The organism is Roseateles sp. AC306, assembly GCF_979253795.1.
In genome coordinates this window covers 1-102,305 of sequence record NZ_CEEDEB010000017.1, presented here as the reverse complement: position 1 = coordinate 102,305, position 102,305 = coordinate 1, and the positions used below count along the sequence as shown (strand labels likewise).

General features: G+C 66.4%; 91 protein-coding genes, 1 tRNA gene and 1 pseudogene. 27 read left to right on the top strand and 66 right to left on the bottom strand.

What is annotated here, in order from left to right; all coding sequences use genetic code 11:
- Positions 1-614 precede the first annotated feature (614 nt).
- Genes AC0IZJ_RS24875 through AC0IZJ_RS24830 form a run of 10 tightly spaced genes read left to right on the top strand, consistent with a single transcriptional unit; the run spans position 615 to position 9,793 of the window.
- The gene (locus AC0IZJ_RS24875; RefSeq protein WP_471854372.1) at positions 615-893 is read left to right on the top strand and encodes a HEAT repeat domain-containing protein; all 279 of its coding nucleotides are present in this window, start codon (positions 615-617) and stop codon (positions 891-893) included.
- Entirely contained in the window at positions 890-1,183 is a 294-nt protein-coding gene (locus AC0IZJ_RS24870; protein WP_471854370.1) for a DUF971 domain-containing protein, read from the top strand. Before AC0IZJ_RS24875 ends, AC0IZJ_RS24870 begins: the two co-directional genes overlap by 4 nt.
- Entirely contained in the window at positions 1,180-2,478 is a 1,299-nt protein-coding gene (locus tag AC0IZJ_RS24865; protein ID WP_471854368.1) for a M20 family metallopeptidase, read from the top strand. The genes AC0IZJ_RS24870 and AC0IZJ_RS24865 overlap by 4 nt, the downstream gene beginning before the upstream one ends.
- The gene (locus AC0IZJ_RS24860; protein WP_471854367.1) at positions 2,475-3,260 is read left to right on the top strand and encodes an ABC transporter permease; all 786 of its coding nucleotides are present in this window, start codon (positions 2,475-2,477) and stop codon (positions 3,258-3,260) included. The genes AC0IZJ_RS24865 and AC0IZJ_RS24860 overlap by 4 nt, the downstream gene beginning before the upstream one ends.
- Positions 3,261-3,272: 12 nt before the next feature.
- Complete coding sequence (locus tag AC0IZJ_RS24855) at positions 3,273-4,283, top strand: taurine ABC transporter substrate-binding protein (protein ID WP_471854365.1); 1,011 nt, start codon at positions 3,273-3,275, stop codon at positions 4,281-4,283.
- 10 nt (positions 4,284-4,293) lie between these two features.
- Positions 4,294-5,184 carry an ABC transporter ATP-binding protein gene (locus AC0IZJ_RS24850; RefSeq protein ID WP_471854363.1) on the top strand — a complete coding sequence of 297 codons (891 nt, stop codon included), beginning with the start codon at positions 4,294-4,296 and terminating at the stop codon, positions 5,182-5,184.
- Positions 5,185-5,189: 5 nt separating this feature from the next.
- The gene (locus AC0IZJ_RS24845; protein WP_471854361.1) at positions 5,190-6,143 is read left to right on the top strand and encodes an ABC transporter substrate-binding protein; all 954 of its coding nucleotides are present in this window, start codon (positions 5,190-5,192) and stop codon (positions 6,141-6,143) included.
- 7 nt (positions 6,144-6,150) lie between these two features.
- Positions 6,151-6,900, top strand: a complete 750-nt coding sequence (locus tag AC0IZJ_RS24840) for an ABC transporter permease (protein ID WP_471854359.1) — start codon at positions 6,151-6,153, stop codon at positions 6,898-6,900.
- Complete coding sequence (locus AC0IZJ_RS24835) at positions 6,897-8,303, top strand: allophanate hydrolase (RefSeq protein ID WP_471854357.1); 1,407 nt, start codon at positions 6,897-6,899, stop codon at positions 8,301-8,303. The genes AC0IZJ_RS24840 and AC0IZJ_RS24835 overlap by 4 nt, the downstream gene beginning before the upstream one ends.
- On the top strand, positions 8,300-9,793 hold the full coding sequence (locus AC0IZJ_RS24830) for an amidase (protein WP_471854356.1): 1,494 nt from the start codon (positions 8,300-8,302) through the stop codon (positions 9,791-9,793). The genes AC0IZJ_RS24835 and AC0IZJ_RS24830 overlap by 4 nt, the downstream gene beginning before the upstream one ends.
- A 98-nt stretch (positions 9,794-9,891) precedes the next feature.
- Here the strand turns inward: AC0IZJ_RS24830 and AC0IZJ_RS24825 are convergent, their stop codons facing one another.
- A complete protein-coding gene (locus AC0IZJ_RS24825) occupies positions 9,892-10,059 on the bottom strand; it encodes a hypothetical protein (RefSeq protein ID WP_471854378.1) in 168 nt (55 codons plus the stop codon).
- A gap of 161 nt (positions 10,060-10,220) precedes the next feature.
- Between AC0IZJ_RS24825 and AC0IZJ_RS24820 the strand changes: the two genes are divergently transcribed.
- Positions 10,221-11,231: a GGDEF domain-containing response regulator gene (locus AC0IZJ_RS24820; protein ID WP_471854377.1), complete on the top strand. Its 1,011-nt coding sequence runs from the start codon at positions 10,221-10,223 to the stop codon at positions 11,229-11,231.
- A 189-nt stretch (positions 11,232-11,420) separates the two neighbouring features.
- On the opposite strand, the gene AC0IZJ_RS24815 is transcribed toward AC0IZJ_RS24820, so the two are convergent.
- The 6 genes from AC0IZJ_RS24815 to AC0IZJ_RS24790 form a co-directional block, all read right to left on the bottom strand.
- Positions 11,421-11,708 (bottom strand): ferredoxin, encoded by a 288-nt coding sequence (locus tag AC0IZJ_RS24815; RefSeq protein WP_471854354.1) that lies wholly within the window; start codon positions 11,706-11,708, stop codon positions 11,421-11,423.
- Positions 11,709-11,961: 253 nt separating this feature from the next.
- Positions 11,962-13,767 carry a putative bifunctional diguanylate cyclase/phosphodiesterase gene (locus tag AC0IZJ_RS24810; RefSeq protein WP_471854353.1) on the bottom strand — a complete coding sequence of 602 codons (1,806 nt, stop codon included), beginning with the start codon at positions 13,765-13,767 and terminating at the stop codon, positions 11,962-11,964.
- Positions 13,764-14,330 carry a YfiR family protein gene (locus tag AC0IZJ_RS24805; protein ID WP_471854351.1) on the bottom strand — a complete coding sequence of 189 codons (567 nt, stop codon included), beginning with the start codon at positions 14,328-14,330 and terminating at the stop codon, positions 13,764-13,766. Before AC0IZJ_RS24805 ends, AC0IZJ_RS24810 begins: the two co-directional genes overlap by 4 nt.
- Before the next feature lie 8 nt (positions 14,331-14,338).
- The gene (locus tag AC0IZJ_RS24800; protein WP_471854349.1) at positions 14,339-16,306 is read right to left on the bottom strand and encodes a TonB-dependent receptor plug domain-containing protein; all 1,968 of its coding nucleotides are present in this window, start codon (positions 16,304-16,306) and stop codon (positions 14,339-14,341) included.
- Positions 16,307-16,692: 386 nt separating this feature from the next.
- On the bottom strand, positions 16,693-18,015 hold the full coding sequence (locus AC0IZJ_RS24795) for a GGDEF domain-containing protein (protein WP_471854347.1): 1,323 nt from the start codon (positions 18,013-18,015) through the stop codon (positions 16,693-16,695).
- A 269-nt stretch (positions 18,016-18,284) separates the two neighbouring features.
- Positions 18,285-18,554, bottom strand: a complete 270-nt coding sequence (locus tag AC0IZJ_RS24790; RefSeq protein WP_471854345.1) for a hypothetical protein — start codon at positions 18,552-18,554, stop codon at positions 18,285-18,287.
- A gap of 33 nt (positions 18,555-18,587) precedes the next feature.
- Here AC0IZJ_RS24790 and AC0IZJ_RS24785 point away from each other — a divergent pair, with 33 nt between their 5' ends.
- Entirely contained in the window at positions 18,588-18,830 is a 243-nt protein-coding gene (locus tag AC0IZJ_RS24785) for a hypothetical protein (RefSeq protein WP_471854343.1), read from the top strand.
- A gap of 313 nt (positions 18,831-19,143) precedes the next feature.
- Positions 19,144-20,112, top strand: a complete 969-nt coding sequence (locus AC0IZJ_RS24780; RefSeq protein ID WP_471854342.1) for a hypothetical protein — start codon at positions 19,144-19,146, stop codon at positions 20,110-20,112.
- Between the two features lie 358 nt (positions 20,113-20,470).
- Here AC0IZJ_RS24780 and AC0IZJ_RS24775 read toward each other — a convergent pair whose 3' ends face one another.
- The 5 genes from AC0IZJ_RS24775 to AC0IZJ_RS24755 form a co-directional block, all read right to left on the bottom strand.
- On the bottom strand, positions 20,471-21,895 hold the full coding sequence (locus tag AC0IZJ_RS24775) for a YeiH family protein (protein ID WP_471854340.1): 1,425 nt from the start codon (positions 21,893-21,895) through the stop codon (positions 20,471-20,473).
- The gene (locus tag AC0IZJ_RS24770) at positions 21,892-24,033 is read right to left on the bottom strand and encodes a hypothetical protein (RefSeq protein WP_471854338.1); all 2,142 of its coding nucleotides are present in this window, start codon (positions 24,031-24,033) and stop codon (positions 21,892-21,894) included. Before AC0IZJ_RS24770 ends, AC0IZJ_RS24775 begins: the two co-directional genes overlap by 4 nt.
- 321 nt (positions 24,034-24,354) lie before the next feature.
- Positions 24,355-27,207, bottom strand: a complete 2,853-nt coding sequence (locus AC0IZJ_RS24765; RefSeq protein WP_471854337.1) for a serine/threonine-protein kinase — start codon at positions 27,205-27,207, stop codon at positions 24,355-24,357.
- A gap of 27 nt (positions 27,208-27,234) precedes the next feature.
- The gene (locus AC0IZJ_RS24760; RefSeq protein ID WP_471854335.1) at positions 27,235-27,789 is read right to left on the bottom strand and encodes an ECF-type sigma factor; all 555 of its coding nucleotides are present in this window, start codon (positions 27,787-27,789) and stop codon (positions 27,235-27,237) included.
- A 99-nt stretch (positions 27,790-27,888) separates the two neighbouring features.
- Positions 27,889-28,695, bottom strand: coding sequence for a hypothetical protein (locus tag AC0IZJ_RS24755; protein WP_471854333.1), 807 nt, complete (start codon positions 28,693-28,695; stop codon positions 27,889-27,891).
- 273 nt (positions 28,696-28,968) lie between these two features.
- On the opposite strand from AC0IZJ_RS24755, the gene AC0IZJ_RS24750 reads away from it, so the two are divergent.
- Positions 28,969-29,472 (top strand): hypothetical protein, encoded by a 504-nt coding sequence (locus AC0IZJ_RS24750; protein ID WP_471854331.1) that lies wholly within the window; start codon positions 28,969-28,971, stop codon positions 29,470-29,472.
- A 30-nt stretch (positions 29,473-29,502) separates the two neighbouring features.
- Positions 29,503-29,652 (top strand): annotated as a pseudogene (locus AC0IZJ_RS24745) (tyrosine-type recombinase/integrase); the annotation flags it as partial.
- 289 nt (positions 29,653-29,941) lie between these two features.
- Here AC0IZJ_RS24745 and AC0IZJ_RS24740 read toward each other — a convergent pair.
- From AC0IZJ_RS24740 to AC0IZJ_RS24715, 6 genes are all read right to left on the bottom strand, one after another.
- Positions 29,942-30,433 (bottom strand): hypothetical protein, encoded by a 492-nt coding sequence (locus AC0IZJ_RS24740; RefSeq protein ID WP_471854329.1) that lies wholly within the window; start codon positions 30,431-30,433, stop codon positions 29,942-29,944.
- A gap of 24 nt (positions 30,434-30,457) precedes the next feature.
- Positions 30,458-30,727, bottom strand: coding sequence for a GlsB/YeaQ/YmgE family stress response membrane protein (locus AC0IZJ_RS24735; protein WP_471854326.1), 270 nt, complete (start codon positions 30,725-30,727; stop codon positions 30,458-30,460).
- 468 nt (positions 30,728-31,195) lie between these two features.
- Positions 31,196-31,579 carry a hypothetical protein gene (locus AC0IZJ_RS24730; protein WP_471854324.1) on the bottom strand — a complete coding sequence of 128 codons (384 nt, stop codon included), beginning with the start codon at positions 31,577-31,579 and terminating at the stop codon, positions 31,196-31,198.
- Positions 31,576-32,070 (bottom strand): GAF domain-containing protein, encoded by a 495-nt coding sequence (locus AC0IZJ_RS24725; RefSeq protein ID WP_471854322.1) that lies wholly within the window; start codon positions 32,068-32,070, stop codon positions 31,576-31,578. The genes AC0IZJ_RS24730 and AC0IZJ_RS24725 overlap by 4 nt, the downstream gene beginning before the upstream one ends.
- Positions 32,071-32,125: 55 nt before the next feature.
- Positions 32,126-33,538 carry a chemotaxis protein CheW gene (locus AC0IZJ_RS24720; RefSeq protein WP_471854320.1) on the bottom strand — a complete coding sequence of 471 codons (1,413 nt, stop codon included), beginning with the start codon at positions 33,536-33,538 and terminating at the stop codon, positions 32,126-32,128.
- Entirely contained in the window at positions 33,535-35,262 is a 1,728-nt protein-coding gene (locus AC0IZJ_RS24715) for a methyl-accepting chemotaxis protein (protein ID WP_471854319.1), read from the bottom strand. The genes AC0IZJ_RS24720 and AC0IZJ_RS24715 overlap by 4 nt, the downstream gene beginning before the upstream one ends.
- A 1,175-nt stretch (positions 35,263-36,437) precedes the next feature.
- Here AC0IZJ_RS24715 and AC0IZJ_RS24710 point away from each other — a divergent pair.
- From AC0IZJ_RS24710 to AC0IZJ_RS24695, 4 genes are all read left to right on the top strand, one after another.
- On the top strand, positions 36,438-36,971 hold the full coding sequence (locus AC0IZJ_RS24710) for a chemotaxis protein CheW (RefSeq protein WP_471854317.1): 534 nt from the start codon (positions 36,438-36,440) through the stop codon (positions 36,969-36,971).
- 20 nt (positions 36,972-36,991) lie between these two features.
- A complete protein-coding gene (locus AC0IZJ_RS24705) occupies positions 36,992-38,698 on the top strand; it encodes a methyl-accepting chemotaxis protein (protein WP_471854315.1) in 1,707 nt (568 codons plus the stop codon).
- Between the two features lie 261 nt (positions 38,699-38,959).
- A complete protein-coding gene (locus tag AC0IZJ_RS24700) occupies positions 38,960-41,389 on the top strand; it encodes a diguanylate cyclase domain-containing protein (RefSeq protein WP_471854313.1) in 2,430 nt (809 codons plus the stop codon).
- Between the two features lie 381 nt (positions 41,390-41,770).
- Positions 41,771-42,988 (top strand): hypothetical protein, encoded by a 1,218-nt coding sequence (locus AC0IZJ_RS24695; protein ID WP_471854311.1) that lies wholly within the window; start codon positions 41,771-41,773, stop codon positions 42,986-42,988.
- 483 nt (positions 42,989-43,471) lie between these two features.
- On the opposite strand, the gene dnaB is transcribed toward AC0IZJ_RS24695, so the two are convergent.
- The 7 genes from dnaB to ppsA all read right to left on the bottom strand — a co-directional run bounded on the left by dnaB (position 43,472) and on the right by ppsA (position 51,235).
- On the bottom strand, positions 43,472-44,893 hold the full coding sequence (gene dnaB / locus AC0IZJ_RS24690; protein WP_471854309.1) for a replicative DNA helicase: 1,422 nt from the start codon (positions 44,891-44,893) through the stop codon (positions 43,472-43,474).
- A gap of 146 nt (positions 44,894-45,039) precedes the next feature.
- A complete protein-coding gene (gene rplI, locus AC0IZJ_RS24685) occupies positions 45,040-45,492 on the bottom strand; it encodes a 50S ribosomal protein L9 (RefSeq protein ID WP_471854307.1) in 453 nt (150 codons plus the stop codon).
- 12 nt (positions 45,493-45,504) lie between these two features.
- Entirely contained in the window at positions 45,505-45,795 is a 291-nt protein-coding gene (gene rpsR / locus AC0IZJ_RS24680) for a 30S ribosomal protein S18 (protein ID WP_348011635.1), read from the bottom strand.
- Between the two features lie 28 nt (positions 45,796-45,823).
- Positions 45,824-46,135 (bottom strand): primosomal replication protein N, encoded by a 312-nt coding sequence (gene priB, locus AC0IZJ_RS24675; protein WP_471854305.1) that lies wholly within the window; start codon positions 46,133-46,135, stop codon positions 45,824-45,826.
- Between the two features lie 51 nt (positions 46,136-46,186).
- Positions 46,187-46,555 carry a 30S ribosomal protein S6 gene (gene rpsF, locus AC0IZJ_RS24670; protein WP_471854303.1) on the bottom strand — a complete coding sequence of 123 codons (369 nt, stop codon included), beginning with the start codon at positions 46,553-46,555 and terminating at the stop codon, positions 46,187-46,189.
- Positions 46,556-46,699: 144 nt separating this feature from the next.
- A complete protein-coding gene (locus AC0IZJ_RS24665; RefSeq protein ID WP_471854302.1) occupies positions 46,700-48,766 on the bottom strand; it encodes a sodium:solute symporter family protein in 2,067 nt (688 codons plus the stop codon).
- 72 nt (positions 48,767-48,838) lie between these two features.
- Entirely contained in the window at positions 48,839-51,235 is a 2,397-nt protein-coding gene (ppsA, locus tag AC0IZJ_RS24660; RefSeq protein ID WP_471854301.1) for a phosphoenolpyruvate synthase, read from the bottom strand.
- A gap of 209 nt (positions 51,236-51,444) precedes the next feature.
- Here ppsA and AC0IZJ_RS24655 point away from each other — a divergent pair, with 209 nt between their 5' ends.
- Genes AC0IZJ_RS24655 through AC0IZJ_RS24640 form a run of 4 tightly spaced genes read left to right on the top strand, consistent with a single transcriptional unit; the run spans position 51,445 to position 55,186 of the window.
- Positions 51,445-52,740 carry an HD-GYP domain-containing protein gene (locus tag AC0IZJ_RS24655; RefSeq protein ID WP_471854300.1) on the top strand — a complete coding sequence of 432 codons (1,296 nt, stop codon included), beginning with the start codon at positions 51,445-51,447 and terminating at the stop codon, positions 52,738-52,740.
- Positions 52,741-52,791: 51 nt separating this feature from the next.
- Positions 52,792-53,613: a posphoenolpyruvate synthetase regulatory kinase/phosphorylase PpsR gene (gene ppsR, locus AC0IZJ_RS24650; RefSeq protein ID WP_471854299.1), complete on the top strand. Its 822-nt coding sequence runs from the start codon at positions 52,792-52,794 to the stop codon at positions 53,611-53,613.
- On the top strand, positions 53,613-54,497 hold the full coding sequence (locus AC0IZJ_RS24645; RefSeq protein ID WP_471854297.1) for an EamA family transporter: 885 nt from the start codon (positions 53,613-53,615) through the stop codon (positions 54,495-54,497). The genes ppsR and AC0IZJ_RS24645 overlap by 1 nt, the downstream gene beginning before the upstream one ends.
- A gap of 2 nt (positions 54,498-54,499) precedes the next feature.
- A complete protein-coding gene (locus AC0IZJ_RS24640; RefSeq protein WP_471854295.1) occupies positions 54,500-55,186 on the top strand; it encodes a hypothetical protein in 687 nt (228 codons plus the stop codon).
- 6 nt (positions 55,187-55,192) lie between these two features.
- Here AC0IZJ_RS24640 and glgA read toward each other — a convergent pair whose 3' ends face one another.
- The 4 genes from glgA to AC0IZJ_RS24620 all read right to left on the bottom strand — a co-directional run bounded on the left by glgA (position 55,193) and on the right by AC0IZJ_RS24620 (position 59,314).
- Positions 55,193-56,653 carry a glycogen synthase GlgA gene (glgA, locus tag AC0IZJ_RS24635; RefSeq protein ID WP_471854294.1) on the bottom strand — a complete coding sequence of 487 codons (1,461 nt, stop codon included), beginning with the start codon at positions 56,651-56,653 and terminating at the stop codon, positions 55,193-55,195.
- Positions 56,650-57,912, bottom strand: a complete 1,263-nt coding sequence (gene glgC / locus AC0IZJ_RS24630; protein ID WP_471854291.1) for a glucose-1-phosphate adenylyltransferase — start codon at positions 57,910-57,912, stop codon at positions 56,650-56,652. Before glgC ends, glgA begins: the two co-directional genes overlap by 4 nt.
- Before the next feature lie 77 nt (positions 57,913-57,989).
- A complete protein-coding gene (locus AC0IZJ_RS24625; RefSeq protein WP_471854289.1) occupies positions 57,990-59,141 on the bottom strand; it encodes a PepSY-associated TM helix domain-containing protein in 1,152 nt (383 codons plus the stop codon).
- Positions 59,138-59,314, bottom strand: coding sequence for a hypothetical protein (locus tag AC0IZJ_RS24620; RefSeq protein ID WP_471854288.1), 177 nt, complete (start codon positions 59,312-59,314; stop codon positions 59,138-59,140). Before AC0IZJ_RS24620 ends, AC0IZJ_RS24625 begins: the two co-directional genes overlap by 4 nt.
- A 128-nt stretch (positions 59,315-59,442) precedes the next feature.
- On the opposite strand from AC0IZJ_RS24620, the gene AC0IZJ_RS24615 reads away from it, so the two are divergent.
- A complete protein-coding gene (locus AC0IZJ_RS24615) occupies positions 59,443-61,569 on the top strand; it encodes a TonB-dependent siderophore receptor (RefSeq protein ID WP_471854286.1) in 2,127 nt (708 codons plus the stop codon).
- 182 nt (positions 61,570-61,751) lie between these two features.
- Here AC0IZJ_RS24615 and AC0IZJ_RS24610 read toward each other — a convergent pair whose 3' ends face one another.
- The 18 genes from AC0IZJ_RS24610 to rpsB form a co-directional block, all read right to left on the bottom strand.
- Entirely contained in the window at positions 61,752-62,927 is a 1,176-nt protein-coding gene (locus tag AC0IZJ_RS24610; RefSeq protein WP_471854284.1) for a DUF2325 domain-containing protein, read from the bottom strand.
- A 73-nt stretch (positions 62,928-63,000) separates the two neighbouring features.
- Entirely contained in the window at positions 63,001-63,213 is a 213-nt protein-coding gene (hemP, locus tag AC0IZJ_RS24605; protein WP_471854282.1) for a hemin uptake protein HemP, read from the bottom strand.
- 64 nt (positions 63,214-63,277) lie between these two features.
- Entirely contained in the window at positions 63,278-64,048 is a 771-nt protein-coding gene (locus tag AC0IZJ_RS24600) for a TrmH family RNA methyltransferase (protein ID WP_471854280.1), read from the bottom strand.
- Positions 64,045-64,689, bottom strand: coding sequence for a ribonuclease HII (rnhB, locus tag AC0IZJ_RS24595; protein WP_471854278.1), 645 nt, complete (start codon positions 64,687-64,689; stop codon positions 64,045-64,047). Before rnhB ends, AC0IZJ_RS24600 begins: the two co-directional genes overlap by 4 nt.
- A complete protein-coding gene (gene lpxB / locus AC0IZJ_RS24590) occupies positions 64,661-65,785 on the bottom strand; it encodes a lipid-A-disaccharide synthase (RefSeq protein ID WP_471854277.1) in 1,125 nt (374 codons plus the stop codon). Before lpxB ends, rnhB begins: the two co-directional genes overlap by 29 nt.
- A gap of 3 nt (positions 65,786-65,788) precedes the next feature.
- A complete protein-coding gene (gene lpxA, locus AC0IZJ_RS24585; RefSeq protein WP_471854276.1) occupies positions 65,789-66,577 on the bottom strand; it encodes an acyl-ACP--UDP-N-acetylglucosamine O-acyltransferase in 789 nt (262 codons plus the stop codon).
- Complete coding sequence (gene fabZ / locus AC0IZJ_RS24580) at positions 66,577-67,035, bottom strand: 3-hydroxyacyl-ACP dehydratase FabZ (protein ID WP_471854275.1); 459 nt, start codon at positions 67,033-67,035, stop codon at positions 66,577-66,579. Before fabZ ends, lpxA begins: the two co-directional genes overlap by 1 nt.
- On the bottom strand, positions 67,032-68,075 hold the full coding sequence (gene lpxD / locus AC0IZJ_RS24575) for a UDP-3-O-(3-hydroxymyristoyl)glucosamine N-acyltransferase (RefSeq protein WP_471854273.1): 1,044 nt from the start codon (positions 68,073-68,075) through the stop codon (positions 67,032-67,034). Before lpxD ends, fabZ begins: the two co-directional genes overlap by 4 nt.
- Before the next feature lie 11 nt (positions 68,076-68,086).
- Positions 68,087-68,596, bottom strand: coding sequence for an OmpH/Skp family outer membrane protein (locus AC0IZJ_RS24570; RefSeq protein ID WP_471854271.1), 510 nt, complete (start codon positions 68,594-68,596; stop codon positions 68,087-68,089).
- Positions 68,596-70,917, bottom strand: a complete 2,322-nt coding sequence (gene bamA / locus AC0IZJ_RS24565) for an outer membrane protein assembly factor BamA (RefSeq protein WP_471854270.1) — start codon at positions 70,915-70,917, stop codon at positions 68,596-68,598. Before bamA ends, AC0IZJ_RS24570 begins: the two co-directional genes overlap by 1 nt.
- A gap of 15 nt (positions 70,918-70,932) precedes the next feature.
- Complete coding sequence (rseP, locus tag AC0IZJ_RS24560) at positions 70,933-72,303, bottom strand: RIP metalloprotease RseP (protein WP_471854269.1); 1,371 nt, start codon at positions 72,301-72,303, stop codon at positions 70,933-70,935.
- Entirely contained in the window at positions 72,294-73,478 is a 1,185-nt protein-coding gene (gene ispC / locus AC0IZJ_RS24555; protein WP_471854267.1) for a 1-deoxy-D-xylulose-5-phosphate reductoisomerase, read from the bottom strand. Before ispC ends, rseP begins: the two co-directional genes overlap by 10 nt.
- Before the next feature lie 8 nt (positions 73,479-73,486).
- On the bottom strand, positions 73,487-74,323 hold the full coding sequence (locus AC0IZJ_RS24550) for a phosphatidate cytidylyltransferase (protein ID WP_471854265.1): 837 nt from the start codon (positions 74,321-74,323) through the stop codon (positions 73,487-73,489).
- Positions 74,324-74,332: 9 nt separating this feature from the next.
- A complete protein-coding gene (gene uppS / locus AC0IZJ_RS24545) occupies positions 74,333-75,055 on the bottom strand; it encodes a polyprenyl diphosphate synthase (RefSeq protein WP_471854375.1) in 723 nt (240 codons plus the stop codon).
- An 11-nt stretch (positions 75,056-75,066) separates the two neighbouring features.
- A complete protein-coding gene (frr, locus tag AC0IZJ_RS24540; protein WP_471854263.1) occupies positions 75,067-75,627 on the bottom strand; it encodes a ribosome recycling factor in 561 nt (186 codons plus the stop codon).
- A gap of 72 nt (positions 75,628-75,699) precedes the next feature.
- Positions 75,700-76,410: a UMP kinase gene (gene pyrH / locus AC0IZJ_RS24535; protein ID WP_471854261.1), complete on the bottom strand. Its 711-nt coding sequence runs from the start codon at positions 76,408-76,410 to the stop codon at positions 75,700-75,702.
- An 89-nt stretch (positions 76,411-76,499) separates the two neighbouring features.
- A complete protein-coding gene (gene tsf / locus AC0IZJ_RS24530; RefSeq protein WP_471854259.1) occupies positions 76,500-77,393 on the bottom strand; it encodes a translation elongation factor Ts in 894 nt (297 codons plus the stop codon).
- 84 nt (positions 77,394-77,477) lie between these two features.
- On the bottom strand, positions 77,478-78,224 hold the full coding sequence (gene rpsB, locus AC0IZJ_RS24525) for a 30S ribosomal protein S2 (RefSeq protein WP_471854256.1): 747 nt from the start codon (positions 78,222-78,224) through the stop codon (positions 77,478-77,480).
- 320 nt (positions 78,225-78,544) lie between these two features.
- On the opposite strand from rpsB, the gene AC0IZJ_RS24520 reads away from it, so the two are divergent.
- Both AC0IZJ_RS24520 and AC0IZJ_RS24515 read left to right on the top strand, forming a co-directional pair.
- Positions 78,545-79,804, top strand: a complete 1,260-nt coding sequence (locus AC0IZJ_RS24520; RefSeq protein WP_471854254.1) for an NAD(P)/FAD-dependent oxidoreductase — start codon at positions 78,545-78,547, stop codon at positions 79,802-79,804.
- A gap of 10 nt (positions 79,805-79,814) precedes the next feature.
- A complete protein-coding gene (locus AC0IZJ_RS24515; protein ID WP_471854252.1) occupies positions 79,815-81,167 on the top strand; it encodes an NAD(P)H-hydrate dehydratase in 1,353 nt (450 codons plus the stop codon).
- 13 nt (positions 81,168-81,180) lie between these two features.
- Here the strand turns inward: AC0IZJ_RS24515 and rnr are convergent, their stop codons facing one another.
- Positions 81,181-83,517 carry a ribonuclease R gene (rnr, locus tag AC0IZJ_RS24510; protein ID WP_471854250.1) on the bottom strand — a complete coding sequence of 779 codons (2,337 nt, stop codon included), beginning with the start codon at positions 83,515-83,517 and terminating at the stop codon, positions 81,181-81,183.
- A 69-nt stretch (positions 83,518-83,586) separates the two neighbouring features.
- Between rnr and AC0IZJ_RS24505 the strand changes: the two genes are divergently transcribed.
- A tRNA-Leu gene (locus AC0IZJ_RS24505) sits at positions 83,587-83,671 on the top strand.
- A 217-nt stretch (positions 83,672-83,888) separates the two neighbouring features.
- Here AC0IZJ_RS24505 and AC0IZJ_RS24500 read toward each other — a convergent pair.
- The 18 genes from AC0IZJ_RS24500 to AC0IZJ_RS24415 all read right to left on the bottom strand — a co-directional run bounded on the left by AC0IZJ_RS24500 (position 83,889) and on the right by AC0IZJ_RS24415 (position 102,271).
- Complete coding sequence (locus tag AC0IZJ_RS24500; protein ID WP_471854248.1) at positions 83,889-84,410, bottom strand: phosphoribosyltransferase; 522 nt, start codon at positions 84,408-84,410, stop codon at positions 83,889-83,891.
- Positions 84,411-84,440: 30 nt separating this feature from the next.
- Complete coding sequence (locus AC0IZJ_RS24495) at positions 84,441-85,775, bottom strand: adenylosuccinate synthase (RefSeq protein WP_471854246.1); 1,335 nt, start codon at positions 85,773-85,775, stop codon at positions 84,441-84,443.
- Positions 85,776-85,821: 46 nt separating this feature from the next.
- Positions 85,822-86,985 (bottom strand): ATP phosphoribosyltransferase regulatory subunit, encoded by a 1,164-nt coding sequence (locus tag AC0IZJ_RS24490; protein WP_471854244.1) that lies wholly within the window; start codon positions 86,983-86,985, stop codon positions 85,822-85,824.
- Positions 86,986-87,046: 61 nt separating this feature from the next.
- The gene (locus tag AC0IZJ_RS24485; protein ID WP_471854242.1) at positions 87,047-87,229 is read right to left on the bottom strand and encodes a DUF2065 domain-containing protein; all 183 of its coding nucleotides are present in this window, start codon (positions 87,227-87,229) and stop codon (positions 87,047-87,049) included.
- Complete coding sequence (gene hflC / locus AC0IZJ_RS24480) at positions 87,226-88,122, bottom strand: protease modulator HflC (RefSeq protein ID WP_471854240.1); 897 nt, start codon at positions 88,120-88,122, stop codon at positions 87,226-87,228. The genes AC0IZJ_RS24485 and hflC overlap by 4 nt, the downstream gene beginning before the upstream one ends.
- Positions 88,123-88,137: 15 nt before the next feature.
- Positions 88,138-89,385 carry an FtsH protease activity modulator HflK gene (hflK, locus tag AC0IZJ_RS24475; protein WP_471854238.1) on the bottom strand — a complete coding sequence of 416 codons (1,248 nt, stop codon included), beginning with the start codon at positions 89,383-89,385 and terminating at the stop codon, positions 88,138-88,140.
- A complete protein-coding gene (gene hflX, locus AC0IZJ_RS24470; RefSeq protein WP_471854374.1) occupies positions 89,382-90,614 on the bottom strand; it encodes a GTPase HflX in 1,233 nt (410 codons plus the stop codon). The genes hflK and hflX overlap by 4 nt, the downstream gene beginning before the upstream one ends.
- Before the next feature lie 22 nt (positions 90,615-90,636).
- Positions 90,637-90,879, bottom strand: coding sequence for an RNA chaperone Hfq (gene hfq / locus AC0IZJ_RS24465; protein WP_056198163.1), 243 nt, complete (start codon positions 90,877-90,879; stop codon positions 90,637-90,639).
- Between the two features lie 91 nt (positions 90,880-90,970).
- Entirely contained in the window at positions 90,971-92,308 is a 1,338-nt protein-coding gene (gene der / locus AC0IZJ_RS24460; RefSeq protein WP_471854236.1) for a ribosome biogenesis GTPase Der, read from the bottom strand.
- Positions 92,305-93,450, bottom strand: coding sequence for an outer membrane protein assembly factor BamB (gene bamB, locus AC0IZJ_RS24455; RefSeq protein WP_471854235.1), 1,146 nt, complete (start codon positions 93,448-93,450; stop codon positions 92,305-92,307). The genes der and bamB overlap by 4 nt, the downstream gene beginning before the upstream one ends.
- Complete coding sequence (locus tag AC0IZJ_RS24450; protein ID WP_471854234.1) at positions 93,447-94,115, bottom strand: YfgM family protein; 669 nt, start codon at positions 94,113-94,115, stop codon at positions 93,447-93,449. The genes bamB and AC0IZJ_RS24450 overlap by 4 nt, the downstream gene beginning before the upstream one ends.
- 36 nt (positions 94,116-94,151) lie before the next feature.
- Positions 94,152-95,489 carry a histidine--tRNA ligase gene (gene hisS, locus AC0IZJ_RS24445; RefSeq protein WP_471854233.1) on the bottom strand — a complete coding sequence of 446 codons (1,338 nt, stop codon included), beginning with the start codon at positions 95,487-95,489 and terminating at the stop codon, positions 94,152-94,154.
- Positions 95,486-96,748, bottom strand: a complete 1,263-nt coding sequence (gene ispG, locus AC0IZJ_RS24440) for a flavodoxin-dependent (E)-4-hydroxy-3-methylbut-2-enyl-diphosphate synthase (protein ID WP_471854232.1) — start codon at positions 96,746-96,748, stop codon at positions 95,486-95,488. The genes hisS and ispG overlap by 4 nt, the downstream gene beginning before the upstream one ends.
- The gene (locus AC0IZJ_RS24435; RefSeq protein ID WP_471854231.1) at positions 96,748-97,638 is read right to left on the bottom strand and encodes a helix-turn-helix domain-containing protein; all 891 of its coding nucleotides are present in this window, start codon (positions 97,636-97,638) and stop codon (positions 96,748-96,750) included. Before AC0IZJ_RS24435 ends, ispG begins: the two co-directional genes overlap by 1 nt.
- A 13-nt stretch (positions 97,639-97,651) precedes the next feature.
- Positions 97,652-98,437: a type IV pilus biogenesis/stability protein PilW gene (gene pilW, locus AC0IZJ_RS24430; RefSeq protein ID WP_471854229.1), complete on the bottom strand. Its 786-nt coding sequence runs from the start codon at positions 98,435-98,437 to the stop codon at positions 97,652-97,654.
- Positions 98,438-98,466: 29 nt separating this feature from the next.
- Entirely contained in the window at positions 98,467-99,660 is a 1,194-nt protein-coding gene (rlmN, locus tag AC0IZJ_RS24425; RefSeq protein WP_471854227.1) for a dual-specificity RNA methyltransferase RlmN, read from the bottom strand.
- A 40-nt stretch (positions 99,661-99,700) separates the two neighbouring features.
- Positions 99,701-100,129: a nucleoside-diphosphate kinase gene (gene ndk, locus AC0IZJ_RS24420; protein WP_394483748.1), complete on the bottom strand. Its 429-nt coding sequence runs from the start codon at positions 100,127-100,129 to the stop codon at positions 99,701-99,703.
- Positions 100,130-100,213: 84 nt separating this feature from the next.
- On the bottom strand, positions 100,214-102,271 hold the full coding sequence (locus tag AC0IZJ_RS24415; protein ID WP_471854225.1) for a pseudouridine synthase: 2,058 nt from the start codon (positions 102,269-102,271) through the stop codon (positions 100,214-100,216).
- Positions 102,272-102,305: the final 34 nt, after the last annotated feature.

Sequence of the window (102,305 nt, the reverse complement as noted above, 5' to 3'; positions counted from 1 at the left end):
GCTGTACCCGGCAAGCACGGACATTGGTAGCGTCCTGATGCTGCCTTTCCGGCCCAAAGCGAACAGGCAAATCGCGCCGCCGCCCGCCGCGCGACCGCTACCTGATTGATTCGGACGCGCCGAGTCCCCGTGAACCTCGGCACCGCAGCATCATGTAGCCGCCGGTTTAAGCGATGGGTTGCGGCCAGATCCCCCTGATGGCTGCTTCACCGCTCCACAGTGGTCATCCCTACGGCGCCGCGACCGGTGGGCCAATGACGGCTTTAGGTGGGACCGTAAATCTGACCAACTGCCCCGGATGTCAGCAGCCGCTGCGGTCCCGTCTTCAGTCGTCGATCTCGACCTGCCGCTTTGGGCACATAACCGCCGCTCGTCGATTGCCTTGCGAAAGGCCGCAATCAGCCTTGGAGCACGCTGCTGATTTATCAACAGTTTGCTGTTCGCTTTTCAGCAGTCTGTTGATTTGTGCACACCACCTCTGACCCTCCCGGGGCAGCCCGGTCGACAGTCGTTTTCATAGGAGAAGCGACCTCCCACCAAGGCTCGCCGAACACCCGGCACAACGCTTGCAGTGAGTGCACCTGACATGACAGGTCAGGCCCCGCTCACTTCCGATGAACTCCCTCGCCCTCGCTGACGCAACGCTGCACCACGGCTCCGCCGCCGTGCTCGGCCGCATCGCCGACATGCAGGCCGTGCCGTTGCTGAACGAGGCCTTGCTCCATCCCGCCGGCAACCTGCGCAAGCAAGCGGCCATCGCCCTAGGTGACATGGGTGACGCGAGCGCCGTGCCCGTGTTGCAGGTCGCTGCGGCCGACGCTGATCCCGAAGTCCGCAATGCCCCGCTCCTTGCCCAGCAACGCCTCGTTGCACGAGCTGGAGTGGACCAATGAGTAACGCGGCGCCTCTCGCCGTCGATCTTTCTCCCCAACGGCTGCAATTGCGGTGGCCCGACGCCACCGCCAATCTTTTCGCGGACACGCTGCGCGCCTCCTGCCGCTGCGGCGGCTGCAGCGCCCGCGCGCAGCGGGGCGAGCCAATCACTGACGCACCCGTCGAGCTGACAGGCGCCGAGCCCGTCGGCCAACACGCCCTGCACCTGATCTTCAGCGACGGCCACGACCGCGGCATCTACCCATGGGCGCTGCTGCAAGAGCTGTCCACCACGCCCGCCACGCCATGACCGACCTCCAAGATTCCCTGGCCGCACTCTCGCAAGCCATTGACGCCCACATCGACGAAGCCCGCTGGCTGGCGCTGGCGCGCGAGCTGATCCCCGCCGGCCAGCCCGCCGCCGAGAACCCGCTTGACCCGGATCAACCCCACGGCCACGAGGAAGGCATCGCCCTCGTCGTCGCCGACAAGCTGCGCACACTCGGCTTCGACGTGCAACTCATCGCCAAGCGCCCCGGCCGGCCCAACGTAGTGGGCACGCTCAAAAGCACGGCCGGCGGGCCGTCGCTGATCGTCAACGACCACCTCGACACCTACCCGGCGGGTGACCACGCGCTGTGGACGCGCACGGGCGGCGACCCTTACAACCCGACGCGCGACGGCGACTTCCTGTTCGCCCGTGGCACGTCGGATACGCGCGCCAACCTCGCCTGCACGCTGCTCGCCGTCGAGGCGTTGCTCGCCACTGGCTGGCGCCCGCGCGGCACGCTTCAATGCATCTACACGGTGGACGAAGAGAAGAACGGGCCGGACGGCTCCATCTTCCTGCTCGACGAGATCGGCATCCGCGCCGACTACGAGATCACGTGCGAGCCCACCGGTTGGACGCGTGAAGGCAACCGCTGGGGTATGGGCATCGCGCTGGCCAACAGCGGCCACTTCCTGGCCGAACTGACGCTGACCGGCGTGCAGAGCCACCTGTGGCGGCCCGACACCGCGCTGAACCCGGTGGACCATTTGCCGGCCGTTCTGAAGGCTCTGAACGAGATCGCCTTCCGCCACAAGGCGCCGCTAATGTACGGCGGCACGTCGCCGCGCGTGACGGTGCTGCGCGTTCGCGCCGGCGAGCCGCGTGAGATGCAGTTCACCCCAGGCGAATGCAAGCTGGTGCTCGGGCTCGTCGGCCTCGTGCCCGGCATGACCCAGGACGGCGTGCTGGAAGACGTGGAGCGCGCCATCGCTCCGCTGCGCGAACAGGTGCCCGGCCTCGGCGTCGCGCTGAGGCCCTATCCAGGCGCGCTCTTCGTCAACGCGACCGTTGAACAGGACCAAGAAGCCGAGCCGGTCAAGTCGCTGCGCGCCGCCTACCGCGCCGTGCTGGGCGACGAGCCCGAGCTGTACCGGAAGAACGCCTTCAACGACACCATCCGCTTCTCCGAGCGCGGCATCCCCGCGGTGACGTTCGGCCCGGGTGAGGACGGCTGGCCGCCGATCAACGAGTACATCCGCATCGAGAAGTCGGTCGCGGCCACGCGCATCCTCGCGTTGACAGTCGCAAGCATCGTGGGCGTGGATCAACCATGACGGCCGTCCTGCGCGGCATCGGCACCGAGCGCGCGATCGGCGCGACGACGGTGCTTGTGCTGTTCGCGGCCTGGGCGGCGCTGGCCGCGGCGAAGTGGGTCAACCCCATCTTCCTGCCCGCGCCTGGCGACGTCTGGCAGGCGTTCCGCGACGTGCTCATCGACGGCTATCAGGGCGCCCGCCTGCATGAGCACATCCTCGCCAGCCTGCAGCGCGTGTTGGCCGGCTACGCCATTGCCTGCGCGATCGGCATTCCTCTCGGCTTGCTGATGGGCCAGTCGCGCCACGTGCGCGCGGTGTTCGACCCGATCATCGAGTTCTACCGTCCCCTGCCGCCGCTGGGTCTCTACACGCTGCTGGTGATGTGGCTCGGCATCGGCGACACGTCCAAGATCGCGCTGCTCGCATTGGCCGGCCTGCCGGCGCTGACGCTGTCGTCCATGCAGGCCGTACACGCGGTGGACCCACAGATCGTCAAAGCCGCCCGGTCACTAGGTGCGGGCCGCGCGCGGCTGTTCTTCACCGTCGTGCTGCCCGCCTGCCTGCCGGCCATCTGTACCGGCATGCGCATTGCGCTGGGCTTCACCTACACCGTGCTCGTCGCGGCCGAGATCGTCGCGGCCACCGCGGGCATCGGCTGGATGATCTGGGACGCGAGCAAGTTTCTCCTCACGCCCGTCGTGATCATGGGCCTCGTCGTGCTCGGCCTCACCGGCTGGCTGCTCGACGGGGTGTTGCGCTTTGCCGAGCGCCGCGTCACGCCGTGGCGATTTCTCTCCTAACTGAACCACTCCATGAAGCTCGCTCGCCTCGCTCTCGCCCTTTCCACGTTTGTCTTCGCCGCTTCGGTCAGCGCGCAGGACGCGCCACCCGCCATCACCATCGGCTACCTCAACCTCGTCAACGCACAGCTCGTCGCCAAGGGCCTGGGCCTGCACGAGAAGGAGTTCGGCGTACCGGTGAAGTGGATCAAGTTCGGCTCCGGCGGCGATGTGAACCGCTCCGTGGCGGCTGACCAGCTCGACTTCGGCGGCGTGGGCAACCCGCCGGCCAGCATCGGCGTGACGCGCGAGCTGGGCTACGAAGGCATCTTCGTGCTCAACATGCTGGGCGCGGTGGAAGGACTCGTCGGTCGCAAGAGCGCGGGCGTGGCCACCGTGAAGGACCTGGCCGGCAAGACAGTGGCAGTGCCCTTCGGCTCGACGACGCACTACCTTGTCATCGCCGCGTTGCGCGATGCCGGCGTCAAGCCCACCGACGTGAAGCTGCTCGACATGAGCCCGTCCGACGCGCTCGCCGCCTGGCTGCGCAAGGACATCGACGCCGCCTACATCTGGGAGCCGGCGCTTGGCCGCGCCACCGACAGCGACGGCCAGCACGTGCTCGACAGCGGCCAGATGGCCCAGCGTGGCTACCCGACTTGGGACGTCGCCGTGGTGATGAAGCGCTTTGCGCAGAAGTACCCGGCCTACGTCACCAGGTTCATCAAGAGCGAATGCGCGGCCATCGACCACTGGAACAAGAAGCCCGAGGAGACGGCGCAGATCATCGCCAAGGAACTTGGCCTGTCCGTCGACGACGCGCGCCGCATGATGAAAGGCACGACCATGGTGCCGTGCAGCGCCCAGGTGACGGCCGAGTATCTCGGCACCAGCGCGAAAAAGGGCCGCTTCGCCGACACGCTGCTGGCCACGGCCACCTTCCTGAAGGAACAGAACCGCCTGCCCTCGGTAAAGGACCGCGCGGGATACGAGGCCTTCTTGAACCCAGCCTACCTGGAGCGCCATCTTTCGGCGCAGAAGTGAGGAAGGCGCCATGCTCAACTTGCTCGAACGTGACGGCGCCGCTGCGCTGACCCCGCCCTCCGTGGCCGACACGACGGCGTTGACCGCGGTGCGCCGCGGTGGCGGCATACGCTTCACCAACCTGGGCGTCACGCTCGGCACCGGCAAGCAGCGCGTGGAGGCCGTGCAGGGCGTCGACCTGCACGTCGGCGAAGGCGAATTCGTCTCCATCGTCGGCCCGTCCGGTTGCGGCAAGAGCACGCTGCTCAACATCGCCGCCGGCTTCGTGCGCGCCGACCGCGGCCGGGCGGAGCTGGATGGCGTTCCTATCACCGCGCCCGGCCCAGAGCGCGGCGTCGTCTTCCAGCAGTACTCGCTCTTCCCCTGGCTCACGGTGCGCGGCAATGTCGAATACGGCCTGCGGGTGCGCGGCGTTCCGAAGGCCGAGCGCGCCGAGATCGTCGACGAGCTGCTCACCCGCTGCGGCCTGATGGGTTTTGCCGCTCACTACCCCGAGCAGCTCTCCGGAGGCATGCGCCAGCGCGTGGGCATCGTGCGGGCGCTGGCGAACAAGCCGCGCGTGCTGCTGCTGGACGAGCCCTTCGGCGCGCTCGATGCGCAGACGCGTGCCGTCATGCAGGAGATCCTGCTAGACATCTGGACGCGCTACCGCACCTCGGTGCTCTTCATCACGCACGACATCGAGGAGGCGGTGTTCCTCTCGGACCGCGTCTACGCGATGACCGCCCGCCCCGGCCGCATCAAGACCGAGCTGCGCATCGGCCTGCCGCGCCCGCGCCACCACGACCTGCTGGAGTCGCCCGAGGCGCTCACCCACGTGCGCACGCTGCGCGCCGCCATCCGCGAGGAAAGCCTCCAGGCGATGGCCCAAGAACTTCCCTCCCAACCTACTGCACCATGAAAAACATGCTCCGATCGCTCGCCCTTGTTGCGGGCCTCGCCCTGTCGCTGCACGTTGCAGCGGCCGACAAGGTCCGCCTGGCCATCAACCTGTCGCCCATCTCCGCGCTGCCGCTGATCGCGCAGAGCAAGGGCCTGTTCCAGCAGCACGGGCTGGAGGTGACGATCGCTAACTTCACTACCGGCCGCCAAGCGCTGGAGACCGTGCTTGGCGGTGGCGCCGACATCGCCACGGCGGCCGAGTCGCCCGTGACGGCCGCAACCTTCGCCAAGCAGAGGGTGGCGCTCGTCGCGCGCATGGAGTATTCGGAGCTGAAGACCCTCATCGCTACCCCAGGCTACAAGACGTCGGCCGACCTGAAGGGCAAACGCATTGGCTACGCCGCCGGTACCGGCAGCGAGGTCTACACGCACGAGCTGCTCAAGCGCATCGGCCTCACCAAGGCCGACGTGACCCTCGTCAACCTGCGCCCGCAGGACATGATCGCTGCGGCGGCGTCGGGCAGCATCGACGCCTACAACATCTGGGAGCCGCATGTGGCCAACGGCCGCAAGGCGCTGGGCGACAAGGCCAAGCTGCTGTCGCTCGACAACGTCTATGCCGAGACCTTCAACGTCGTCGTCACCGACGACTACGCGAAGAAGAATCCCAAGCTGCTCGCCAACTTCCTGCGCGCGCTGCTCGACGCAGAGCGCTGGCTCAAGGCCAACCGTGAAGACGCCATCACGCTGGTGGCCGGCCTCACCAGCATGAAGCGCGAGGACCTTGCGGAGGTCTGGGGCGACTACATCTACGAGCTGACGCTGGACGACCTCACCGTCAAGGCGCTGACCAAGCACGCGCAGTGGCGCATCGACAGCGGCAATGCCGCCGGTGGTGCGACGACGCTGCCTGACTTCTCGGCGGTGATCCAGACCGGGCCACTGAAGGAAGTGGCCGCTTCACGCGTGAAGTTGTGAGCATTTCGTGAACGCATCGCAAGTCGCCCGCCTCGCCTCGGTGCCGCTGCTGCTGGCGCTGTGGCAGGGCGTCTGCGCGCTGCAGCTCGTCAACTCGGTGCTGTTCCCGTCGCCGTGGGAGGTGGCCCGCTCTTTGCGCGACTACCTCGGCGCGGGTGATGGCTGGGTCGACCTGCTGGCCAGCCTGAACCGCGTGACCATCGGCTACGTAGCAGGTGCGGTTGCTGGCGTGCTGGTGGGCATCCATACCGGCACGCGGCCCTTCATCGCAGCGCTGCTGTCGCCCGCGCTCCAGTTGCTGCGGCCCATCCCGCCGATCGCCTTCGTGCCCGTCGTCATCGTGTGGTTCGGCCTCACCGAATGGGGCAAGTGGTTCCTCGTCTGTTGGGGCGTGTTCTTCGCAGTGTGGCTGTCGGCGCACATGGGCGTGCAGCGCGTCAACGAGAACCTCGTGCGTGCGGCGCTGAGCCTGGGTACGGGTCGGCAGCGCCTGCTGTGGACCGTGCAGCTGCCCGCCGCCGCGCCGGTCATCCTCGTCGGCCTGCGCACCGCCGTGAGCATCGCGTTCTACACATTGGTGGCGGCTGAATTGGCGGGGGCTTTCGCGGGCATCGCGTACCGCATGGAGATCAGCCAGCAGAACATGCAGATCGGCCACACGATGGCCGGGCTGGTGATGCTGGGCCTGGTGTCGGCCTGCGCCGACAAGTTGTTCGAGCTGGGCGCATCGCGCCTGGTGCATTGGAAGGCCACGTGAGCTACAGCCTCGATTTCAAGACCCTCGCCCGCGCCTACGCCACGCGCGACCTCACGCCACTGCAGCTCGTCGACGAACTGCTGCACCGTCTGGCCGCGCGCGGCGACGACAAGGTGTGGCTGCATCGCGCGACCGACGACGAACTGCGCCAACAGGCTCGGGACGTCCAAGCCCGCCGTGAGCGCGGCGACGCGCTGCCGCTCTACGGCTTGCCTTTCGGCGTGAAGGACAACATCGACGTGGCCGGCTGGCCCACCACCGCCGGCTGCGCGGCCGTTGCCTACGTGCCCGAACGAAGCGCCGCCGTCGTCGAGAAGCTGCAAGCCGCCGGCGCCTTGCTCGTCGGCAAGCAGAACATGGACCAGTTCGCCACCGGCCTCGTCGGCGTGCGCACCACCACCGGCCACTGCGCCAACGCCATCGACGCCCGCTACGTGCCCGGCGGCTCCAGCTCGGGCTCCGCCGTTGCGGTGGCTGCGGGCGTGGTGTCGTTTTCCATCGGTTCGGACACCGGCGGCTCCGGACGCGTGCCGGGCGCGCTGAACAACGTCGTCGGCCTGAAGCCCACACCGGGTTCGGCCAGCACGCGCGGCTTCCTCTACTGCAACCGCACCTTCGACGTGCCGCCCGTCTTCGCGCTGACGGTGGACGATGCTTACGCCGTGCTGCAGGCCATCGTCGGCCCCGACGACGAAGACCCGTACCTCAGCGAGGCCCTCCCCAACGAGCCGTCGGCCTGGCAACCCGGCACGCTGCCCGCGCGCTGGCGTTTCGCGGTGCCAGCGGGCGAACACCTGGACTTTTTCGGCGACGACGCGCAGCGGCTGGCCTGGACGCGCACGCTTGGCATTCTCACCGCGCTGGGCGGTGAAATCGAAGAGATCGACTTCGAACCCTTCCTCGAAGCGGGCCGACTCGTCTTCAACGGCCCGTTGATCGCAGAGCGTTGGCTGACCTACGGCGCCACCGTCGAACAACATCCCGACGCCGTGCACACCGCCGTTAAGCAGGCCCTGCTCGCCAGTCAGCACTACAGCGCCGCGGACACCTTCCGCGCGCTCTACAGCCTGCGCACGCTGCAGCGGCAAGTGCAGCGCCAGCTGCACGACACGCTGCTCATCACGCCCACCGTCGGCCGCATTCCAACCGTGGCCGAGCTGGACGCCGAGCCCATGCTCGCCAACAGCCGAATGGGCCACTACACCTACTTCGCTAACCCGCTGCGCCTGGCCGCGCTGAGCGTGCCCGCCGGCTGGCGCGAAGACGGCCTGCCGTTCGGCCTGCAGATCGCGGGCCCGAGCTTCAGCGAGCGCCACATCGGCGCCCTCGCGCGCGCCGTGCAGCAACGCACCGCAGGCCGCCTGGGCGCCACAGGCCATCAGTTCAAGGACGTCCTCGTATGACACATCCCTATTCCTGGGAGCGCTGGGGCGCGCTCGGCGCCGTCGAGATCGCGCAGCACGTGCGCCAAGGCGATGTCTCGCCCGCCGAAGTCGCCGCCCAGGCCCACGCCGCCGCGCTGCGCGTCGAGCCGCAGATCAGCGCGCTGGTCGAGTTGCTCGACGAACCGCACATTGCGCCCGACGTGGCGCTGCCCGGCGCCCGCGAAGGTCTTCTGGCCGGCGTGCCGTTCTTCCTGAAAGACCTGGGCTCCTCCGCCGCCGGTCTGAGGCGCGAGAACGGCTCGGCGTTGCACCGCGACGAGCGAGTCACCCGCACCGACCCGCTGCCCGCCGCCTGGCTGAAGCAGGGCGTGCAGCTGCTTGGCCGCGCAACGACTGCCGAGCTCGGCATGGGCTACGACACCAGCACCGTGTACCGCGGCCTGCAGGTCACGCGCAACCCTTGGGACACCAGCCGCACCGCCGGCGGCTCCTCAGGCGGCAGCGCCGCGCTGGTAGCTGCGGGCGTGGTGCCCATCACCCATGCCACCGATGGCGCTGGCTCCATCCGCCAGCCGGCGGCGCTGAACGGCTTGGTCGGCCTGAAGGTCAGCAGGGGCCTGCTGCCGCTGCCCTGGCATGTGAACGAACTGCTGAACACGTCGATGGTGGAAGGTGTGTTCGCGCGGTCGCTGGAAGACGCTGCCCTGGCACTTGACGCCACGACCGCAGAGCCCGCTCCGCTCGGCAAGCTCTACAGCGCCGGTCAGCGCAGCGGACCGACGCAGGCCCTTGCGGTACTGCTTCAAGACCTGCCGCGCCCGCTGAGGGTCGGTTTCACCACCGATGCCTTCGGGCGCAACGGCGAATGCGAACCGCAGCGTGCGCAGCGCGTGCGTACCGTCGCCGAGGCGCTGGCCAAGGACGGCCACCATGTCGACGAGATCAGATCAGCCGCCCTGCCCGACTGGGCGGTACTGTGGCGCTCCTTCGAGACCTTCTGGGCCGGCATGCGCGCCGCCTCCTGGCGCCTCGCCCACGGCGAGCTATCGACCGAGCAGGTCGCCAGCCTTTCGCCCGGCGTGCAGGACTACTGGCGCGCCTCGTCCGGTTACGGCCAGCTTGACCTGATGCGCTATTTGGGTGACAACGTGAAGACCTCGCTCGCGTTCGGTGCCCTGCTGGAGCGCTTCGACGTGCTGCTGATGCCTGTGGTGCCATACGCCACGCCGCTGGCAAACACGACGCTGTCGCCGGCCGTGGCCCACGAGTTCGGCGACTTCCTGCAAGGCTTCCTCGACGCCGGCCGCTACACCATGCCCGCCAACGAGGCCGGCCTGCCGGCGCTGTCCCTGCCCGCCGGGCTAGACGCCGGCGGCCTGCCGCTGGCAGTGCAACTCTACGGCCGCTGGGGCGACGAAACCGCCTTGCTGCGAGCGGGCGCCGCGGTGCAGCGGGTCATCGAGCCGGTCCGAGGCCGGCCGGCGGTCCATGTGACGCATTGCGGCTGAAGAACCTGTGGACAAGGGAGCGTCGACCGCTGAGGGAACTTCGCTGCTCTCTGGCGCCGACTGCTTCCGACAGCACCCAGCCGGAAGCCGACGAGGGCTCAGAAGACGCCCGCCGGGGCGTTTTTGTCGCCGCATTGCCCGCCGGAGTGGCTGGACACAGGGAAGCTGGAATCTCCAAGGCGGACGACGACCTGTTCGATTCGCACCCCCATCATCTCCGCCGCAGTTGGCGCGATCACGGTGTAGCCAGTGCGGACGTCCGTCATGTCGGTTGCCTGCCAAAGGGATAGTGCCTGCACTTCAGGGGATTCAAGCGCTGACCCGCTCGCTCGGCAGCGTCACGCTGGTGATCGACGATTGCCGGGAGCACAACGCCGGAGGTAACGTGTTGAAACATTGGCGCCAGCGTTAACGATGCTGCGGTGCAATAACTCGCTTTCAACATCGTTCATCTGGAGCGCAGCTGTCTACCTCCGAAACCGCCTTAGTCCTCCATGTCGATGATCAGCCGGATCAACTTTTGACGACGAAGTTGATTCTGGAAAGACCTGGCATAGAGGTGGTGTCCGTCGACTGCGCGGCGGCGGCGTTGGAACGGCTTCAAGAGCGAGACTTCGCGCTGGCGCTTGTCGACGTCAATATGCCGAGCATCGACGGCTTTGAGCTGGCAGGAATGATGCGCGCCAAGGAACACTCACGCGAGGTGCCCATCATCTTCATCACGGGTGCCAGCATGAACACGGAGCTGGCGTTCCGAGGGTACGGGACCGGTGCGTTCGACTTCCTGGTGAAGCCCGTCCATCCGTTGGTTCTGGAAAGCAAAGTTGGCGCATTCGTCTCGCTCTATCTTCAGCGCAAGTCTCTGCGCGATGAGAAGGACTACTTCGAGCGCCTCTTGCGTGCCAATCAACGGATGGCCGCCGAGTTGCAGCAGGAACACGAGCAGGCGGTCCAGGCGGCCTTCACCGACGAATTGACCGGCGTTCCCAATCGCCGACACATCCTGCAACTAGCGGCGAGCGCATTGACGGACCCGCGAAGGCACTCCCAGCCGGTCTGCTTTGCCGTACTCGACTTGGATCACTTCAAGACGGTCAACGACACGTATGGCCATGCCGGCGGCGACGCCGTGTTGCGTCACTTCTGCGAACACGCTCAGAGCTGTATGCGTGCGGGGCAGGCGATAGGCCGCCTGGGTGGCGAGGAGTTCCTGCTGCTACTCCCCGGCACAGAACTGGATGAGGCACAGACGGCACTAGAGCGAATCCGTCACACCCTCGAGCCGCATGCCGGTATGCGCTACACGTTCTCCGCCGGCGTCGCTCAGGCACGCTCGGGTGATACGGTGGATACGGTGCTGGAACGAGCCGACCGGGCGCTGTACCTTTCGAAGGATCGGGGTCGGGATTGCACTTCCAGTGAGTTGATGGGGCTGTAGGGAGCTCATACCCGAACCGATGAGCCCTTCGCACTCACATCGATGCCAGGCAGCAGCACGACGCTTCGACGCCTTCCTTCTGAACTGACTCATGGCGCTAGGGCGCCAGCGGCAACTGCACCGTTGCTGTCCTTCGACTTTGCGTTTCCAATGCTGCAGAGCCGTCATTCAGACGGTATCGCAAGGAAATCAACTGCCTAGCAGCGCGTCAAGTTGGGGGCTGTCGCCGTTCAGCTTTTGGCCGTCATCCAATTCGATCTGGATCGCGGACACCGGACAAACCTTGGCCGCCCACATGACACAGCGGAAGTTACTTTGCAGCTTTTTCTCGTCAATTTCGTCGTGCAGTCGTACTGTCCACTCGCCGTCGACCGCATGGAAGATCTCAGGCGCCTCGCCTTCGCAAAGGTAATGGGCACAGCAGAGGTCTTCTTCTATGCTCACCCGCTTGATGCGTGGAGGTCGCGAGTTGCTCATGGCGTATTAAGGTAGGCTGGGAAGTGACGTCAACGGTACTGGCAAACCTGAAGAGACCAATAAAGTCCCACCGCTCAATGCTTGCGTACGAAGTCGCCGCTGAGTTCAGAGGTTGGCTCAGTCAAGACGGGATCGCCGCACGCTTACGAAGAAGGCGCTGGTGCGCACGACCAGTGCGCTGGACAGGGCAGCGAGTACATGTTGCTCGACTTCACCTTGCGCCGGCCGTAGAAGCGGCTATCGCTTCTTGCCATCAGGAAATCAACGCGGGAACCTGGTCGGGGGATACCGGTTTGCAAAAACCGAAGCCCTGCATGAAGTCGCAACCCATTGAGATCAGGATGGCCTCATCCTCCGGCAGTTCAACGCCCTCGGCGACCACCTCCATGCGCATCCCGTGGGCGACATTGATGATTGAAGCCACAAGGGTGCGCGAGTCGGCATTGGCCGACATGCCGTGAACGAAGAACCGATCGATCTTGAGCTTGCGGCAACGGATGCGCCGAAGGTAGGCGAGCGAGCTATACCCAGTGCCGAAATCGTCAATTGCCAAGCTGTACCCCAACCCCTGCAAGGTGAAGATAAATGAATCCGGGTTGTCGACGTCCTCAAATCCAGCGCTTTCCGTCAGCTCGAACTCGATTTCCGCCGGCGTGAGGTGAAGCGCCTTCAGCTGCTGCAGAAACCGGTCACGATATTGGGGCTTGCGGCATTGTTCCCAAGATAGATTGACGGCGACTAGCGGACAGTTGACGCCTTGCGCCTTCCACCGGTCCAGATCCGAACGGAGGATGGTCAACATCCCCAGTCCGAGGTCAACGATGAGGCCGGACCGTTCGGCCACCGGGATGAACTCCGCCGGAGAGATCCAACCGCGCTCCGGATGTTTCCAGCGCGCGAGGGCTTCGAACCCTCGAATGCGCCGTTGCGCGTCGTATTGCGGTTGGTAGGCCAGCGAAAGTTGCCCGTCAGTCGACAGCGCCAACTTCAGGTCATGCTCCAACGCCTGGCGCTTGCGCAGGCTTTCTCCGATCTCGGCGGTGAATACTTGGAAGCTGTCCTTGCCGAGCTGCTTGGCGTGCCGCATCGCAGCGTCGGCGCATCGCATGGCCTCGCTGGGGTCCTTGGCAAAGTCCGGCAGTGCCACTGCCCCCACGCAGATATGCAGAGAGAGCCAGTGGCCGTCGTGGCTGACGGGTTGCGTCAATGCGAGCTGCAACTCTGCGACGTGCTCACGCAAAGCCTGCTCATCCAAGCCGGGGATGAGCAACATGGCGAATTCGTCAGCGGACAAGCGAGCGACCTGGTCGCCAGGACGACACATCATCCGCAGCCGCTGCCCGACGGTCTGAAGGACGGCGTCACCCGCCGCATGGCGGTGTTGATCGTTGATCTGCTTGAAGTCGTCGAGGTTCAGGAGCAGCAAGGTCGTACCGCCTTGCGCCAAGGCGGGCTCCAACAGACTTCGCATCTGGTCTCGATTCGGTAGATCGGTCAGTGCATCGAAGCGCGCGAGGTAGCGGGTGCGCCGCTCGACTTCGCGAATCTGAACGCGCAGGCGCTTGGACATCAACCACGCCAGACCGCCGGTCGCCACCAGCGTTGCCATGGTTGCGCCTAGGAACTGAGCGAGATCTGTGTACATCGGAAGGCGGCTTGCTTCGAGAACAAGTTGGCCCACGCGCTCTCCATTTGCGTCGACGGGCACTTCCACCCTCGCCTCCCCGGCCCATGCTTCCAACGACGAGGGCTCATCCACTTGGCGGAAGTATTCCGTGAACACCCTGCCCTCCCGGTTTAGCACCCGCGCATGCACGATGGCGGGGCTCCGTTGGAGGGCGGCCAGGCTCTCGCCCGCGTCGCTGCGGCTCTCGAAAACGAGGGCAGCGGATACCGTTTGCGCGACGACATCCGCCTGGGTTTGCAGATCTTTGATCAGCCGGTCCTGCAAGCGCACGTACTGAAACACGCTCAAGGCAACCGCGAAAACGAACAAGGCTGCCAGGGCGACGAGCAGTTCTCGCTGCCGATCAACAGCCTGGATGAGACTGGCTTTCATGACGCAGGCGCCTGCACGCGGCGGACGAAGCGCGCCAGGCGCAAGAGCTTGGTGCTGATTGTGAGCGCCGCGCGTCGAGCGGTATCGAGTTCAACGTCAAAGACAATGCGGCCGTCCTCAACCTGAAGGTTGATCATGGCTCCTTGGTCAAGCATGTTGGCCGAATCAGAGACGATCAGGACGGGCATTTCAGCGAGCGGCGCAATGAGCGCTGGCTGAGGTGAAGGCAGGTAGAGCACCTGACACCCTGCGGGCGGGTCTGACCGGCTCAAGCGCCGCACGACGATAGCGATCTGGCGGATGTTGCGGCCAACAAGAGACTGCAGTGCGCTTTCCACAGGCCCGTCTCCCACGATGCATATCCGCATTTCCTTTTCGGAGACACCGCGATCCGCTGGCCACGTGATGAACATCAGCGAGCGGTAGATCACCTCGGCTTTGAGCGCTGCAGGGCTCGATCCCTGCGCAGCGGCCGTGCCCGTCATTCCGCCGAACGCGATCAGGCAGGCAACGACGCAGTGCCAAATCCCTGATCTAAGCAACTCTCTCGGCCGGGCGATCATTCAGGCACTCAGAGAGTAAAGCGCCAATCCAGGCGCAGACTGCGGCGGGGCTGTGGAATCGTCGCCAGAACGACGTCTGGCGTCGACGGATCAGCGTAGCGGCGGTCCAGCGCGTTGTTGACATGCAAAGCCAAGCTCTGGCGCGCATCCAGTTGGTAGCGAAGGTGCGCGTTCAATACCGCCGTCGTGGGCACATCGATGCGCCCCTTGCGTGGACCCATGACGGTCCACTCGGCGCCAAGCTGCCAGCTGTACCACTGAGGGGCGATGGCGTGCCCCTTGAGCAACCAGGTCGGAGAGTTGCTGAGCCTGGCGCCTGTGTGATCGCGCCCGTCCATCCACGAGGCGCTCATGCGCCACGTCCAACCTTCGGTCGATCGCTGCTCCACACCAAGGTCAAGACCGCGCAGGCTGGTTCGACCCACGTTGCGGTACTGGACGGGAGCGTCTGAATCATCGTTGAGCGGTACCTGTTCGATGAGGCTGCTCATCCGGGTGAAGTAGGCGTTTGCGCTGAAGGCATGGCCGCTGGGCAGCAAGTACTCCCAGGCCGCCTCGCCGGAACCCACGCGCTCTGGCTTCAGCGCGCTGTTGCTCAGTTGCGAGATGCCGCCATCCTCGTAGAAGCGCTCGTAGACATTGGGCGTCCGGAACGATCGAGCCCACATCAACTTCAGCGACTCTCGCTCGTTGGGTCGGTAGGCCATGACCACACGGGGCGAAAGCGCAGGCGAAAACTCCTTGACATGGTCAACGCGCAACCCTGTTGTCAGGTGCAGTGACGACGACAGTCGCCACTGGTCTTGGGCAAACGCCGCGATCGAATGCTGCCTGACGTCAGAGTCGAGGCTAACCCGTTGGGGCTGGACATCGAAGTTGCGCTGGACGCCGTAGGGCGACGTTCGAACCTCAGCGCCCACCATCACTTGATGGTTGAGCAGGCCGCGCCACATCATTCGTCCCTCAAGGGTGGTCCACTGCGAACGGGCGATGTCCTTGTTTATGAGCGCAGGCGCTTCACCGAACACGTAACGGCCGCGGAAATCATAGGCGGCGACATTCAGCCTCAGGGTACGTCGGACATCGTCCTGCCAGCCGCCGTCATAAGCCACCTCCCCCAGCGCGAGCGTGTCGCTGTAGGTCGTACCGTGCACGCCAGCCAGCGTGCCATACGGCGCGGTCGCTGGGTCCTTCTCCCGGCGTACCGCGTTGAACGATAAGCGCCATGGGCCGGTGCGGTACTTGGCGAGCAACGCGGCCTGGCGCTCGCCGTCTAGGCCATGCACCCAGCCCTCTGAGGTGCCAAGTTCCGGGAGATAAAGACTTTCGCCGGCGCTGCGATACAGGTTCAAGCCGACAAACAGGTCCTGCCCGGAGGAAGCCGCAGCGCCGTAGTGCAGTTCCGCCCGGCGCATGCCCCGGTCACCTAGGCTTGCCTGAGTCGTCAAACCCGGCGTGTCGGCACCGTCCAGGGTGACCACATTCACGACACCCAATAGTGCGTTGCTTCCGTAGACGGACGAACCCGGGCCCTGAACCAGTTCCGTTCGTTTTACCCACTCCGCCACGACGGGAAGCTCGAACTGGGGCAGCCCTTGGTCGTAGATCGCGTCGTTGGTACGTTGACCGTCGATCGACATCAAGATGCGCGAGCTGTAGTCACCGGGCCGGTTAAAGCCACGCAATCCCATGGCGCTGTATGACCTCGAGTTGGTCATGTACACCCCTGGGAGACGCGCCAGCATGTCGCCGACCGTCTGATGTCCTAGCGCGCCGGATTCACGCCGTTCGATAACGGTTATCGATGCGGGCGCGTCCATCAGACTCTGCGCATAACGGGAGGCTCCCTGGACCTCTCTCGTCAGCAGCGCCTCCAGTGCTTTGTCGTCCTGCGTGTCTAGGGTGGTGTTGGCAACGGCCGGCTGTAGCAACAAAAAAAATACCGCCGAAGCGATGGCATGGATTCGGCAGGTCACAGGTCGTCTGCCGTCATGAGGACGGTCTGGCAGGAGATGAAACAAAAGTTTACGGGGCCGGCCTGGGCCTGTTGTTGTCGGAAGTCACGTCCAGCGGCCGTTCAACCGGCCGTTACAAAGCGGCGGCTTGGCGCTAGGTCGGCCAAAAGGCGGGCGACTGGCAGCCAGCGCTCGCCACGCAGGTGGTTTGCCGCCCCCAGCCGCGCACATCGGCAGTGAGGGCGCTGGCCGGGTTCGTAGTCGCCTAAGCACTGAGCCTCATTGACCTCATCCCCGATTCATCCCCGACCTAGCGCTTCGGACCGATGGCACAGAATGGGCGCAAATGACCTTGTGGTGCACGAGGCCGGGCAGCCAGCAGCAGATTGCTGCGGATTCGCATAACCCTAGACAGTGGTAGGCGCGATTTCAGACGTCTTGTCAATCTCAACCCGGTTACGCCCCGCCTCCTTGGCGCGGTATAGGGCTTCGTCAGCGCGTTTAAGCGCTTCGGCCGTCGGCTCCGCGGGCGGTGATACGGCGACGCCAAAGCTCGCCGTCACGCTGATTCGCTGGCCCGCGACTGTGATATTGCCCGCCTCTATGCGGTCGCATAGTTTTTCGGCAAGGCGTCCTGCTTCGCGGATGCGCGTACCTTCGGAAGCGATCAAGAATTCCTCGCCGCCCCAGCGGCCGAAGACGTCGCTGGCACGGAGGTTGGAGGCAACGATGGCGGCGACTCGACGCAGCACCTCGTCACCGCAATCATGGCCATGACGGTCATTGATGTGCTTGAAGTGGTCGATATCCAGCAGCACCAGTGTCATGCCCCGCGCTGCGTCTTCAAAATCGGTCAGTGACTGTTCCAGTCCACGCCGGTTCAGCACGCCGGTGAGTTCGTCGATCGTCGCCAAGCGGCGCAGTTTTTCCTGCTCGACGCGCAAGTGACGTGTCCGCGAAGTCAGCGCGTCGATTTCGCGCTGCTGACGGATGTGGCTGCGTCGTAGCTGGGCCCAACCATTGAGCACCATCAACATGGCGCCAATCATCCACGCACCTAGCACACCCAGGTAGGCCTGCTCGCGGCTGACCCAGTGGCCCCTGAGCGTGAGGCGCTTCAGTTGCAACTCGTGCTCCTCACCTGCCTGGATGGAAGGCAGGTCAACCGACACCGCGGTCGCGTTCTCCAACCCCGGCCGGTTGAGCTCGTGCGGCAAGTTGTATTGCCCGATCCACCACTCCGGCACGGTCAGCTCGCTCATCTCTAGAACGATGGGACCCTCGACGTCACGTGGACGAAGGTTGATTGAATGGAAGCGCGAGCTGTTGTTGTCCTCGATCTTGGAGAAGCGGGAATCGAAGTTACGCAGGGCTACCCTCACTGAAGGCGATGGGCCTTTGTACGTCACGTCCAGTTCCATCGTGTCGAAGCGGCTGAGGTCTCGGCCGCGCGACGCGTCAGCGCCGGTCAGTACGAAGGTAACGCCACAGCCCAGGTAGTTGCCGATGGCCGTGGTGTAGTGGCAGCTCAGGCGCGAAGTTTTTGGGTCTACCCATCGGACGGAGGCGTCTTTCTGGTTGCCGTCAGAAGTGTTTAAGTAAGGGCCGCTGGCAGTGCCAGGCGCGGTCAGCTCCAGGGTCCGGGCAGGCAAGAACTCGACGCTTACCACGGCGGCCAACGTCAGCGCGACGCCGATGATGAGGAGGTTCGGGTTGGTCAGTTCTCGCACTGGTCAGGGTCTTAAGTCGTTTAACCAGGCACTTTATGCAGGCGCAGCTCAGGCGTCTGCTGCATCCTTCACGGCAGGCCCCATTTCGCTTGGTTATAAGGTTGAAGAAGGGGTAAAGCGCGCAAGACGGGGGGCGACGGCGGCCGAAGTGCCCAACCCGCGATAGACCAGCTGATGGAACCAGCCTCCCGCTGCCACCGGATCAATTTTGGCATTGGGCACTTTGTTGACTCTCGGACGGCAAGTGCCAGCGACGAGCCAACGCAAGTTCAGGCTTGATCGTCAGACCTAGCAGCCGCCGCCGGAAAGTCTCCGACGGCATGGAGATAGATGACCGCACCGGCCGAAAGCGCCGCAGCCGCTGCGACCGTCCCTATTGAAGCAAACTTGAAGGCAGCGATCCAGGAGGCCACAAGGCAGGCGCCCGCGCTGAACACAACGCACGCCCATCCGACGTTTTGGGCGCCGGTGTACGTGGACCCGTTGGGGTACGCCTTCGGCGTGCGCCACCATCTTCCCATTTCAGTCAACATGCTCATAGCTACCAGTCCACGAGGTTCGCCGCGTAGATTTTGACCTGGGCCATTGATGCATTGACGGTCTATTTCGTGTCGGTGTTCGAAGCGCAGGATCAGCCAAAAGGCGGCGAGGTGCAACGGATGGCGGGAGGCAGCGAGGTAGAACTGGCAGGCTTGGCAGTCACCTTCCATTTCCTCGGCAACACCGACCACGATGCCTTCCAGGCCAGTGGGCAGTTAGGCATTAACAATCTCCTGGAGGTGCAGGGCTCGACGGGTGGCCTAGCCAGCAGCTAGTTTGCCGCTGAGCTTCAGCGCCAGCGCCGACGCCTACGCTTGCGAAATAGCGGCCATTCAGGCCATCACCCTGCAGCCAACTCCAATGACTGCTTGATGCCACACAGCGTGAGTAAGCCTGCCGGCCACCACCGGCATTGACCACTGCCGTGCTGTCTTCCTTCGTCGGCACGCTTCGGCTTTGGGCAAGAAGTTGTCGTCGTGCCTTTGCGCCTTAAAGCGCGAACCTTGCCGCAGCGCGGCAACGGCGCGGCAACGGCGGCCTGCAAAGCTGCCCCATGGCGTGCTCATCGATGCGCCGGGGAGTATTTTTATGTTGGCAAAGCACCTTGCACCCGCGCTCGCCTGCGTCGCGGCCCTGTCCACCTTGCCCGCCGCTGCCGGGCCCAGCCAGGGCGGCGTCAACCCGCCTGGTGGCTTCGTGTCGGCCTGCGCGACCGATCTCAGCTCTGGGCAGAGCTACCTTCCTGGCGGGGACCTGCTGTACGCCTTCAGTGCCTACCCCGCGCGCACCAGTTGCCAGGGCCAGTACTACAGCGGTACGGCCGGGTCCACGGCTGCTGCCAGCTACGCCACTAGCACGGTGCAGGCTCAGTCGTCAGCGGCCGTGACGATGGGAGGCATGCGATTTGGCGCGGCGACCTCAGCCCCCAACATTTCGCCGCACGCAGTGGCCGCTGGCGGCGCTGGCTGGTCTGACAGCCTGGTGGTGGACCTCGCGGACCACAGCGGGGAAGCGGCGATTTGGCGCTACACCATGCGTGTGGGCGGCTCGATGGCCAGCGGCGGTTTTTCCTTCTCCGCTGTGATGCTGAGCGCCTTCAAGAACGAGGAAGAGCTGTTCGGCAATGTCACCGGCTTCCACACGGGCGCCTCCGATGCCATCGGCACCGACCGCCAGCGGGTGGGTTGGGCCGCGACCTACGGCACCAGCCGCGTGGTGGACGATGTCGTCACGTTCGCCGTGCCCGTCACGCTGGGGCAGTCCTTCGTCTGGGGCGTCTATGCCAGCGCTTACGCCACCGTGGGCAAGACCACGGCGGGCGGGAACGGCGCCACGCAGCTCGATTTCAGCGACGGTCTGCAGTACGGCGGCTCGGACGGCCTTTATCTGGGCGGTCTGGCGATGGACGGCTACACGCTGCAGTCGGACAGCGGCATCGATTGGATGCAGGCCCCAGCGGTGCCCGAGCCCGGCACCTGCGCGCTGTGGTCGGCCGGGTTGCTGGGCGTGCTGATGATGCGGCTGCGTCGGCGCAGCGAGCGGCAGGATCCAACCTAAGGCAACGCTGAATATGTCCCTCGCGCGCAGCGCATCCCTGCTTTTGGGCGGTCTGAAACAACGGCAACCAGCCTGTTGCTGTAGCTGGCTCAATTTCGGCTCTGAAGGCACTGACCTGCCCCCTGAGACGCGGACTGGCGGCCCGCTGGCAGCTTGGTGCCCGAAGCGGGTACTGGCCTGGGTCGATCAGTTCACGCAATCGGCCACGAGCGGTCGTAGGACATCTCAACTTTGCGAGCTCCCATGACGCCATTCAGCTGGCCAAGGGTAGGTCGAAATGAATCCGGCGCCCCGGCCGGACGCGCTCGAGCGCGGAGCCGTTGGCATCGAGCGGCGCTGAAAAATTGCCGGCCTGCTCTCACAGCACAGCAACAAACGCGTAGACAGCCTTCTGCTCCTCTTCGTCGAGTTCGAAGAATCGCTTCCGTACGATTTCCCCTTCTCCGCCGTGTTCCAGCACCGCGTCACGCAGACTGGCGGCGCGGCCATCGTGCAAATACCGGTCCCGCAGTCGTGTGCCGATCAGCGGTGTCGTCCGCCATTCAGCGCCGCCCGCCTGACCCTGTGCGATCTTGTCGTCGAGCGCCGAGCCCATGTCGTGGAGCAGCAGGTCCGAGTAAAGCGGCACATCGCCGTTGTTTCCACGCAGACTGGGGACGTGGCATTTGGCGCAGCCGACCGCGTTGAACAACCGGGCGCCCTTGCCGGATGGCGCGCTCTCCACAGAAGCGGGCGTCCCGACAGCGCTGGCGCCCTGGTTCAAACGCGTCAGCGTGTAGGCGATGCCGGCCGATGCCACCAGCGCAAACAAGCCGGCACCGATCAGCCGCAGGCCGCCGCCGCCGAGCATGGGCTTTAGCGGGGTGGTAAGGCCCAGCGCGATCATCACCATCAGGAACAGGAACTGGTCGCCCTGCAGGATGGCGGCACGCACCTGGGGATGGACGGTCACCGCCGAGTTGAACATCAAGACGGCGAGGAAGACCAAGACGAACCAGGGCACCGGCAGCTGACGCCGCGCGGCGCCCACGGCTTGCCGCCGCTGCAGGAGGCCGAGCACCAGCAGCAGCGGGATGAGCATCACCACCTTGCTGAGCTTCACCAACGTCGCGGTGTTCAGTGCCCCCTCCGAGATTGCGAACGAGGCACCGTAGACCTGCGCCTGTTCGAAGATGCTCGCGCCGACGGTGATGCCGAAGCCGCGCTCGTCGAGGCCGGGCATGTGACCGGCGAGATATGCGATGGGGTACAGCAGCAAGGCGACGGTGCCCGCCAGCGTGACGAGGGCGATCGCCACGCCGGCATGCCGTTCCCGGGCCTTGTCCATCGACGCTACCGACAAGATGGCGGCCGCGCCGCACACCGACGAGCCGACCGCCACCAGCAGCGCCAGTTGCGGATCCAGGCGGAAGACATGCACCGCCACCCATCGGACGAGCACGAGCACCACCACCAGTTCGGCCGCGGCAATCAGAATCGGCGCCAGGCCCAGATCGCTCAACAGGTCAACGGTGATGCGGAATCCCAGTAGCACGATGCCGGTGCGAAGTAGGAAGCGCTTGGTGAAGTCGAGCCCGGGCCGCAGTGAGGCGGGGCAGGCAAACACGTTGCCGAGCATGAGGCCCAGCAGCATGGAGACGAGCACCGGGTTGCGTGCGATCGGGTCGCCCAGGCCGCCGGCGATCCAGCCCGCCGCGAGAGCGAGTGCGGCGGCCACGGCGAGGCCGGGGGATCGCTCGCGCAGCTTCAGGCCGACGCCGGGCCAACGAAGTGCCCCCGTCATCGCAGCGCTTCGACGGGACGCTTCCCGGTCGACGTTTGAGGCGACGGGCCCGGCGGCGCCGCGGCGAGCTCGCGCAGGTAGGCCGAGAGCGCCCTCACCATGGCACCGTCGTCCGTTGCCGTGGGCGCCGGGTGCACGGCCAGGACGCTGTTGACGCCCATCTCGTTGGCAAGCGCCTCCGCCACGACCTCATGCAGGTGAGCGGTATCGGCCTTCCAGCCGTAGCGGCCGACCCTCTGCGTGCCGTCTGCGCCAGTCACGTAATGCACGCGACCCTTGATGCCGTCGCCCTTGCTGACGGCTTGCGCCTCGATGACCGCATCTGGAATTTCGTCGAGCCGGCCTGCCGTTGCCAGCGCCAAGGGCATGCGAAGGGAGACGACATTGGCGGCGCGTGGGAGCGGTTCGGACAGCACTGCGGACGCGGTCATCGAGTGCCGCGGCGCCATCGCAGGGGCACGGTCGTCGCTGGCAAGCACCCTGCCACTCACCGGGTCCATGCGAGCAATGCGGCGTGCAAAGTGTTCCTCGCGTGAGCTCGCGCCGCCCGCACCCGGGTGGCAGGCCACGCAGGACGCGGCATTGAACCGCTGGCCTAGCCCCGTCTCGGGCGTGAGCACCGCAGAAAAAATGCGCGCGCCTTCCGCCGCTGTTTCCGATGGCTTTGGCCGTGCCGCAATGGCCTCTGCGTGCGAGGTGAACGCGCCAGCGGCGTCGAATCCGCTCGCCTCGATCAGCACGCTTTCTGATGCGCCGCCCGCAGCCTCGCGTTCGGCGATCAGCCAGAAGCGCTGCGCATCGGCGGACACCGCGATGGCACCAAGCCTGCCGGCACCTACCTCGCGGCCGTCCGGCCAGGCAATCACGGCGCGTGCCACGACCCTGCCGTCCTGCCCCATGCGCAGCACCGAGCCGTCACCGCGATTGACGACATACAGATCGGACCCTCCGGCGAGCGTGGTGTGGCTTGCGAAGCGCGGGTTCGCGACCTCGGGCACGCAGGCCGCCAGGTCGACTGGCTGCTTGAGCCATGGCGACTGCAGGTAGCGGGTGCGTTGCAGCTTGAACTGGCGCGTGTCGTCGGCCAATTGCAGCACGGCGATGCGGTCACGCTGAGCGTCGGTGACGAACAGCGCCCGCTCGGGAATCCACTGGAAGGCGATGCCGATGACGCCAGGGTCCTCGTTGCCCACGCCTACCGTGCCCGGCGGCGCCAGGCCATCCACGCCGTCCTGCACGTGCACCTGTACTACCGCGCCGTTGCCAGTGACCACCGCGAACACGGCGAAGCCGCTGCCGTCCGGCGACGAGCCGAGGAAGGCGGTCCCCAAAGCGCCCTTATCGATCGCGCCAGGCGTGAGTTGGCCGCTGTCCTGCCGGTTCAGCAGCGAAGCGAGCCAGCCCGATCGGACGGCCTTGGGCCGGCTGGTGCGAGGGTTTTGCGCGCCCACGAACACGCCACCCGCGCTGTCGCTCGGCGCGTTCGCCAATGGCGCCCCGTCGGGATCGAGAACGCTTTCGCTGCCGTCGCCGAGCAGCCCGAAAGGGGCGTTTGCCACCCATGGCCGTCCGAAGCCGTTGTTGATGGACAGGTACCGCGGCCCCGAGACGCCGGCAAAGCCGGCGGTGCGCGCGCCGGCGTTGCGCAGCCGGTTGAGCTGGGCCGGCGATTGCACGCTGTACAACTGAACGGCACCCCCCTCGGCCGGCTTGTGCGCCGTCAGCACGGCAGGTACGACGAGCGCGTGCCCAGCGGTCGCGGCCGTCGTGTCGATGGACAGGATCGCACCCGGCGCATGGGCCGCGTTGCCCGGTGCCGCACCGAAGTTCTGCTCCACAGCGACCAGCACGCGTTGCGGATCGAGGGCGCGACCCGCCTGGGTTTGCAGCAGGAACTCCGGGTTCGACACGAAGGGACCGCCCTTGTGGAAGCGACCGACCTGACGCACGCCGAACGCGCGGCGCATGCCGGTCGCGATCACGCGCGAGCGCACCGGCCAGCTCGGCAGCGCGCGGCCGGCGCTTGTCGCGGCCGGTGAGGTGGCTGCGGCCGCGGCTTGCGCGGGTGGTGTCGTGGCGGCCAGCACCGTGAGCGCGAGGGCCAGGCAACCCAGCGCCGTCCGTGATTCACTTCGCATGAAGATCCCGTTTCAGTGACTTCTATGAGGTGAACGAATTTGGGACGCCAGGTTGGACATGGCGCGTGAACGATGCGGTGTGCTTGCGGGCGGTCGCCCTCGATGTGAAGCCTTAGCGCAAAGCCTAAGACGCAAGTCCGCCAGCCGGAAGCCGCAAGGCTGCAGAGGCGGGGCCGCGAAATCGCAGAACCGGGGAACGTCGGCAAGTCCTTCTCACCCCGTGTGGACGCCGCGGCAGCGATCGCTGACACACGGAGAGAGGTGTCACGCGGTCACGTGTCTCGGCGTCACTGCCGTGCGCCGATGCCGGCCCCGCGCCCTTCAGTGGGCCGCGCGGCGTTGCGCCTCGGCCAGTGCGAGACGCAACTTGGCGGTCGCCCGGCTTCGCGCCGGGTCATATTGAGCCTCGTGCAGGGCGAGCGCCTGTTCGAGAGCCGGCAGCGCCTCGGCAATCCGGCCTTCACGCAGCAGCGCTTCGCCGCGTACGGCGGTCAGCCGCGCCTGGGCATCACGCTCAAAGCGACGCTCTGGCAGCCGCTCGAGTTCGGCCAACGCTTCCGAGGCGACCGTGCGCGCGTCGGCATGACGGCCGCATGCGAGGAGCAGTTGCCCTTCCTCGGCCTGACGGCGCAGGTGCATCTGTGCGCTGTTGCTTTCACCGACCTTCAGAGGATGGTCCCGAAAATCCTGCAGTGCCTCCTCGGGCCGGCCGGAGGCTGCCAAGAAGCGACGGCGCACGACGCGGACCTCCTCGACAAGGCGGTCGCTCGCAATGGCCGTGGCCGCGACGGCGCGTTCGACGTCGGCGCTCGCTTCGTCCAGCCGACCCAGCGTTGTGAGGGCATCCACACGAGCCGCCAGCAGCGGCCCCATGCGGTCGGGCGTGGCCTGCCGCAGCAAGGCCCGCGCTTCCTCGATCGCGGCCAGCCCTTGCTCGGCATCCCCATACGCGGTCAGCGCCCAGCCATAGTTGACCATCACCACTGACGGCAGATCACCAAAGTCCTGGCTGCGCCCCGCCTCGCGAGCCCATGCGGCTTCAGAGCGGGCGGAAGCAAGCGCCTCGCGCAGCAGCCGGTTCGAGAATTGAAAGTGCGCAATCTTGAAGCGAGCCAGGTGCAGGCTTTTCGGATCGCCGCTGCGTTCTGCCAGCGTGAGCGCGCGGACGAGCGTGGCGCCAGCGGCTTCGATCTGGCCCAGTTGTGCCTGGACTTGGCCAAGCAGGGACAGCACACCCGGCAACCAACCCACCGCGCCTTGCCGATCGATCCAAATCTCGGCTTCGGCCAGGGCACGTTGCGCCTCCGCCAGGTGCCCGGACATGCGGGCGCTTTCGCCGAGGTTGTAGAGCGCATTGACGCCATCCGTTCCTGGCGCCGAAGCGCCCTGCGCACGGGCGATGGCCGCCGCGTGGCGCGCGCGCGCCAACGCCTGGCGCGGATCGGCGCCGAGGTAGACGAAGGCCAACGCCGTATCGATCTTCATGCGGATGGTGTCGTCATCGTTGCGGCGACGACGGGCCGCCTCATCTGCCTGCCGCAAGACCTCGACCGATTCGTCTCGCCGGCCCATGTCTTCGAGTGACAAGCCGATTTCGACGGCCACGCTCAGGGCCTGGTCGCTTTGCGCGCCGTGCAGCTGCGTGGCCAGCGCCAGGCTGCGGCGTTCCAGCGCCAGGCTGCGCTCGTTCAACGCCATGCCAAGGTACATGTCCGCCAGCAGGTTGTAGAGCCTTAGCCGAGCCTCGGGTGCGGAAGCCAGCTCCCGGTCGATGCGCTCGGCGCCGCGGTCCAGCAACTCGCGTGCCGTGGTGGCACGCGCCGCGACCGGATCGGCTTGATTGGTGGTGTTGGCGTTGAAGACCGACTCGATGAATCCCTGAACCGCTTTGGCCGTCGCGGCCTCTGCCTGCGCCCGTTGCTCCGACAGCCGGGCCTCGCGCGCCTGCCACAGCGCGACCGAGGCGCCGGCAACGAGCGCGACGGTGACGACCGTGCCCGCTGCGACCTGCAAGCGATATCGGTGCACAAACTTGGAGGCACGGTAGCGCCAGCTGTCGGGCCGCGCCTCGACCGGCTCGTTCTGCACATGGCGCTGCAGGTCCTTGGCGAAGGCGTCCATCGTCAGATAGCGGTCACCCGGGGCCTTCTTGAGCGCCTTGTTGAGGATCGAATCGAGATCGCCACGCAGCTGGCGTGCCACGTTTGGGTCCGAGGCGCTGCTGCTCGCCAGCGGCGGCTCGACGCTGGCAATCGCCTCCTCCAGCCCCGCCGCACTGTCCCGCTTCAGTCGGTAGGGCCGCGCGCCCGACAGCAGCTCATAGGCGACAACGCCCATGCTGTAGATATCGCTGGCTGTGCCCAGCGGCTCGCCACGGAATTGCTCCGGGCTTGCGTAGTCCAGCGTCAGCGCACGGCCGCCGAATTCGGTCAGCGCAGTTTCTCGGGTGCGGTCGCCCTCCAGCAGCTTGGCGATGCCGAAGTCCAGCAGCTTCACTTGCCCATCCTGGGTGACGAGGATGTTGCCTGGCTTCAAGTCGCGGTGCACGACCAGCCGAGCGTGAGCGTGCGAGACCGCGGCCATCACCTGACTCAGGAGTGCGATGCGATCGGGCACGCCGGCCAGATGGTCGCGGCAATAAACGTCGATGGTCTGGCCTTGCACGTACTCCATTGCCAGGAAGGGACGCCCTTGGCCATCCGCGCCCGCGTCGTAGAGCTGGGCAATGTGCTGATGTTCCAGCGTCGCGAGGATGTCGCGTTCGCGGCTGAGGCGCTCGGCGAAGGCATCGCCCCAGACGACACGCGGCAGCTTCAGCGCCACGCGTCGCTTCATCAAGCCGTCCGAGCGCTCGGCCAGCCACACGGTGCCCATGCCGCCGCGCCCTGCCTCCGAGATCAGCCGGTAGGCGCCCACCTGGCTGCCCGGGCCCAGGCTGTCTCCCGGCTCCGCTGCCGGACCGATATCCAGCCTGGGCAACTGGCCGAGAAAGTCGTCGGTCTCGATGTCGTGCCGCTGCTTGAGCAGCGAGCGCAGCAGATCGCGGTGCGCGGCTTGTTCGCCCGAGAGGTCGTCCAGCCAGGTTGTCTGCTCGGACGCCGGCAGGCTGAGCGCTTCGTCGAGCAGCGCGTTGATGGCCGGCCAATCGGCAGCAAACGCGGCGAGGGGCGTCATCGCGTCACTCACGTGTTGCGCCAAATCTCAGTTGCGCAATGCATGGGCCAGCAGCAGCCGGGCCTTGTCCCAGTCGCGGCGCACGGTGCGTGACGACAAGCCCAGCGTCTCGGCGATCTCGTCGTCGTCCAGGCCGCCGAAATAGCGCATCTCGACGACTCTCCCCAGCCGTTCGTCGATGCGGCTGAGTTCTTCCAACGCGGCGTGGACATCCAGGATCTCGTCGGATGCGGCGGGCAGGGAACCGATGAGTTCGGAATCGAGTGTGACCTGCTCGGCGTCGCCACCGCGGCGGTCCGTCTTCGCCACGCGTGCGGCGTCCACGATGATCGAGCGCATCACCGTGGCCGCGTAGGCCAGGAAGTGCGAGCGATCTGCCGGTGTCAGGCTCTGCCCCTTGAGGAACTTCAGGTAGCACTCGTTGACCAGCGCGGTCGTTTCCATCAGGCCGTCGCGGGAGCCGCGCGCCAGGCGCCGACGGGCGACCCGACGGAGCTCCGGATAGAGCAGCTCGAAGATTCGGTTGAAGGCCTCGCGGTCGCCTGCACGAGCCGCACCAATCAGCTGCGTTACTTCCCCCATGCCGTCGACCCGCCCGATAGATGCTTTCGAGCCGCGATCGTAACGAGACCACAGAGCGGGCTGGGCTGCCAGGTCCCCCTAAGTCGGTCGAGGGTCGCTTCATCTGATCAACCGCGCCGTCGCTTCGCGCGAGTCATCGACCAGGGCGCGGCGCGCAGGCGGTTCGCGAAGACGCAACGTCGACAGCAGGCAGGCAACGCCGCACGCGAGTGATAGCGCAGCGACCACGCCGAGGCGGGGGGCGAGCAACGCGAAGACGGCGCCGAACGCCGCCTTGCCGAACAGTCCACCGACGTAGCCGCGCAAGAACTGTGCAGCAGCACGGTGCCCGTGAACAGCGTGCTCGGCCATGGCGACCGGCCCGGTGACCAGCGGCAGTGACGACAAAAGCCCGGTTGCAAAACCCCCAATCGAAGGGCCGACGCACGCCGCGAGAGCCGTGACTCCGCCGGATACCACCGCGACGAGGATCATGAGGCGAAGTGGAGCTCTTTTTGACACGACGTCGGCATGCGACCTTGGCATCGCAGCGACGGCGACTGCACAGCTTGCAAGCGCCAATGCAAGTGCGCAGGTCAGGTCCGCACTGACAGCCTCAGCCTGCGGCGCCATGGCTAGCGCGCCGCACAGCCCGCACAGCAGTGCGATGACGCCGCCGCAGTAGCGTGCGGCGCGGGCGTAGGCCAGTGCAAATATAGCCAGCATGCCGCAGGCGGCGACGCTGCCGACCGCGGCACTGATGGCAAATGCCATCCCCTCGTCGTCCGCCAGCCAGGCCAGCGTCGGCGCAGTGATGGTCGGCAGTGCGGCAACCACGCCCGCGAACCTGCGCCCACCGTAGTGGGCAGTCAGTATCACCAGCAATACCGTGCCTGCGGTCAGCAGCGCCTTGAAAAGCGTATCCATCGTGCCCTCTCAGTGACGTCGCGAGATATCGCGCGGTCTTGTCGAGGTGTACGAGATGGGCTGTCTCGGATGGACACGCGATCAAAGCGAGTCAGCCCAACATCTGCAAGGCCGGGAACCGAGCCGAAGCTGAATAGCCGACTCGACCAGCAAATCCGGCAGCCTGCGACGAAATTTGGGCCCGATGTCCATCGGCGGCCTGGGGCTTCGTTCAGTGAATTAGCAGGTGTTGCCAGGAGCAGCACTCCTTGCCTTTTTCACAGTGGAGATTTCATGTTCGTTCGTGCACGTTTCGCGGCACGCCTCGGTCGCGGCGGTCTCGGCGTTGCGGTGCTTCTCTGCCTCGCAACGAGGGTCGCCTCCGCTCAGCACGCGCAGTCAACCGAATTGCTGTGCAGTATGCGCACAGGCGCGGCCACCGCGACGTTGCGCGTGGCGGCCGGCACCGATCCCTTGGCCGCGTCAGGCGCGGAGTTGGGCGAAGGTTTCGAAGTCAGGGCTGTGGCTCTGGCCGACGCTACGGCGCCAGGCAAGGTGGCGCGCGTCATCGTGACGGTGCTCGACCTGGAAGACGGCGGGCGCAAAGTCGTGCTATCGCAGAGCCGGTGGACGGCAGGTGAGCAAGAGGTGCTTGCTGATGACGTCGTGTGGCGGCCGTCGCTGTCCGGCTGGCAGCGGGTCTACTCGCCAGCGCTCGACCGCGAGCTGGCCTGGGGCCGCGCATTGGTGCACACGGGAGTGGCTCCGCAGGGGTGGACATGGGTCGCGAAACAGTGACGCAGCGTGTGAGGCGTAGCCGGTTTGTCGCTCCAAGCGGGCAGCGATATTCGGACGGTGCAGGACTTGCTCGGCCACGGCGACGTAGCGACGACCATGATTTATACCCATCATCTCAAGGTTGGCGGCGGGGCAGTGCGAAGTCCGCTGGACACACTGCCAGTTACCGGGGCGCTCTGAAGCGGACATTGATGAGCTTCCGCTTCGGGCACTTTGCCGCCACCGTCAGATGTGCCCATAGCACACCTCGGTCGAACTGCGGCTCCAGGCTGGCTGCCGCCGCTCGCACTCGGCATGCCTCAGGCAGATATTTGCCCAGAGGGGAAACTTGCCTAAATCTCAGCAACCGCTGGTAGCTGCCGTTCGCGCAATGGCTCTGGCCCTCCCGGACCCGCACGAGGTCCAAGAGGCCGAGTCTTTAGCGTCTGCAGCGGGTTCGGCCACGCTGTCTTCGGGCGCGGCCGAAAAATCAGTTCTTCATTCGGTTGGCGATCTGACCCAAAGTCACCACCAACGCGGCACCACCGAGCACCTTAACTACCTCTGGATGCTGGGCGTAGTAGCTGCCGATTCGGTCCAGGATTGAAGGGTCCTGCTTCTCCGCTGCCGCCGCGACTTCCTGCACCTGTTTCGGGTTCAGGTACGGCGGTTCGCCCTGCTGGTTACCTTGTGCGCTGGATTGCTGCCAGCGGGCGAGCAGGCCACCTGCAACTGACGCCAACACGCCAGGACCAAGCGATCCCGCAAGCTGCTGGAGCAAGCCACTGCGCTGCTGGGAATTCGAGCCCGTGAAAAGACTGGACACCATCTGACCGAAGTCAGGCGTTTGATTGGACCGGAAGGCGTCGGCCAGACCGCCGGCTAAGGCGTCCCTTGGCACCTGCCGTGCCACGTCGTCGAAGTCCTGATGCGTGTCCGTCGGCCGGGCTAGATAGGACTGAAGGATATCCATCACACTCATGGCGGGTCTCCTTTGATTGGTCAGTTAGCGGATGCTGCCGCGACGGAAGAAGTTCACCAATCCGAGCAGGACCACCGCGCCGAGCAGCGAAACCGCAAGACCCGCGATGCTGAAGTCATTGCTGTTGATCGTGCCGGTGCCGAGCATGGGCGCGATGAGCCAGCCGCCGATGAACGCCCCGATGATGCCAACCACGATGTTCAAGAACATACCCTGCTGGTCATTGGTGCGCATGATGATGCTTGCCACCCAGCCGATGAGGCCGCCGATGACAAGCCAGAGGATGAAGGTCATGAAAGCTCCTAGAGGTTGAAGCATGCGACTCTAGGAGCCGCACCACCCTCGGGCTGTAGGAGGACAACACTTTGACCTCGCATCACCTAGATCAAGACGGAACCGGCAGCGCCGCTGCCGCGCACGGTCGGTTTTCATACGCGTCCCGTGGTCCGCTTCGGGCACAGTCCGACCGCCGTCAGCGAGTCGGCGGCGGCTAGGTGCCCATAGCGGAAGCTCGTGATCGACGACGAAAGCCTGCGCCGCAGCGGGTGTCGTTATTGGCGGCCGGGCACCCGGTCAGGGTGAGTGCCATGAAGCCGTCATCGGCTCACCTGACAACTCAGCGGCTCCAGTGACGGTATCGGGGGGCGCTGCGGTCATCCAGCTTGACAGGCGGCCGATTGCCCCGTCATACCATCGCCCTTGCAGCGTCATCGCGTCGACCTGAATTTGATCGTGCCAGAGGCGACGCTGCCGGAGCGGCCGTCAAGACGTCGCGGCCGCCTCGAACACTGCGCCGATCTTGTACGGTTTCTGAAGGACGACGTCTGCACCGATGTCTATGAGTTCGGCCCTTGACACGCCGCATGCGGGCGTCGAAAGCGCGACGATCCGAATCTTCGTCGGGCAAGGCGACTGGCCACTGCGAATCAGGCGGACCCAAGGCGCGAATGCCGGGTCCTCCACGCATCCCAGAATGAGGGCGTCGAATGTTGCCAACTTGAGTTTCGACTGGGCCGACTCTATGCTGAAAGCCTCCGTCACCTGGGCCAGGCCTAGGTCGGCAGCCACGGCGCAGAGCGTGCGCCGCAGCACGAATTGCGGCTCGACCAGTAGCACGCTGAGCGGTGGGCGCTGGTCCTTCCTCATGTGTCCGCCTCGCCCGCGAGTGCCTCATTGACCAGTTGGCTCAGCGCCCTCATGACCGCAAGCTCGACCTGGCCAAGCTCACGTGGCTTCGTGTCGATCACACACAACGTTCCGACGCGTTCTCCCGACGGCGCACACACGGGCGCGCCGGCGTAGAAGCGGATGTACGGGGGGCCAGTGACCAAAGGGTTGTCGGCGAACCGTTCGTCTTGAGCCGCATCGCCGACGATGAACAGTTCGGGTTGCGCGATGGCGTGACCGCAAAACGAGATGTCACGGCCAGTCTCTTCTGCGCTGAGTCCGAAGCGGGACTTGAACCACTGACGATGCTTGTCGATGAGGCTCACCAACGCGATGGGCGTGTCCAGCTCTTCTGCAGCGAAACGCACGATGCGGTCGAATCGCTCTTCCGGCGGCGTATCGAGCACGACAAGATCCTGGAGGGCCAGTAGGCGCGAAGCCTCGCCGGGCGGGATGGGAGCTGGCAGCATGGTGTGTGAGTTCGTTGAGGCGCTGGTGGATGAGGCAGCCTGAAAGCGTGTTGGGTCAGCTGAGAAGATGACCCATGTCTTGAAGATCGATGACCACCACGCTGGAGTGCTGGCCGGTCGTGGGCAAGGTGATCATGTTGAACTCGCCCGCCGAGCCCATTCGCATGCTGTCAGTTTTCACCGACCGAGGCGGCAGCCACGACTCGAGCCGGCTGATCGCGATGCCAGTGAAGTCGTCGTCCCCGATTTGCACGATGACCGCGAGCTTGGACGTGACGCGCGCCTGCGAATCCATGGAAGGCATCGCCGAGACCCGCACCGGTCGGTTGCGCCAGCTGATCATTGCGCTTAATCCTGAACCCAAAGTCTTTGCGGCGGCACTGTCTAGGGGCACGATGCCAACGATGCCGCTGATCGGCGACGCATACCGCCGATCCGTTTCGTAAACGATGTGGGCAACGCTTACGCTGCCATCCAGGGCGACAGACGGCCGAGCGTCGGCGGCTGCGCGGATTGCCCGGCCGCCAATCGCCGATTCAGGTGCTGCTTCGAAGAACCGGTTCATGTCCAGCACTCGCACGTCGCCAAGACCTTCAACGCAGGCGAGACCTTGCAGCATTGGGTGCTCAGGGGCTGGCTTGATGTCTGCTGTCGACAGGTCAACAAGGCACTTCGCGGCAGTGACGAAAACGCCGAGCATTTGCCCGTCATGCGCGAGTACCGCCATCCAGTTGGCGCTCAGGCTAGGGCCCCCCAGCAGGGCGCCCATGTCCACCATCGCCATCTTGCGACCCTGGTAGGTCGTCACCCCGCAATGTCGAGTGCCCATCTTCAGCACCGACTCCGGCGTCGGGCAGGCCATCACCTCGGCGACCATCCTGACAGGAAACGCGAGCAGCGTCTCCTGTTCTGAGGCGCCCACGGCGAATACGGCATACCGGTCTAGTCCTGCAGGGCCGCGTTTGACAGTCGCCTGCCGCACTGCCTGCGGCAGGCCATCGCGCTCGCACCAAAGTTTGGCCAGACGCATCAGACGGCCCACCTCCAACAGCGGCAAGGGCGGCGAGCCCGTCTCACCTGAGGGAAGCGCGCAATCAAAAAGCTCCTCCGGATCTTCCTCGCCGTGGATGCGCTGAACGCGCTGCCGCGCCACCGAAGCGACGCCTAGCAACGCGTCGACCGCCACGCCAACGCGGCCGTCTGCGCCACGCAGGATCAGGATGCGTGCGTCTTCGGGGCTGGCCTGGGCTGAGGGGCCCAGTTCAACCCATTGGTCAAGTGCAACGACGGGCATGACGACGCCGTCAAGCTCGATGACCCCAGCCAACGCGCCCGCGCGCCGCGGCACGTGGCTGAGGCCACCCGTCGGCACGGAGATGGCCCGCTCTATGTCTGCCGTGGCGATGGCAAGCGATGAAGCTCCCACCCTCGCCCGCGCGTAAGACAGGGGGCCTGATTCAACTGTCATGCAGCGACTGCGCGGCTGCCGGCGCGTTCAAGTTCATTGAGCAGAGTGGCAACGCCAAGGGTGGATGACTCCTGGTCTGTCATCGCTGCCTGGATTTCGTCGATGGAGCGGTTGGTCTTGTCCACCGATTGCTGGATGCGCACGAAGGCCTGCTCCACATCCTCCGAAAGGCGGCTGCCATCGATCACGCTGCTCACCGTCTTGTTGATCAGTTTGGCAATCTCGCGCGTGGCGACGGAGGATTTCTCCGCGAGCTTTCGCACTTCGTCGGCCACGACTGAGAAGCCGACACCATGTTCGCCGGCTCGTGCCGCCTCGATGGCCGCATTGAAGGCCAGCAGATGCGTCTGGCCCGAAATTTCGCCAATGGTGTCGACGATTTCATGGATGTTGGACGACGCCCTTTCGATCTCCACGATGGCTTCTCGGGAGCGAGCAAGGAGCCTGTTGCCTTCATCTGCCTCGCGCTGGGTCTGTCCAGCCAAATTGCTGGTGCGCTCAGTACCGCGTGCGACCTGCTTGATCGAACCCGTCATCTGTTCCAGAACCTGCGTGATCTCCTGAACCTTTTTTGTGACCCCTTGTTCACGGGCCACTTGTGCGCCGATGTCCATGGCGAACTTGACGACCTTGTAGGGCTTGCCGTCGATGTCGAGGATGGGGTTGTAGGTCGCTTGAATCCAGCAGTCCGCCCCATGTTTGCCGACGCGCTTGAACCGGCCGGATTGAAACTTTGCTTCGCCAAGGTTGGCCCAGAAATCCCGGTAGGACTGCGACTTCACCATCTCCTCGTCACAGAACATGCTGTGGTGACGACCCTGAATTTCGGTCAGACCGTAGCCCATCGTGCGCAGGAAGTTGGCGTTGGCCGTCAGGATGTTGCCCTGCATATCGAACTCGATGACTGCCTGCGAAACAGCGATGGCGTCGAGCTTTCCCTTGGTCTCAGCAACAGCGAGCATCTCGTGCGTGATGTCGGTGGCGAACTTGATGACCTTGTAGGGCTTGCCCGAGGCGTCGAGCACGGGGTTGTAGGAGGCCTGAATCCAGATGTCCTTGCCGGTGCTGGCCACGCGACGAAAGCGGCCGGTCTCGAATTCACCCCGGCCGAGCCGGTCCCATAGCGCCATGTACTCCGGTGAGCGCGCGAAGGCGGTGTCGCAGAACATGCGGTGGTGCTGGCCAACGATTTGCTCCAGCCGGTAGCCGAACGTGTCCAGAAAATTCTGATTGGCGGTGAGCACCTGGCCGCGCGTATCAAACTCGATGACCGCCTGAACGCGATGAATCGCCGCCAGGATTCCTGCGACATCGGCCTGCTGAGTGCATGCCGACGTGATATCCGTGGCCAGCTTGACCACGCCCACCGGCTCACCGCTTTGATCGAGCACCGGGTTGTAGGTGGCTTGCAGCCAGATCGCCTCGCCGTTCTTCCTGATGCGCTTGTAAACGCCCTCGTTGATGCCGCCGGCACGCAGCGCTTTCCAAAGTTGTGCGTAGGCATCGCTCTGTGCGAATTCGGGCTCACAGAACATCGAGTGGTGCCGTCCGACCACTTCGCTCAGCTTGTAGCCCATGCTAGTCAGAAAGAGCGCGTTCGCGCGCACGAGATTGCCTTGAAGGTCGAACTCGACGATGCACTGAGCGCGATCGAGTGCCGATAGCAGGCCTACAGTTCGGGCCTGATCAGCCAACACCGGAGGCTGGGGGTTGTACGTGGACATGGAGACAAAACCGGGTTGCTTACGACAGCTGGATTCTCGACACGCATCGGTCCGGGCATGCGGGGGCAGCAGCAACGCGCCGTGACAGGTTCACGCATCTGCCTGCGCACGGTTTTGGCGGGCCTTTGCCGGGCATTAGCAGGCGGCCGGCAACGCGCCAGGCGGGTCCGTTAGCTGTGGGTATGGTGCTCTGAGTCGCATGCGCGGACGCGGACGCACAGCACGATCTCATTTGATCACGCGGGGTGGTGCGATCCTGAGTCCGGTCGCCGATGGCACTTTCAGTCGCTTCTTATCACTGCTCATACGGCGCGGGGCTGACCGAAGTCAATCACGAACATCCGAAGTGCTGCGGCGCGACCGACGTCTTTGGCTCACTGTGCGAAGCTCTGCATGGCGACCCATGCACAGGGGTCGAGAGCGCCGCTCGAACACATCGAACAGCAGACTTCCGGCGCGCGACGATGACCACAGCCGGTACCAGCCAAGCTGGAAAACCGCTTCACCCTCGACACCAGTCGTTCAAGCCGTCATACGGCCAGGTCGGCCGGCGACCGCTTCAGGCCGAGCAACGTCGACTCGACGATGACCGCCGATGACGGCAGCCGCTGCGGATTTGATTTCCACCGTGGTCGCCACTTCGGCTTTGGGCACCAAGCTGCCTACGGCCTGCGGGACCGCGCCTCGGGGGCAGGTCAGTGCCCGGAGCCGAAATTCGCTGTACTACGGCGATAGGCTGCTTCCCGACGTTCGCAGCAGACCGTCCCGGCGGCCGCTTACCGACCGAACCGGAAGTAGCACGACACCGCACGGGTTCCATAGGTTGCGATGAACGTGATGATGAGCACTATCGAGCGCGGCATGTATCGCCGCGCGCCAGTCAGACCGGGGCTATGCAGCGCGCAGTGGCTCAATTTTTGATACTGAGTGTGAATATCGTGGATTCCGCACTCCTGGGGTTTCCATGCATGCAGCCTCCTGTTCAACCGATGGGCCATGAAGTTCATCACGGGCTGGATCGCCTCGAAGGGTGTTTACCGTGTATTTCGAAAGTGCATAAGGTTTTGGAGTGCCGCACCCCCGCCAATGGAGCGATTGAACCAAAGGTGAGACGGGCCGATAAACCTGCATTCCACGATCCATGAGCGCGGTTGTGGACCATCCCAGGAGCCTGCATGTCCCTCGCAACCGAGACCGCCGTGGCGGTCCGCCCATCCGCATCGCTGGTCGCGACCACTGGGACGGCGGCGCGGCCGGCCAGTGCGCGTGAATACCTCACGTTCCGCGTCGGCGCCGAGGAATACGCCATCGACATCCTGCGCGTGCAGGAGATCAGAGGGCATGGCCAGGTGACGCGCATCGCCCACGCGCCGGACGTCGTCAAGGGTGTCATCAACCTGCGCGGCGTCATCGTGCCGGTGGTGGACCTGCGGCTGTGTCTGCAGGCCGCGTCGTCGTTCAAAGACGAGGACACCGTCACCATCGTGCTGGACCTCGGCGCCCGCGTCATCGGCACCGTGGTCGACGCCGTCTCCGACGTGCTGTCGCTGTCTGACGCTGACATCCGCCCCGCCCCCGAGTTCGGCCACAGCGCCACGTCGGCCGCCCTGCTGGGCATCGCCTGCGTGAATGAAGGCAGCGACGCCCGCCGCATGCTCGTCGTGCTGGACATCGAGCGCCTGCTCACCGACGCCGACATCGGCCTCTGAACCGAACATCAGGAAGTCATATGAACAACCTCAAACTTTCCTCCCGCCTGGCGCTCGGCTTTGGCCTCGTGCTGACACTGCTGGCCATCGTCGCGGCAGTCGGCATTTCCCGCATGTCGCAGCTGAACAGCCAGCTCGACGACATCGTCAACATCAACAACAAGGAGTCTCGCCTCGCAATTGCCATGCGCGTGGCGATCAACCAGGTCGCCACCTCGACGCGGAACGTCGTGCTGCTGACGGAGGAAGCAGACATGAAGGCCGAGATGGAGCGCCTGCAGAAGTCTCGTGCCGACTACGACGCTGCTGAGCAGCAGCTCGGCAAAATGTTCGACACCATTGCTGAGACCTCGACGGACGAGAAGGCATTGTTCGCCCGCATCAAGGAGTTCAAGGCAACGGCGCGACCGGCCATCAACAAGGTCGTCGAATTGGGCCTCGCCAACCAGATGGCCGACGCCACTTCCATTCTGATGAAAGAGGCGCAGCCTGCGCAGAACGCGTGGCTACAGGCTTTGGGCCAATTGGCCAAGATGGAAGACGAGCTCAGTGAGAAGGCCGCGGCCGAGGCCCAGGCGGACTACTTGATCGGCCGGAACACCATGCTCGGCTCCAGCTTGGTCGCGCTGCTGGTTGGCATTGCTGCGGCTATCGTGCTGACGCGCAGCATCGTCAAGCAGTTGGGCGGCGAGCCGACCTATGCAACCGACGTCGTCAGCCGCATCGCCGGCGGCGACTTGTCGGTGCCGGTGGACGTGAAGACTGGCGACACCACCAGCTTGCTGGCCGCCATGCAGCGCATGCAGGTGGCACTGGTCGACATGGTGGAGAACATCCGCAGCGGCTCTGACAGCATCGCCATCGGCTCCGGCCAGATCGCCACCGGCAACGCCGACTTGTCGCAGCGCACCGAAGAGCAGGCAAGCAATCTCCAGCAGACGGCTGCGTCGATGGAGGAGCTGACCAGCACCGTGCGCAACAACGCCGACGTGGCTCGGCAGGCCACCTCGCTGGCCAGCTCGGCCAGCAGCGTGGCGGCCAAGGGCGGCGAAGTGGTAGGCAAGGTGGTCCACACCATGGAAGAGATCAGCGCCTCCAGCAAGCGCATCTCGGACATCATTGGCGTCATCGACGGCATCGCCTTCCAGACCAACATCCTGGCGCTGAACGCCGCTGTCGAGGCGGCGCGGGCCGGTGAACAAGGCCGCGGCTTCGCGGTCGTGGCCGGCGAGGTGCGCCTGCTTGCCCAGCGCAGCGCTGAAGCCGCCAAGGAGATCAAGTCCCTGATCGGCACAAGTGTCGAGAAGGTGGAGAACGGCACCGGCCTGGTCGCCGAGGCCGGCCGCACGATGGACGACATCGTGGCCCAGGTGCGCCGCGTCAACGACCTGATCGCCGAGATCAGTGCCGCCACCGTCGAGCAGACCAGCGGCATCGGCCAGATCAACGATGCTGTGACGCAACTCGACCAGGTGACGCAGCAGAACGCCGCGCTGGTGGAGGAAAGCGCCGCCGCGGCCGACAGCCTGCGCACGCAGGCCGACATGCTGGTCAAGGCCGTGTCGACCTTCAGGACGGACGGCGGCGGTGCCCGCCCGCAGGCGGCGGCTGCACCGCGGCCTGCGCTGGCCCGCAAGGCGCCCGTGGCAGCGCGGCCGTCGGTCGCCCGGGCGGCCAAGGCGCCGGCCCTGGCCTCGGCTGGCAACGACGGCTGGGAAGAACTCTGACAACTGCGTGACCGCCCCGAGCTTGCCTCCGGCTGCCTGCGTGCGAAAGGCCGTCACTGCCCACTCCCGCAGCGGTGCGGGGAGCACGCCATCTCGCTTCTCCCACACGTCGCCACCAGCCCCGCGCGGGCATGACATGGCTTGGCAAACGCACCGCGCGCTGCACGATCCGCCGAATGTGGCGGGGCTGACGTTCCTGCTTTGAAGCCGTCTGCGTGGCTTGGCCAGCTGCGAAAGACGGCCGCACTTTTTTCCGCAGTCATGCCTTCTTCCGATTCGTCCGATTCGCCCGACGTGCCTCGCGCGCCACCCTCGCTGGCGCGCCAAGTTCAGCTTGTCGCGCTGGCAGTGGCCTGCTTCGCTGCCTACGTGCTCTGGACGTGGTGGTCAGGCTCCCATAGCAGCAAGGCCCACGACCCGAACAACCCCTGGGTGGGCAGCGGCGCGGCGGTGGGCCTGATGCTTGCGGCAGCGAGCATCGCCTGGGAGGCAGCCGGCCGCTTCAAGCAATCCGCAGTCTTGGCTGCATGCGTGCTCACGCTCGCCGGCGCCAGCCTGCTCGAGATGCGATGGACGCAGATGCGGCCGTCAGTAGCACTGAGCTTTGCGCTGCTGTCACTCGGCCTGCTGTCGCTGCGCTTCCGAAAAGTTCGGGCGAGCCAACTCCCAACCGCATTTGGCATGGCGTCGCTGCTGATTGCCGTCAGCGTTGCTGCCTATTTCGTGATCTGGCGGCTCGGGAGCAAAGAGGCGCTGTACTTGCTGCTGGCATCGCCGTTGACCGCCGCGCTTCAGAGCGTGTTGTCCGCCGCATTCCTGGCGCTGACGTTGCGCAAGCGGGGGATACGGGCGCTCGGACGCTACCCGGCCTTGATTCGAGCTGCCTCGACGGTTGGCCTCATCCTTATTGCGGGTTGGACGTTCGTGGTCGTCAGCACCAGCGACCATGCGCGGCGCGAGGCCGAGTCCAAGGTGATCAATGGGGTGCAGGTGCTGACCGAACACGCACACCGCACGATGGACCCAGTCAACCTGCTGCTGCAGTCGGTGGTGGAGCGTGTCCGAAAGGGTGGCCTGGAACCGTTTGCGTCTTCACACGATGAGTGGCTTCACACAAAGGCGGCCGCAAAGACGTTGAAGCAGCTCAGTGCCATCCTCGTGATCGACGCCCAGGGGGCGGTGGTGATGTACACACAGCAGTTTCCAGCTGCGGTCAAAGGCAGTTTTCATCAGCGCGACTACTTCCTGGCGCATCGGCGCGGCGATGAGAGCTTTCTGGGCCAGCTGATCAAGTCCGGCTCGGGCAAGCGGGTGTTCACGCTGAGTCGCCGCTTGACCGACGAGAAGGGCAAGTTCGTCGGAGTGGCGCTGGCTTCCATGGAGCTCGAGTACTTCGAACACTTCTACCGGTCCATCGACCAGGGCGAGGGCGCGTCAATCGCGCTGATCCGAAACGACGGCAAGCCGCTCGTCCGCGTCCCGCAGGTGGCCGACCTGGAAAAGATGGACCTGTCGGCAGAGGCTCTCTTCACGCGCCACCTGCAGGAGCGCCGTCACGGCACGTTCGTGAACATCTCGCCGTTCGACGGGCGACAGCGCCTCGGGGCCTTTCGGGCATCGACGGAGATGCCGTTGGTTGTTGTTGCAACGGTCAGCAGTGATCCGATCGCAGCCGGTGTCGAGCGAGAGTTCGTGGCGTCTGCGTTGATGTTGGCCATGGCGCTGATCCTCCTCTCAGCGGCCTTGGGTAACCAAGTGCGGTCCAGCGAGCGCGAGCGCCGTGTGAAGGGGGTCATGGCGAAGAGCCAGGCATTCACCCGCGCTGTGTTGGACAGCATGTCGGCATCTGTGGCCATCGTGGACGCGAATGGCAAGATCATCGATGTGAACGCCCAGTGGACGCGCTTCGCTCAGAACAATGGCTCTCCGCGGACCAACTACCTCGGCACGAACTATCTCAACGTCTGTGAGGCATCGGTCGCCGCTTGCGACGCCGCCGACGACGCGAACCGTGGAATCCGCGCCGTCATCTGCGGAGAGTCGCCGGCGTTCCAAATGACCTATCCCTGCCACTCGCCGCATGAGCAGCGCTGGTTCCGGATGCTCGTGACTTCGCTCAGCGGTGGCGAGAGTGCCGTGATCAGTCACGAGGACGTCACGGAGTTGAAGCTGGCCGAGCTGAAGCTGGAGCAACTCGCGAGAGTCGACGTGCTCACAGGGCTGCCCAACCGACGTGATTTCGAAGAACGGATCGAAGAGTCGATGGCGCGCAGCCGCCGCAGCAAACGTCCGATGGGGCTGGTCTTTCTTGACATCGACCACTTCAAGACCGTCAACGACACCCTGGGACACCAGGTTGGAGACGAAGTACTCAAAGAGTTTGCTCGCCGCCTGTGTGGCGCCATCCGCATAACGGACAAGGCATTCCGTCTGGCCGGCGACGAGTTCGTGGTCATTCTCGATGGCTTGAACACGCAGGACGATGGCGTTGTGGTGGCCGACAAGATCGTCCGCGCGATGCACCTGCCGATGATCGTTGACGGCCAGGCCGTCGCCGTCACAACCAGTCTGGGGCTGGTGAACTACTCGGGGCGCGACGCCAGTCCTGCTGAGCTGCTGGAGCGGGCTGACCGCGCGCTATATCGGGCGAAGGCGGCCGGCCGGGACACATTCGCTGAGACCACGATGTAGCGTCCTTGATCCGACCCAAACTCCATGGTGCAGTCACATGGAATTTGTTGGTGGCCGGAACCAAAAATGCACAAGCGTCTGCCTTAGGTTGCTTGGCACCACGTTGTCGGCCTCGCGGTGGAACGTCGCCACGTCCTGTCGTGCCAGTGCCGATGACGCTGCGAGCGTCTTCAGCACGGTTGAGCGTACGGCCAGTTCCCGTTCTACGACCAGCGAAAGAGGCTTTGCCGCTTCAAGGGCAACGTCGGAGACGGCAGCTTGCCGTGTCGCGGTAAACCTTGAATGCGGCCTCGAGCGTCAAGCAGTCGATCGGGATGAGGGGTCAAGACCAGAAGGCCCAACCGACTGCGGATAGTCATCAGCGACGTCGGGATGCAGGGGATGGACGGCTACGAGCTGATGAGGACGGTTCGCGCCAAGGAGGCACCGGGCACGTGGGTAGGCTACGCGCTCTTGGCGTGCGTCGTCGCAACGACTTATTGCCAGCAAATTTTCGACGCGGTTCCGTTGGTACTCGTGACCGGCCCCAAGGGCTCGGGGAAATCAGAGCTATCGATTGCGATGGCACGCATCTGCTGCAACAGCCCCGGCGCCATCGGACAGATCTCCGCCGCTTCCATGACACGAATGGTCGACGAAAGCCATGGATTTTGCGTTTTCGACGACTTCGAGAGGCTCAAAACTGAGTCTCAGTTTTCAGAGATCGTTCAGGCACTCAAGCTCAGTTACAAGAAGGAGTCAGCGCGGAAGATCCTGACCGACGTGAACAAAAACAACCAATTGCAGCGAATCAACTTTTATGGCATTAAGTTGATCAACAACACGCTGGGCGTGGACGACATCCTAGGAAGTCGAATGCTCACCATTCACACGCGTGAGATGCCAGCCGGCGAAAGCCTGCCGCGCGGTGGTCGGCTTAATAGTGAGCAGCGAGCGACCCTGCGAGACCACCTGCACGTATGGGCGTTCTCAAACGTCGAGGCGCTCGCCCGGACCTATACAGAAATCTTTCCTGAGGTGTCGACACGGGATGAGGAGATCTTTGCTCCCATTCGTGTCCTTGCTCAACTTAGCGGATCGCAGGCGCTGCAGCGAACAATTGAAGAAGCGCTTGGCGCAACGAGAGATTCGCCTTCCGCATCTTCTGGCGACGCGATGGAAGAAGCGCTTCTGACCATCGCCACCAAGTCGACAGCAGACGACCACCGCGTGCGCGTCGTCGTCACTTTGCTTGAGGTGCAGATGCGCATGCAGCTTCAGCAAGGGCGCCAGTTCGGAAAGGCGCGTACAACTGACGTTGCCGAGATCGAGAGCTCGGAATGGGTGGGTCGCCAGTTCAAGTACAGGTTCACCAATCCGGGGGAGGCAGCCGTCCGGATCGAGATGTACGAGAGAAGCACCCGAGCCTACAAGCTGAGCAACGAGTTCCTGGCTAAGGCCATCTCGAATCTTGGCGTCCCATCCGAAGGCTTGCAGCATGTCAGCGATGCGCGGGCGTTCTGCGCTTCCTGCTCGACCTGTGACTACCAAGATGTATGCGAGATGCGAGAACGCAAACTGCGTTCTGAAGCGAGGCCTGGTCGGCGCCCGGCCGAATAGCAGCATCAGAAAACTGACTGGGCCCTCTCTTGCCGGTCAGTCCGACGACCGGAGGCGGCGTCGCAGGCTGAACTGTCCATACGCAGTGCTGTCATGGGAAAGGCTGTCGACGAGAAGGCTCCAAAGGGCCTGCCGAAAGCCCCGCCTGTTCTCCCGCCGGTTGACTGCCGGATTGGCACCCGGCGGGAGGAAACCGGTGGGGCAAATCTGCATCCGGCAGATGAACCGGTGGCACCTTCACATCAATAAAATCAACGATCCGCGGAGAGTGCTCACTAACAATCGCCTCTTTCTGGCTGATCTCGCGGCATCGTGTTCCCGTTTTCCTCACGGTTTTCTGCAATTCCCAACAGTCTCAGCCGCAATGTTGGGAACGGCGAACAGAAATCCTCCCCGCACCCATCGATAGAAACGTTAGAAGTAGCAGGGCCACTGATGCGCCGCGCGCATCAGTGGCGCCTCTGAATCGGCGCCGGTTGAAGGCTAGTACTCGTCCCGCTCCACCCCCACGTACCCAGGAGCCAGGTTCTCAAACTTGGTGTGCATCCGCTGGAACATGAGCTTGACTGTGCCGACGGGACCGTTACGCTGTTTCGCAATAATGATCTCCGCCACCCCAGGCTCCTTGCACTCATCTTTGGTGTAGTACTCATCACGATAGATGAACATGATGATGTCGGCATCCTGTTCGATCGCGCCAGACTCGCGCAGGTCCGACATCATGGGCCGCTTGTCGGGCCGCTGCTCCACCGAACGGTTCAGCTGCGACAGCGCAATGACCGGGCACTTCAGCTCCTTGGCCAGCGCCTTCAGGCCGCGCGAGATCTCGCCGATCACCGTCGCGCGGTTCTCCTCGCTGGCGCCGCCGTTGCCACTCATCAGCTGCAGGTAGTCGACAACGATCAGCCCGAGCTGGCCGCATATACGCGCCTGGCGCCGCGCGCGGGCGCGCACTTCTGACGGACTGAGACCCGGGCTCTCGTCGATGAAGATGCTGGCCTTGCCGAGCTTGTCGACGGCTTCGGACAGGCGGCCCCATTCGTCGTCCGCCAGTTTGCCGGTGCGCAGGTGGCTCTGGTCGATGCGGCCGATGGAGCCCACCATCCGCAGTGCCAGTTGCGCCGCGCCCATTTCCATCGAGTAGATGACGACCGGCAGGCCCTCGTTGATGGCCACGTTCTCGGCGATATTGACGGCGAACGCCGTCTTGCCCATGGACGGACGGGCCGCCAGCACGATCAGGTCGCCGGGCTGCAGGCCGGCGGTCTGCTTGTCCAGATCGTAGAAGCCGGTGCGCACACCGGTCACGTCCTGGGCGCCGCTCTCGGCCAGTTCGTTGACGCGATCGATCAGCGCCACCACCAGGTTGTCCATGCTCTGGAAGCCCTGGCGGTTGCGCGAGCCTTCCTCGCCGATGCGGAAGATCTTGCCCTCGGCCTCGTCGAGGATCTGCGTGACCGCACGACCCTGAGGGTTCATCGCAGCGGTGGCGATCTCGTCGCTGGTGGCCACCAGCTTGCGCAAGATGGCGCGCTCGCGAACGATCTCGGCATAACGGCGCAGATTGGCGGCGCTGGGCACGCTCTGCGCGATCGAGTTCAGGTAGGACAGGCCGCCGCACTCCTCGGCGCGGCCGACCGAGGTCAGCTCGTCGAAGACGGTGACGACGTCCGCCGGCTTACCCGCGTTGATGAGCTTGCCGATGGCCGCAAAGATGTGTTTGTGCTCAAAGCGATAGAAGTCGCTGTCGGTCAGCAGGTCGCCCGCGCGGTCCCAGGCGGAGTTGTCGATCAGCAGGCCGCCGAGCACGCTGTACTCGGCCTCCACCGAGTGCGGCGGCACGCGCAGCCGCGCGACTTCGTCGTCATGGGGTGCGGAGGAAGAGGTGGGGAAGATCGCGGACATCGCTTGTGGATAAAGCTGTGGACGAACTGGGAACAGACGGTGGACCGGGCGGGAAAACTCGGTCCTGAAAGACAGAAGGCCGAAACCCTGAGGTTTCGGCCTTCGTTGGGTTGTAGCCCTGTTGGGCTACTTCACCATTAGGGCGATTACTCGACCGCAGCCACCACCTGGACGTTGATCTCAACGACCACGTCGGTGTGAGCAGCCACGCCGACCGCGAACTCGCCGACGTTCTTCAGCGGGCCGTTCGGCAGGCGCACCTGCGACTTGGCGATGGCCGTGCCGGCCTTCGTCAGCGCGTCGGCGATGTCGGCGTTGGTCACCGAGCCGAACAGGCGGCCGTCGACGCCAGCCTTTTGGGCGATGCGCACGGTGCTGCCAGCCAGCTTCTCGCCGAGCTTCTGGGCTTCCGCCAGCTTTGCGGCGGCGACCTTTTCCAGTTCGGCGCGCTTGACTGCGAATTCCTTGATAGCGGCTTCGGTCGCACGGCGTGCGGCCTTGGTCGGGATCAGGAAGTTGCGGGCATAACCGTCCTTGACCTTGACGACGTCGCCGAGGTTGCCGAGGTTGGACACTTTTTCGAGCAGGATCACTTGCATGTCGTCAGCTCCTTAGACCTTGTGCTGGTCGCTGTACGGCAGGAAGGCCAGGAAGCGCGCGCGCTTGATGGACACCGTCAGCTGACGCTGGAAGAAGGCGCGCGTGCCGGTCAGGCGAGCGGGCGTGATCTTGCCGTTCTCGGAAACGAAATCGCGCAGCGTGTCGATGTCCTTGTAGTCGATCTTTTCGACACCGGCGACGGTGAAGCGGCAGAAACGCTTACGACGGAACAGCAACGATTGTTGGTTGCGCTTGGGCTTCTTGTCTTTGGAGAAGCGACCTTTACCACGTGGCGGGGGCATAGAGGACCTCTGTTAAATCTATCCGGATTCAATGATTTCCGGGTTCTTGTGGAGCAGCGGGTTCGATCACGGTGACGTGGGCGATGAAGCCCCGGCCGTTGCGCTGGTGGGTCAGGAAACCGCGGAACACCGCGACACCACCGACTCCCAACGCCTGCAACTGCTTGGCCAACTCGCCCACCCCAACCGCCTTGATCTCCAGGGAGACCTTGCGCGGCTTGCCGGCTTCGATGACTTCGGACTCGGCCTTGAGGCTTGCGTCCAGGGCCATCAGCCCGGCGGGTGTGTAGCGAACTTGTCCGAGTTGCTGGATCTGCGCCTGCAGGTGAAGCTGGTTCACGCTAGAGGCAAGCTGCTCGAAAAACCTGGTTCTTTAGCGATGAGCGTCAGCTCAGGCCGCTTCTTGCTGTTGCGGCGGCGCCTTGCGGGCTTCCTCGCGCTCGACGGCCTTCATCATGACCGAGGGGGTCGTGACGGCCTTGTCCTGGACCACGGTGAGGTGGCGCAGCACGGCGTCGTTGAAGCGGAAGCCGGTCTCAAGCTCAGCCAGGATTTCCTTGCTGACTTCGATGTTCAGGCACAGGTAATGGGCCTTGGCGAGCTTCTGGATCTGGTAGGCCAGCTGACGGCGGCCCCAGTCTTCGACCCGGTGCACGACACCACCACCGGTGGTGATCAGGCCCTTGTAGCGCTCCAGCATGGCCGGAACTTGTTCGCTTTGATCCGGATGGATCAGCAGAACGATTTCATAGTGACGCATGTGTACTCCTTGTGGGTTCCAGCCAAGCGTGGTCGGGATGACCTCTCGGCTGAGGAAGCCGCGCCACGGCGTCGACGCGTGGTTACGGCAAGGGGGAACCCAGGATTCTAGCCCGGAAGGGGCGATCGGCCAAATCAGGCCGAGTCAAGGACCTGGTCTGCTGCGCAGCGCGTCAACGAATTCGCGGTCGCGTTGCGTGGGCGCGGCGGTCAGAAAGCTGACCAGCGCCAGGGCCAGCGCGCCGGCCGGCACGCCGAACAGGCCGGCCGAGGCAGGGTGAATGCCCCAGACCAGCGTCGCCGGCCCGGGCAGGCCGATGAGCGCCCGCAGAGACGGGTGGGCGACGAACAGATAGGTCAGGCAGACAAGGAGGCCGGTCAGCATGCCGGCCAGCGCGCCGGCGCGGTTGGCGCGACGCCAAAAGACGCCGGCGACCAATGCCGGGAAGAAGGTCGAGCCGGCGATCGAGAAGGCCGCAGTGACGACGGCCAGGATGTCTGCCGGCCGGCTGGACGCCACCGCCGCCGCAGCCAGAGCCGCCGCCAGCAGCAGCGCCTTGGACAGCGTGACCCGCCGCGTGCGCGAGGCCTCGGGGTTGATGGCCTTGTAGTAAAGGTCGTGGGACAACGCGCTGGAGATGGCCAGCAGCAGGCCGTCCGCCGTGGACAACGCGGCCGCCAGCCCACCGGCGGCCACCATGCCCGAGATGACATAGGGCAGCCCGCCCAGCTCGGGCATCACGAGCATGACAAGGTCGGGGTGCAGGCGCAGCTCGCCCAGTTGCAGCCGGCCGTCGCCATTCAGGTCCACCGCCGACAGCAGCGCCGGGTCGACGCGCTGCCACTGGCGTATCCACGCCGGCAGCTGGTCGAAACTCGTGCCCACCAGACTGTTGAACACCTCCGTCTTCACCATGACGGCCAGCGCTGGGGCGGTGAGGTAAAGCAGGCAGATGAAGACCAGCGACCAGGCCACGGACTGGCGCGCCGTCGCGACCGAGCTTGTCGTGTAGTAGCGCGTCAGCAGATGCGGCAGGCCGGCCGTGCCCACCATCAGGCAGAGCACCAGGGCGATGAAGTTGCGGCGGCCTGCGCTGGCCTGATCACGTTCACTGGGGCTGCCGTCCGGATTGCCGGCAAAGGGCTGCATATGCGGCGCCAGTCCGGAAAGCGGCTGGGCGTACTGGGTCTCGCTGACCAGCTCGCGTCGCCAGCGCTCCTCTGCCTCGGCTGGCGTGACCGGCAGCGCGGCGCGCTGCTTCTCGGCGGCTTGGATCTGCGCAAGGGGCGCGTCCTTCGCCTTCAGTGCCGACACGCTCGCGGCCGCCCTCGCCTGCTCGTCGGCAAGCGCCTTGGGCACATCGGCAAGGCGCGCCGCGGTGGCGTCGGCGCGCTGCTGGTGGATGGCCCGAACCTGCAGTTCGGCCGGGTCGCGGATCAGCTCGCGCTCCCGTTCGGCAAGCTGGTGCAGTTGCTGGCCATAGACGAGCTGGGGCAGTGGCCAGCCGGTCTGCTTCACGCTGAGCCAGATGACCGGCACCAGGTAGGCCAGGATCATGATCAGGTACTGGGCCACCTGAGTCCAGGTGACGGCACGCATGCCGCCCAGGAAGGAGCAGACCAGCACCCCGCCCAGGCCGACGAAGACGCCGACCTCGAAGCCCAGGCCCGTGAGCCGCGTCGTGATCAGGCCCACGCCGTAGATCTGCGCGACCAGATAGACGAAGGACACGAGGATGGCCGCCGCAGCTCCGACCAGACGCAGCGTGCGACTCTGAAATCGCTCGGCGAGGAAGTCCCCGAGCGTGTACTGCCCGAAGCGGCGCAGATAGGGTGCGATGCACAGCGCCACGAGGACGAAGCCGCCGCTCCAACCGAGCACGTAGGCCAGGCCCGCATACCCGCTGGCGTAGAGCGTGCCGGTCAGGCCGATGAACGTGGCCGCGCTCATCCAGTCCGCACCGGCTGCCATGCCGTTGTAGAGCGGCGGCACGCGGCGGCCGGCGACGAAGTATTCGGCCGGGTCGGTGGTGCGGCAGAGGATGCCGATGACGGCGTAGACCGCCACCGTCGCCCCCAGGAACGTGTAGCCGATCCAGGCCTTGGGCAGGCCGCGCTGCTCGGCCAGGCCGAGCGCGATCACCAGCACGATGAAGCTCAGCGCGAAGACGACGTAGCGGCGGTGCAGGTGGTGATGAGGGCGGGCAGACACGGCCGCGATCATGGCAATAAAAAGCCCGGGCTCCCTTGCGGAGAACCCGGGCCGGTCAGCAAAGGCTGCCGCTTATTTGGCGGCGAGGCGCTGCCAGGTCTCGATGACCGTGTCAGGGTTCAGCGAGATCGACACGATGCCTTCTTCGGCCAGCCAGTCGGCGAAGTCCGGGTGGTCGCTGGGGCCCTGGCCGCAGATGCCGATGTACTTGCCGGTGGCGCGGCAGGCGCGAATGGCGCGCGAGATCATGGCCTTGACGGCCGGGTCACGCTCGTCGAAGTCGCCGGCCAGCTGTTCCAGTCCCGAATCGCGGTCCAGGCCCAGCGTGAGCTGCGTCAGGTCGTTGGAGCCTATGGACATGCCGTCGAAATGCTCGAGGAACTGCTCGGCCAGGATGGCGTTGCTGGGCACCTCGCACATCATGATGATGCGCAAGCCGTCGACGCCGCGCTTGAGGCCGCGCTCGGCCAGCATGTCCACCACGCGCGAGGCCTGCTTCACGGTGCGCACGAAGGGCACCATGATCTCGATGTTGTCCAGGCCCATGTCCTTGCGCACGCGCTTGAGTGCCTCGCATTCCATCGCGAAGGCGTCCTGGAACTCGCCGCTGATGTAGCGCGACGCACCGCGGAAGCCCAGCATGGGGTTCTCTTCATCCGGCTCGTAGCGGCTGCCGCCGATGAGCTTGCGGTACTCGTTGCTCTTGAAGTCGCTCAAGCGAACGATGACCGGGCGCGGGAAGAAGGCGGCGGCAATCGTGGCGATGCCTTCGGCCAGCTTGTCCACGTAGAAGGCGCGCGGCGAGGCGTGACCGCGCGCCACCGACTCGACGGCCTTCTTCAGGTCGTTGTCGATGTTCGGATAGTCCAGGATGGCCTTGGGGTGGACGCCGATGTTGTTGTTGATGATGAACTCGAGCCGCGCCAGGCCCACGCCGCCCGAGGGCATCTGCGCGAAGTTGAACGCCAGTTGCGGGTTGCCGACGTTCATCATGATCTTGATGGGGCAGTACGGCAGCTCGCCGCGGTGCACCTCGCTGACCTCGGTCTCCAGCAGGCCGTCGTAGATGTAGCCGGTGTCGCCCTCGGAGCAGGCCACCGTGACGAGTTGGCCGTCCTTCAGCAATTCCGTCGCGTCGCCGCAGCCGACCACGGCCGGGATGCCGAGTTCCCGGGCAATGATGGCCGCGTGGCAGGTGCGGCCACCGCGGTTGGTGACGATGGCACTGGCGCGCTTCATGACCGGCTCCCAGTTCGGGTCGGTCATGTCGGTGACGAGCACGTCGCCCGGCTGCACGCGGTCCATCTCGGCCACACTCTCCACCAGCCGCACCGGGCCGGTGCCGATCTTCTGGCCGATGGCACGGCCCTCGGCCAGCACGGCGCTGTGGGCCTTGAGCTTGTAGGCCAGCTCGACCTGGCCGGCCGCCTGGCTCTTCACCGTCTCGGGGCGGGCCTGCAAGATGTAGATCTTGCCGTCCACGCCGTCACGGCCCCACTCGATGTCCATCGCGCGGCCGTAATGTTTTTCGATGATCAGCGCGTACTGGGCCAGTTCGGTCACTTCGGCGTCGTTCAGCGAGTAGCGGTTGCGGGCTTCGACGGCCGTGTCCACCGTCTTGACCAGCTTGCCGGACGCGGCCTTCTCCTCGGGCGACGCGAACTCCATGCGCAGCAGCTTGGAGCCCAGGTTGCGGCGGATGATGGCCAGCTTGCCCGCCTTCAGCGCCGGTTTGTGAACATAGAACTCGTCCGGGTTCACGGCGCCCTGCACCACCGTCTCGCCCAGGCCGTAGCTGGACGTGATGAAGACGACCTCCTGGAAGCCGCTTTCGGTGTCGATGGTGAACATGACGCCGGCCGAGCCGAGGTCGCTGCGCACCATGCGCTGCACGCCGGCGGACAGCGCCACGTCGTTGTGGGCAAAGCCCTTGTGCACGCGGTAGCTGATGGCGCGGTCGTTGTAGAGCGAGGCGAACACCTCACGCATCTTGTGCAGCACCTCGTCGATGCCGACGACGTTCAGGAAGGTCTCCTGCTGGCCGGCGAAGGACGCGTCGGGCAGGTCTTCGGCCGTAGCGGACGAACGCACGGCGAAGGACACACCGGGGTTGTCGGCGGTCAGTTGCGCGAAAGAGGTGCGGACGCCGGCTTCCAGGTCGGCCGGGAAGGGCTGGTTCTCGATCCAGCCGCGAATCTCGGCGCCGGCCAGGGCCAGCGCGCGGACGTCGTCGGTGTTGAGCGTGCTCAGGCGCGCCGCGATGCGCGCGTCCAGGCCCTCGTGCCGGAGGAACTGCCGGAAGGCGTGCGCCGTGGTGGCGAACCCTCCGGGGACGCGCACGCCGCTGGCGGCGAGCTGCGAGATCATTTCGCCGAGGCTGGCGTTCTTGCCGCCAACGGCCTCGACATCGCTCATCCTCAGGTTCTCAAACGGTACGACCAGGGCGGTCGCCTCGAACAGGGTGGACATGGGGAAACTCCGGGAGGTTGAAAAACCGGTGCCGTCGCGTCGTCCAAGCCCGGTGCCGAGCAGAGATGCTCAAGGCAGGCGCCGCTCCACCCATTTCTGGATTCTTCTAGGAGGGTGTCGGCACGCATGGGCTGATCGCGAGGAATTGGGGCGGATTCTAGGCGGTTCGTACCGGCGTGTAACCGCTGTGCGCTATGCACAATTGCGGCGTGACCACCGACGCCGCAACTGAAGTCAACCCGCATTACCTCGAGCATGTGATCCATACGGCCGAGACCAAGGCCGTCGAAGCCAGCGAGGACATCCTCAGCCACAACGGCATCAAGCTGCTCGCCAAGGGCGCCCAGATCAACGCCCGGGTGCGCGACCGCCTGCTGATGCACAAGCTGAGCAAGCCGCTGGAGGACTGCATCCAGGTCGTCGACGGCGTGATGCCCGAAAGCTTCGGGCCGATCGGCGAGGCGCTGCTGGCACAGCATCCGCTGCTCAAGGCCATCTGCGCCCACGACCTCTACCCCAGCGCGCCGACGACGCTGGCGACGCTCAAGCTCAGCGGGCCGTTGCAGTCGCTGCTGACCGTCTATGCCGAGCACCAGGGCGACCGGCTCAAGCACACCGTCGGCGTGGCCATGCTGGCGCTTGCGCTGGCGCGGCGCATGCTGCCGGGCGAGACCGAACAGCACCGCCTGCTGGCACTGGCCGGCCTCGTGCACGACATCGGCGAGCTCTACATCGACCCGAACCTGATCCGCGCCGGTACGCCCTTCGGCCCGACGGAGTGGCGCCATGTCGCCTCGCACCCGCTGGTGGCAGAGCGCGTGCTGCGCGGCATGGCCGGCGCCGGCAAGGCCGTCGCCCAGGCCGTGCTGCATCACCATGAGCGGCTGGACGGCTTCGGCTACCCGCGCGGCGTGCAGGGCAAGGCGCTGCCGCTGACGGGCCAGATCCTTGCCGCGGCCGAGTGGCTGATGGGACTCATCGAGACGGGGCTGACGCCGATGACGCGCGCCAGCGTCGCGACCAAGCTCATCCCCGGCGAGTTCAGCCGCGAACTGACCGGGGCCATCGCCGCAGCAGCAGCCGAACTGCCGCAACTGGCGCCACGCGCGGAGCCGGACGCCGTCCACGAGGCCATCCCGCGCGTCGTGCACATCGCCGCTGTGCTGCGGCGCTTCACCGAGGCCCGACCCTGGCTGGACGAGCGCATCAAGGCCTCCCGCCCGGCGCTGCGTGCCGTGCTGGAGGCCGCACTGAAACGGCTGCTGCGCATCCAGACCGCCTTCTCCAGCACGGGCCTGGACGCACACGCGCCCGATGAGCTCGTGGCGGTGCTGTCCGAGCAGCGCGACGCCGAGTTGCAGACGGAGCTGATGACCGTCGTGGCCGAGTTGGAGTGGCGCCTGCGCGAACTGGAGCGTGAGTCGATGCTGCGTGCCGGCCTGTTGCCGCCCGCGGAGGTTGCCGTCATGCGGGAGCTGATGGACCGCATCAAGGGCCAGACCTGAGAAGGTCTGTGACTATCATGGCCTCGCTGTTGAACTACGCGAGCCGCTGCCATGATCGCCAGAACCGTCTACTTCGTCTCTGACGGCACCGGCATCACCGCCGAAACCTTCGGCAACTCCATCCTGGCGCAGTTCACGATCAAGGCCCGCCATGTGCGCCGGCCCTTCGTCGACACGGTGGAAAAGGCGCATGCCGTCGTCGCCGAGATCAACGAGACGGCCGTGCGCGAGGGTCAAACCCCCATCGTCTTCGCCACCCTCGTGGATCGCGACGTGCTGAAGATCGTCCGCGAGCACTGCCAGGGCCGCGTGATGGACATGTTCGGCACCTTCATCGAACCGCTCGAGGAGGAGTTCGGCATCAAGAGCAACCACCGTGTGGGCCGCTTTTCCGACATCGCACAGAGCCAGGAGTACCACGACCGCATCGAGGCCATCAACTTCTCGCTGGCGCATGACGACGGGCAGAGCAGCAAGAACCTCGATGTCGCCGACGTCATCCTCGTGGGCGTGTCCCGTTCGGGCAAGACGCCGACGTCGCTCTACCTGGCCATGCAGCATGGCATCAAGGCCGCCAACTACCCGCTCATCCCCGAGGACTTCGAGCGCCGCAAGCTGCCGCCCTCGCTGGTGCCGCACCGGCGCAAATGCTTCGGCCTGACCATCGACCCCGAGCGGCTCTCGTCCATCCGCAACGAGCGACGCCCCGGCAGCAAGTACGCCGACCTGTTGAACTGCCGCTACGAGGTCAACGAGGCCGAGGCCATGATGAAGCGCGACGGCATCTCCTGGCTGTCGTCCACGCACAAGTCCATCGAAGAAATCGCGACGACCATCCTGCGCGACATCCGCCCGGACCGGCTGATGTACTGATGCCGGCCCACGTCCTCGCCCTCGTCCTCACCGCCGCCCTCCTCCACGCGCTCTGGAACGTGGCCGCCAAGAAGTGGGGCGGCGGCCCGCATTTCGTGTTCGCCTGCGCCATCGGTGTGGTGCTGTTCTGGCTGCCGGCGGTGCTGTGGATAGGCCTGGATGAACTGCCGGGCTGGTCCGCGCTGGCATGGGCCTTCGTCGTTGCCAGCGCCGTTGTCCACCTGCTGTACTTCAATTGCCTGATCGCCGGCTACCGGGCCAGCGACCTCACCGTCGTCTATCCCGTCGCCCGCGGCACGGGGCCGCTGCTGTCGGCGACTGCGGCCGTGCTGCTGCTGGACGAGCATCTGGGTGCCCTGGGCGTATTGGGGCTGGCCGGTGTGGTGGGCGGCATCCTGCTCATCACGATGGGCCCGCGCCTGCTGGGCCGGGGCGTGGACCCCGAGGTCACCGCCGCGCTGCGTCGCCGCAGCGGCGTGTACTGGGGCGTGGCCACGGGTGCGCTGATCGCTGGCTACACGGTGCTGGACGGCTACGCGGTCAAGGTGCTGGCCGTGTCGCCGTTGCTGCTGGACTACTGCGGCAACGTGCTGCGCGTGCCGATGCAACTGCCCGTCGTGCTGCGCAACCGGCACAGCTTCAAGGCGGAGATGCGGCGCACCTGGAAGGGTGTGGCGACGGTCGCCGTCATCAGCCCGCTGGCCTATGTGCTGGTGCTGCTGGCCGTGCGCGATGCGCCGCTGTCCCGCGTGGCGCCGGCCAGGGAGGTGTCGATGCTGTTCGCGGCGCTGCTGGGCGGGCAGTTGCTGGGGGAAAAGGAGAAAGGCTGGCGCATTGCCGGTGCCGCGTTGATCGGTGTCGGAGTCATCGCGCTGGCTCTGTAGGCATGGCGACGTCACTCAAAAGACTTGCGGCAGCGATCAGCAACGACCTCAGGTCCAGGTTGAGGGCGGACTCTGATCTGGCTTGGGTTGAGGGCGACGGCGGCCTGCTGGCTGATGTGTCCACCGAAACGCGAGCGAACCTCGTCCTGGACTTCATCGCCGGGCCGCACGCCAGACCCGTTGGCACTTCCTGGGACTATGCGGTCCAGTTCGATACGAAGGAGTTTGGGTACCGTTTTCAAGCGCACGTTCAACTGGAATCAACGGCTGTCGGCGCCACGTCGGCACGGCTCTTTGGCGGCGACGGCGGCTACGAGGCGTTCGCGGTCAAAAACAGCCAGCGCATCTACGGAAGGTTCCTGAAGGCCAGCCCTCTGCAGCAAGTGCTGGCCGTGGATGCGCCCGTCTGCTACGAACTGGTTTGGCCTCTCGTGTCAGAGGCATCGGCCACGCTGACATGCGGCGACTCGATCTGGACCGCCGCGGAAAGCCTGCTGTCCACGGGTGAATGGCAGATCAACCCGTTTGGGCGAATCAGCCTAGCCGTGCTGGCTCGTGGCCCTCACGAGGGCCGCAACTTGGTGGTTGCAGAGATCGAGAAGCTGAGGAACATCGGGCAGCGCTCCGGGATTCGGAGGAACGATGACCTCCTCAGGAACGCGTTGAAGGCCCTCGACGAGGGAAGCTAGGCGCGGTCAGCGCGCGGCCAATTCGCGATAGACGTCGACATAGCATGCCGCAGCCACATCCCAGCCAAAACGTTGCCGCATCGCCGCCGTCCGCACGCGGCCCCAGTATTCCTGCTCGCTCCACAGCGCAAACGCGCGACGAAGCGCGCGGCGATAGGCGTCTGCCGTGAAAGCGTTGAAGACGAAGCCGGTAGCGGTGCCGGCGGCGAGGTCCTCAAGCGTCGTGTCGACGACCGTGTCGCCCAGGCCGCCGACACGGTGCACCAAAGGCAGTGCGCCGTAGCTGAGCCCGTACAGCTGCGTCAGGCCGCAGGGCTCGAAGCGGCTGGGCACCAGCACCACGTCGCTGCCCGCATAGATGCGGTGAGCCAGTCCTTCGTCCATGCCGGTGCGGCGGGCGATCTGGCTGGGGTGTGCGGCGGCGGCGTCACCAAAGGCGGCGTCCAACCGGGCATCGCCGCTGCCGAGGATGACGAGTTGACCGCCGGCGTCGATGAGGTCGTTCAAGGCCTCCAGCACCAAAGGCAGGCCCTTCTGCTCGGTCAGGCGGCTGACGATGCCGAAGAGTGGAACGTCGGGTTGGACGGCGAGGCCGCATTCGCTTTGCAGTGCAGCTTTGCATGCCGCCTTGCCGGCTGCATCGTCGGCGCTGTAGCGGGCGGCGATGGCGTCGTCGTTCTCGGGCGACCAGACGCCGTAGTCGACGCCATTCAGGATGCCGTGCAGCGCAACTGAACGATGGCGCAGCAACCCGTCCAGGCCGCAGCCTTGCTCCAGCGTCTGGATCTCGCCGGCGTAGCTGGGGCTGACCGTGGTGATTGCGTCGGCGAAGTACAGGCCCGCCTTCATGAAGCTGACCTGGCCATAGAACTCCAGGCCGTCAACGGCGTAATGCGTGGGTGGCAAGCCCAGCTCGTTGAACTTGTCGGCTGGGAACAGGCCCTGGTAGGCAAGGTTGTGCACGGTGAAGACCGTTCGCGCCTCGGTGCGGCGGCGCGAGCGGCTGGCGCTCACATGGGCGCAGGCGAGGCCGGCGTGCCAGTCATGTGCATGCACGATCTCCGGCCGCCAGGTCGGGTCCACGCCCTCGGCGAGGCGGGCGGCGGCCAAGCCCAGCAGTGCAAAGCGGCGATGGTTGTCCGCATAGGCCATGCCCGCCGCGTCGGCATAGGGGTTCCCGGGGCGGTCGAACAGGCCGGGCGCGTCGAGCACGTAGACGGCTACCCCAAAGCCCGGCAGCCGGCCGCGCAGCAGCGCCGCCCTGCCCTCGCTCCACGGCAGGGCTACGGGTGCGACGGCGCATTCCTGGTTGAGTGCCTCGCGGATGGCGGGGAAGCCGGGTACGAGCAGACGAGGCTCGGCGCCGGCCGCAGCGAGCGCTGTGGGCAAGGCGCCAGCCACGTCGGCCAGACCGCCGGTCTTCAGCAGCGGAAACAGCTCCGCGCTGACCTGCAGGACCCGCGTCACAACCTGGCCAGCATCTGCTTGGTGATCAGCACGACGCCGTTCTCCGTGCGTTCGAAGCGGGCGGCGTCCAGCGCCGCGTCTTCGCCGACGACGAGGCCATCGGGGATCTCGCAGGCGCGATCGACGATGACCTTGGTGAGGCGGCAGTGGCGGCCGAGGCTGACGCCCGGCAGCAGTACGCTCTGGTGCACATTGCAGAAGGAGCGGATGCGTACGTTGTTGAACAGCACGGACGACACGACGTGCGAGCCGGAAACGATGCAACCGGCGCTGACGATGGCGTTGACGGTCATGCCGTGCATGCCATTGTGGTCGGGGATGAACTTGGCGGGCGGCAGCTGGCGCTGGTAGGTCCAGATGGGCCAGTCGGTGTCGTAGATGTCGAGCTCGGGGCTGATGGAGGCCAGGTCGAGGTTGGCGGACCAGAACGCGTCGAGCGTGCCGACGTCGCGCCAGTAGGGCGTCGCGCCGTTCGGATTCATGATGCAGCTCATGCTGAACGGGTGGGCCACGGCGCGGTCTTCGCTCACGATCTTCGGGATCACGTCCTTGCCGAAGTCGTGGCTGGAGGTCGGGTCGGCGATGTCTTCGGCGAGCAGGCGGTAAAGGTAGTCGGCGTTGAAGATGTAGATGCCCATGCTGGCCAGGCAGACGTCGCTGCTGCCGGGCATGGTGGGGGGGTCAGCGGGCTTCTCCAGGAACGACGTGATGCGGCGGTCGCCGTCCACGGCCATCACGCCGAAGGCGCTGGCCTCCGCCTTGGGCACCTCGATGCAGCCGACGGTGCAGCCGGCGCCGGTGGCGGCGTGGTCGGCCAGCATGCTGGAGTAATCCATCTTGTAGATGTGATCGCCCGCCAGCACGACGATGTACTCGGCTTCGGTGCTCTGGATGATGTCCAGGTTCTGGTAAACGGCGTCGGCGGTGCCGCGGTACCAGCTCTCTTCGTCGACACGCTGCTGGGCGGGCATCAGGTCGACCGTCTCGTTCAGCTCGGCGCGCAGAAAGCTCCAGCCGCGCTGGATGTGGCGCAGCAGCGAGTGGCTCTTGTACTGGGTGACGACCCCGATGCGGCGGATGCCGCTGTTGACGCAGTTGCTCAATGCGAAGTCGATGATGCGGAACTTGCCGCCGAAATAGACGGCCGGCTTGGCGCGCGAGTCGGTGAGCTGCTTGAGGCGGGAGCCGCGGCCGCCGGCCAGCACAAGGGCGATGGCGCGGCGGGACAGCTGGTGCGGCGAGAGTGCGATGGGAGGCATGGGACGACTGCAAGTGGCGGGCTGCCCCCAGTCTGCTTGGGCGACCGCCCCCCCGCCAAGGGGAGTTCCCCGGAAAACTACACCGCGTCGGCCTGAATCAGCGTGGAGGCAGGGCTTGGCACCTGCCGACGCTTCTTGATCCACAAATAGAGCCCGCTGCCGAGCACGAGGACGGTCGCCACGTCGAGCAGGGCCCAGATGATCTTCATCGGCAGGCCGCCGTAGTCGCCAAAGTGAAGCGGCTGCGAGACGAGCAGCGCCGTCAGGTACCAGGGCAGCCGCGGCGCCACGGTCACTTCGGCGCTGCGCGCGTCCACCAGCACCGGCAGCAGCAGCTTGGAGGTCAGCGGCGTATCGCCCTTCATGAAGAAGGTGATGTGATGCGGGCTGGAGAACGCCGTGCCGGGGAAGGCGATGAAGCTCAGCTTGCGGTCCGGCGCGTGGGCCTGCGCGGCGGCCAACGCGAGCTGCAGTGGCGCGCGCTCGGCCTCGGGCACGAGGGCCTTGCTCTTGTAGGGCGCGAGCAGGACGCTGAGCTGGTCGTACTGCCAGTATTTGATGAGCAGGTCGGCCCAGGTGTTGATGACGCCCGTGGCGCCGACGACCAGCGCCCATACCAGCGTGACGATGCCCAGCAGGTTGTGCAGGTCCAGCCAGCGCGTGCGCGGGCCGCTCGCCTGCCGGACCGTGCCGAAGTCGAGCTTGCGCATGAAGGGTGCGTAGAGCACCACGCCGGAGACGATGGCGATGACGAGCAGCAGGCCCATCAGGCCGAGGAAGAGCTTGCCCGGCAGGCCGGCGAAGAGGTCGATGTGCAGCCGCGTCATCCAGTACATGAAGCCCTCGTCGAAGCGGGGCTCGGCGAGCACCTGGGCGCTGCGGCCATCGACGGCCACGGAGCGGTAGTCGTCGGTCGGGTCGGCGGTGGGTGTGAGCGTGACGTACCAGAGGCGGGCGTCTTCGTCGTCGGGCGAGGCGTACTGCACGACGCGGTCCGGGTGGCGTGCGCGGCCGGCGGCGACGATGGCGTCCAGCGGCTGCATGCCAGCGCGGGTCTGCGTCTGCGCCTCCGCCTGGGGCAGCTCCACGGCCTTGCCGGTCAGGTGGGCAATCTCGTGCGCAAAGATCAGCGGCAGGCCGGTGAGGCACAGCAACAGCATGAAGACGGTGCAGACCAGGCTGCTCCACTTGTGCAGCCAGGCCCAAGTGCGCAGCGAACGCGCCGTCATCGCGCCGGGCTCCGCAGGCTGTGGTGCGCCATGACGACCAGCGGCAGGCCCAGCGAGACCCAGGCCCAGGCGTCGCCCCAGTCGTCAGAAACGAGGGCGCTGACAAGCCCGGAGGCGCTGAGGGCGCCCAGGGCGACGGGCCAGGCCCAGACGCGGCGGAAGTGAGCTGACACGAAAAAGATCTCCTGCTGTGGCGTCGTGACAAAGAGGGGCCAACGGCCGAAAGTCTACTTCAATCTACATGCGAGTCATTCTCATTTGCATTTATGATCGCATTTAAATCTTTCCCGCCTCGTTCCTCATGCACAACAAATTCCTGCTCAGCGCCTGCGCGCTCGCCACCCTCGCCATGCTGGCGGATGCGCAGGCCCAGGCCGAAGCGCAGACCGAACGCCGGGCCGAAACCCAGCGGATCGAATCGGTCGTCGTCACCGGCAAGCGCGCCAACCGCATCTCCAAGGGCGCCACCGGCCTGGCGATGGAGCTGAAGGACACGCCGCAGACCATCAGCACCCTCGACAAGGAAGACATCACCAACTTCGGCCTGAGCGGCAGCAACGAGGCGCTGGGCCTGGCCACCGGCATCAACGTCGAGCAGTACGAGACCAACCGCGCGACTTTCAACGCGCGCGGCTTCGAGATCCAGTCGACGCAGCTCGACGGCCTGGGCATGACGAACTCCTGGGGCACCGTGGTCGGCCGGGAGGACACCTTCCTGTTCGACAAGATCGAGCTCATCCGCGGCGCCAACGGGCTGCTGACCGGCGTGGGCAACGCGTCGGGCACGATCAACTACGTGCGCAAGCGGCCCACCAACCAGGACGGCGGCGAGGTCGAGGTGACGATCGGCTCCTGGAACAAGAAGCGCGCCGGGCTGGACTACAACAAGGTGCTGACCGAAGACGGCGCCTGGGCAGGCCGCCTCGTCGTGGCCCACGAGGACAAGGACTCCTACCTGCGCGCCCTGCAGGACAAGCGCACGACGGTCTACGGCGTGGTCGACGGCCAGGTCGGCGAGAACGGCGTGCTGACGCTCGGCATCACCGCCGCCGACGCGAGGCAGAGATCGCCGATGTGGGGTTCGCTGACGCTGATGCGCACCGACGGCACGCAGGCCGATTTCCCGGTGGGTTCGTCCACTTCGCAGGACTGGACCTTCTGGAACACCAGGTCACGCAGCGCCTTCGTCGAGTACGTGCACCGCCTGGGCGACGACTGGGAAGCCAAGCTGACCTACAACCACCGCCACAGCGACGAGGCCACAAAGCTCTTCTATGCCTACACGGCCTTCACGACGCCCAGCCCGCCGCTGAACAACGACAACACCGGCCTGACCAGCTACCCCTACCGCAGCCTCGGCAACAGCATCAACAACACCTTCGACGCCAACCTCAGCGGCAGTTTCTCGGCGTTCGGCCGCAAGCACGGCCTGCTGATCGGCCTGAGCCGCGCCAAGGAAAAGGCCAGCACCGACTACTTCCCCGCGCTGACCAACGCCTTCCAGCCGCTGCCGGCCTTCCCCTACGCCGGCAACGCGAGCCCGGAGCCCGACTGGGGCCCGCGCACCTTCAGCTCGGCCGGCGAGCAGACGCTGACGCGCCTTTACGTCACCTCGCGCCTGTCGCTCAGCGACGCGCTGACCGCCATCGCCGGTGTCAACGCGGCGCGGCTGGAGCGGGGCGGCGGCTCGCGCTACGGCAGCAGCGGGCAGCTGCTCGACCCCAAGACCGAGAAGGTCAGCCCCTACCTCGGCTTCACCTACGACGTCACGCCCGACCTGCTCGGCTACGTGTCCTATTCCGACATCTTCCAGGCGCAGGAGCAGCCCGACATCAACGGCAACATCATTGCGCCGATGAAGGGCGTCAACACGGAGGCGGGCGTGAAGGCGGAATGGTTCGGCAAGTCCCTGCTGACGACCTTCGCCATCTTCTCGGCCAGGCAGCAAGGCCTGGCGACTTCTGCCGGCTTCACCGGGACGGGCAACGACGCGCGGGAGTATTACGAGCCCAAGGACGTGAATTCCCGCGGCTTCGAACTGGAGGCCTCGGGCCGCCTGGGCAAGGACACCAAGCTGACAGCTGGCTACACGCGGCTGAAGCTGACCGGCCCCAACGGCCAGGACATCTACGAATGGGTGCCGCGCAGCACCGTCAACTTGCGCGTGGACACCCGCCTGCCGGCGCTGCCGGCGCTCCGCCTTGGCCTGGCCGCCCGCTGGCAGTCCGACGTCTACAAGATCGGCAGCGCCAGACAGGACGCCTATGTGAGGGCCGACGCCTTCGCGTCCTATGACCTGAACGACCGCGCCACGCTGCGCCTGAACATCAACAACCTGTTCGACAAGAAGGCCGTCGGCGGCCTGGCCTATGGCGCGATCTACACGCCCCCGCGCAACTACGGCGTGTCGCTGAACTACAAGCTCTAGAGGCTGTCGGCCCCTCGCCCAGTCTCGTTCGCAGCACGCGGCGAGCCTGGTCGGTCCCGCTTGGGAACGAACTGACCAGCGGCATCAAGCCGCAAGCCAGTTCTGGCGGGCCGGTTTGGGGCAGCCCGGTCCTCGGCCCGACACCGTAAACCGCGCCGCCAGGTAGCGCCGCGGGGCCCTGCTCACGCCGCCTCCGTCGCTGCCTGTGCCAGCGCCCGCTCAAAGGCGCTGCGGCTGGGCGTCTCGACGAACACGCAGCGCTTGCCGTGGCGTTTGCAGTGGTCCTTCACGCGCCAATAGGCGTCGTGGCTGATGCAGCCGGTCTGGCAGATGACGAGGTCGGCCGCGGCGAGCTGGGGCTCCAGCTGCGCCGGCTTGTGCTCGCTGCCGCCGTCGTGATGCAGGAACTGCGCACCGCAGCCTTCCACCGCCTGGCGGTACTGCGGCACGCTGCCGCCGCGGCCGCCCACGCAGAGGATGACGCGGTGCTCCAGCCTGACCGGCTCGGAAGCTGTCTCCTCGCCGACGGGCGCCGGCTCGACGGCCTCGGCCACCACAGCCACGCGCGCGTTCAAGCGGCTCAGGTCCCGCTGCAGCCGGTGGTTGCGTTCGGTCTGCTCGGCCAGCCGGTCGCGCAGCGCTTCGCGCTCGGGCAGGTCAGGCCGCACCGCCTGCCAGTGCTGGAGCTGCTCCTGCGCCTGCGCGAGCTGGGTCTGCAGGCCGATCTGCGCGGCGCGCAGCTGCATGCGCTCCTGCTCCCAGGCCTGCTGTTCCCGGGCGCGCTCCAGGCTCCAGGCCGTCACGCGCTGCTGCACCTCGGCATAGTCGCGCGCCAGCGCCTGGTGCTCGGCGGACAGCTCCCGGTGGCGCAGCAAATCCACGCGCTGGGCGGCGCCAACCTGGTGCTGCAGCATGTGCACCTGACCCAGCACCCGCATCTCCAGCCACTCGTCGCAGCGCGCGTGCGTGAGCGTCGCCCACAGCGCACCGGCAATCTCGCCCTGGGCGGCGCGGTTGCGCCACCAGGTCATCAGCGACTCGCGGCACTTGGCCTGCGCAGCAGCGCGCACGTCGAGGGCGAAGCGTTGCTCGAGGTCCTTCTGCAGCGCTTCGGCCAGGGCATTGCGGCGGGCGCTGGCGGTGACGAGGCTGCAGTGCAGCGTGTAGTCGTCCTCATCACCCTGCAGCACCAGCAGCTTCTTCGCCAGCACACGCACCCGCTCCAGCGGCAGGCAGACACCGACGACGGGGCAATGCGCATGGCCGCCCAGTTCCCAGAGGCGGCGGCGGCGCGAGCCGGCGACGAGTGGGGGCGGCGCGGCGTGGGCGCCAGCGGTTTCGCAGCAGGCTTCAGCCATTCGAGATCTCCGAGCAGGGAAGCGCGGGCTGGCAGCGGCTGGCTGGCGCGGGGTATCGAGACGGGAAAGGGGCTTATTTGGTCAGGATCAGCTTGCCGAGCGACGTGACACGCAGGCGGTAGACCTGCTGACCGTGGGCGATGAGCACCTCGCCGCGAGGGCCGAGCAACGCGGCGCTGTCGATGCGGCGCGTCTGGCCCACGCCCTGGCCTGAACCTTGACCTGCACTTTGAGTCAAGGCCGGCGAGGCTGCCGGCGGTTTCGGCGGGTTGGGATCAGCAAGCATGCTGGCACTGTAATGAGAATCATTCTCGATTGCAAGCATAGCGATGCCGCAATGGCGCTCGTGATCAGCCGCGCTGGCGTTCGCTTTCGTAAAGGCAGATAGCCGCCGCTGCCGCAACATTCAGCGACTCCTCGCCGCCGGGCTGCGGGATGCCCACGGTCAGTGCACAGCGGGCCATCAACGCCGGCGACACGCCCTGCCCCTCGTGGCCCATGACCCAGGCACACGGGCTGGGCAAGGCAACGCGATGCAGCACCTGCTCGGTGTGGGAGCTCGTCGCGACCAGCGGCACGGCCAGTGCGGCCAGGTCGTCCGCCGCCAGACCTTCCACAAGACGCAGACCGAAGTGCGCGCCCTGCCCTGCGCGCAGCACCTTGGGCGACCACAGCGCCGCTGTGCCCTTGAGCGCCAGCACCTGGCGCACGCCAAAGGCCGCCGCGCTGCGCAGGATGGCGCCGACGTTGCCGGCGTCCTGCAGGCGATCCAGCACGACGCTGGCTGCCTGCGCATCGATCGTCGGCGACACCGGCAGCGTCAGCTCGGCGCCAATCTGCGCCGGCGATTCGAGGCCGCTCAGGCCCTTGAACAGCGCCGTCGGCACGACCAACGCGCGCGGTGCCGAGTCAGCCAGCGCCGCCAGCGCGTGGTCTTGCATCGCGCCCTCCGTCAGCACGACCAAAGCCGGCTGCCAGCCACGCTGCAGGGCCGCGCGCAGCAGGTGGTCGCCCTCGATCCACACGCTGCCGGTCTTGCGATAGCCGGCTGCATCGGCGGTCAGCTTGCGCAGCCGCAGCAGCGCCGGGTTGTCACGCGAGGTGATGTGGTCGAGCTTCATGCCAGCGGATTGATCGTCACGTCCACGCAGACCTCCCGGACGGGCGCAAAGCTGCGGCGGTGCCAGGGGCTGGCGCCGTGCTGCTTCAACGCAGCCAGGTGCTCCGGCGTGCCATAGCCCTTGTGCGTGGCAAAGCCGTACTGCGGATGGCTCTCGTGCATCTGCTCGCAGAACAGGTCGCGCGCCACCTTGGCCAGGATGCTGGCCGCCGAGATGGCCTGCACGGTGGCGTCGCCCTTGATGATGGCCTCGGCTGCCATGGGCAGCACGGGCAGGCGGTTGCCGTCGATGCGCACCAGCGTCGGCTTCAGGCGCAGGCCCGTCACCGCGCGCTGCATGGCCAGCATCGTCGCCTGCAGGATGTTGATGCGGTCGATCTCCTCGGTCGTGGCATGCGCGATGGCGCAACACAGCGCCTTGGCGCGGATCTCGTCATAAAGCCTGGCCCGCCTGGCCGGCGTCAGCACCTTGGAGTCGGCCAGCCCTTTGATCGGCTGCAGGTCGTCCAGGATGACCGCGGCCGCGAACACGGGGCCGGCCAGCGGGCCACGACCAGCCTCGTCCACGCCGGCGATGAGGCCGACCGTGGGCGTCCAGTCGAGGCTGACCTGCTCAGGCTTCAATGAGCGTCGCAATGGCATCGCTGGCCCGCCGTGCAGTGTCTTGACGCAGCAGTTCGTGGAGTTGGACGAAACGTTCGTGCAGCGCGGCGCGGCGGCCAGCATCGGCCAGCAGGGCCTCGGCCTCGGGCGCCAGGTTCTCGGGCGTGCAGGCGTGCTGGATCAGCTCAGGCACCAGGAACTCGCGCGCCAGGATGTTGGGCAGGCCCACCCAGGGAAGCAGGCCCCGGCCCTTCATGCGCCACCAGTTCAGCGCATTCATGCGGTAGGCGATCACCATCGGTCGCTTGAACAAAGCAGCCTCGAGCGTGGCCGTGCCGCTGGCCACCAATGTCAGGTCGCAGGCTGCGAGCACCGCGTGGGACTGGCCATCGACGAGCTGGATGTCCGCACCGCCGAGCATGGGCTCGACGAGGCCACGCAGCCCCGGCACGACCGGCATGACGAAGCGCCGGCCGGGCCTGGCCAGCAGCCGGGCGGCGCCGATCAGCGCCGGGGCGATGTAGTTGATCTCGCTCTTGCGGCTGCCGGGCAGCAACGCGATGACGGTGTCGCCTTCCGGAAGTTTCAACGCCTCGCGGGACGCCGCACGCGGCGGCTCCATCGGTATCGCATCGGCCAGCGGATGGCCGACATAGGTCGCCCCTATGCCGGCCTTGTGCAGGATCTCGGGCTCGAAGGGGAAGAGGCACAGCACATGGTCGGCCGCCGCCTTGATCTTCTCGACGCGCTCCGGTCGCCAGGCCCAGATGGACGGACAGACGAAGTGGACCGTCTTGATGCCCGCCTCGCGCAGCCGCGCTTCCAGGCCGAAGTTGAAGTCGGGCGCGTCGACGCCGATGAAGACGTCGGGCCGGTTCGAGATGAGGCGCGTGCCCAGCTGCTTGCGGATGGCCAGCAGCTCGCGGATGTTCAGCAGCGCGTCGACATAACCAAAGATGGACAGCTTGCTGTGCGGCCACCAGGTCTCGAAGCCCTGAGCCATCATCTTCGGCCCGCCGATGCCTTCGCTGCTCAGCCCCGGCCAGCGCGCACGCAGGCCCTGCAGCAGCAGGCCGGCCAGCAGATCGCCGCTGGCCTCGCCGGCCACCATGCCGAGGCGGGGCGCGGTGTGCATCAGCTATCGAACGATGCCGCGCGTCGACGCGGCAAGGAAGTTCAGCATCAGGTCGATGTCGCCATCAGCTGCGCCGCCATCGCTGCCACGCAGCGCCGCGATGCCAGCCTTGGCCTCGTCCAGCGTGTGGCCGCTGCGATAGAGCAGCTTGTAGATCTGGCGGATGACGGCGATGCGCTCGCTGCTGAAATCACGGCGCTTGAGGCCGACGATGTTGACGGCGCGCGCCGCCAGCGGATTGCCATCCACCGTCATGAAGGGCGGCACGTCCTGGGCCACATGGGCCTGGAAGCCGATCATGGCGTGGTCGCCGATGCGCATGCGCTGCAGGATGCCCGTCAGCCCGCCGATGGTGACCCAATCGCCGACGCGCACATGGCCTGCCAGCGTGGCGTTGTTGGCCAGCACGCATTCGTTGCCGATGACGACGTCATGCGCCAGATGGCAGTAGGCCATGATCCAGTTGTCGTTGCCCACCGTCGTCTCGCCGCGGTCCTGGACCGTGCCGACGTTCAGCGTGCAGAACTCGCGGATGGTGTTGCGGTCGCCTATGACCAGCGTCGTCGGCTCGCCGGCGTACTTCTTGTCCTGGTTGGCTGCGCCGATGGAGCTGAACTGGAAGAAGCTGTTGTCGCGGCCAATGGTCGTGTGGCCTTCGATGACGACATGCGGGCCGACCTTGGTACCAGCGCCGATGCGCACATAGGGGCCGATCAGCGAATACGCACCCACCTCGACGCTGCTGTCCAGCTGCGCGCCGGGGTCGACGATGGCAGTCGGATGAATTGCCATCAGCTTTCGATGCGGCGCATCGTGCACATGAGCTGCGCCTCGGCGGCCAAATGCTCACCGACCAGCGCGCGGCCGCTGAACTTGTAGACGCCGGCCTTGGCGCGGTCCAGCGTGACCTCGAGGATGAGCTGGTCGCCCGGCTCGATGGGGCGCTTGAATCGGGCGTTGTCGATACCGGCGAAGTAAACGACCGAGTTCTCGTCCAGCACCGTGTCCGTGCTGGCCAGCGCCAGCAGCGTGGCCGCCTGGGCCATGGCTTCAAGGACGAGCACACCGGGCATCACCGGGCGGTGCGGAAAATGCCCGAGGAAGAACGGCTCGTTGATCGAGACGTTCTTCAGCGCGCGGATGCGCTCGCCCTTGATCACCTCGGAAACGCGGTCCACCAGCAGGATGGGATAGCGGTGCGGCAGGCGCTTGAGGATTTCGTGGATGTCCATCGTGATCGGTTCAGTCATTTGTTCTTCTCCAGCGCGCGCACGCGGTCACGCAGGGTGTGGAGCTGGCGCAGCGTCGCCGCGTTCTTTTGCCAGCTCGAATTCTCTTCGAAGGGATAGGCGCCGCTGTAGGCGCCGGGCTGAGTGATGTCCCGAGTCACCAAGGTGCAAGCAGTGATGTGCACGCCGTCCACGATATTCAGGTGGCCGATGATGTTGACCGCCCCACCGATGGTGCAGTTCGCGCCGACCGTCGTCGAGCCCGCGATGGCACCGCAACCTGCCATCGCGGTGTTCCGGCCGATGTGGACGTTGTGCGCGATCTGGATCAAGTTGTCGAGCTTGACCCCGTCTTCGATGACCGTATCTCTCAACGCGCCACGGTCGATGCAGGTGTTGGCGCCGATCTCGACGTCGTCGCCGATGCTGACCGCGCCGAGCTGCTCGATCTTCACGTAGCCGGCCTTGGACGGCGCAAAGCCGAAGCCATCAGCGCCGATGACCACGCCGCTGTGCACGATGCCGCGCGCGCCGATGCGGCAGCCGTAGCCAAGCACGACGCGCGGGGCGAGGCGGGTGTGCTCACCGACGACCGCATCTCGCTCGACGACGCAATGCGCGCCGATGCGGGCGCGGTCCTTGATGACGGCACCCGCCTCGATGACGACCAGCGGGCCGACCTCGACGCCCTGCCCCAGCCGGGCATCAGGCGACACGACGGCGCTCGCATGCACGCCGGCCTGGCGCGCCGGGCGCGTGCGCACCGCCCACCACTGCGTCAGCCGGGCGAAGTAGAGGTAGGGGTCGGGCGTGACGATGGCAGCGCCACGGGCGGCCGCAGCCTCGGCCAGCGCCGGCGCGACGATGACGCAGGCGGCCCGCGTCGTGCCGAGTTGGGCCTGGTAGCGCGGGTTGGCGAGGAAGCTGATGCTGCCTGCATCGGCCTCATCCAGCGGCGCGATGCCGGCGATACGGATGTCGGCCCCACCAAGCAAATCGCCGCCCAAGGCGGCGATCAGTTCGCTGAGCGCCACATCCGCAGAACTCTGCGTCGGGCTCATGGCGAGGCGACTTACTTCTGCGCGTTCAGCGCGTCGATCACCTTCTTGGTGATGTCCACGCGGGCGCTGAAGTGGATCGCGTCCTGCAGGATGAGGTCGTACTTGTCGGCCTCAAAGATCTGCTTGATGACCTTGTTGGCGCGCTCGACGACGACCGACAGCTCTTCGTTCTTGCGCTGGGTCAGGTCTTCCTGCCATTCGCGGCGCTTGCGCTGCAAATCGCGTTCCTGCTCAACGACATCGCGCTGGCGGCGGCCACGCTCGGCTTCGGACAGCGTGGGCGCGTCCTTCTCAAGTTTCTCGGCAGCGCCGCGCAGCTTGGCTTCCAGGTCGCGGAGGTCCTTCTCGCGCTTGCCGAACTCCGTTTCCAGCTTGATCTGCGCCGTCTTGGCCAGGTTGGCTTCGCGCAGCACACGTTCGCTGTTGACGTAGCCAATCTTCAGTTCCTGGGCTTGCACGGCCGAGGCGGCCACCATCATCGAAGCGGCCAGAGCCACCGATTGCAAGAGCTTGCTCATCATCAGAATGCAGTCCCGATCTGGAATTGGAATTTCTCGATTCTATCCGTGCGTTCCTTGCGGATAGGCTTGCCGTAGCTGAGGCGCAGCGGTCCCATCGGCGAGATCCACGACAGGCCGATACCGGCCGACACGCGGACGGTGTCGAGCTTGATCTTTTCTTGTTCGCCCCAGATGTTGCCCGCGTCGCCGAACAGAAAGATGCGGAAGCTCTTGTCGTTGCCGCTGCCGGGTACCGGCAGGTAGAGCTCGGCGTTCAGGTTGAAGCGCCGATTGCCGCCGCTGTAGGAACCGGTGTTGTCGACCGGCCCGAGCGAGCCGGCCTCGAAAACGCGCACCGAGCCCAGGCCACCGCCGTAGAAGTTCTTGAAGACGGGATAAGGCCGGCCACTCAGGCCTGCACCCCAGCCCAGTTCGCTGTTGATGCCCAGCGTGATCTTGTTCGTGATCTCGAAGTATTCCTGGTACTGCAGGTTCAGGCGGGCGAAGCGGGCATCGCCCAGAGGGCTGATTTCGAAGTTGGCGCGCGTGTAGCGGCCCTTGAGCGGCGTGATGACGCTGTCGCGGCTGTCGCGCTGCCAGCCGACGGTCAGCGGAATGGCGTTGCTGCGCTGGCCGAACTGGTTGACATAGAGCAGATAGCTGTTGGGCAAGCCGCGCGAGGTCGTGATGTCGGTCTGCTCGTAGCCGATGCCGAGGAACACGGTGTCCAGCTCCGAGAACGGCACGCCGAAGCGCACCGCGCCGCCCTTGGTGACGTATTCGTATTCCTCGCCCAGCGTGTTGATGGGCTTGGTCGTGCGATAGAACACGTCCAGCGCGCGAGACACGCCATCGACCGTGAAGTACGGGTCCACCGTGCTGATCTGCAGCTGACGGCCGGTGCGGGCGGTCGCCACATCGATGCCGAGGTAGTTGCCCGAACCGAACACGTTGTCCTGGCGGATGGAGCCGGTGAAGGACAGCTTGGTCTGGCTGGAGTAGCCGGCGCCGACAGTGATGGCGCCGGTGGGGCGCTCGACAACGGTCAGGATGACGTCGACCTGGTCTTGCGCACCCGGCACCTCCTGGGTGTCGATGCTGACTTCCTTGTCCTTGAAATAGCCCAGGCGCTCCACCCGGTCGCGCGAGGCCTTGATCTTCTGGCCGTCGTACCAGGCCGCTTCGAACTGGCGGAACTCGCGGCGGATGACTTCGTCACGGGTGCGCGAGTTGCCGGAGATGATGACCTTGCGAACATAGACGCGGCGCTGAGGCTCGCCGATGAAGGTCACGACAACCTGGCCGGTCTCGCGGTTTATCTCGGGCTTGCTGTCTGCGCGCGCGAAGGCGTAGCCATAGGTGCCGTACAGGTCGCTGAAGGCGCGCGTGGTCTGCGCGACGGCCTCGCCCTGGTAGGCCTGGCCGGGCTTCAGGGAGATGAGGTGCTTGAAGTCTTCCTCGCGGCCGAGGAAATCGCCTTCGAGCTTGATGCCGGTGACGGTGTAGGGCTGGCCTTCGCTGACCGTGACGGCGACGCTGATGCTCTGCTTGTCCGGCGAGATGGTCACCTGCGTGGAGGTGACGGCGAACTCGAGATAGCCGCGGTTCAGGTAATAGCTGCGAATGGTTTCCAGGTCCGCATTCAGCTTTGCGCGCGAGTAGCGGTCGGTCTTGGTGTACCAGGTGAGCCAGCCGGACGTGGTCTGCTCCAGCAGTCCGAGCAGCGTGCTCTCGGAGAAGACCTTGCTGCCGAGGATGCGGATCTCGGCGATCTTGGCCGGCTCGCCTTCGGTCACGTTGAAGCTGACGTTGACGCGGTTGCGCTCGATCGGCGTGATCGTCGTCGTGACCTCGGCGCCGTAGAGGCTGCGGGTCAGGTACTGGCGCTTGAGCTCCTGCTCGGCGCGGTCGGCCAGAGCGCGGTCGAAGGGCTTGCCTTCGCCGATGCCGACGTCCTTCAGCGACTTGGACAGCGCCTCCGTGTCGAACTCCTTCAGGCCGACGAAGTTGACGTTGGCGATGATGGGGCGCTCGTCGATGATGACGACGACGGCGGTGCCGTCGATGCTGATGCGCACGTCCTTGAACAGGCCCGTGGCGAACAGTGCGCGGAGCGCGGCGGCGCCTTTTTCATCGTTGTAGGTGTCGCCGATGCGGAAGGGCAGCGAAGCGAAAACGGTGCCGGGGTCGGTGCGCTGAAGGCCTTCGACGCGGATGTCCCGCAGCACGAAGGGATCGACGGCCCAGGCCAGGCCTGACTGGAACATCCCCGTGACAGCCAGAGCCAGCAAGCCAAGGCGGAAGGGGCGACGTGACGCTCCCGAACTGAAAGGAAAGGACATGGGGGAACGGGAGTTTCAGTGCCAACCCGCATAGCGGGCGACGTCGTTGGAAAGGGCCAAGGCCATCATCAGCATCAGGATCAGCAAGCCAGCTCGCTGCAATTGCTGCTGCCACCACTCGGAGAGGGGGCGGCCACTAATACCCTCGAAAAGATAATACATGAGGTGCCCGCCATCGAGCATTGGCAGCGGCAGCAGGTTCAGAACCGCCAGGCTCATCGAAATCTTGGCGAGGAAATCGAGGAAGGGCGACAGGCCGGCATGCGCCGACTGGCCTGCATAGTCTGCGATCGTCAGCGGCCCGCTGAAGTTCTTTACCGAGGCTTCGCCAATCAGCATGCGGCCGATCAGCCGCACCATCGTCTCGGCCATGTCCCAGCTCTGCTTGACACCGCGCCACAGGCCGTCGATGGGGCCATAGCTGACAGCGACCGTCTGCGGCGACGTACCGACGCCGATCTCCAGCCGCGCGATACGGCCACCTGGGTCGTCGACCATGCGCGGCGTCGGGCTCAATTCGACCGAACGACCGCCACGCTCGACGCGCCAGGCCATCGTGCGCGGCTGGTCGCCGTCGTGCGCGCGGCGGATCGCGTCGCGCAGATAGCCGGCATCCGGCACGGCCTGGCCGTCGATGGACAGCACGCGGTCGCCGGCTTGCAGGCCAGCCGCATCACCCGCCCCGCCGGTCACGACTTGGCGGATCAAGGGCTCGGCTAGCGGCACCAGCCCAATGTCATTGAAAAGCTTGGCGTCCGGCGCGCGGCCGGCGAGACGCTCGGTTTCCATACGCAGGCTGCGCGATTCATGGCCCTGAGCGCTGGTGACGGACAAATGAATGCCCTCACCCAACGCCTGGGCACGCGCGACTGCAGCCTGGAGGTCGGGCAGGGATTGGACGTCGTCCCATTGCTGACCGTCATCAGAAACGGCGCGCACCCAGTCACCCGCGTGCAGGCCGGCGCGCTCGGCCAGAGAGGCACTGGGCGGCGTGCCCAGCAGCGCCTTGGGCTGCTCGCTGCCTATCCAGGCCACCACCGCGAACAGCGCGATGGCCAGAAGCCAGTTGGCCGCCGGACCGGCCGCGAGGATGGCGGCACGCTGGCGCACCGGGCGGTTCTTGAAAGCCTGGTCGCTCTCTTGGGCAGCGACCGGTTCGTCGCCCATCCCCAGCATGCGCACATAGCCGCCCAGGGGCACGGCGCTGATCGCAAACTCGGTGCCGCCGCGGCCTACGCGGCTCCAGAGCACGCGGCCGAAGCCGACGGAGAAACGCAGCACCTTCACGCCGCAGGCGCGTGCAACGCTGTAGTGGCCCCACTCATGGATGGGCACCAGGATGCCAATCGCGATGATGAACCAGAAGGCCTTCTGGATCAGGTCCATGCGAGCACCTGCCTTTGCGCCAGCTCACGAACGCGGGCGTCCAGTGCGAGCAGGCCGTCGATGCTGGTGCATTCCCCCGCGTCGGTGCTGACGGCGCCCAGGCAATGGGCGTTGAGCGCATGGATGCGGTCGAAGCGCAGGCGGCCGTTCAGGAAGGCGTCGACGGCGATCTCGTTGGCCGCGTTCAGCACCGTCGTGCTGCCTTCGGCGCCGCGCAGCGCCTGCCAGGACAGGTGCAGGCCTGGGAAGCGCACAACGTCGGCATCCTCGAACGTGAGGCTGGGCGTCGTCAGCAGGTCGAGCCGGCTGGCGCCCGACGTGATGCGCTCGGGAAAGGACAGGCCGTACGCGATCGGCACGCGCATGTCGGGCGTGCCGAGCTGGGCCAGCACGGATTGGTCGCGGCAGACCACCATCGAATGGATGATGCTCTGCGGGTGGATGACCACCTTGATCTGATCTGGCGTCAGGTTGAACAGCCAGCGCGCCTCGATGACCTCGAGCGCCTTGTTCATCATGGTCGCCGAGTCAACCGAGATCTTGCGGCCCATGACCCAGTTGGGGTGGGCGCAGGCCTGGTCCGGCGTCACATCGGACAGCGTCTGCGGGTCGCGGCTGCGGAAGGGGCCGCCGGAGGCCGTCAGCACGATGTGGTCGATGCGGTCGTGCCAGGTCGTGCGGTCCTCGGGCAGGCACTGGAAGATGGCCGAGTGCTCGCTGTCGATGGGCAGCAGCGTCGCGCCGCCCTCTTCCACCGCCTGCATGAACAGGGCGCCGCCGACGACGATGGCCTCCTTGTTGGCGAGCAGCAGGCGCTTGCCGGCGCGGGCGGCGGCGATGGCGGGCGCCAGGCCGGCGGCGCCGACGATGGCCGCCATGACGGTGTCGACGTCCGGGTGCGCGGCGATGTCCGTCAGGGCCTGCGCGCCATCCAGCACCTCGGTGCGGCTGCCGGCTTCACGCAGGCGCTCACGCAGGCGGGCGGAGGCCTCGCGCTCGGGCATGACTGCGAAGCGCGGCTGCCATGTCAGGCACTGGGCCAGCAATTCGTCGACACGGCTCATCGCGCTCAGCGCGACAACCTCGTAGCGGTCGGGATGCCGGGCGATCACGTCCAGCGTGTTGACGCCGATGGAGCCGGTCGAGCCGAGGACGCAGACGCGTTGGCGGGTCATGTGAGGGCTCAGAGGCTGATCAGCGCGAGAGCCAGCGGGAACACCGGCAGCAGCGCATCGATGCGGTCCAGCACGCCGCCGTGGCCGGGCAGCAGGTTGCTGCTGTCCTTGGCGCCGGCCGCACGCTTGACGAGGGATTCGAACAGGTCGCCGACGACGCTCATCGCGCCCAGGAAAACCAGGGCCAGCAACGAGACGATGCCGTGGCGCTGCACCAGCAACGTGTAGAGGCTCGGCGAGTCGACGGCGACCCGCACATCGATGACATGGACCCAGACGAAGCCGAGCAGGATGACCCCGGCCAGGCCGCCCCAGACGCCCTCCCAGCTCTTGCCCGGGCTGATGGCCGGCGCAAGCTTTCGCTTGCCGAAAGCGCGGCCGCAGAAGTAGGCGGCGATGTCGGCCATCCACACGAGGCAGAAGACGGACAGGATGAAGTTGATGCCATGCACCTTGGCCTGCACGATGGCCAGCCAGGCACCCCAGAGCAGCACGGCGCCAAGCGCCAGCCGCGTGCCACGGGCGATGCGCGGCCAACCCGCCGGCCCGGCGTGCAGCGCATAGGCGCCGCCGAGCACCCAGACGAGGCTGGCCAGGGACCAGACCCAAGCCGGTGGCGCGTTCAGCCCGCCGATGAGCAGCGTCCACACGCAGGCCAGCGCAAGTGCAACACCGGCCGCGAGCGCGCCCGTGCCGGGCAGGCCGTTGAGCCGCGCCCACTCCCAACCGGCCGCGCCGATCATGGCCACAGCCACCCAGGCGAAGGGCCAGGGCGATGCCATGAACAGCACCGGCAGCAGGATGGCCAGCAGCACGACGGCGGTGATGACACGGGTCTTCAGCATGGCTTCACCTCAGGCCGCAGGCGGCGCTTCCTTCACGCCGCCAAAGCGGCGGTCGCGCTCATGGAAGGCGGCAATCGCCGCATCCAGCTCCCGCTCACCGAACTCGGGCCAGAGGCAGTCCGAGAACACGAACTCGGTGTAGGCCGCCTGCCAGAGCAGGAAGTTGCTGATGCGCACCTCGCCGCCGGTGCGGATGAAGAGGTCAGGGTCAGGCGCATAGCTCATGGCCATGAACTCAGACAGCTTGGCCTCGGTCAGTTCATCGGGCTTCACGCCGGCGGTGATGGCGGCCTTGCAGGCCTGCACGATGTCCCAGCGGCCACCGTAATTGAAAGCAACGTTCAGCGTCAGCTTGGTGTTGTGCTCAGTGGTCGTCTCGGCCTCGTTCCAGGCATTGCGCAGCTTGTCGGAGACCGCCTCGCGGTCGCCAACGATGCGGATGCGCACGCCCATTGCGCCCATCTTGGCCAGATACCGGCTCACCGCCGCCAGCACCAGGCCCATCAGGCCCGAGACCTCATCGCTCGGCCGCTTCCAGTTTTCGCTGGAGAAGGCGAAGACGGTGACGTATTCGATGTCGCGGTCGATGCAGGCCTGGACCACCTTGACGAGGCTGTCCACCCCGGCCTTGTGGCCGAAGAAGCGCGGCAGGAAGCGCTTCTTGGCCCAGCGGCCGTTGCCATCCATGACGATGGCGACGTGGCGCGGCGGCGCCAGGCGGTCTTGCGCCATGAGGACTGCGCTCAAACCGCCAGGATCTCGGCTTCCTTGCCCGAGATCAACTTGTCGATCTCGGCGATCACGCGGTCGGTGAGCTTCTGCACTTCGTCCAGGCTGCGGCGCTCGTCGTCCTCGCCGATTTCCTTGTCCTTGAGCAGCTTCTTGGCCTGCTCGTTGGCATCGCGGCGCAGGTTGCGCACAGCCACCTTGGCGTCTTCGCCGGCGTTGCGCACCACCTTGGTCAGGTCCTTGCGGCGCTCTTCCGTCAGCGGCGGCATCGGCACGCGGATCAGGTCGCCCTGGCTCGCGGGGTTCAGCCCCAGGTCGCTCTCGCGGATGGCCTTCTCGATCTTGGCGCCCATGCCCTTTTCCCAGGGCTGGACGGAGATGGTGCGGGCGTCCAGCAGCGTCACGTTGGCCACCTGCGAGATGGGCACCAGCGAACCGTAGTAGTCGACGTTGACCTGATCCAGCAGGCCGGGGTGGGCGCGGCCGGTGCGGATCTTGTGCAGATCGTTCTTCAGCGACTCGATGGACTTGGCCATGCGGCCTTCAGCGTTCTTCTTGATGTCTGCAATGCTCATCTTTTTTCCTTGCGGGACAGACCGCCCGAGCGCTAACGAGTGGCTCCTGCCCCCAACTGACTAAGACTGAATTTAAACGTGGACGAGCGTGCCCTCGTCTTCCCCGAGCACCACGCGCTTGAGCGCGCCGGTCTTGAAGATGCTGAACACCTTGATCGGCAGCTTCTGGTCGCGGCAGAGCGCGAAGGCGGCCCCGTCCATCACTTGCAAGTTCTTGGAGATGGCCTCGTCGAAGGTGATGCTGGTGTAGCGCGTCGCGTCGGGGTTCTTCTTGGGGTCGGCCGTGTAGACGCCGTCGACCTTGGTGGCCTTCAGCACGATCTCGGCACCGATCTCGGCGCCGCGCAGCGCGGCGGCCGTGTCGGTCGTGAAGAAGGGGTTGCCGGTGCCGGCGGCGAAGACGACGACCTTGCCCTCTTCGAGATATTGCAGCGCCTTGGGGCGCACATAGGGCTCGACGACCTGCTCGATGGCGATGGCCGACATCACGCGGGCGATCATGCCTTCCTGGCGCATCGTGTCGGCCAAGGCCAGCGAGTTCATCACCGTGGCCAGCATGCCCATGTAGTCGGCCGTCGCGCGGTCCATGCCGACGGAGCCACCGGCCACGCCGCGGAAGATGTTGCCGCCGCCGATGACGACGGCGACTTCGACACCCATCTGCGTGATCTCACGGACTTCCTGCACCATGCGCACGATGGTCGCGCGGTTGATGCCGTAGGCGTCGTCACCCATGAGGGCTTCGCCGGAGAGTTTGAGCAGGATGCGCTTGTACGCAGGCATGGTGTCCTCTGGAGTCTTGGGGAAGGGCTGGCAGTGGCCCGGAAGTTTAAAGGGCGCCAACTTGGCGCCCTTTCATTTCGCCAGAGTCTTTACTGACCCTTGGCAGCCGCGACCTGCGCGGCCACTTCGGCCGCGAAGTCGTCGACCTTTTTCTCGATGCCTTCACCGACGACATAGAGCGTGAAGCCCTTGACCGTCGTGTTGGCAGCCTTGAGGTGGGCGCCCACCGTCTGCTTGCCGTCGGCGGCCTTCACGAAGACCTGGTCCAGCAGCGAGACTTCCTTCAGGAACTTCTGCACCGAGCCTTCGACCATCTTGGCGATGATGTCGGCCGGCTTGCCGGATTCGGCAGCCTTCTCGGTGGCGATGCGGCGCTCCTTCTCGACCAGCTCGGCCGACACGTCGGCGCTGGACAGCGCAGCCGGCTTCATCGCAGCGATGTGCATGGCGACGTCCTTGGCAGCGACGTCGTCACCTTCGAACTCAACGACCACGCCGATGCGGGTGCCGTGCAGATAGGTGGCCAGCTTGCTGCCGGTGTAGCGCTGGAAGCGGCGGATGGACATGTTCTCGCCGATCTTGCCGATCAGACCCTTGCGCACGTCTTCCACCGTCGGGCCGAAGCCTTCCTGCGACAGCGGCAGCGCCGACAGAGCCGCCACGTCAGCGGGGTTCTGCTCAGCCACCAGACCGGCCAGTGCGCTGACGAAGGCGAGGAAGGCGTCGTTCTTCGAGACGAAGTCGGTCTCGCAGTTCACTTCGATCAGCGCGCCGTTGCCGCCGACCACGGCTGAGGCGACGATGCCTTCGGCGGTGATGCGCGAGGCGGCCTTGCCGGCCTTGTTGCCCAGCTTGACGCGCAGGATCTCTTCAGCGCGGCCCAGGTCGCCGTCGGCCTCGGTCAGTGCCTTCTTGCACTCCATCATCGGGGCGTCGGTGCGGGCGCGCAGTTCGCCCACCATGCTTGCGGTGATAGCAGCCATATCTCTTCTCCAGATTTCGGTTGGCCAAATTCAGTTGGCAAAAGGGGCCTCGCGGCCCCTTTCAGATGCAGGGTCGAAAGGGCTTCAGGCCTCTTCGGAGACCTCGACGAACTCGTCGCCGGCGGGGGCAACCGCGGCCAGCACTTCGTTCGTGGCGTTGGCACGGCCTTCGAGCACGGCGTCAGCGATGGCGCGGGCGTACAGGGCCACAGCCTTGGCCGAGTCATCGTTGCCGGGGATGACGTAGTCGATGCCCACGGGCGAGTGGTTGGTGTCCACCACGCCGATGACGGGAATGCCGAGCTTCTTGGCTTCGGCGACGGCGATCTTGTGATAGCCGACGTCGATGACGAAGATGGCATCGGGCAGCGAGGTCATGTCCTGGATGCCGCCGATGTTCTTCTCAAGCTTGGTGATGTCACGCTGGAACATCAGCGCTTCCTTCTTGATCGCGGGCTGGGTGCCGGCGTCAACCTGGGCCTGCATGTCCTTCAGATTCTTCAGCGAGGTCTTGACCGTCTTGAAGTTGGTCATCATGCCGCCGAGCCAACGGGCGTCGACGAAGGGCATGCCGGCGCGCAGGGCTTCCGAGGCGATGACTTCACGGGCCTGGCGCTTCGTGCCGACCATCAGGATCGTGCCGCGCTTGGCAGCCAGTTGACGCACAAACTTCAACGCATCGTTGAACGCGGGCAGCGTCTTCTCGAGGTTGATGATGTGGATCTTGTTGCGATGGCCGTAGATATACGGGGCCATCTTGGGATTCCAGAAGCGGGTTTGGTGGCCGAAATGGACGCCGGCTTCCAGCATCTCGCGCATCGTGACAGACATGGGTCTTACTCCGAAGGTTGTGTCTAAAATCCGGCCCGAATTGCGTTGCAGCACCTGGATACAGCCGTTTCAGCTGGTTCACAAGGCCGCAAACCACAACACCTTTGTGGACCGGTTTGCGATTTGTTGCGACGCGTGGGCGCTGAATTCCTCAGCCACACACCCATCACAACCGTCTTGCCAAGGTCTTGCAGCGCTTCAAAGCGCTACCGCCTCCGGCAAAACCCGCAGAGTATACACAAGCCCATGGCCTTTTTCAGCCGGCGTCACACCACAGTGGCCGCGAGCTCGCCCGCCCGGGCCTTTCCTCAGGTGGGCGCTTGAGCCGCCGCGTCGCGGTGGTGGGCGCCGGCTTGGCTGGCGTGACAACGGCCTACGAACTGGCCGCACTGGGCTGGCAGGTCCATGTCTTCGAGCGCGGCGGCAGCGTGGCCGAGCAGGCCAGCTTCGCGAACAGCGCGCTGTTGTCGCCTTTCATGCCTCATCTCGGTGACGCACCAGCGCCCGCGCCCCTGGGCTGGCGCTGGCGCCGCTGGCGTGCCGGCCGGCGCGGCGGCGATGCACCGTCAACACTGGCGGCGCTGAGCCAGCTCGGCCTGGCGCGCACGGATGAATTGCGCCGCAGCCTCGGCCTGGACGACGAGGCTGCGGATGGCCTGCTCGTCGCTCTCGTCGACGACAGGCGCGTCGCGGCGGCACAAGCCCGGGTCGATGCGTGGAAGGCGATGGGTCTGTCCATCGAACTGCTCGACCCCGAACAGGCGCGCCTCCGCGAGCCCGGCCTGAATGCCAACGCGCCGCTCGCCGGCGCGGTGGCGCTCGCCAACGGTGGTGCCGGCAATGCCCGCCTCTTTGCCCAACAACTGCGCCAACAGGCCCAGCAGCTGGGTGCTGCCTTTCGCTTTCACACGACGGTGCGCGCCATCGCCGCCGACAGCGCCGGCTTGACGCTGCGCCACGAGTACACGCCGCCACCGGACGCGCCGACACGCGCCGCCGAGCGCGACGCGGGCGACACGCTGCCGCAGTTGCTGGGCGACCAGGAAGAACGCTTCGACGCCGTGGTGCTCTGCAACGGTCTCGACGCACCGGCCCTGCTCGGCCAGCGCCTGCCTGGGCTCAAGCTCGCAGCTCGGCATGAAGCCTCGGTCACGGCGCCGCTTCGCCTGCTCGAGGCCCACCCCGACCTCGGCCCCAAGGCCGGCTGGCTCGACCCCTCGCGTGGCCTGGCCATCGCGCGCATCGGCCAACGCGTGCGCGTGACGGGCGGTCTTGCGGTGACGGGGCGCAAGGGCCAGTACACAGCAGACTTCGAGGCCCTGCACCGCAGCCTGCAGCACTGGTTCCCCGGCTCGGTCCTGCACAGCCAGGTGCAGCACGGCCAGAGTCGGCGTGCGCTGACGGCCGACGGCCTGCCTTTGCTCGGCGCCAGCGGCAGGCCCGGCCTTTGGCTCAACCTGTCACCCGGCGGCCATGGCTGGGGGCTGGCCTGTGGTGCGGCCCAAGTGCTGGCGCAGCAGATCACCGGGCAGACAGCCGCGCTCGACATCGCCCCGCTGGGCCCGCAGCGCCTGGCCTAAGCTCACGGGCATGCAAGCGTTGCTGCCCACCGCCACCGCCCTGCCGGTGTTCGACGTCGCCGCGAGCCGGCGCATCGAGGCGCGCGCGCTGGTCCATTCTCCGGACCTGATGGAGCGCGCCGGCCTGGCCGTCGCCAAGCTCGCGCTGGCGTTGCGGCGCGGCGAGGGGCCAGTCTGGGTCGTCTGCGGACCGGGCAACAACGGCGGCGATGGCCTGGTCGCAGCGCGGCGGCTGGCGCAAGCCGGCGTCGCCGTTCACGTCGGCCATGACGCGCCACCTCGCGCTGCCCTCGTCATCGACGCGCTGCTTGGCCTGGGGCTGAACCGCGCGCCGGCGGCCGCCCTGCTTGCCACCATCGCCGCGATGCAGGCTTGCGGTGCTCCCATCCTGGCCGTCGACCTGCCCAGCGGGCTGCTGGCCGACACCGGCCAGCCCGGCGGCGAACGGGCCGTGCGCGCCGACCACACGCTGACGCTGCTGACGCTCAAGCCCGGCCTCTTCACCGGCGAGGGACGCGCGCATGCCGGGCGGATCTGGTTCGATGGCCTGGGCATCGCGCCCGATGAAGAACCGACGGCGGAGTTGCTCGGCCCGGCGCCTCGTCCTGAACGCGGCGCCACGAGCCACAAGGGCAGCCACGGCGAGGTACTCGTCATCGGTGGCGCACCGGGCATGCAGGGTGCGGCCCGACTGGCGGCTCGGGCGGCCCTGGCCTGCGGCGCAGGGCGCGTCTACATGGACCTGATCGGTCTGGCTGCCGGCGAAGCTGCGGATGCCGGTCAGCTCGAACTGATGCGCGGCCGGCTGGCAGACGTGCCGCAGGCCGTCGGCGTCATCGGCTGCGGTGCCGGGGCGGCCATCGCGGGCGCCCTGCCCGCGCTGCTGCAAACGCTGCCGCGCGTGGTGCTGGACGCCGACGCGCTGAACGCCATCGCTGCCGATGCAGCCTTGCAGGATCTGCTCCGGGCTCGGCCCGCCAGCGCGACGCTGCTGACGCCCCATCCGCTCGAAGCCGCGCGCCTGCTCGGCCGCAGCACCACCGGCATCCAGGTGGACCGCCTCGCCGCCGGACGCGAACTGGCCGAGCGCTTCAACTGCACCGTCGTCCTGAAAGGCTCCGGCAGTGTCATCGCGTCACCCGACGAGCGCCCCGCCATCTGCGCCAGCGGCGGGCCGGCGTTGGCTACGGCCGGCAGCGGCGACGTGCTGGCCGGCTGGCTGGGCGGCCTGTGGGCTCAGGAACTCGGCGCCAGCGCCCATCGCATCGCCTGCGCCGGCGCAGATGCGCACGGCCGGGCCGGCGAGGTGAACGGCGTGCTGCGCGCCAGCGATCTCATCGAACACCTGGCCGCGCAGCACTGACGCGAGGCGGCGCTCAGCGACGCTTGCGTGTCGGCGGCTTGGGCGCCGTCTTCTTCGCAGCCCGGCTGGACGCCCGTTTGGCAGCCTGCTGCGCCGCTTTGACCGGGTGCAGGGATGCGACGACGGCCTTGCGGCTCTGCTTCACGTCGCGGTCAGTCTGCTGCAGCTCGTCGAGCGCCTCGACGGCGGTCTTGGGCGCGCGCTTCTTGGCCGGCGCCCTGCCGGATGGTTTTCCAGAGGGCTTGCCTTGCTGTTTGCCGGTAGCACCGCGGCTCGGTGAGCGCCCCTCATCCGAATCGCGCACGAGGCGGAAGTCGATGCGGCGGCCGTCCAGGTCGACGCGGCTGACCTGCACCTGCACGCGCGCGCCGGTGGCGTAGCGGATGCCGGTTCGCTCGCCGCGCAGCTCCTGGCGCACGTCGTCGAACTTGAAGTACTCGCCACCCAGCTCGGTGATGTGCACCAGACCTTCGACGTAGAGCGCGTCCAGTTGAACGAACAGTCCAAACGAGGTGACGGCCGAGACGGTGCCAGCGAACTCCTCACCGAGGCGGTCGCGCATGTAGCGGCACTTCAGCCAGGCCTCGACGTCGCGGCTGGCCTCGTCGGCGCGGCGTTCGTTGGCGCTGCAATGCGCGCCGACGACTTCCCAGCGCTCGGCCTCGTTGCGAGCCTCGGCCGGGTTGGGCGGCGCCGCGCGGCCGGGGCGCTTGGGCGCCTGCGGCACGTTCATCTTGCTGGCGTCCAGCGTGTAGCGCTTGTTGGCGAGCAGGCACTTGATGACGCGGTGGACCAGCAGGTCGGGGTAGCGCCGGATCGGGCTCGTGAAGTGCGTGTACGCCGGATAGGCGAGGCCGAAGTGGCCGGCGTTGATGCCGGTGTAGATGGCCTGCTGCATGGAGCGCAGCAGCATGGTGTGGATCTGCTGCGCGTCGGGCCTGTCCTTGGTCGCCTGGGCGATCTGCTGGAACTCGCGCGGCGTCGGGTCGTCTGAGATGCCCATGCCGATGCCCAGCGAGCGCAGGTAGTTCTGCAGCGTCGTGCGCTTCTCGGGCGTGGGGCCTTCGTGCACGCGGAACAGCGCGTGGTGCTTGTTCGACTGGATGAAGTCCGCCGAGCAGGTGTTGGCGGCCAGCATGGCCTCCTCGATCAGCCGGTGCGCGTCGTTGCGCGTGCGCGGGATGATCTTCTCGATGCGGCCGTTGTCGTCGCAGACGATCTGCGTCTCGGTGGTCTCGAAATCGATGGCGCCGCGGCGGCCGCGCTCGCCGAGCAGCGCGCGATAGACCTCGTGCAGATGCAGAAGATGCGGCACCAGTTCGCGGCGCTTGGCGGCCTCGGGACCATGCGTGTTGGCCAGGATGGCCGCCACCTCGGTATAGGTGAAGCGCGCGTGCGAGCTGATGACGGCCGGATAGAACTGGTAGGCGCTGACGGTGCCGTCGCTGGACACCAGCATGTCGCAGACCATGCTGAGCCGGTCTTCATACGGGTTCAGGGAACACAGGCCGTTGGACAGCTTCTCCGGCAGCATGGGAATGACGCGGCGCGGGAAGTAGACCGACGTGGCGCGCTCGTAGGCGTCGGCGTCCAGCGGCTCGCCGGGCTTGACGTAATGCGACACGTCGGCGATGGCGACCAGCAGGCGCCAGCCCTCGACGGCCTTCTTGCCGCGGCCCTGCTTGAAGGGCTCGCAGTAGACGGCGTCGTCGAAGTCGCGTGCGTCCTCGCCGTCGATGGTGACCAGGGGCACATCGCGCAGGTCGATGCGGCCCTTCAGGTCGGCGGCCCGCATCTTCTCGGGCAGCTTGGCGCTCTGCGCCAGCGTCTCCGGGCTGAAGCGGTGCGGCACGTCGTACTTGCGCACGGCGATCTCGATCTCCATGCCGGGGTCGTCGATCTCGCCCAGCACCTCGACGACGCGGCCAACCGGCTTGGAGTAAAGCGACGGCGGCTCGGTCAGCTCGACGGCGACGACCTGACCTGCGGTCGCGTTGGCGATGCCGTTCTTGGGGATCAGGATGTCCTGGCCCATGCGCCTGTCTTCGGGTGCGACGAGCCAAATGCCCGACTCCAGCAGCAGGCGGCCGATGAGGGGCCGCTTCTTGCGCTCGAGGATTTCCAGCACCTTGCCCTCGGGCCGGCCGCGCTTGTCGAAGCGCACCACCCTCACGCGCAGACGGTCTCCATGCATGACGGCATGGGTCTCCTGAGACGACAGGTAGACATCGGCCGAGCCGTCATCGGGAATCAGGAAACCATGCCCGTCCCGATGACCTTGCAGCGTGCCTTCGACTTCCGCGAGCAGGCCCGCGCCATCGCCCGTAGGCGAAGGGTTAGAGTTCTTCAAGTTTTTGATGATATGATCCTTGCTTTCCTGAAACGGCCCAGGTCTTCGACACGAAGTCTTGAGCACCTTGCCCAGGTGGCGGAATTGGTAGACGCACTAGTTTCAGGTACTAGCGGGTAACTCCGTGGAGGTTCGAGTCCTCTCCTGGGCACCAAACAGAAAAGGCCAGCACGAAAGTGCTGGCCTTTGTCGTTTGGGGCTCAGGAAGCGATGTCCAGTGGACATCGCGGGAGGACGAGAAAGGCTTGGGGCTGCGCTCCAAGCCGGGGTCGCGCTTGCGTGACCGAGTCCCCGACGATGCGCCCTCGATGGGCGCTTCGTCGAGTGGTGGCACAAACCGAGCTCCTTCGATCCGCGCCACAAACCCATTCTCAAACGACGAACTTCTTCGCCAGCTGCTCCGGACCCATGCCGTCGTAGTCCTCGAACGGCTGGTGGATCCACGGCGAGGTTTCGAGCATCTCGACGTAGTAATCCGGCGTGTAGGCCGAGACCTTCTTTGTCCAGATGACGGCCGAGCGCAGTTCGGTGATGGCGGGCATGCCGCGCAGGCGCTCGACCACGGCCTGCAAAGTAACCCCTGAATCGGCCAGATCGTCCACCAGCAGCACACGGCCGGCGACCTCGCCCTTGGGCATGGTGATGTACTTGGCGACGTCCAGCCGGCCCTGGATGGTGCCGGCCTCGGCGCGGTAGGAACTGGTGGACATGATGCCCAGCGGCTTGTCGAAGACGCGCGACAAGACGTCCCCCGGCCGCATGCCACCGCGCGCCAGGCACAGGATCTGGTCGAACTGCCAGCCCGAGGCGTGCACCCTGAGAGCGAGTCGCTCGGTCAGCAGGTGGTACTCGTCCCAGGACACGTAGAGATGTTTACCGTCGTCGGTCAGCATGGTGGTCGCAGCTCCGTGGTGTAAGGAGGATCAGGCGGAATAGGGATGGCGCAGCACGATGGTGTGCTCGCGGTCGGGGCCGGTGGACACCATGTGGATGGGTGTGCCGATGACCTCTTCGACGCGCTTCAGATAGCTGCGGGCATTGGCGGGCAGAGCGTCCCAGGACGTGGCGCCGAAGGTGATCTCGGTCCAGCCCGGGAAGGTCTCGAACACCGGCGTGCAGGCGTCGATCTCGTCCGCATCCAGCGGCAGGATGTCGAGCTGACGGCCGTTGAGCTCGTAGCCCACGCACATCTTGATCTCGGCCAGGCCGTCCAGCACGTCGAGCTTGGTCAGGCACAGGCCACTGATGCCGTTGATGATCATCGAGCGCTTCAGCGCTGCAGCGTCCAGCCAGCCGCAGCGGCGGGCACGGCCGGTGACCGTGCCGCGCTCCTGACCGACGGTGGACAGGTGGTAGCCGACGGTGCCCGGCACCTCCCAGTCCAGTTCGGTCGGGAAGGGCCCGGAGCCGACGCGGGTCGTGTAGGCCTTGGTGATGCCCAGCATGTATTGCAGCAGCTGCGGGCCGACGCCGGCACCGGCAGCGGCATTGCCGGCCACGCAGTTGCTGGACGTGACATAGGGGTAGGTGCCGTGGTCGATGTCCAGCAGCGTGCCCTGGGCGCCTTCGAACAGGATGTTGGCGCCGGCTTGGTGGGCCTTGTGGATGAGGTAGCCGACGTCGGCCAGCATGGGCTTGATCTGCTCGGCCATCTTCATGGCCTGCTCGAAGATGGGTTCGAAGGCCAGCGCCTCGGCCTTCAGGTAGCCGGTGAGCGCGAAGTTGTGCAGCTCCAGCAGCTCGCGCAGCTTCTTGGCAAAGCGCTCGGGATGCTTCAGGTCCTGGGCGCGCAGTGCGCGGCGCGCCACCTTGTCTTCATAGGCCGGGCCGATGCCCTTGCCGGTGGTGCCGATCTTGCCGCTGCCGCTGCTCTCGCGCAGCAGCTCGCGCGCCTTGTCCACGGCGACGTGGAAGGGCAGGATCAGCGGGCAGGACTCGCTGATGAAGAGGCGCGAACGCACCTCGACGCCGGCGGCTTCCAGGCGCTCGATCTCGCTCAGCAGATGGGTCGGGTCGACCACCACGCCGTTGCCGATGTAGCAGGCCACGCCGTCGCGCATGATGCCGCTGGGGATCAGCTGCAGCGCAGTCTTGACGCCCTTGATGACCAGCGTGTGGCCCGCGTTGTGGCCGCCCTGGAAGCGCACCACGCCCTGGGCGTGATCCGTCATCCAGTCCACGACCTTGCCCTTGCCCTCGTCACCCCACTGGGTACCGACGACGACCACATTGCGTCCACGCGCGGTTTGGCTTTGCATCTTGTTTGCCTGCTGAAACTTGGAAAGGATTTGGGCCGCCGCGCGCTCAGAGCGCCCGGACGACCCAGTCAGCGTGCTCGCGAACCAGTTCGCGGTCACAGTCGAATTCATCGGCCTCGTGCTCGTGCCCGGGCAGCACGCAGACCACGGTCTCGCCCTGCTCGCGCAGCGTGCGCACGGCCTGGCGCAGCGAGGCGTCCTCGCCCCAGGGGGCGCGCACGGCGGCACGCAGCGGCGTTGGGGGCGCCAGTGTCACCAGCGTCTTCAGGTCCAGGCTGAAGCCGACGGCCGGGCGGCGGCGTCCGAAGGCGGCACCGACCTCGTCGTAGCGGCCGCCGCGCAGCACGGCGTCGGCGCAGCCCGATGCATAGGCCGCGAAGCGGATGCCCGTGTAGTAGGCATAGCCTTGAAGGTCCGCCAGGTCGAAACCCAGGCCGACCTCGGGGTGGACCACGGCGAGATGACCAGCCAGCCAGTCCAGGTCGGCCAGGGCCGCCTTGACGAGGGGGTGGTCGGGCAGGCGGCGTGCGGCCTCGGCCAGCACCTCGCGACCACCGAACAGGCTGGGCAGGGCCAGCAGCGCATCGCGCGTGACGGCGGGCATGTCGGCGCTCAGCGCAGACAGCGCGGAAAGATCCTTGGCGGCCAAGGCGGCGGTCAACGCTGCCAGCGCTTCCGGCGCCAGCTTGACGCCATCGAGCACGCCTTGCAGCAGACGGGCGTCGCCCAGGTCCAGCATGACGTCACGCAGACCGGCGCGGCGCAGCGCGTCCAGGGCCAGCTCATGCACTTCGAGGTCGGCCTCCAGGCCGGCATGGCCGTAGATCTCGACGCCGAACTGCAGCGGCTCGCGGCTTGTGTTGAGGCCGTCGGGCCGCGTATGCGCCACCGGGCCGCAGTAGCACAGGCGCGTGACGCCCTGGCGGTTCAGCAGGTGGGCATCGATGCGGGCGACCTGCGGCGTCGTGTCGGCACGTACGCCGAGCGTGCGACCGGAGAGCTGGTCGACCAGCTTGAAGAGCTTGATGTCGGAGCCGCTACCCGTGCCGGAAAGCAGAGAGTCGACATGCTCCAGCAGCGGCGGGATGACCAGCTCGCAGCCGTAGCTGCGGGCCATGTCGAGCAGTTCTCTACGCAGCTCTTCGATGCGGCGCGCCTGCGACGGCAGGACATCGGCGATGTGCTCGGGCAGCAGCCAAGCAGAGGACATGAGCGAAGGCAGGCGGTTAAAAACGGCATTCTACCGGCGCCTCCCGGCCCCGGCCTTCAGATCAGTGCAACCAGAGCAGTCCCAACAGACCGACCAGGATGCTGGCGAGGCCGATGAAGCGGATCTGGCCGTCGTTCATCGCCAGCACGCGGCTGAAGACCTCACGCCAGCGCGCCGGGCTGATCAGGGGCATCAGCCCCTCGATGACCAGCACCAACGCCAGCGCGGCCAGCAGCTCGTTCACTTGCGCGCTGGGGCGGCGGCAGGTGCAGAGCCGGAGCCCCGCATGGCTTTGAAGAAATCGCTGCTCGGGTCGACGACCATCACGTCGCTCTTCTTCGCGAAGCTGGCGCGGTAGGCTTCCAGCGAGCGATAGAACTGCGCGAACTGCGGGTCGCGGCCGAAGGCTTCGGCATACAGGGCCGAGGCCTTCGCGTCGCCCTCACCCTTGATCTTCTGCGCATCCCGATAAGCCTCGGCAACGATGATTTCGCGCTGGCGGTCGGCGTCGGCCTTGATCTTCTCGCCCTCGGCCGTGCCCGTGGAGCGGGCTTCGGCAGCCACGCGCTGGCGCTCGGACTGCATGCGGCGATAGACCGAGTCAGTGATGCCGGAGGCGAAGTCCACACGCTTGATGCGCACGTCGACGATCTCGATGCCGAACTGCTTGGCCTCGTCGGCCAGGCGCTTGCGCACATCGTTCATGACTTTCTCGCGCTCGGTGGCCAGCACGGCGATGACCGTGCGCTTGGTCACCTCTTCGTTGAACGCCGCCTGCACGACGGGCGAGAGGCGGTTCTCGATGTTGCGCATGTCCGCACCGTTGTTGCGGATGAACTGGCGCGGCTCGGTGATGCGCCACTTGATGAGCCAGTCGATGACGAGGCTCTTCTTCTCGGCCGTGAAGATGGGGCGCGATTCGGCGCTGTCCAGCGTCTGCACGCGGCGGTCCAGCAGCACGACGTTCTGGAACGGCGGCGGCAGCTTGAACTTCAGGCCTGGCTCGGTGATGACTTCCTTGATCTCGCCCAGCGCATAGACCGCAGCGAACTGACGCTGGTCAACGATGAAGAGCATGGACGACAACAGCATCAGCACGACGAGGGCGCCGGCGACGATGGCGGCAATTCGATTCATGGAGGGCATCCTCGATCAGCGGCCGTCGCGGCTGCGCTGGTTGTCACGGCTGCGCAGGTCGTTGGCACTGGGCACGGTCTGCGGGTCGGGTAGCGTGGTGGCCTGGGGAGCGGACACGGTCACGCTGCCACTGCCCTGCTGCAGGAGCTTGTCCAGCGGCAGGTAGAGCATGTTGGAGCCGCTCTTGCTATCCACCATGACCTTGCTGACGTTGCTGTAGACCTGCTGCATCGCATCGATGTAGAGGCGATCACGCGTCACCTGCGGCGCCTTCTGGTATTCGGTCAGCACGCTCTTGAAGCGCTGCGAATCGCCCTCGGCCGTGGCGACGACGCGGGCCTTGTAGCCCTCGGACTGCTCGCGCAGCTTGGCCGACTCACCCTGGGCGCGCGGGATGACCTCGTTGGCATAGGCCTGCGCCTCGTTCTTTGTCTGTTCCTTGTTCTGCCCGGCCTTGAAGGCGTCTTCGAAGGCGGCCTGCACCTGCTCAGGCGGCTGCACGCTCAGCACGTTGACGTTCTTGACCTGGATGCCGGCCTTCAGGCGGTCCAGCTGCAGCTGCACCGACTTGGCCAGATCGGTCGCGATCGCATCCCGCTGCTCGTACAGCACCGAGTCCATCGTGCTCTTGCCGACGATCTCGCGCACCGCAGATTCGGCGGCCAGCATGACGGCGTCCTTGGGTTGCGCGTTCTCGAACAGGAACTCGCGTGCGTCCTTGATCGTGTACTGCACGGTGAAGCGGATGTCGACGATGTTCTCGTCCTGCGTCAGCATGGAGGAGTCGCGCAGGCCCGTTGCGGCCACGACCGCATTGCGACCCACCTCGACCTGCTGCAGCTGTGTGACCGACACCACCTCGTGCTGCTGCAGCGGGTAGGGCAGGCGCCACTGGAAGCCGGCCTCGACCGTCTTGCTGTACTTGCCGAAGGACGTGACCACGCCCTGCTGGCCTTCCTGCACGATGAAGAAGCCGCTGGACAGCCAGCCCAGGACAACGACGACGCCAATCAGGCCAGCGCCGATCCCGGCGCCCTTCATGTCGGGCGTGCCACCGCCGGAACCGCCAGGGTTGGCAGGCCCGCCGGACTTGCCGCCGAACATGCCTGAGAGCTTGCGATTGAAGTCGCGCCAGAGCTCGTCGAGATCGGGCGGGCCGTCGTTGCGGCCGTTGTTCAGCAGCCGGCCCGCGGCTCTGGCGATGGGCGTCATCAGACGCTGCGCCCAAGGGCTGCGGGGCGGTGTGTGGGAAGTGCTGCTCATGCCTGCGAGGAGTCTGAGGAAGAGGGCTCGGGGTCGTCCGACGGATCAGAGTCGAAACGTGGGTCCCGCTCGTCGGGAATCAAGGGCTGGGCCTGCATGGCCGTTGCAATCAGCTGGCGCAGTTCGGCCAGGCCGCTGCCGTCCAGCGAGCTGACGAAGACGCGCGGCGTAGGCCCGGTACCGCCGGCGTCGCGCAGCACCGCGTCAACGATCTCGCGCGGGCGCTGGTCGTCGGCCAGCAGGTCCTGCTTGTTGTAGACAAGGATCTGCGGTACGCCGCCGGCGCCGATTTCCTCCAGCACGCGCTCGACCTCGGCGACCTGCTCCTCCAGCACGGGGCTGGAAGCATCGACGACATGCAGCAGCAGGTCGGCATCGGCCGCCTCCTGCAGCGTCGCGCGGAAGGCTTCGACGAGCTTGTGCGGCAGGTCGCGGATGAAGCCGACCGTGTCGGACAGCGAGACGCTGGCGCCGGCCTGCTCGAGGTAAAGCGAACGCGTCGTGGTGTCCAGCGTTGCGAACAGCTGGTTGGCGGCATAGGCGCGCGCCTTGGTCAGCGCGTTGAACAGCGTGCTCTTGCCCGCGTTCGTGTAGCCGACCAAAGAGACCTTGAACACGCCGTTGCGCGAACGGGCCTTGCGCTGCGTGCTGCGCTGGCGCTGCACCTGCTTCAGGCGTTCCTTGGTCTTCTTGATGCGGTCCTCGATCATGCGACGGTCCAGCTCGATCTGCGCCTCGCCGGGGCCGCCGCGCATGCCGATGCCGCCGCTCTGGCGCTCCAGATGGCTCCAGCGGCGTACGAGTCGTGTGGACAGGTATTGCAGCCGCGCCAGTTCGACCTGCAGCTTGCCCTCGTGGCTTTGCGCGCGGGCGGCAAAGATTTCGAGGATCAGCGCCGTGCGATCGGCGACGGGCACGCCGAGCACCTTTTCGAGGTTGCGCTGCTGGGCGGGCGAGATGGCCTGGTCGAACAGCACCGTGTGCGCCTGGTGGGCCTGCACGAGCAGCTTGATCTCGTCGGCCTTGCCGGAGCCGACGAAAAGCGCTGCGTCGGGCGCCTGGCGGCGGGCAATGACCTTGGCGACGGGCGTGTCGCCGGCGGACTCGGCCAGCAGCGCCAGCTCGTCCAGGCTTTCGTCGAAGCCTTGCTTGGCGGATTGCCGACCGAAATCGACACCCACAAGAATGGCGCGCGCCGCCTCGGAGGGCGGCGTCGCGGCGTTGTCGATGGTCGAGGACAAGGGGGTCGGATCAGGCGTCCGCAGGGGCGTCGCCAGCGTGGAAGTTGACCGCACGGCCCGGCACGACGGTGGAGATCGCGTGCTTGTAGACCATCTGGGTCACCGTGTTGCGAAGCAGCACGACATACTGGTCAAACGATTCGATGTGGCCTTGCAGCTTGATGCCGTTGACCAGATAGATCGAGACCGGCACATGCTCTTTGCGGAGCAGGTTCAAAAAAGGATCCTGCAAAAGTTGGCCTTTGTTGCTCATCGGTATGCTCCGAGTTTTCGGGGGAAAGAGGGGGGAAACGGGAATGCGGGTTGGACCTTAACACAGGGTTTTGCCGCATCCGGCCGTCACCCTAGGTCTTTTCGTCGAAGGGATTCTTCGAAGAACGTAGCTCTATCTTCAGCGGTGTTCCGACCAGCTTGTAGTGAGCGCGGATGCGGCCTTCGAGGTAGCGCTTGTAGACCTCGGTGACGCCGTCCAGCGCGTTGCCGTGGATGACGACGATGGGCGGGTTCTGGCCGCCCTGGTGGGCGTAGCGCATCTTCGGGCGGGACACGCCCGAGCGCTTGGGCTGCTGGTGCTCGGTGGCCTCCTGGATGAGGCGGGTCAGCACCGGCGTCGTCATCTTGCGGTAGGCCGAGGCATAGGCGTCGGCCAGCGAGTTCCAGACCGCCGACAAACCCTGGCGCTTCAGCGCCGAGATGTTGTGCATGGGCGCGAACTTCAGGAAGGTCAGGCGCTGCTCGATCTGGCGCTGCAAGGTTTCGCGCTGGTAGCTGTCGACGGCATCCCACTTGTTCAGGGCGAGCACCACCGCGCGGCCGCTGTCCAGGATGTAGCCGGCGATGTGGGCGTCCTGGTCGGTCACGCCTTGCGTCGCGTCCAGCAGCAGCAGCACGACGTGCGCGTCGGCAATGGCCTGCAGCGTCTTGACGACCGAGAACTTTTCGATGGCCTCGAAGACCTTGCCCTTGCGGCGCAGGCCGGCCGTGTCGATGAGCTTGAACTTCTGGCCATTGCGCTCGAAATCCACCGAGATGGCGTCGCGCGTGGTGCCCGGCATGTCGAAGGCGACAAGGCGCTCCTCGCCCAGCCAGGTGTTGATCAGCGTGCTCTTGCCGACGTTGGGGCGGCCCGCCACCGCCAAGCGGATGACGCCGTCTTCCTGCGGGCCGGCGCCGAACTCCTCGGTGGCGTCTTCAAACGGCTCCAGCACGGCGTCGAGCAGGCTGCGTATGCCCTGGCCGTGGGCCGACGAGATCGGGTGCGGTTCGCCCATGCCGAGTTCATGGAACTCGTTCATCAGCGGCGACTCGCTCATGCCCTCGGCCTTGTTGACGGCCAGGTGCACGCGCTTGTTGACGCTGCGCAGGTAGCGGGCAATGTCGCTGTCGTGGGCCGAAAGCCCCAGGCGGATGTCGACGACGAAGATGACGGCGTCGGCCTCGGCCACCGCCTGCTTCGTCTGCTTCGCCATCTCTTTGATGATGCCGGTGCTGCTGTCGGGCTCGAAGCCGCCGGTGTCGATGCAGATGAACTCGCGGTCGCCCATGCGGCCGTCGCCGTAGTGGCGGTCGCGCGTCAGGCCGGCGAAGTCGGCCACGATGGCGTCGCGCGACTTCGTCAGGCGGTTGAACAGCGTCGACTTGCCGACGTTGGGGCGGCCGACGAGCGCGATGACGGGTTTCATTCGGCCTTGATGGCGAACAGGCCACCGTTCCTGGTCGCGACCAGGGCGGTGTCGCCCAGCAGCGCGATAGCGGCGATGGGCGAGCCATCGGTGGCGATGCGCGAGCGGGTCTTGCCGGTGTCGCGGTCCAGCAGGTGGATCTGGCCTTCATAGTCGCCCACCAGCACCTGCTTGTTCAGCACCACCGGGGCGGAGAGCTTGCGCAGTTGGAACTGGTCGGCCGACCAGGCCAGGTCGCCGTTGGCCAGCTTCCAGGCGGACAGACGGTCCGAGGCATCTCCCGCGACGACGACCTGGTCGTCCGCGCCGATGCCGTTGGTGCCGCCGACCACGCGGTTCCAGAGCGCGCTGCCGCGCTCGGCGTTGACGCAGCCGACGGAGGACTGGAAGGCGCGCGCGCAGATCACCTCGCCCTGCCGCACGGCCGGGCCGACGAGGTCGGCCAGGCGCTCGACCTCGTTGGTGCCGCGCGGCGTGGCCACGCTGGCCTCCCAGCGCAACTGGCCCTTGAGCGGGTCGACACCGGCCAGGCGCGAGCCCTGGCCAACGATGAGGGTGTCCTTGTAGGCCAGCAGCACGCCGGCCTTGGCCAGCGTCAGCGGCTCGCCGGGGCGGCGCATTTCCCAGATCTTGCGGCCGTCGAGGGCGTCGAAGGCGAGCACCTGGCGGTCCAGCGTCAGCGCGAAGACGCGCTCGCCGGCTACCAGCGGCGCGGCGATGACGGGCGTTGGCAGCGCCTTCTTCCAGACGACGCGGCCGACGTCCAGCACGACGAGTTCGTTGTCGCGGTTGACCACCGCTGCGAAGCGACCGTCGCTGCCGATGCCGGCGGCCAGCTTGGCGCCGGCGTCACCGCGCCACAGCTCGCGGCCGTCGGCGGCGGCCAGGGCACGCACATTGCCGTCGTTGCTGGCCACGACGAAGCTGTCGCCGAGCGTCGCGATGCTGAGCGGGAAGCTGACATCGCCGCCCTTGGCACTCCAGACGACGCGACCGGTGGCCGGGCCCGACAGCGTCTCCAGCACGGCGGGCTTGGTCTTGGCGTCACCAAACCAGTTGTTCCACGTCGACGAGATCGTCGAGCAGCCCGACAGCGAGGCCGCCGCCAGGGACATCAGCGTGATCTGAACGAGGCGCTTCATTGCGCGGCTCCGGTGGTTTCGACGACGGTGGGCACGCCCAGCGTGGCCAGCTTGGCCTCGACGATGCGGCGGTAGTCCTGCGTCTTCTCCAGGCCGGCCAGGGCCTTCTGGTACTCGGCCTTGGCGGCGTCGCGCTTGTCCTGCAGCAGCAGGGCGTCGCCGCGCCGGTCGGCCACCAGAGGCGCGAACTCGGCGGACTTGATCGCGTCCAGCGTCTTGGTCGCTTCGTCGAAGGCCTTGGCGTCGAGCTGCAGGCCGGCCAGACGCAGGCGGGCGAGGTCTCGGTAGGCGGTCTCGGAGCCCTGCTCTGCCACCCAGGTCAGGCTTTGCTTGGCCTCGTCGGCCTTGCCCTTGTCGAGCTGCAGCTTGGCGACCTGCAGGCCGGCCTGGGCGGCATAGCCGGTACCGGCATAGCGTGTCTTCAGGTCACCCGCAGCGGCGGCGGCCTTGTCGGCGTCCTGGGCCGTGAGGGCGCGGTCGAACTCCTCGTACATCGCTGCGGCCTTGGCGGCCTGCTCGCGCTGGTACCAGGTCCAGCCCTGCCAGGCTGCAAAGGCAGCGAGGACGGCGGTCAGCGCCCAGGTGATGAGATTGCCCCAGCGCTTCCAGAAGGCCTTGAGCTGGTCGAGTTGTTCTTGTTCTTCGAGGTCGAGATGCGATGCCATGAGAGGAATACAGCGTGGTTCGGGCAGGGCCCGGGATTATGCGGTGCGCAACTCGGCCGCCCAGGCGGCCACGTCGGCGAGCGGGCGGGCGACCTGTTCACTGCCTTCGCGCAGCGATTTCAGGCTTACTTCGCCACGAGCGAGTTCGTCACCGCCAAAGACCAGCGCGAAGCGGGCGCCGGAGGCGTCGGCCTTCTTGAACTGCGACTTGAACGAGCCGCCGCCGGCATGCATCTGCACGGCGACACCGGCTGCGCGCAGCGCTTCCAGCGCGGGCAGGATGCGTGGCAGCTCGGCGGGGTCGGGCACGACGGCGTAGACATCGGGCGCGGGTGCGGGCGACTGCAGACCCAGCGTCTCCAGCAGCAGCAGCAGCCGCTCCAGACCCAGGCCGAAGCCGACGGCCGGCGTCGGCTTGCCGCCGAGCTGCTCGACGAGGCCGTCATACCGGCCACCGGCGCAGACCGTGCCCTGGGCGCCGAGCTTGTCGGTGACCCACTCGAAGACGGTGAGGTTGTAGTAGTCCAGGCCCCGCACGAGGCGGGGGTTGATGCGGTAGGCCAGCCCGACCGACTCCAGCAGCGCCTTCACGCCGCTGAAGTGGGCCTGAGATTCGACACCCAGGAAGTCCAACAGCTGCGGCGCGCCCTCGGCCATGGCCTGCATGGCAGGGTTCTTGGTGTCGAGCACACGCAACGGGTTGGCGTACATGCGGCGCTTGGCTTCTTCGTCCAGCACGTCCTGGTGCTGTTCAAGGTAGCTGATGAGCGCCTCGCGGTGCGCACGGCGCTCCTCGGGCTGGCCCAGACAGTTGATCTCCAGCGTGACGTCCACACCCTCCTTCAGGCCCAGCTCGCGCCACAGCGCGCGGGCCAGCAGGATGACCTCGGCGTCCACGTCCGGGCCGGCAAAGCCCAGCGCCTCGATGCCCATCTGGTGGAACTGGCGGTAGCGACCCTTCTGCGGCTTCTCGCGGCGGAACATCGGGCCGACGTAGTACAGGCGGCGCGGGCTGTCACGCAGGTAGCTGTGTTCGATCATGGCCCGCACGACGCCGGCCGTGCCCTCGGGGCGCAGCGCCAGGTGCTCGGCCTGGCCGTGCTTGTCGGCACGATCCTCGAAGGCGTACATCTCCTTCTCGACGATGTCCGTCACCTCGCCGATGCCGCGCACGAACAGCGCGGTCGGTTCGACGATGGGCACACGCACGTTGCTGTAGCCGTAGCGCGCCAGCACGCTGCGCATCGTCGCTTCAAGTTGCTCCCAGCGCGCCGATTCCGGCGGCAGGATGTCGTTCATGCCCTTGACGGCCTGAAGGGTCGTCTTCCGATCGCTCGCCTGTTGCGTGGGCTGGACCTTCTTGCTTTCACTCATGCGGTAGCGGTCGCGCCAAAGCGCTTCTCGATGTAGTTCTCGACCAGCGCGTGGAACTCGTTGGCGATGTTGTCGCCGCGCAGCGTCAGCGCCTTCACGCCGTCGATGAAGACGGGCGCCGCCGGCGCCTCGCCGGTGCCGGGCAGGCTGATGCCGATGTCGGCATGCTTGCTCTCGCCCGGGCCGTTGACGATGCAGCCCATGACGGCCACCTTCATCTCCTCGACGCCGGGGTACTTGTTGCGCCAGACCGGCATCTGCAGGCGCAGGAAGTCGTCGATCTGCTTGGCCAGTTCCTGGAAGGTGGTGCTCGTCGTGCGGCCGCAGCCGGGGCAGGCCGTCACGCTCGGGTTGAAGTGGCGCAGGCCCAGGGCTTGCAGGATCTCCAGCGCGACGACGACCTCCTGCGTGCGCGACTCGCCCGGCTGCGGCGTGAGGCTGACGCGGATGGTGTCGCCAATGCCTTCCTGCGCCAGGATGCCCAGCGCGACGCTGGAGGCCACCGTGCCCTTGGTGCCCATGCCAGCTTCGGTCAGGCCCAGGTGCAGCGCGTAGTCGCAGCGGCGGGCCAGTTCGCGGTAGACCGAGATCAGGTCCTGCACGCCGCTGACCTTGCAGCTGATGATGATGTTGTCGCGGTTCAGGCCCAGCTCGGCGGCGTAGTCGGCTGACGTGAGTGCGGACTCGATGAGGGCCTGGTACATGACCGGCTTGGCATCCCAGGGCTGGGCCCGGCGGGCGTTCTCGTCCATGAACTGGGCGAGCAACTCCTGGTCCAGGCTGCCCCAGTTGACGCCGATGCGCACGACCTTGTCGTACCTGGCGGCGGCCTCCACCATCATCGCGAACTGGCGGTCCTTCTTGTCGCCCTTGCCGACGTTGCCGGGGTTGATGCGGTACTTGGACAGCGCCTGCGCCATCGCCGGGTACTCGGTCAGCAGGCGGTGCCCGTTGTAGTGGAAGTCGCCCACCAGCGGCACATCGATACCCATGCGGTCCAACTGCTCGCGGATGTAGGGCACCTGCTCGGCCGCCTCGGGCGTGTTGACGGTGATGCGCACCATCTCCGAGCCAGCGATGGCCAGCTCCTTGACCTGGATGGCCGTGCCGATGGCGTCCACCGTGTCGGTGTTCGTCATCGACTGCACACGCACCGGCGCGTCGCCACCCACGGTGACGACACGGCTGCCCCAGGTCACGCGGGCCTGGCGGCTCTTGCGCGGCGCGGGCGCCGCTTCGGGAATGATGTATTCGCTCATCAGTTCAACTCCACTCGAGCGATGTTGTTGCTTGCACGCGCGTTCAGGTCGTAGGCGCTGCCGCGCCACTCGATCTTCGTGCCGCTCACATTGCCGACGCGCACCTTGTAGGGTGCAGCGCCGCTGAAATCCTGCTGCTCACCCTGGCGCAGCACGCGCGAAAGCAGCGTCTGGCCCTTGGCGTCGACGACCTCGATCCAGCTGTCGGCGGTGGCCGTCACGCGCAGCGCCGGGCCAGTTGGGAGGGCCGGGCTGACTGCGGCTGCGACAGGAGCTGGCGCGGATGCGATCACGGCCGGCGCCGAGGCGGCCACGACCGGCGGCGACATTGCCAGCACCGGCTCAGAAGCCGCCGCCACTGGCGCCGGAATGAATTCGACGACCGGCGCACTGGCTGCGCTCGTCATGACACCGGAGGCCGGCAGCGCAACCGGGGGAAAGGCCGGCGTTGGCTCGTGCTCCAGCCAGCCGGCTGGCACCCAGTAGATGGCTGCCGCGACGATCAGCAGCAGTCCCAGGCCCCAGACGACGGGCCGCTTCAACAAGGACAGCAAGCCGCCGTCGATGGGGCCGGCGCCGCGCTCGCGGAAGGGCTGGTTGAGTCCCGGGCGCACATCAAAACCCAGCTCGCTGGTTCGCGGCAGCAAGGCCAGCACGGGACCTGAGTCCACCTTGAGCGCGCGGCACACGGCCGTGGCCAGCGCGCGCGCGAAGGTCGCGTCGGGCAGCTCGGTGAAGCGGTCACCCTCCAGCGCCTCCAGCTTGGCCTGCGGCACCTTGAGCATGACGGCCAGGGCCGCGATATGCAGGCCGCGCTGCTGGCGGGCGGCCCTGAGCCAGGCGCCGGCGGTGGTCGGCTCTTGGGCCCGTCCCTCGGAAATGGGTTCCATCGTCTTGTTCTTCTTAGTCTTCGTAACGGCCGGCGTCCAGCGCCTGCGTCTCGGGGGCCTGCGGGAACCTGCGGCGCAGCATCTGGGCCAGGTCGTCAACGACGTTGGTATGACTGAGCTTGCGCTCGATGCGCAGCTGCAGCCACAGGCTCTGCGCGTTCAGCTGCTCGGGCTGATCGTTGACGCGCTTCACATAGAAGCGCGCGCGCTCCAGCTCGCGGTTGCGGAACAGCACCTCGGACAGATTGACGGCGATGACCGGACTGCTCGGGTCCAGCTCGAAGGCGCGCGACAGCGTCTTCTCGGCGACCAGCAGGCGGCCGGCGCGGGCCTCGCAGACGCCTTTGGCCAGCAGCGTGCGGGCCGGCGAGCGGTAGGTCGACTGGGCCAGCGCCTGGTCGAACAGCGAGTCGGCCGTGGGCCAGCGCTGCTGCTGGCACATGAACCAACCGTAGTTGTGCAGGGTGTCGGGGTCGTTGGGATAGACGGCCAGCGCGCGGCGGAAGGTTTCCTCTGCCAGTGGGAAATCGCCCATGGAGGCGTAGATGAGGCCGCGCAGGTTGACAGCCTCGCGCATGTCCGGCTTGGCCTGCAGCGCGAGCTTGAGCTCGTCGAGCGCCGTGTTGAACTGGCCGCGCGAGAAATAGCCCTGGGCCAGCTCCAGCCGGATGGCCGCCCGACGGTCGGCATCGGTCTGGTCCGAATCGGTCTTGATCTCGCGCTCGGCGGTGGGTGCGGTGCCGGTGGTCGCGCAGGCGGCGAGCAGGGTGGCGGTCAGGACGGTCAGCAGTCGCTTCATCAAATCCTCTGGGTTGGACACCAAGCGTGTCACGGGGCGGATTTGGCCACCGTCACGGGCGCCCTGACCATGCGGATATGCGCGCGGGTGCGGTCCTGCACCTCGCCCGCCAGCTGGCCGCAGGCTGCGTCGATGTCGTCACCGCGCGTCTTGCGCACCGTCGTCACGATGCCGGCCTGGATCAGCACCTCTGCAAAGGCCTTCACGCGCGCATCGGTGCTGCGCGTCAGGCCCGACGCAGGGAAGGGGTTGAACGGGATCAGGTTGATCTTGCAACCGACCTTGCCCTTGAGCAGCTTCACCAATGAGTGCGCCAGCTCGGGCGAGTCGTTCACCTCCTGGAGCATGCAGTACTCGAAGGTGATGAAGTCGCGCGGCGCCTTCTCGAGGTAGCGGTTGCAGGCGTCCAGCAGCTCGGCAATGGGGTACTTTTTGTTCAGCGGCACGAGCTGGTCGCGCAGCGGGTCGATCGGCGCGTGCAGGCTGACGGCCATGGCCACGGGGCAGTCCTCGCGCAGCCGGTCGATCATGGGCACGACGCCGGAGGTCGACACCGTCACGCGGCGACGGCTCAGGCCGTAGGCATGGTCGTCCAGCATGGTCTTGAGCGACGGCACGAGCTGGTCATAGTTCTGCAAGGGCTCGCCCATGCCCATCATGACGACGTTGGAGATCACCCGCTCCTCGGTGTTGAGGCGCTTGCGCAGGTTGTGCTCGGCGAACCAGAGCTGGGCGGTGATCTCGGCCGTCGTCAGGTTGCGGCTGAAACCCTGGTGCCCGGTCGAGCAGAAGCGGCAGCCAACGGCGCAACCGGCCTGGCTGGAGATGCAGAGCGTGCCTCGATCGAGAACCGTTGGCCCCTGGCCGCCTCTGGCGGCTGCCCCCCGAGGGGCCGCTTCGGCGATTTGGGACGGCCCGGCATCTCCGAATTCGGGAATGAACACCGCCTCGACCGCATCGCCATTGCCGACGTCGAACAGCCACTTGATCGTGCCGTCCTTCGAGACATGCTCGGAGATCACTTGCAGCGCGCTGATGTGAGCTCGCCCCTTGAGCTTGTCGCGCAGGGACTTGGCGAGGTCGGACATCTGTTCGAAGTCCGACGCGCCCTTTTGGTGGACCCAGCGGAACAGCTGGGTCGCACGGAACTTCTTTTCGCCCAGTTGCTCGCAGTAGGCGGCAAGGCCTTGCAGATCGAAGCCAAGGAGATTGACCGCGTCCATACGAGCTTCCTGGGCCGGGGTCACCGACCCCGTTGGGGGTTTACTTGGCAGCGTAGACGTTCATGCCAGGGAAGAAGAACGCCACTTCGACGGCGGCCGTTTCGGCGGCGTCGGAGCCGTGCACGGCGTTGGCATCGATGCTGTCGGCAAAGTCGGCGCGGATCGTGCCCTTCTCGGCCTTCTTCGGATCGGTCGCGCCCATCAGGTCACGGTTCTTCAGGATGGCGCCTTCGCCTTGCAGCGCCTGGATCATCACCGGGCCGGAGATCATGAAGTTGACCAGGTCGTTGAAGAAGGGGCGGGCCTTGTGCACGGCGTAGAAAGCCTCGGCGTCGGCACGCGACAGCTGGACCAGCTTGGCCGCGACGATCTTCAGGCCGGCGCCTTCGAAACGGGCGTAGATCTGGCCGATGACGTTCTTCGCCACGGCATCGGGCTTGATGATGGACAGGGTGGTTTCGATCGCCATGGAGTTCTCCTGAAGGGCTGTATTGGACAAAGCCTGCGATTGTAGCGGGCAGGGATGACCCTAGTCAGGGTCACCCAAGCCGCTTCAACGGCGACCGCCGTATCCGCCGCCGGAGCGGCCACCCCCACCGCCGCCACCGCCGCCCTTGCCACCACGGCCGCCACCGCCGCCGCCGCGGCGCAGGAAGGCGTCGCCGCCGATGTAGCCCACCGAGGTCTGCAAGGGATCAGGCTCACGCGGGCCGTTGCCCTTGTTGCCGCCGCCCTGGCCCGGCTTGTTGGCCTGCTGGCTGCCGCCGGCACCGAAACCCTGCGGGAAGCCACGCTTGCCGCTGGTGGCCTGGCGCCGGTCGAAGGTCTGCTCCAAAGGGTTGATGTGGTGCGGAATGAAGCCGTCGTCCTCGTCGTCATCCCGGCGGGGTGCGCGCTCCTCGCGCGGCGGGCGCACCTGCTGCGGCTGCTGAGCCTCGGGCGGGCGGCTCGGGCGCGGGCCGCCGCTGCCGCTGTGGCGCTCGTCATTGCGGCGCTTGTTGCGGTCGTTCTTGTTGCCCTGCTGCTGCGGCGGCTGGGCCCTGCCCTGCTGGCCACCCTGGCCCTGGTTTTGCCGCAGGCCCTGGTTGAAACCTTCGCCTTGCTGGCCCTGCCCCGCGTTGGACGTGTGGCCGGCCAGGCGGCGGATGACGCGCACGTCGTCGTCGCCCAGTTCGACCCAGACGCCGCGCTTCAGGCCGCGCGGCAGCACGACGGTGCCGTAGCGGATGCGGATCAGGCGGCTCACGACCATGCCGACCGCCTCGAAGAGTTTGCGCACCTCGCGGTTGCGGCCTTCGGTGATGACGACGCGGTACCAGCGGTTGGCGCCTTCGCCGCCGCCGTCCTCGATGCTCTTGAAGGCGGCCACCTGGCCCTCGACGTTGACGCCGTCGAGCAGCTTGGCGCGCTGCTCATCGCTCAGGGCGCCCAGCACACGAGCGGCGTACTCACGCTCGACGCCGAAGCGCGGGTGCATCAGCTGGTTGGCCAGCTCGCCGGAGTTCGTGAACAGCAGCAGGCCCTCGGTGTTGATGTCCAGGCGACCGACGGACTGCCACTTCTGGCCCTGCACGCGCGGCAGCGAGCGGAACACCGTCGGGCGGCCTTCCGGGTCGTTGAAGGTCGAGACCTCGCCGGTCGGCTTGTGATAGGCCAGGATGCGCGGGTTGGGCGGCGAGATGCGGATGCGGACATCCTTGCCGTTGACGCGCACGCGGTCGCCGAAGGAGATGCGCTGGCCGACATGCGCGACCTGGCCGTTGACCTCGATCTTGCCCTCGGCGATCCACTCCTCGATGTCGCGGCGCGAACCGATGCCGGACTGCGCCAGCACCTTCTGGAGCTTGGGCGCATCGGCATCGGGTGCCAGCACGCGCTTGGCCTCGCCCTCTGCGGCACCTTCTGCCTCATCGCCCGAAGATTCGGGCCTCAGCTGAGGCGGCTCCCCGACAGGGCCTTCGGATTCGACGTCCAGATTGCCCGACAGCACATCGGCAAAGCGCGCCCCCGCGGCCTCGACGAGTTCCTGCGAAAGTGCCGGAACCGGCAGCTCGCCGCTGCCTGCGCTTCCCACGCTGCCCGCGCCAACAGCCACCTCGGCGTCCGTCGGACGCTCGGCGCGCTCCTTGCGGTTGCGGCGGCGGTTGCGGCCACGGCCACCACGCTCGCCGTCTTCACCGTCGGCGTCGTCTTCCGAACCCTCCTCATCCGCATCGCCACCCACTGGCGCCGCCACGGCAGGCGCCTCATCGGCCAGCGTGAAGATCGGCACCTGGACGGGTGCCGGCGGCGCTTCGGCGACAGCGCCGGAGGCGGCCTCGTCCACCTTGGCCACTGCCGTCTTGCGAGGTGCGCGCTTGCGGGCTGGCACCGGCACGTCCTCTGCGGGCGCGGCCTCGGGCACCAGCGCGGCCTCTTCCACGACCGCTTCTGCCTTGCGGCGCGTGCGCTTCACAGGCACAGCGGCTTCAACGGATTCAGCAACCTCCGCGACTGCAGGCGCAGCGTCAGCCGCAACCTTGGCCGTCGTGCGGCGGCGCTTGGGCGTTGCTGGCGCTTCGGCGTCAGCGGCGGAAGGCAGGGGCTTGTCTTGATCGGCAGCGTCGTTCATGCGGGTCAGTGCTGGGGTTGCGGGGGCGTGGGGG

Coding starts and splice junctions, on each gene's coding strand:
- AC0IZJ_RS24705 (WP_471854315.1), top strand. CDS start 36,992: ATGAACAACCTCAAACTTTCCTCCCGCCTGGCGCTCGGCTTTGGCCTC.
- hemP (WP_471854282.1), bottom strand. CDS start 63,213: ATGCTTGCTGATCCCAACCCGCCGAAACCGCCGGCAGCCTCGCCGGCC.
- AC0IZJ_RS24855 (WP_471854365.1), top strand. CDS start 3,273: ATGAAGCTCGCTCGCCTCGCTCTCGCCCTTTCCACGTTTGTCTTCGCC.
- ispG (WP_471854232.1), bottom strand. CDS start 96,748: ATGAGCGAATACATCATTCCCGAAGCGGCGCCCGCGCCGCGCAAGAGC.
- AC0IZJ_RS24755 (WP_471854333.1), bottom strand. CDS start 28,695: ATGGATACGCTTTTCAAGGCGCTGCTGACCGCAGGCACGGTATTGCTG.
- AC0IZJ_RS24780 (WP_471854342.1), top strand. CDS start 19,144: ATGTTGGCAAAGCACCTTGCACCCGCGCTCGCCTGCGTCGCGGCCCTG.
- AC0IZJ_RS24625 (WP_471854289.1), bottom strand. CDS start 59,141: ATGACGGCGCGTTCGCTGCGCACTTGGGCCTGGCTGCACAAGTGGAGC.
- rpsB (WP_471854256.1), bottom strand. CDS start 78,224: ATGTCTGTCACGATGCGCGAGATGCTGGAAGCCGGCGTCCATTTCGGC.
- AC0IZJ_RS24615 (WP_471854286.1), top strand. CDS start 59,443: ATGCACAACAAATTCCTGCTCAGCGCCTGCGCGCTCGCCACCCTCGCC.
- AC0IZJ_RS24830 (WP_471854356.1), top strand. CDS start 8,300: ATGACACATCCCTATTCCTGGGAGCGCTGGGGCGCGCTCGGCGCCGTC.
- rseP (WP_471854269.1), bottom strand. CDS start 72,303: ATGGACCTGATCCAGAAGGCCTTCTGGTTCATCATCGCGATTGGCATC.
- bamB (WP_471854235.1), bottom strand. CDS start 93,450: ATGAAGCGCCTCGTTCAGATCACGCTGATGTCCCTGGCGGCGGCCTCG.
- AC0IZJ_RS24435 (WP_471854231.1), bottom strand. CDS start 97,638: ATGGAACCCATTTCCGAGGGACGGGCCCAAGAGCCGACCACCGCCGGC.
- uppS (WP_471854375.1), bottom strand. CDS start 75,055: ATGGCGCAAGACCGCCTGGCGCCGCCGCGCCACGTCGCCATCGTCATG.
- AC0IZJ_RS24790 (WP_471854345.1), bottom strand. CDS start 18,554: ATGAGCATGTTGACTGAAATGGGAAGATGGTGGCGCACGCCGAAGGCG.
- AC0IZJ_RS24715 (WP_471854319.1), bottom strand. CDS start 35,262: ATGTCCACGTACAACCCCCAGCCTCCGGTGTTGGCTGATCAGGCCCGA.
- AC0IZJ_RS24695 (WP_471854311.1), top strand. CDS start 41,771: ATGGACGGCTACGAGCTGATGAGGACGGTTCGCGCCAAGGAGGCACCG.
- AC0IZJ_RS24775 (WP_471854340.1), bottom strand. CDS start 21,895: ATGACGGGGGCACTTCGTTGGCCCGGCGTCGGCCTGAAGCTGCGCGAG.
- AC0IZJ_RS24700 (WP_471854313.1), top strand. CDS start 38,960: ATGCCTTCTTCCGATTCGTCCGATTCGCCCGACGTGCCTCGCGCGCCA.
- AC0IZJ_RS24500 (WP_471854248.1), bottom strand. CDS start 84,410: ATGCTGACCGACGACGGTAAACATCTCTACGTGTCCTGGGACGAGTAC.
- glgC (WP_471854291.1), bottom strand. CDS start 57,912: ATGCCTCCCATCGCACTCTCGCCGCACCAGCTGTCCCGCCGCGCCATC.
- hisS (WP_471854233.1), bottom strand. CDS start 95,489: ATGAGTGAAAGCAAGAAGGTCCAGCCCACGCAACAGGCGAGCGATCGG.
- AC0IZJ_RS24495 (WP_471854246.1), bottom strand. CDS start 85,775: ATGCAAAGCCAAACCGCGCGTGGACGCAATGTGGTCGTCGTCGGTACC.
- AC0IZJ_RS24845 (WP_471854361.1), top strand. CDS start 5,190: ATGCTCCGATCGCTCGCCCTTGTTGCGGGCCTCGCCCTGTCGCTGCAC.
- AC0IZJ_RS24710 (WP_471854317.1), top strand. CDS start 36,438: ATGTCCCTCGCAACCGAGACCGCCGTGGCGGTCCGCCCATCCGCATCG.
- fabZ (WP_471854275.1), bottom strand. CDS start 67,035: ATGACTGAACCGATCACGATGGACATCCACGAAATCCTCAAGCGCCTG.
- AC0IZJ_RS24645 (WP_471854297.1), top strand. CDS start 53,613: ATGCCGGCCCACGTCCTCGCCCTCGTCCTCACCGCCGCCCTCCTCCAC.
- AC0IZJ_RS24600 (WP_471854280.1), bottom strand. CDS start 64,048: ATGAAGCTCGACCACATCACCTCGCGTGACAACCCGGCGCTGCTGCGG.
- dnaB (WP_471854309.1), bottom strand. CDS start 44,893: ATGTCCGCGATCTTCCCCACCTCTTCCTCCGCACCCCATGACGACGAA.
- AC0IZJ_RS24610 (WP_471854284.1), bottom strand. CDS start 62,927: ATGGCTGAAGCCTGCTGCGAAACCGCTGGCGCCCACGCCGCGCCGCCC.
- AC0IZJ_RS24550 (WP_471854265.1), bottom strand. CDS start 74,323: ATGCTGAAGACCCGTGTCATCACCGCCGTCGTGCTGCTGGCCATCCTG.
- AC0IZJ_RS24640 (WP_471854295.1), top strand. CDS start 54,500: ATGGCGACGTCACTCAAAAGACTTGCGGCAGCGATCAGCAACGACCTC.
- rpsF (WP_471854303.1), bottom strand. CDS start 46,555: ATGCGTCACTATGAAATCGTTCTGCTGATCCATCCGGATCAAAGCGAA.
- lpxD (WP_471854273.1), bottom strand. CDS start 68,075: ATGAGCCCGACGCAGAGTTCTGCGGATGTGGCGCTCAGCGAACTGATC.
- lpxB (WP_471854277.1), bottom strand. CDS start 65,785: ATGCACACCGCGCCCCGCCTCGGCATGGTGGCCGGCGAGGCCAGCGGC.
- rlmN (WP_471854227.1), bottom strand. CDS start 99,660: ATGGACGCGGTCAATCTCCTTGGCTTCGATCTGCAAGGCCTTGCCGCC.
- AC0IZJ_RS24810 (WP_471854353.1), bottom strand. CDS start 13,767: ATGAAAGCCAGTCTCATCCAGGCTGTTGATCGGCAGCGAGAACTGCTC.
- AC0IZJ_RS24825 (WP_471854378.1), bottom strand. CDS start 10,059: ATGACGGACGTCCGCACTGGCTACACCGTGATCGCGCCAACTGCGGCG.
- AC0IZJ_RS24490 (WP_471854244.1), bottom strand. CDS start 86,985: ATGTCCTCTGCTTGGCTGCTGCCCGAGCACATCGCCGATGTCCTGCCG.
- ndk (WP_394483748.1), bottom strand. CDS start 100,129: ATGGCGATCGAAACCACCCTGTCCATCATCAAGCCCGATGCCGTGGCG.
- hflK (WP_471854238.1), bottom strand. CDS start 89,385: ATGAGCAGCACTTCCCACACACCGCCCCGCAGCCCTTGGGCGCAGCGT.
- AC0IZJ_RS24415 (WP_471854225.1), bottom strand. CDS start 102,271: ATGAACGACGCTGCCGATCAAGACAAGCCCCTGCCTTCCGCCGCTGAC.
- AC0IZJ_RS24740 (WP_471854329.1), bottom strand. CDS start 30,433: ATGAGTGTGATGGATATCCTTCAGTCCTATCTAGCCCGGCCGACGGAC.
- hflC (WP_471854240.1), bottom strand. CDS start 88,122: ATGAATCGAATTGCCGCCATCGTCGCCGGCGCCCTCGTCGTGCTGATG.
- AC0IZJ_RS24875 (WP_471854372.1), top strand. CDS start 615: ATGAACTCCCTCGCCCTCGCTGACGCAACGCTGCACCACGGCTCCGCC.
- pyrH (WP_471854261.1), bottom strand. CDS start 76,410: ATGCCTGCGTACAAGCGCATCCTGCTCAAACTCTCCGGCGAAGCCCTC.
- AC0IZJ_RS24865 (WP_471854368.1), top strand. CDS start 1,180: ATGACCGACCTCCAAGATTCCCTGGCCGCACTCTCGCAAGCCATTGAC.
- AC0IZJ_RS24760 (WP_471854335.1), bottom strand. CDS start 27,789: ATGGGGGAAGTAACGCAGCTGATTGGTGCGGCTCGTGCAGGCGACCGC.
- rpsR (WP_348011635.1), bottom strand. CDS start 45,795: ATGCCCCCGCCACGTGGTAAAGGTCGCTTCTCCAAAGACAAGAAGCCC.
- AC0IZJ_RS24870 (WP_471854370.1), top strand. CDS start 890: ATGAGTAACGCGGCGCCTCTCGCCGTCGATCTTTCTCCCCAACGGCTG.
- AC0IZJ_RS24735 (WP_471854326.1), bottom strand. CDS start 30,727: ATGACCTTCATCCTCTGGCTTGTCATCGGCGGCCTCATCGGCTGGGTG.
- AC0IZJ_RS24815 (WP_471854354.1), bottom strand. CDS start 11,708: ATGAGCAACTCGCGACCTCCACGCATCAAGCGGGTGAGCATAGAAGAA.
- hfq (WP_056198163.1), bottom strand. CDS start 90,879: ATGAGCAACAAAGGCCAACTTTTGCAGGATCCTTTTTTGAACCTGCTC.
- AC0IZJ_RS24450 (WP_471854234.1), bottom strand. CDS start 94,115: ATGGCATCGCATCTCGACCTCGAAGAACAAGAACAACTCGACCAGCTC.
- frr (WP_471854263.1), bottom strand. CDS start 75,627: ATGAGCATTGCAGACATCAAGAAGAACGCTGAAGGCCGCATGGCCAAG.
- rplI (WP_471854307.1), bottom strand. CDS start 45,492: ATGCAAGTGATCCTGCTCGAAAAAGTGTCCAACCTCGGCAACCTCGGC.
- tsf (WP_471854259.1), bottom strand. CDS start 77,393: ATGGCTGCTATCACCGCAAGCATGGTGGGCGAACTGCGCGCCCGCACC.
- AC0IZJ_RS24730 (WP_471854324.1), bottom strand. CDS start 31,579: ATGAGGAAGGACCAGCGCCCACCGCTCAGCGTGCTACTGGTCGAGCCG.
- AC0IZJ_RS24860 (WP_471854367.1), top strand. CDS start 2,475: ATGACGGCCGTCCTGCGCGGCATCGGCACCGAGCGCGCGATCGGCGCG.
- AC0IZJ_RS24720 (WP_471854320.1), bottom strand. CDS start 33,538: ATGACAGTTGAATCAGGCCCCCTGTCTTACGCGCGGGCGAGGGTGGGA.
- AC0IZJ_RS24750 (WP_471854331.1), top strand. CDS start 28,969: ATGTTCGTTCGTGCACGTTTCGCGGCACGCCTCGGTCGCGGCGGTCTC.
- AC0IZJ_RS24805 (WP_471854351.1), bottom strand. CDS start 14,330: ATGATCGCCCGGCCGAGAGAGTTGCTTAGATCAGGGATTTGGCACTGC.
- rnhB (WP_471854278.1), bottom strand. CDS start 64,689: ATGCCATTGCGACGCTCATTGAAGCCTGAGCAGGTCAGCCTCGACTGG.
- AC0IZJ_RS24850 (WP_471854363.1), top strand. CDS start 4,294: ATGCTCAACTTGCTCGAACGTGACGGCGCCGCTGCGCTGACCCCGCCC.
- AC0IZJ_RS24570 (WP_471854271.1), bottom strand. CDS start 68,596: ATGATGAGCAAGCTCTTGCAATCGGTGGCTCTGGCCGCTTCGATGATG.
- AC0IZJ_RS24515 (WP_471854252.1), top strand. CDS start 79,815: ATGCAAGCGTTGCTGCCCACCGCCACCGCCCTGCCGGTGTTCGACGTC.
- pilW (WP_471854229.1), bottom strand. CDS start 98,437: ATGAAGCGACTGCTGACCGTCCTGACCGCCACCCTGCTCGCCGCCTGC.
- AC0IZJ_RS24765 (WP_471854337.1), bottom strand. CDS start 27,207: ATGACGCCCCTCGCCGCGTTTGCTGCCGATTGGCCGGCCATCAACGCG.
- ppsR (WP_471854299.1), top strand. CDS start 52,792: ATGATCGCCAGAACCGTCTACTTCGTCTCTGACGGCACCGGCATCACC.
- ispC (WP_471854267.1), bottom strand. CDS start 73,478: ATGACCCGCCAACGCGTCTGCGTCCTCGGCTCGACCGGCTCCATCGGC.
- der (WP_471854236.1), bottom strand. CDS start 92,308: ATGAAACCCGTCATCGCGCTCGTCGGCCGCCCCAACGTCGGCAAGTCG.
- lpxA (WP_471854276.1), bottom strand. CDS start 66,577: ATGGCAATTCATCCGACTGCCATCGTCGACCCCGGCGCGCAGCTGGAC.
- ppsA (WP_471854301.1), bottom strand. CDS start 51,235: ATGTCCACCCTGTTCGAGGCGACCGCCCTGGTCGTACCGTTTGAGAAC.
- AC0IZJ_RS24725 (WP_471854322.1), bottom strand. CDS start 32,070: ATGCTGCCAGCTCCCATCCCGCCCGGCGAGGCTTCGCGCCTACTGGCC.
- AC0IZJ_RS24770 (WP_471854338.1), bottom strand. CDS start 24,033: ATGCGAAGTGAATCACGGACGGCGCTGGGTTGCCTGGCCCTCGCGCTC.
- bamA (WP_471854270.1), bottom strand. CDS start 70,917: ATGTCCTTTCCTTTCAGTTCGGGAGCGTCACGTCGCCCCTTCCGCCTT.